Raw genomic sequence first — 113,933 nt, 5'->3', positions numbered from 1 at the left:
AGACTCTTAATGATCAAACGGGTGTTAAACTTACTTTAAGTTTACCAAAAAAGCAATTTGATCAAATACAAGTAAATATACCAAAGGCTAATTCAAGCATTAAGATACGTGTTAAAGGTAAATTAGAAAATATTGACAAGAAAACACCAAAAGTTGATTCTTTATTTGGTACGATATATATCAAGAGATAGAATGTTAATTGATTAAAGGTAGTGAAAGAAAGTTATGTTAAGGCTCTGAGTAGTGATCAGAAGGTACATGGGCTGTTAATTGGGTGAATTAAAAAAATACAATATCAAGTTCATGAGATTGTATTTTTTATCAACAGTACATGTAGCTGAAATAGCTAAAGAATCAAAAATAACAGACCGGTCGAAGTTATTTAGGGAGATACAAAGTAAATGTACTACCTTTCCCTAGCGTACTTTTTACTTTTATTCTTCCTCCATGCAGTTTTACTAGCTGTTTTACAATGGCTAATCCTAATCCCATTCCACGTCGATTGAGCGTTTGTGTCTTATTTGAACGGTAAAATCGTTCAAATATATAAGGAATTTCATCATCTGGAATTCCGCTACCGTTATCATGTATTTCTACACAAATTGTTGAAGGTTTGAGCTTGCATTCATCGATTTTAATTGTGACATTACTGTTGGTTTCTGAGTAATAGATTGCGTTTGCGATGAGATTATAAAAAACTTGCATCATTCGTTCAGGGTCTACATTGATGACTGGATTAAATGAGGAAGCAGCGTTCACTTGAATCTCTATTTCTTTTCCTTCAATTATAGGTTGTAGCTTATGGATTACTCTCCTAACTAAGTGTAGGAGATTTATTTTTTCTTTTTTAAGCGATAAATTACCAGTATCAGATAAAGCCAATTGAAAGAGGTCGTCGACTAAACGTGATAGTCGCATGATTTCATCTTGTAAAGATAAAAATGATTCAGGTGAAGGAATTTGATTGGTATGTTGAATTAGCTCGAGTTGACCTTTCATGATGGTTAGCGGTGTACGTAATTCATGAGCAACATCAGCAATTAGCTGTTTCTTTAGTTTTTCAGCTCTAGCTAATTTTTTGCTCATTTGATTAAATTCGTTTAGTAAATCTGTAATCTCGTCTTTAGACTGAGGATAATGTAGTTCAATAGATTCCCCATCTGAAATTTTCTGTATGCCTAAGAACAGAGAATGCAGAGGTTTCGTGATTTGGTGTGAAAACCAAAAAGCAACAATGACTGCCAAAATGAGGGTGAGAATAATCGCTAGCGGTATAGTAGAAAGAAAGATTGATTGATAATCCTCCTTGATTTCCTCCGTTTTTAACTGATTTTTACTCAGTATATATAAATAAGCTATTGCCTGTCCCTTATTTTTCAACGTATATCGTTGCCCTTTTTTTTGAATTGTATTTGGCGAGAGATTTCCATGAATAAAGAGAATTTTATCTCGTGTTGCTGTTTGTAATAAAATATCTTGAAGTTCGGGATCCGTTATAAAAGTTGATTGTTTTTCGACTCCTTTCCATGAGTGTTTGGAGAGATAATAATGTTCGAATTTATTTGTCAGTCTTTCTATTTGATAAATATGATGCCGGTAGTATTTTCTATTGCTAATTTCATTGAAATAAAGTTTTAAGGTGATAAATAAACAACTTACCATTAATAGAATGATTATCATCATTGATAAGAAAATTTTCCATCTCAGCTTCATGTAGGATCACCAAATCGGTATCCAAATCCAAAAACTGTTTGAATATATTTAGGATTTGCAGGATTATCTTCGATTTTTTTGCGAAGTTTACTTATATGCCCATCTATGGTTCTTTCATCAAAATAAAAAGAATCTCCAATAGCGTGTTCTAATAATTGCATGCGACTAAACACAATTCCTGGGTAACTAGCTAACGTATATAGAATTTTAAACTCAGTTGGTGTTAATTCAATCATTTGCTTTTTTTTGGTTACTAAATACTTCTTTTGATCAATTACTAAATCCTGATAATGGATAGTGGGTGAAATCTGGATTGAATCTTTCATTCGACGAAGCAATGCACGAATACGAGCTGCAAGCTCACGATAACTAAATGGTTTTGTCAAATAGTCATCTGCTCCTACCTCTAAACCAATGATACGATCAATTTCTTCCTTTTTAGCGGTTACCATAATAATGCCATATGTTCCCCTTTGACGAAGAACTTGACAGACTTCAATCCCGCTCATTTCAGGTAGCATCCAGTCTAATATTACAATTTTTGGTTGGAATTGGTTCGCTTTTTTGAGCGCCTCTTTGCCAGTTGAAGCCGTTATTATATGAAATCCTTCCTTTTGTAGAAAGGTTTGTAACGTTTGCAATACGCTTGGTTCATCATCAACAATTAGTATAGTTGGATTCACGTTTCTTCTCTCACTTCCTTCATCAGTAATGATATAAAATCAATATTTCCACCATAAGATCACCATATTTTCTTGATAATCTTTAGAAAAATCAAGAAGGAGCTTAGCTCATGTCTAGAAAACAGCGACTATCACAAAAAAAGAAGCAATGGTTAGTGATTTTACATGTATTGTTGATTTTTGTGTGGTTTAGTGGATCTATAACTACCTTTACATTGGGAGTATATGTGATGAATGTAAAGGATGGAGCTGAATTATTAATGACCTATGATCATATCCATATGATCGATCTTTATCTCATTCGTTTTCCAGCATTAGGTGTTCTCATTTCAGGAGTTATCCTTTCTATTTGGACACATTGGGGATTGACGAAGTATTATTGGGTGATGACAAAGGAAGTCTTAACTATCTTAGTGATAGTATTGGGCTCATTTGGTGTAAACACTTGGGTAACAGATAATGTGATGATTCTCTTTGCTCATGAATCTGGGAGTTTTGTGAATTCGCAATTTGCTTGGAATCAATCTGCGATTATCATGACTTCAATCATTCAACTATCTGCGATGATATTTATGACAATGATTTCTTATCTTAAACCATGGGGAAAAAGAAGACAATCTTAGAAAGAGGATGCCATGCTATAATTAAGGTTTAAAAATTTAGATTATAGAATCTCCCCAGAAGAAAAGTTCATAGAAGAAAAATCCCTATTTGATAGAAAATTAGGTTTGCTCTCTGTGTGAATGGAGAGTGTTTTTTATATTGTCTACTATATTTCAGATAAGTAAGATCGGCTTATGAGTATGCGAAAAGTCATGATTGTTTCTATATCTGGATAGATGTGAGAGATTCGTAAATCTGCTACCCTAAAGAGGAAGTAGAAGGATAGATAGGAGCATGTTTTATTAGATCGACTCTATTGGAGGAACAAAAGAGAGATAAGGTGTGAGCAAAAGCATGGATACTTTATCACATGGATTATTTGGTTATGTGATGTATAAATCAATTTCAAAAGAGAATATGAGTAAAGCAGAGAAGAAAGCTATTTTATTTACAGCTCTGGTGAGTAATCAGATTCCAGATATCGATGTTCTGATCAATTTAACAGAAATTGGTCGTATGATGGAACTTGTCTGGCATCGCGGACTGACGCATTCTATCTTTATAGTCCCATTGTGGGCATGGTTAATAGGAAGTTGTGTACGATGGATTTGGAAGAGTAAGCAAAAGAAGATTTATTATTATGCGGCATTGGGTGTGTTGATTCATATTACAAGCGATTTGTTCAATACATGGGGAACAGGCTATTTTGTACCTTTTTCATCTCAGAAATACTCAATTGGGACGATTTCAATTATCGACTTTGTTTTTTGGGGGATCGCTTTACTAGGTTGGTTGATAGCCAAGTATAAAAAACAGCTTTCAGCGCGTCGGATTTTCCAAGTCGCTGCTCTCTTCATGTTCATACATTTTTTGTTACAGACTTCACTTGGATTATGGTTCGAGTGGCAGGAAAGTAGAGAGTATAATCAGGTTGAATTGACCGCTTCGTTTGTTCCCTATACTTTTCAAATTGTAGGCAAAGTAGGGAATCGGATTGATATAAATGAAAAATCAATATTTCATAAAACAAAGAGGTTACAGACATTTTATTCAGCAGATCATTTAAATTTACAATCAGTATTTCAACATCATTTAAAAGCGAAGATCTTATATGATTGGGCCCCTCTTGATTTAATTATTGATGAAGGAAATCGTGTTCGCATAGTAGATCCTCGTTTCTACAACAAACGAAATGGAACTTTTCTTCAGGAAGAAGTTGTTCTAAAAAACAAAAAAAAGCCTGTCAAGTGAAATAAACATTTGAAGCTGCTTGTCTCATGGTTTACTTCTAGCTAATAAAATACCAGCCCATTTTGTAAAATAATGCCATATGTTATATTATACAAATCTGTTAAATTAAACAAAGAATAAAGTTGGAGGAACAGATTATGGCTATTATTTCCAAAATTAGTTCATTTGCTGGGAAAACATTTACTTTATGGGTTCTTCTTTTTGCTGTTATTGCTTATTTTAATCCAGATGGATTTAAGTGGATTGGCGATTATGTGATCCCGTTATTAGGTATTGTTATGTTTGGAATGGGACTTACCATATCAGCGGACGATTTTAAAGAAGTATTCCGACGACCACGAGATGTTGCCTTAGGGGTCGTAGGGCACTATGTGGTCATGCCTTTAATAGCTTTTTTACTAGCTACCTTTTTAGATTTACCAAAAGAGGTGGCGATTGGTGTTATTCTGGTAGGATGTTGTCCAAGTGGTACAGCGTCGAATGTAATGGTCTTTTTAGCACGGGGTGATGTTCCACTTGCTGTCTCGATCGCTTCTGTCTCAACACTCTTAGCTCCTATTGTAACGCCGTTACTCATTTTGTTACTTGCTAGTAAATGGGTAGATATACACTTCTGGTCGTTGTTCCTTTCCATTGTTCAAGTTATCATTATTCCGTTAGCACTCGGTTTTCTCGTGCAGAAATTTTTTGGCAAACAGACCAAAGCGGCAGTACAAGCATTACCTCTTATTTCGGTTATTGCCATTGTAATGATTGTAAGTGGGGTAGTAGCTGGTAGCCAAGAGAAGTTAGCTGCAACCGGGTTGATGATTTTTGCTGTTGTTATTTTGCATAATCTCCTTGGATTTTTACTCGGTTTTTTATTTGCTCGTCTGTTTGGGATGGATTTAGCAAAACAGAAAGCTGTTGCGATGGAAGTAGGGATGCAAAATTCGGGACTTGGAGTCGCAATCGCTACAGCCCATTTTTCGCCTTTAGCAGCCGTACCTAGTGCAATTTTTAGTGTCTGGCATAACCTTTCTGGTTCCATTTTGGCACAGGTTTTCAGTCGAATGAAAGATAAGAAAACAAGCACAAAAGAATAGCAAGAAGAGCCTCTAGTTACTCTCTAGAGGCTTCAGATTGTAGACAAAGTATCAACTTCTCTGTTTTCTAGAGTCATGGTTACGCATTTCGCCTCCAGTTCAGGCTACGAAGGTGTATTCAAGGCGCCGCGACTGCTCGCTCAGGGCGGTATCAACTCGGATGTCGCGTCATAGTGAGACTTGCAGCGTTAGCTGCTTAGCGAAACTTGTGCACGGAGTGTGCAGACAGTACTACCGCCTATTCTTCGCTACACAGTCGCGACTTTGTAGCGCCTGAAAGTCGGCTACATTGCGAACCATTTCCTCATGGGAATCATACATCTACTTTGTCTAATTCGCTTTCTCAACTTAGGGTTTTTCGTCAGTCTAAGAGCCTCTCGTTAATTCTCGAGGCTCTTATCCATTAATGTGACTCAATGATAACTTCTTTTGCGATGCATTGTGTTGGGTAAATCATGGTGATATTGGGACCTTTGCACCAGACGGATACTTTTTGTCCAGATTGAAGATCTGACGATGTTAAAGGAGCAAAAGTTTCTTTTAGATTTGCATCACGAATGATCGACTGATCTGTCACAGTAATATTACCTGTTACTTCATCACCAGATTGAATCTGAATCAAAGCTGATTTAGATGTTTGCTGATCAATGGAGCCTATTTCTCCTTTTACATTGGCTGGTGCTGGATTTTGAGGTGCTGAATTTGGACTTTTACCTGGTAGCTCTATGACAAATGGAGGTTGCTTAAAAATTGGGCTTTCTTTAAAAGGAAAAGGTAATGTGTGATGGTATTCGATATTTTTGTTTGGAGAGTCGTTATTATCTGCTTTAACGATAGCACCCCATGGGATAGTAAGACAAATAATAAGTGAAAAGAATGAAACGAATATGGAATAAGTGACTTGGCGAATGATCATCCCATCCTCTCAATTCTGATTTTTATATTATTTATAATAAAATATAAAACTATTTATGTTAATAGTAAATTTACTTTCACCCACCCACGAACACTATTGATCATCCATATATGGTCTGCTTTGGCTAAATCTTCTTTATAGATGATGCGTTCGAAGATTTCTCCTTGTTCAAGAAGTGCTTGTCGATATGTTCCAGGCAATAATCCTGAGGACACAGGTGGTGTGTATTTCCTTCCATTATGCTCAATGACAAGATTACCAATTGTAAATTCTGTGCATTCTCCATCTTGATTCCATAGTAATAAATCAAAGATTCCAGCCGGTTTCTGTTGTTGATCATAAACTTGACGGAATGTTGTTTTATGATAGAGAAATCGATTCGAGCGATTGATTGGGGATTTTGCTAGCATTACATGACATGGTTGAGGAAGAGTCGAGAGCTGATCCGCTTCAATAAGTATCCTACCTTCAGATGAAAGTAAGAGTCGAACTTTCCATGAGCCCTTCTGTCTAGTAGCTGCAAAGGAAAGAAGTTTATGCTCGATTTCTTCCATTGAATATGGAAATTGAAAATAGTCTGCTGATGTGGCGAATCGTTTCAAATGATAAGGAAGCAGTGCATATGTACCTTCTTCTAGCAGTATTGACTCCAACAAGGAGAAGTCTGGTCGTTCTTCTGTTAGATAAGCGGCTTTATGAAAAACTTCGTTATATTCGCCTGTTACAGTAGAGTCCCAAGTAATACCACCCCCAACTCCGTAAAAAGCCTTTTGTTGCTCATTATCAATCCACACAGTACGAATGGGTACGTTAAATATTCCTTCTCCAGAAGGAGTTAGGTAACCAATTGTGCCACAATAGACTTCTCGAGAGCTTGTTTCTAGTTGATCAATAATCTCCATTGTTTTTATTTTAGGGGCTCCAGTAACAGAGCCACAAGGGAAGAGGGCATGTAGCAGATCAGACCACTTTGTTGCTTCTTTTCGTTGGGCTGTTACAGTCGAGGTTAATGTCCAAATGGTAGGATATTGTTCAAGTTGAAGAGATTGTTTTACTTTTACTGTTCCTGGTTTTGCGATTCGGCTTAAATCATTGCGCAGAAGGTCTACAATCATCCAATTTTCTGCTTGTTCTTTTTCGGAATGGAGCAATTGACTTTTTAATTTTTCATCTTCTGCGGCAGTGAGTCCGCGTTGAATCGTTCCTTTCATCGGACGCGTCTTTACATGTTGCGCATCAAAAGAAAAAAAGAGTTCAGGTGATGCAGAAAGAATACGATATCTGCCTATGTTTAAATATGCGCTGTATTGTGATTGTTGTGCGCGAGATAGTCGTTGGTAATACGAAATATCGTCACCTTGAAAAGAAGCTGAAAGTCTTAATGTGTAATTAACTTGATAACTCTCACCTGCAGCAATATGTGATTTGATCGTTGAGATAGCGGCTTGATAATTTGCTTGGCTGGTTTCGGTTTCCCATGTTGATATAGAGTAATTCTCTTCTGTGGATTGAATGGATTGCTTGAGCGGAGCTGAAAAAATGCCAAACCAGAGCAGTGGAAGTTGCGACTCTTTTTTTACACAAAAAGCGGGATCAAAAGCAGGAGACGCTTCATAACTGATAAAACCGGCAGCATACCACCCTGATTTGACTCGTTGTTCAATTTGGTGAATAGCAGGTAATACTTCATCAATTTGCTGAGCAACGATGACTTCAGTTGGATTTTCAAAGATGAGTGGATTTTGTTCAAATTCAAAGTACAATGTAGGCGGTGTTTGCATAGCTGACATCCTTTTCATGATGATTTCATACTCTCAAGTTTTTCGAAACGACCACCCTTTAAGTCGTCTGCTTCTCATTTAACTCTGTTTCACTCAATGGTAGCGTTAACTTACATGGAGGGGAAGTAAATCGACTCATCATGAATAGATTAGTCTTCGATGACCACTTCTTTTGCTTCACATTGAGTTGGGAATATTTTTAAAAAAGGGCCGTTACACCATATGGATACAGCCTGGTTTTTACGCAGATCGTCGACAGTCACAGGGACAAGTGTTTTTCGATGAGCATAGCGAATATTGGTCTTTTGGTCAATGATAGTGATCTTACCAATAATCTCTTGATCTTTGCGAATCTGTAAAAGTGTTTTCCCTTGCTTCATTTTTTTGATATTGTCGATCAGACCCACTACACTCGCCTGCTCAGTTGGCGGTTGCTCTTTATTTGGAGTAGGTTTTGGCTTGTCCTGATCAGTGGATGGTTGTTTGGGAGTTGTTTTGCTTTGTGGATCATCAGGCTTTTGCTCATCGGGTTGTTGAGTTGGTTTCTTTTGGTTTTGTTGTGCTTGTTGAGTAGTTGAAGTGGATTGCTTTTGGGCCTCTGGCGTTTGATTTTGGCAAGCTGTAATCAACATCAATAGACAGATAAACAAATAGCTAACATATTTCATCAATTTCTTCCTCACTTTCAAAAATAAATGAGGCTCCAGGTGATGTATGCACATGGAGCCAGGAATTTCCATTCTTATTTTTCAAGCGGTTTCATTCGACTACCTTTTGCTCTCGTCGTGATGATCTTGTCGATCATCTTTTTACCTTGATCAAGGGCATTAGAAATGATTGGTTGCCTATTTTTTGGTGGGGTTGATCGTAGTTGATCATATTTCGTTTTAATCGGTTGCAAAGGCTGCAAAATGTCTTTGCTCCAGCGTTCTGTATTTCTTTTAAAATCACTAGCAATCTTTCCATTTGTCCCAGCTACGATCATCAGGGCCATTTTGGACATGAATGGGCTTTTGTTTTCCGATGAAGGAATACAACTATTTAGTGTAGGGAATTGTTCTTGAACCTCTGGGCGTAATAACTTACCAAAATTGGTACGACCAACTACGCCATAAAACTCCGCAGCACCTTCTGCAATATTGATCGTAGGGGCAAATGTTGGGCTGTTTTTAATTTCATCCATCAGCTCTGGGAAAATGTAATATTGATTTGAATCACGTTCCGATGAAGGGCGTTGATCTAATTCAAGTTGCTTATTATAGAGACGATCAAGTTCAATAGCAGTCAAGATAGCAGCATGCACTTCTGTTTTGCTTGTGAGCACTTTTTGCTGTGCTTTTTTGACCATTCGAGGCATCACTGTAGGAATATACTTTTTTTGCATACCAAAGGATATTTTCGCTAATCCCTCTAGTTCTTTTTCAAAAGGTGCCAGTTCTTTTTTTACTGCTTCTCTTAGGACATCATTACGATAATTGGCTGGATTGTGCTTCTTAAAATCTTCATTTTCTGGTGGTTGTTCTATGCCATTTTTATAGATTAATGAATCATCAATGGGAAATTCTTCGACAGATCGTACACTTTTATCATCTAAGGTGTTTTCAAGATCTTTTTGGTATAGCTTGTACCCTTGCGCAATAAACATACCTAAAACATCATCTGCAAAGGTATGACAGTGTAGCTTATCTTTATCAGCTCGTTGCACGACTCCAGATTTGATTGTATCAAATAGAGCAAAATTTCTTTTTCCCCAGGTACTGAGTGACCATTCAACCAATGTTTCATCAACGGCAAATGTTCCTAAGTCAGAACGGATGACAGATAAGTAAGGTTCTGTTAACTTTCCTTGTTCGGCAAGTACATCAAGATTGATCCCCACTAAAGCAGATTGTAGAACGGCTCGATTTTCAAATGCCATGCTAATATATTTGATAGCTTGCTCACGATCGATAGCTTGCCCACGTTTGATGACTTGCTCACGATCGATCATTTGACCATTCGACGTTTGGTTTTGAATATCCTTTGCTATTGTTTCAAGTAACACATCTGCCATTTCCTCAATCGCAAAACCACGTTCACGCAATCGAATAATGGTTCTTTCTTTTAGCTCTCTTAGTTCCAATTTACACTCTCCTAGTTATTTGCTTAATTACAGCTGCTAGTGGGTCGATTCATTTTAGTTTAGTATGTTTCTATTATTGGCATTTTCTTTTATTATATGAGAAAGGGAACCTTGAGACAATTGATTGACAGCAATTAATAGCTTCGGTACAATCAAGTAAATGAATATGAATAGATGGATATTCTCTTATCCAGAGTGGTGGAGGGACTGGCCCGATGAAACCCGGCAACCTCGGTAATTAATTTACTGGATGGTGCCAAATCCTGCAGAGACTATGGTTTCTGAGAGATGAGAGAAGATGGTATACAGATAAAATCTGACCTCTTCTCTGCTGAGAAGGGGTTTTTTGGTGGAAAGAGAGTGATATTTGAGGAGGTTTTTGGATGCGAATAGAAACTCGTTTGACACAAGTGGGAACGCGAAAAGAGAGGCAGAATGGAGCGATCAATGTTCCGATTTACCTATCAACCGCTTATGAACATATTGATGGACAAAGTACTGGCTATGATTATACGAGAACAGGAAATCCGACCCGACATGTATTAGAGGAGACGTTAGCAGAGTTGGAGGGTGGAGATGGAGGGTTTGCTTGTAGTTCGGGTATGGCTGCCATCCAAACAGTGTTGAGTCTGTTTTCACAGGGAGATCATCTGATTGTTTCACTTGATTTGTATGGTGGAACATACAGATTATTTGAACAGGTGTTAAGTCGTTTAGGGCTTTCGTTTTCTTATATCGATTTACGTAAAATCGACGAAGTCGAGGCAGCGATTCAGCAGAACACAAAAGCAATCTTTGTAGAAACGCCGACCAATCCATTGATGCAAGTGACAGATATTCGGACGATTGCTCAACTTGCCATAGCTCATGATTTGCTCACCATTGTGGACAACACATTTTGCACACCTTATTTACAACGTCCGCTTGAATTGGGAGCGGATATTGTGGTTCATAGTGCAACCAAGTACTTAGGGGGTCATAATGACCTCTTGGCAGGTGCGATTATTAGCAAAGGAGTGGAATTAACAGAACAAATTGGGTTTCTTCATAACACGATTGGCGCAACGTTAGCACCTTTTGATGCATTTCTATTATTACGAGGTTTGAAAACATTAGCGATTCGTATGGATCAGCACCAAAGAAATGCGACCAAACTCGTTGGTTTTCTGCAACAGCATCGATGTATTGAGTCCATCTTTTATCCTTCATTGGATCAAGATGGACATGCCATTCATTCTTCTCAAGCAGATGGAGATGGAGGAATGCTTTCTTTCCGTTTACAAGATGTTGAGCAGGTACAACCTTTTTTAAGGCGATTGCAGTTGATCACCTACGCTGAAAGTTTAGGTGGAGTTGAAAGCTTTATTACGTATCCTGCTACGCAAACCCATGCCGATATTCCTGTGGAAATTCGTGAAGCTGTTGGTGTATGTGATCGACTGTTGCGCATGTCGGTTGGGATTGAACATGTCGATGATTTGATTGCTGACCTTGAACAAGCATTAGACAACAAATGAGGAGTGAGGCATCTATGCATTTTGAAACAAAAGTACTTCATACAGGTAATGAGATTGATCCCAATACGGGAGCAGCAAGTGTGCCAATCTATCAAGCGTCGACATTTCATCAATTTTCAATTGATCAACCAGGCCCCTATGATTATGCTCGGTCGGGGAATCCAACCAGACATGCATTAGAACAAGCAATCGCAACACTAGAGGAAGGAACACATGGCTTTGCATTTGCTTCAGGTATGGCCGCAATCTCCACTGTCTTATTTCTCTTTTCACAAGGAGATCATCTTCTTGTTTCGCAGGATGTCTACGGTGGAACATACCGTGTTTTATCGGAAGTATTACCACGTTTAGGAATTACTACGGATTTCGTAGATACAGCGGATGTGGAGAAAGTCAAAGCTGCCATTCAGCATCGAACACGTGGTTTATTGATCGAAACCCCTTCAAATCCACTGTTAAAAGTCTCCCCATTGCCTGAGCTGATCGATTTAGCGAAACAACATCAAATATTAACGATTGTTGATAATACTTTTCTTACACCCTATTTACAGCGTCCGTTATCGTTAGATGCTGATATTGTTGTACATAGTGCGACAAAGTTTATTGCTGGACATAGCGATGTAGTCGCAGGATTGGTTGTGACTGCGAATGAAGAACTTGGAGAACGAATCGGTTTTCTACAAAATGCGTTGGGTTCGATTTTAGGAGTACAAGATTGTTGGCTCGTGATGAGGGGATTAAAAACGTTACAAACACGCCTCAAAGTCTCTTCAGAAACAGCTGGTAAATTAGCAGAATGGCTTAGTCAACAGCGGGAAGTCAAGTCTGTATACTATACTGGATTATCTAGTCATCCTGGGCACCAGCAGCAGTTACGTCAAGCGGATGGGCATGGAGCCGTTCTCTCATTTGACTTGGGCAGTGGGAATCGTGTGCGAGAGCTTTTATCTCGTGTTCGTTTGCCAATCGTAGCTGTTAGTTTGGGTGCAGTAGAAAGCATTCTCTCATACCCTGCTCTAATGTCACATGCCGCTATGCCTGCTGAGGTTCGTGAGCAACATGGGATAACCGATGGATTATTGCGCCTTTCTGTTGGTTTAGAGCACTTTGAAGATTTACGTGATGATTTAAAGCAGGCGATGGAAGTCAGTAACACGATTCAAGTAGGTCAATAATGAGAGAACCCCACTCCTATACGAAGTGGGGTTTTCTCATTGTTTAATATAATAACGCTTTGCTCCATACCATTTCATGCTTTTTGTATAAGTGCTGAGCAAGTCACCATCGACCACGGTGTTACCTAGACTGGTATCAATCAAGTCGAAGGATTCTCCACCTTTTTTAAATTTCCCAACGTATATCTGAACATGAGTGATATGGGGATTGATATTACATGTATCACAATCGTAGGTATCGCGATAGAACACAACATCTCCAGGCTGTAAATCTTTCTTCGCAACTCTTTTTGCATATACTGCGCCGCGTTTTAGTTTTTTAAACTCCTTCTCGGTCAGAATCAGGTTGTTAAATTCGCTTTTGTTAGAGATTTCGCCTGACTCTTTGATCTTCTTAATTTCATCATCAGAAAGCACTAAACGGTTGTAATACATATTATCTGTCACGCCGCCTGGGTTGATATCCAGGTGTGTTTTAAACAGGTTGCGGATATAAGCAGAGCAGTCGAGACCCACTTGGTCACCAACCGATTTTTTGGCTTTGTTTATCATTTTCTCTAACTTGTCTTTGGGTAAATCATCGCTTTTGTCGGGTTTCTCTTTTTGCTGTTCCTTTTTATTTTGATCTTGATTTTGAGGAGGAGGTTGTGTTTCATCCAATACAATATAATCTGATGGACCTGTAATCGTTTGAATGACTGAACCAATTGGTTCGGCAGATGCATAAAAAGGGAAGATCAATGCAGTGGTGAAGAGTGCAGTCAGAAATGTGTAAAAAATTCGTTTCAAACCCGCCACTCCTTCCTGTTTAAAATAATATAACTTTAACCAGATTATAATTATATTAAAGCATGGAAATCAATCAAAAAAACAGAATCAACTTTCCCATTCAAGTTCGGCATATTTTTGCTAAAATAGCAGAGATCGACTTTTAATAGGGAGTGGCAAAATGACGATTAAAGCAGATCGATGGATTCGTAAAATGGCTTTAGAACAGAAGATGATCGAACCATTTGTTGAAGATAATATTGGGAAAGGTGAAAGCGTAAGTTTTGGATTAAGTAGTTTTGGTTATGATTTACGAGTTTCAGATGAGTATAAGATTTTCCATAACGCCTTAAATCCAGTGATCGATCCCAAGCAGATTGACTCTAATTCTTTTATCGATTTTAAAGGTGATGTATGTATTATTCCCCCTAACTCTTTTGCTTTGGCACGTTCAGTTGAATACTTTCGAATCCCTGAGAACGTCTTAGCGATCTGTGTAGGAAAATCTACATACGCTCGTTGTGGAATCATTACCAATGTGACACCATTTGAACCTGGTTGGGAAGGTCATGTGACATTGGAAATATCAAACACAACGCCATTGCCCGCGAAGATATATTCAAATGAAGGTTTATGTCAAGTTCTCTTTTTAGAGAGTGACGAAGCGTGTGAAGTTTCCTACCGAGATAGAAAAGGAAAATACCAACAGCAAACAGGTATTACTTTGCCTACGGTATAGCAGTCGTTTTGAATTGATTGATAAAAAAGGGATTTTTAGGAAATAAATCGAAGTAAGTAATATGTTATCGTATTTTGGAATTCAGTTTCGCCCGATGTTGGTAGTTGCATGTGCTGTAACACTGGGAATGGTTATAGCAGATCGAGAATGGGGGAATCGAACCTTTTTTTGGATGATAGCCCTCTTTTCAGCGTTAATTGGCATCACACTTTATATTTGGTTTTATCGAGGGATTGTGCCTACTCTTTTTTGCTGCTTTTTTGGTTTAGCGGGCTTTTATTATACGATTACACAGGAAGCTAATTACTCTCAATTTGCAGCTGATTGGGAAGATAAGCAATTGATGGTCTCGGGGTCGATTACTTCTGGTACACGATATGATCAAGGGAAAGTTCAACTCATTTTATCTGTAGATCGCGTGCTATATAAAGATCAATGGCGAGCGATTTTGCCTGAACGAATGTTATGGAGTATCTATTTTCAAACGGAAAAAGAACAGGAACTAGCGAATCAGCTAAAACGAAATCGGAAAGTTATCGCTTTCATCCGTTTTAACCGTCCACAAATTGCTAGTAATCCAGGCGGCTTTGACTATCAGCAGTATCTATATCGACAAAAGATTCACTGGGTGGCTACCAGTAGATCAATCGGTCAAATTCAATGGTTGTCCAAATCTAGCGGCTTCGATCTTTGGAACTGGATTGATGAACAACGAAAAAGGGTGAATCAACAGCTAGACCTGTTCTATCCCAAGTCATTGGCTGGCTTGATGAAAAGTATGATCACAGGAGAAAGAAATGAAGTCGATGATTCGTTGGAACAGCTTTATTCACAATTGGGGATTATCCATCTGATTTCCATTTCGGGCATGCATGTAACAGGATTAGTTGGCGTTTGCTTTTGGATGTTAAGAAGGCTACGGATCACCAGAGAAAAAGCCGCATCCATCTTAATGCTGATGCTGCCATTATATATGATTTTCGCTGGAGCTGAGCCGCCTGTTATCCGAGCTGGAATCATGGGTATATTGGGGTTGTTTGCCATTTGCATAGGTCGATGGCAAGATATTATTTCTTTTTTAGCAACAGCCTATGTACTTCAATTAGGCTGGAATCCTTATCAGCTTTGGGATGTTGGCTTTCAACTCTCTTTCTTTGTTACGGCTGCCCTGATCATCGTTGTTCCTAGTTTGGTAGAGCGTTTTGGTCCCATATGGAGTGGGTTTATTTCTGCTTGTGTAGCGGAAGCTGTCTCATTTCCGATCATTATTTATCACTATTACCAAAGCTCCATCTTTTCCTGCATCAGCAATCTTCTACTTACCCCGATTTTAACTCTTTTACTCTATCCGATTGCTTGTATCAGTTTATTGATCAGTTTGATATGGCAGGCAGGAGGTAAATGGCTTGCAGATTGGAATCGCATTCTCATTGAACAAATACATCAGCTCATGTTATTTGTTCGCCCCTTATTTACTTGGCATGCAAGTTGGGAGCCGCCCTCGTTGGGCTGGTGTCTCTTTTATTACTTCCTTTTGCTAGTCACTTGGTGGGTACTGTCTAGTCAGCATATTCGTTTTCATTGGCAGCATCGGATTAGTTTGCTTTGTTTGATCGGAATTGTATTGATTATCTTCCAACAGCCTTCTAGCTGGTTTCTCCATGAGACAAGGGTTACATTTATTGATGTGGGTCAAGGAGATGCTACACTGATTGAGACAAATGAAGGACGAGTGATCCTAATAGATGGTGGTGGTCTTCCTTCATTTACGAAACAGGGTCAAACGTTTGATGTGGGGATGCGAGTTGTTGTACCTTTTTTACGATACCGTGGAATTCAGCGAATTGATGATCTGATTGTTACTCATGGAGATTTTGATCATTATGGTGGGCTATTAGCTGTAACAAAGCAATTACCGATTGGACGGGTGATTCGAAATGGATTTCCAGCGCAAACAAAGGAAGAGAGACGACTTATTCATTTATGGAGGGAGATGAAAATTCCAATCGTTCAGGCGCATGATGGGATTAGCGGAGTGATTGAACAGGGAATTGAATGGTCGTTCTGGAATCCGCATCATTCGTATCGCCATCTAGAAGAAGAGACAAATCATCATTCGATTGTCACACTGTTTACCATTCATGGGTATAAACTTTTGATGACAGGAGATATAGATGAAGCTGCTGAAATGGAATTGATGAAGCACCGTGATCTAAAACAGATCGATATTTTAAAAGTAGCACATCATGGTAGTAAAACTTCATCTTCTGCTGACTATCCAAAATTGCACCATATTATTTTTTTGCAAAAAATGTATAAAGTGCATTATATAAAACGAAAACGCAATAGTCAAGGTATTTTTTGTATATAGATTATTATGCGTTTTCTGGTTTAAGCCTAATTTGTCTAGGGAATCAATTCAATTAAACACGGTAAGATATTAATAATACATAAATAATTTACTTCTCTTTAAGTTTACTCCCAAATATGCAATATATGATTGATATAGATAAATAAAATTTAGTAATCTTCTTATCCGTGGTGGTATTAAATATAAAAAGATAAATGATAAAAAGATATTTAATTAATTAGTATCTTCGATACTAATTAATTCGTTAACTAATCGCAGATTAGTTAACGATATATCTTATTTTTATTTATTATGTTTTTTGTCCCTCTATATACTATAAGGACACCTAAACTATAAATTAGGACAAAAAATGAAAATAATTTATCTTTTTTTTTTCACACAAGGGAGGACCTATGACAAATAAAAGTAAACGGAAAAATCAAAAGCCTCTTTTTACGTGTAGTCGGGTCTCAGGTGATCAAGATATACATACTATTATCGCGGGTCTTGTGTACGAGGAAATCAACCAAAATGGAAAAAAAGTGACTGTGAGAAAAGCAAAAGAAAAAGAGTTGACTGAAAACAATTGACTCTTTTTAGGTTTACTAATATATAAATGATTTACATAGTTTATCAATTATATTGGATGGTGTGATAAGTTGAACAGAGAAAAAGAAATTTGTGCAATTTACGTCAGAGTCTCAACTGACGAACAAGAGAGTAGTTTTAACAATCAAGTTAGCATCTTAAAAGAATATATACAACAAATGGGGTTAGGTGTAGTCTCAGAAGCTCATATTTACCGAGATTTCGGCATTTCAGGATATTTGGGGTCTATTTATGATAGACCTCAAGTGAAACGTCTTAGACATGCTGTATCACAAGGATTAATTAAAGCTGTTGTGTTTAAAGGTATCTCTCGTTTTGCACGAGATACTCAAGATGCTCTAGACCTATTATCTCGTTTTAAGAGTCAAGGACTGCGGGTTCTGAGCTATGAGGAGTCTTATGACTCTAATAAACCTGATTCTGATTTTATGTTTACGGTTCAAGCAGCCCTAGCTGAGCAGGAATCGGTCAAAACGTCGCTTAAGGTTCGGATGGGCAAGAAGCAAAGAGCAAAGGACGGTAAGTGGAACGGTCCCCCACCTTATGGTTATTTGGTTGAGAAGAGCACAGGAAAATTAGTCCCTCATCCAGAAGAATCAATTGTGGTAAAAAAAATATTTGAGCTATGCACAAAACATAACTATGGAGCCCTTAGAATATCTAGACATTTGAGTAGCCAAGGTATCCTATATAGAAATAGTAATAACTGGTCAAGTAAAAATGTCTTGGGTATGCTAAAAAATGAGGTTTATTTGGGTCGGATTCTTTATAATAAAACCAGTATTACTACTTACCGAGATTACAGTAATAGTGAGAATGGACAAAAGAAATCTAAGAGAGTTAAAAATGATAAAAAATCTTGGACTATAATTGATGATTGTCATCCTGCTATTATTGACAAAGAAACCTTTGAGGAGGCTAGAAGACTATTGGCGCAGAGAAAAGATGCGATACCATATATTAAACCACGTTATGCAAAACATTTACTATCCAGTATTATTAAATGTCCCAACTGTGGGTCATCCTATATTGTTCTAAAGAGAAAGGAACGGAAAACAAATAGGGTTTATGTATGTAGTCTAAAACATAAGCAGGGGGCTTCTTATTGCGATTCTGCTCGGATTCCTGCTGATGAACTGGAAAATTATGTACTTGATGTGGTGAGAAAAGATTTAAAATCAATCGTATCACGGGAGGCATTATCCAAACTTATTGTAGGTGTTGACACACCAACGGGAGAGCTTGAGGCTAAACTGGAGATTATTACGATGAAACTACAAAAGTTAAATGAGGATATGTACGATCTATTTCAAAATCGTGACCAATTGACCCCCAATCAATATGAATTCATGCAAAGTAAAATTAAGGAGGATACGGAAAGGTTAGAAAAGGAACATGCTCAGGTGGGGGGAGAACTGGATAACATAGGCAATACGGATTATTTGGTGGATTCCGTTTGGGGCAAGATAGAAGAGTTTATCAGCCTAAAAGTTACGGATACCATGAGACTAAGGAGCATCCTAGAAACTTTGATCGAGAAAATCCATGTCTTACCCGGAAATCACGTTAAAATCTACTACAAATTTAAGATATAAATTTTTTTTCGAAAACTCCCTGTTTTTTGTCCTAATTTCGGGTTTAGGTGTCCTTATAGTATATAGAGGGACTTTTTTATACTCACCGAATGAACTAGAAAGGATGATTAAATGAGTAGTACAGACTATTTTACTAAGAGCGGAGCAGAGGTTTTAGTAGATGAGCCGGAACAATCGAATACAAACACAGATGATATTAAGAAATATAAAAGAAACTTAAAATCAGGAGAATCTGTTTTAGTACGAATCCCGTCACTGACCGATTTTGTAGAGTATAAATCGCATGGCGGGTATTTTTTGTCTAAAAACCACCAGATTTACAACTCAGCTTGTTTAGCGCATATCAATGGTGATGATCCATTTGATAAGGCTGTGAAAGAGCTTTATAAAGATTTAAACCAACTAGAAGATGTTAAGGAAAAACACAATTACAAACCTGAAGGTCATGATCAGTTAAGTAAATTAATCTATGACTTGAAAGCTAAGCCTAAAATATTGTTTGGCTTTTTTACTTTGGAATCAGGTGATGAAATCGTTATTGAATTCACCCGAAAACAAGGGAAAGCATTAGCTTCACAAATCCAAGAGTACGGAGAATCTGTTTATACAGTTCCTTTTAAGCTATCAAAGATGGGTGAAAAAACAGAAACAACTGTTATGCTAACACCTGTAATGAACATTACTTCCTTAAATGAAACTCAGAAATCTCATTTCGAAGCAACAGCAGGTCAAGTATTCAATCAAGAACTATTCTCCAAAGTCCTTTACACAAAATCAGATGAACAAATGATCCAAGACCTTACTAAAATCGGATTTGATGTTACCCGAATCGGTTTTGAAGTTCCTGAAGTTGATCCAATAAAGACAGATGAAGAAGTGAAAGAAGCAGCAAATGATTTGCCTTTTTAAGGAGTGGTTGAATGGAAGTATCAAGAGATTACGCTTATGAGCGAAAATTACAGGAACCTAGGTTAATTCAACCGGGTTCTTTTGTTTTTTCTTTTAAGGATTTAGGGGAATTTGTCTTATTGGTAAAAAAAGAGTGTGAACAAGAAATTCGTGAAGAACTCAATAACGCTTTTGTTGACGGTTTAATTAAGGCACTTTCTCCAGATTAATAATTTAGTTTGCAAAGGTGGATTAGAAGCTCATTTGTTGGGCTTCTTTTTTTCATACCTATCAATTTGGCAGTTCAGGCACAAAGAGGTTTTGTGCCTTCAGTTTTCAAGGAGGTAAGCAATGTTTACCTCCTTTTTTGTTTGCTTAAAAATCATCTTGGAGGTTATTCAATTGATCAAGATCGAAAAGTGGTTAGATCATGAAATTCGGTTTGTTTTAGGTGAAGATGGTGAATGGTGGGCGGTTGCTAAAGATGTGGCTGGAGCATTGGGTTATCGTGATTCGAACGATATGACAAAACGAATGGATCAACAGGAAATAGACTCTTTCAATTGGAAGAAAAAGCAACCCGAAGATTACGCGGGTTGCTTTCAAGACTTTAAATATAAACCTAAAGTACCTATCATTTCGGAATTTGGTATTTATGAGGCAATACTTAATTCAAGACGCAAGGAAGCAATCGAATTTAAAAAGTGGGTTAAACATCTTTTAAAAACCCTACGGAAACAATCAGGGCTTGAAGGGTTTGCAGTCTTTCGAATGATGGACAAGGAACATCAGAAAAAGGCAATGGAGCAAATCAGCCAAATTAGAGACGCAAAACCGAAACATTATATGAAAGCTAATTCAATCGCAAATAAAGTTGTTTCTGATAATTACGGGTTTGAAAAGATGGTTAAAAAAGATGAAATGACTCCAGAAATGTTGCGTGATCGACAACCAGTTTTAGATGACACTGTTGATCTAATGAAAGTAAAAGAGAATTTAGGATTGGATGTATCTGTAAAAGAAGCAGTTAGGAAAAAATGGATCAAATCATAGATCAAAGGGTACCGATTTGGGTACTCTTTTTCAATTTAAGGAAAGGAGAAAACAAATGTTATCCCTTGAAAAACACAAACCCAAAAAGCGTAAACGTTTGGTAATCATTGATATCAAGGACTGGAATGGAGAAGACGCTGATTATATCAAAGTCGGGGACGAATTAAAGACTTTTGATCAGATGTTAATTGAATTGAGTTAATAAGCAAGACCTCCTATTGGGGGTCTTTTTCATGTCAACAAAATAGATACACGGGAGAGAAGCACCATGAGTAACCTGAATTCCGAATACGTAACCTTGTCTAAAAAGTACAGTCAATTTAAGGATATCGATTCTTTAAACTCATCAATCCGCCAACACTTGTATAACAAGAAGCACAACCTCACTAAATCAGCAATAACTATCTACAAAGTCCTTGCTCGTTTCGCTGCTAAATACGTTGGTTGTGCCTTTCTGAAGATTAATTCAATAGCTGAGATAGCAGAACTATCTAGAAGTACCGTTATTCGATCCTTGAAGCTATTAGAGGCATTAGGAATGGTTACAAAGCATCACATGATGAGGATTAAATCAGGTGGTCATGGTGCTAACCTCTATGTGTTCCAACCCTTTAAAAAAGTATCAGAAGAAGTAAAAGACACTCCGAATATGGAACTCCGTGAGAAAGCAGAAATCAAAGAAAAGACAAGCCCTGAAGCACAAAATTCGGAACCTGAAACAGAAATCTATCAAAGCAATGAAATCAATATAAATAAAAAACGTATTTGGAGCCCGTATGAAAGATTTAAATCGATTTGTTTTTCCTTTGTAGAGGACAAGAAATTACTCTATCAGTTATACGGTGTCTACTTAGGACAAATCAAGTATCTCAAAGATGCTTACCTTGAATCTGAATTAGTTGAAACTGGTCTTTATGCCTTACGTACTGCTTTTATGAAAACAAAGAAGATGAACATCAAGAATCTACCTGGATACTTTCATGGAGTGTTTAGCAAGTGTTTGGATCAACTCTATGAGGAAGCTATGACAGGAGAAGGAGGTTGGTAATTATGAATGAGGATCGAGTTGCTCTATTGTTAAAGTATTTAGAAATTGCTACTGAAATTGAGATTAAATCTGAGTTTGTTCAGGCAGATTTGCTAGTTGAAGGAATCTGTAATGAGTTGAACAAGCAGTTAGGTGTTGAAATGAGATTCGAGTCTAAAAGTGTCCATTAGGAGGGATTAAATGAATCTGAATCTCCAGTTAACCCTAAGCAATCCTACCCATATCGACACAAAGACGGCGAGAGAGCGTATAGAAGCCGTCTCAGAGGCTAAGAAACCTCTTATAGACCAATTAGATGAGATAGCCAATAAAAAGAGCCTAACCAAAAAGGAACAGGAGTTAATCCCCCTAGTTCGTGAGCAGTTTGAAAAAGGAGATTTACAGCGAGACAAAGACGGACCGTTAACCAAGGCTGAGGTTATGAGAATTGGAAAAAAGCTGAAGCATCAACAGAACCTTGAATTAAGGAAGCAACGGATTGATGAGTTGCTACGATCCAAACCTGATAACTTTTATGTCTTGACTGATGATAGCGAGCTGGCTCAATTTATTGATGATTTAGACGCGGAATGCATGTTACAACGGCAAGAATGGGCTGGACGATGGGATGAATTAGGGGTTACATCTCTAATTGCATGGGACACTGAAACAACAGGTACAGATTGGTTTTTAGATATGACAGTGGGTTACTCGTGTTGGTTACCATTGCAGGAGATAGGTTTCTATCTACCTTTTACTCATTTATCTGGAATCGATGAAATCAACGGAAATCAGATTCCGTATAAGTATCAAATGCAAGATGAATCAAAGCAATTAACCCGTTCTAAGTTCTTGACTGCTATTAAGCCTTATATGGAGAATCCCAATGAGGGAAAATCCTGGCACTTCGGAGCTACTCGTTTTGATTTGCATATGGGGTTAAACGATGGGATAGAAATTAAGGGTTGTGTCTTTGATAGCTTAAATGCTATGCACTTACTAAATGAGAACGAAGAATCATATGGATTAAAAAGATTGGTGCAGAAATATGGGAAGTATTTTGGAATTGATCATAAAATTTACACATTCGAGGATCTTTTTTCTAAATGCTCACCTGCACCATTCAATATAGAAATAGTAGGCATTTACGCTATTTTAGACGTTTTGTATGGTTGGAAATTAACCGAATGGCAGATAAAAATGATGATACAAACAGATAACCTATGGCAATGTAACACCTTGATTGATTCAAAACTACCAGAGACAGATGTATTTTTACAACGAACTGGATTCAATGTTGATTTAGAAGCACTTAACCAACTTAATATTGAATTTGAAAACCAGTTAAAAAATGCGGAAAAAGGACTATTCGACTTTTATAATATCAATGATAGTTTTGTTAGAAAAATGAGCGAAACCATCAACCAGAAAAAGATTAAAGATTGGCAAGCAAAACAAAAAGAACGTATAAACAAATGGAATGAACGTAAAAACAAAATTGAATCAAGTATAAAAGAGGTTGAAGTACAAGGTAAAACACACCTTAAAAAGTACTCAAATTTAACATCTCAGTTAAAGAAACATCTAGAAAAGAAACCAGTTTTAGCAACGGTTGAAAATTATCCTAATCATATATCTGGGTTTTCGCTTACTAACAGTAATCATAAAGCCTATTTGATTTATGACCACCTTGGAATCAAAGACATTACCCCAGAATTTGAAATTGGTAAATCTCGATCTACTTCTAAAGCGGTATTAGAGAAGTATTTTGAGAAGGAATCAGCACTTAAACCACTGTCAGAAGTTAGTAAGTACGAAAAACTAATAACCACTTACACACGATCAATACCTAACAATATTGATGTTGATGGTAGATTACATTCACTCTTTGACGCAACAGGAACTAAAACGGGCCGTTATGCAAGTAAATCGTATTCTGGTCGATCAATAGATGTTTACAAAGAGCTTAAAAACGAATATGGGGGTTATAATTAATGCCTTTCAATGATTATGAAGTTCGTGGGGAAACCACGGCTTTTTTTATTGTCCGTAGAAATGGTGATGTTCATGAGGTTTTGATTGATACCGAGGATTTACCTAGCTTGATTGAATTGGGGCGCAGATGGTGTTATAACCCGGTAGGTGGGGGTTATGCTCAAAATACCTATTACAGCGGAACGATCAACGGTAAAGAAAAATATAAAACAATTCAACTGCATAGGTTCATTTTAGATTTTCCTTTTGGAAAAGTAGTAGATCACATTAATAGGTGTACATTAGATAATCGTAAAACTAATTTGAGGGCATGCGCCCAAAAAGAAAATTTGCAGAATTACAGAGGAGCCTTTAAAAACAACAAATCAGGCATCAGAGGAGTAACATTAGATAAAGAAAAAGGTAAGTGGAGAGCATTAGTACAAGTTGATTGTAAAATGCATCATTTAGGCTATTTTCTAGATAAACAGGAAGCTGAAAAAGTAGTAACCAAATTCAGACGTGAACACATGCCTTATTCGCAAATGGACCAAGGGGAACAAGCAATATGATAGGTGAATTTATAACCGATTCTAACCGTTTTGCTATTGCTAGAAAGCTAGTATTAGACAATCGAAAAGTTAGCAAGGGCACCAATTTGCAAAACATCCCCTCACGCACGAAGGAAGGAACCGCAATTAGAAAATGTATGGTTCCTTCTCCTGGTTTTATGTTTCTTGGTGCTGATTTAAGTCAAGCGGAACCAAGAGTACAGGCCCATATCATGTATACCAAATATGGTGATAATTCTTTGCGTCAAATTTTTCTAGACGGAAAAGACTTATATACCACAATGGCTATGTTAGCCTTTGATTTACCAGAAAAATATTGCCGTGACAATGGTTGGTATGATCCAGTTTCTAAAACTGGTGGAGAAGACAAAAACCAAGCACCAGCAACCGCTTTTTTTCCTAGAAAGATGATGAAGCAGGGAGTATTAGCTATGAGTTACCAGCAGACACCTAAACGATTTGCGGAAACAATGAACGTAACTTTGGAAGTTGCTCAGTTGGTTTTTGATCGTTTTAATCAATCATTCCCGGCTTTCGATCAAATGGTTAAGGATACTATTGAATTTATGAAAAAGAACGGTTATGTTGAAACCTTATTTGGACGCAAGAGAAGATTTGCAGACTATCAAAAGGTTGTTAAACAAGCAGAACAAAACGAACCTAAATTGATGAAGTTGTACCGTGAAAGAAAGCGGATTAAAGATAAGAAACGATTAGAAGAAATAGAAGCTGAATTAACCCTTCTAAAGAAACCAAGGACAAGAAAAGCAGGGATGGAAAGAGAGTGTTTCAATGCAGTCATTCAGGGTTCCGCAACCAGTGACATTATCAAATTAAACGGTATTAAAATGGCTCAGATTTGTCGGGAAAGAGGCTGGAAGTTGGTTGCATCGATCCACGATGAAATTATTATTGAAGTTCCGAAAAAAGATGTGACCATTAAGAACATGGATTTGTTTTCGGAAGTCATGACGCAAACCGTCCCTGATTGGTTCACGGTTCCGTTAAAGTCTGATACAGTCGTGATGCCTCGTTGGGCAGAGGAATACGGAATGGATGAGTGGGATTTTGAGAATTGTAGACCGAAAAAGGAGAAATGATATAATGCCTAAAACAAAGTGGCATTGTGAAAAATGTGATGCAGAATTTGAAAGCAGAAGAGAAGCATGTAGTTGTGAGTACTCTCACAAAAGAATGACTAATTTTTGGTATGGGTATGCAAAGAAGGAAGAAATACCTGAAAAAATCGTCATAGAGTTTGCGGCAAATAGCCTATTAGATCGAAAACGGAAAGTCACATATATAAGAAAAATTGAGCTGTTTTAAAGGGGAGATAAAATGTTCACTAGCACAGCAAGCGAAATCATAGATCAGATGGAAACGGAAAGTACTACACGAAGAGGAGAACAGCTTACAACTGATTTCCTTTCTATGATCAACAATTTTCACTCACAAAAGCAACCTTATGACCTGGATTTAGAAGCCTACATTCATAAAATCAAATATGAAGCGATTCTAAACCCTCCGTCAAAAGGATTGAAAAAACGGGGGGTTCATTATTTTCATCCTTCTAGTGCATCATCTTGCTTGCGGGAACTTTACCACATGGCTAAAGGAGATAAGCGAGATGAAGATTCAATTCAACCACACCAAAAGCGTTGGCAGAAACTTGGAGGTATGTTTGGGGACTTGATTCAGCACGATTTGTTAGCGATCCATAAGCATTATCAGAAAATGACCGGTAATGATCCAGCTTTCAAACCAACCTATACCACAATGGAAACGAAATCAGGGGAAATGTTAAAGGTTCCTATGTGGGAAGAATTCGCCAAGACATACGGGATTTACTCAGGTGTTCCCATTGGAGGACAACCTGATGGAATAATTCAGTACAAAGATGGTTCCCGGATTGGACTAGAAATAAAGAGCAAGCAAACGTCATCAGCTAGGACTAGTCAATTTTCTATGCGTGGTCCTGATCCTGACCATGTCAAACAGGTGGTTGCTTATTCGATCCTATATGGAGTTGATGAGTTTTTACTGCTATATGGAAATCTATCTAAAAAGAGTTGGGAAATGAGCGCTGATGAGCAGCTTAAATACCCTGATTTGCGTTGCTTTTACTATCGAATCATGGATGAGGATCGAACGGACTTACTAGAACGGTTTGAATCAGTAATGGAGATGGTGAAGAACGAAACACCACCTAAATTAGATGTTTCAAAATGGACTTTTAACAATTACAAAAATGTAATCGCTCGATCAATAACACCTGATGAAATAGACGAATTAGAACAAGAGTATACAGGAATGGGACTCCACAACGACTCCAAAGTAAATAAACGTATCTTAGAAACTTATAAACTTATGTTTGATTACATTGATCAGATTAGGGGGTGGTTGTGAATGATTGAAATAAATATTCTGAGAGCCTCAATTTCGGCACTTGCAGATATCTTATTTGAATTGGAAAAAAGAGTAATTGAATTAGAGAAGAAAGCGAAAGAGGCTGAGGATTATGAACTTGAATGAGTGAGTGGGTTGAATAAATTATACTGTTTGGGTCGGTTAGATTGGGATTATGAGGAAGATAGTGAGTTTATTGTGATTGCTGAATCTGAAGAAGAAGCAAGGCAGATTGTATATAAATCAGAGTTTCAAACGGAGGGTAAATACTACTGGCATGAGTGGTTAGATTCGAAAAGATCAACATGTAAAGAGGTTCCATTTAAAAAAGGAATTGTGGTTCGACATTGGGAGAGGGGTTGATAACATCATAATGCTAGGCTTAGATTTATCTCTTTCATCTCCCGGCTATGCCGTGATTGAGGCTAAGAAAGGGGTTTATAAATTACTTGAAGTGGGTCACATTAAAGCCAAGCCCAAACATACTTTAACCCAGAAATTAAAACGAATTCAATATCATATATCACGGTTGATACTGGACTATGATATTGATGTAGTAGTTATTGAGTCTGGGTATGTACGTCATAATCAGGCTACAAAGGCGATCCAGAGGGTTGTAGGAGCTGTTTATAGTATCTTGGATTGTGAGGTTAAAGAATTGCCTCCTACGACTATTAAGAAACGGGTAGCTGGAACAGGAAAGGCAAGCAAAGAAGAAGTTCAGAAGGTTGTTAGTCAGATGTTAGGTAACTATCAATTTGAAAACGAAGATGAAAGTGATGCATGTGCTGTGTGTATCGCTTTTTTGATTGGGGAGGATGATAACTAATGGAAAAAGAACTAAAAGAGTTCATTGAGCTTGATATAGGTGATATCTATCAAATTGTGAATTCATATCTAGAGTTGAGATTCAATAAACAGGTAGCTTTTTCAAACATTGAAATTAAAGATATACAAGATGGGGAATCACGCCCAATAAAAATGTATGAGAATCTAATGTTTTTTGCCGTGCTTCGGGATAGATCGGGGGATGAAAATGAAGAAACAATCAAATATGGGTTCAAGCAAATATGAATTTAACCCTGAGCAGTTTGATATTGATGTAGCAAGGAACCACGAGCGATACCAACAGAAAAAATTAGAAATCAAAATCAAGTTATGGAGTATGTTGTTCCACGAACCTGATCGGGTGGATGAAACTTTTAATATAATCTGCGATGTATTAAGAGAGTTTAAAGAGGAACAGGACGCAAATTAAAGCGTCCTTTTTAGTTTCTAAATGGGGTGGTTGTTTGAGCAGATTGAAAGAGTGGATTGACGTTCTAATAAATATCTTCATGTTTTTAATGCTTATTTGGCTTAATTTATTACTTGTTTTTTTAATGATTGGAATAGTGGTGCTCGTTTGCAACCCCTAGGGGTTGCAAGTACCAAAAACGTCATGGACTTGATAAACAAGGCTTGTCTGTGGCGTTTTTGGTGTCTAAAAAGCACTAATGGAACTCATGTTGCTTGGTACGAAGTCTCTTAATTTTATAAGGAGTTGATATGTATGGATAAAATGCAAATATTGAAAGAGGAATCCGACAAACTGATGAAGGTAGTCATTGAACTCTTACCGAATAGCCGTGAAAAATCCCTAACCTTAACCAAACTTGAAGAGGCTGTCATGTGGGCCGCTGTTTGCATTAATAAAAATGAGAAAATTAGAGAAGGAGGTTAAAGTGAATGAGCAGTGAAAAAATCTTGGTAATGTTAGATGAACCCAGATATTTAAGTTATAATCTTTGGACTATTCTTACCCTAAACGTTAAAGGAATTCTAAAAGAGGAATCCAGTTATTATACAACTCAGGATATTAAAATGATTGTTTGGGAAGGATTAACGCCTTCAATGGATTTTGATGATTTGAGTGAAATTATCGACCAATTGACATTCGAAGAATTGGCGCAATTGACAGAAGCTGTTAGCCAAGCAATGTTATTACTATCTGAGAGATTAGAGAAAGGATTATACTCATGAAAAAGCAACGCGAGACAAACGAGAAATTAGAAGAATCCCCACTAACACCACTCTTTGAAGATATTGGGATTCTTATTGCTGGTAATCAAACTACTAAAGACGGAAAGACGCTCAGAGAGGTTAAGCCTGATAAGTATATGCCTAAAACACTGTTTGGTCACTTTGTAGATGGAGTGGTTTCAAGGGCGATCCATGACGCTAAGGTTAAGCATGGAATGGAGTATGAATCAGAGGAGGATAAATAATGCCCAGATTTAACGTGGAACAAAACGGAAAATGGATTGTATTTTCATCCATTGTAGACGATTTTGTTTCTGATGTAATGACGACTGATGAGTTTGTAAAGTGGTTAATGGTTGAGTATAGAGCGACAGAAGCAGAGGCAAAAGATGTAATAGAAAAAAGAGGCTTCAACATGCAGTCAATTCAAGATTGTCTTGAATATATTCATATTCATCACGGAATGGAGCGTGTTGAAGAGGTTGTTTTAGAGCTAGATAAACAGGAATGGACAGTGGATTTGAATACCATGAGTGATGACTTTAAAAGCGATAGGGACAGATATTTACGTAATAAATTTTTCGGAAATTTGATATGCAATACAACACCGCTGAAAGATTACTCAACAAAGGAAATATCTGAAGAGCTTGAAAAGAGAGAAGGAGTCAGTACCATTTTTATAGAGCCTCATAGCAATGCCATAATTACTACTTATCAAGAAGAAATTAACATTGAAGGCCCTGCAATTATTTTAATAAAACAAGATTAGGAGGAATGCAGATGAAAAAATTAATTAGTTTACCGGAATCATTCATTAGTCAATATAAAGGAAAAAATCCTGATTGGGGGTTTGATGGTTTAGGTTATGTAGTTTACTTACGAACCTATTCACGCAAGAAACCGAACGGCACCATGGAACAATGGTGGGAAACATGTCACCGAGTCACAGAAGGGAATTTTAATATTGAAGCTAACCGATTAAAAGAAATTGGGAAATGGACTGACAACCGAAAAGAAGAGCTAGTAAAGGAGATGAAGCGGTTTTATCATCTCTTTTTTAATTTGGTAATATGTCCACCTGGTCGCGGATTGTGGATGACTGGTACGGAATTTGCTGAGCGTGTTGGAGCCGCTGAGAATAATTGCTGGTTTGTATCAATGCGTCCTCAACCTTATGGGGATTCTAAAATTAAGCCTGTATTAGGCTTACCTAATACCCCTCTTCCCTCTTTTGCTGCTGCTTTCACCTTTGATAACTCAATGCTGGGAGGTGGAGTAGGGGTTAATGTTCAACAAAAAAATGTGGAGCAAATGCCTAAAGTAGCCCGAAAAGTAAATATAACTTTTGAATGTATAACTCATCACCCAGATTATAACAGTGAATTGAAGCCTTTGGGTGTTGTATCTAATTTCGAATTTATGAATTTTGATAGTCCCATTTTATCAATCAAAGATTCCCGTGAAGGATGGGTAAGAGCGTTAAGTCTAGTTATTGATAGTCATTTTATAGGTAGTTCATCTAATATTGTAATTGATTTATCCCGTATTCGCGCGAGAGGAACCGAAATTAAAGGATTTGGTGGTATTGCTTCGGGTCCTGCACCATTGGTTCAAATGTTACAGAGAGTAAATGAAATCCTAAACAATCGAGTAGGGGAGAAATTAACCTCCGTTGATTGGGGCGATATTATCCAGAATATCGGATGTTGTGTTGTGGCTGGAAATGTACGCCGTACTGCTTTAATTCTAATTGGTGATCAAGAGGGCAAGGATTTCGTGGAGTCCAAAAACTACAACCTAGAAAAGAATCAAATTGCCTCTCAATGGCGTTGGGCTAGTAATAATAGTGTGGATGTTAGTGAAGAAACTGATTTAGAAACGCTCAGGGAATTGGCTAAGAATATTTACTACAATGGGGAGCCTGGATATACAAATATCAATTTGTCCCGTAATTATGGGCGAATTGCAGATGGTTATCAAGAGGGGATTGATAAAGAGGTTGAAGGCTTTAATCCGTGTGGGGAAATCACCTTGCCTAATGCCTCACCATGTAACCTATTTGAAATCAATATACCTAAAATCCATGAGTTGATTTCAAGTGGGAAAGAACCTCGAACACTCTGCGAGGAAGTTTGTAAATTAGCAGCTCGATTTGCGTATAGAGTCACATTCCGTCCTTATGAGTGGGAAGCTACTAGAGATGTAGTATACCATCATAGACGGTTAGGAGTAGGAATAACAGGATTTACTGATTGGTTATTAATGAAATTTGAATCAATTGACGATCCTGGAATAAGGTACTATTTAGACAGTATGTATAGATGGGTGCAAATATATAATTTGGAACAAGCCTATGAGTTAGAAGCAGAACCATCAATAAAAGTTACAACAGTTAAACCCTCTGGGACATTGTCTTTACTTATGGGCGTTTCTGCTGGAATTCATCACCATTGGTCAAAGTACATGATTCGTAGAATTCGGGTTGCTGCAAATGCTCCTATTGTCCAAATGCTGAAAGAATGTGGTTATGATCACGAGCCCGTTTATCAAGGTGTAGACCAAAATGGGAACCCGATTTATGATTCGAATACTCTTGTATTCAGTTTCCCAATCGCTGCACCAACAGCCCATTTAGAAGGTTTCAAAGGTTCTGGAGAGGTTCCGTTACAAGAACAAGCTGCAAACCAGGCGTTATTGGCTAATTATTGGTCAGATAATGCAGTATCCGCAACTTTGACATTCAAGCAGGAGGAGGGCAAAGAGGAAGACAAGATTGAGGAAATAGCCCAGATTCTTGACCAATACAAAGGAGTAATCAAATCTACTTCCCTGTTACCTCATGCCGTGGGAACCTACCCACAAATGCCGCTTGAAGAGATTACAAAAGAGCAGTATGAGGAAATGAGCGCAAAAATCAAAAAGAAACCTTGGGAAATTACAGGCTTTAATCTTGTGAGTGAAGATGACGAGAATCTCATAGATGATTGCGAAGGTGGAGCATGTCCGATTCGCTAAGAACCAGACTAAAAAGTTTGGTTCTTTTTATATCCAAAAACAAAGGAGAAATGATAGATGACAAATTATAGTGAGCTTTACGATCTTTATAATTCGGGTGAAATTGATGTTGATAAAGTGGTTGGAACGATGTTCGGGTCAGTTAAATTTGATCCTGATCTATCTTATGAGAAACCTCGTAAGATCAAGAAAATCGAACGGAAAGGAAAGGTGAGTGCATGAAAATAAAAGTGAGAAAATTACATCCAAATGCCCAATTACCAGCACGCCAAACGATAGGTAGTGCTGGTTTTGATTTGTCAGCGGCAATTGATGAATTGATGGTAATCAAACCAGGGGAAACTCGTTTAGTTCCTACTGGGTTAGCGTTCGAGATAACAGGAGGGTATGAGATTCAAATTAGACCAAGATCAGGTCTCGCACTAAAGAACCAAGTAACTGTCCTTAATTCGCCTGGTACAATTGATTGTGATTTTCGTGGTGAGGTTGGGGTTATCTTAACCAACCTTGGAAAATCATCTTTTATCATTCATCCGGGTGATCGAATCGCCCAGATTGTGGTTCAAAAGTTGCCAGAGGTTGAATTCATAGAGGTTGCCAAAATCGAGAATACAGTGAGAGGAGATGGGGCTTTTGGTTCAACTGGAGTTTGATTTAACAAATATTGAAAAAGTCCGTTTATTATGAAATGGTCTGATAAGTTAGCAAAAGAGCTTTTGAGAATGAAGGATGTGGAAAATAAAAGCTACAAAGAGATTGCAGAAGTTTTAAATACAACAGTATCCAGTGTGAAACACAAATATATAAGGTTACACCAGTCTAAAAACAACGATAAACATCACCATCCTATTGAGAAGAAAGAACAGATTAACAGGGTTTTATCAAAGGATCAACAATATCGAATTCTGGAAACGCACGCTGGTAATGGTAATTTAACAAAGTTGTATCTGGAATTTGGAGAAGTGGTTGCACATGATATTGATCAAACCAAAATTTGCAGATTAGAGCAAATAAAGAATCCTAATTTAAAGATAATGAAATGTGATTCTTTCAAAAGAATTCATCACTATATTTATGAAAAACAAAAATTCAATGTTATTGATCTTGACCCTTATGGATACCCTTCAAGGTTTTTCCCTCACATATTTCAATTAATCGAGGAGGGTTATTTTTTTATGACGATTCCCAAAATAGGAGTTCAACAAGTTAACAAAATTATGATTGAACATTATCGTTTGTTTTGGGGGATGGATTTATCTGACAAGGAAAGTTATGTACAGAAGATAGATGCAAAAATGAAAGATTTTGCATTATGTTATTTTCGTACTTTAGATTTGATAGATTGTGTAGATTTGGGTCGTCTTTACCGTTTGGCATATAAAGTAAAAAAAGAATCAGCTTTTAATTTATTTGGATACGGAGGAATCAGAGGATGAATAAATTTGATATCGATTTTAAGAAACTGGTTCCACAATTTATGGAGCAGTATAGCGCGAATACAACTAATTTGAAATTAAAACAAAACACTCGAATTTTAGGTCTAATGGGGCAAGCAAGGTCGGGTAAGGATACTGTAGCAGATTACTTGATCGAGAATTACGGATATATCAAGTTCGCATTTGGTACCAAATTGAAAATAACCGCTAATGATTTATTTGGAGAATCCACTGCAAAGGATCGTGGTTTATATCAATGGTTCGGACAAGAATGCCGCAAGATTGATTCTGATATTTGGATTAAGTTAATGGTTGCAGATATTAATACCCATTTGAGCCTATTTGATGAGGTAGAGGAAGTTAAGTTTGTAATAACCGATATCCGACAGCCAAATGAAAGGCTTTGGGCTAAAGATCACGGTGTAAAGGTGATCAAAATAGAGACACCACTAGAAATGCGAATAGACCGAATAATTGAACGTGGTGATGAATGTACTTTGAAACAGTTAAGAGATGAAACGGAACGGATGTTAGAGGTAATGACTTATGATTTCTTAGTTGAGAATGAGGGATCACTTGATGATCTTAAAGATCAAGTAAATTCAATCATGGATTACAGGAGACTCAGCTTATACGCTTGAGTCTTTTTTTCTTTTCCCTTCGATGAACTAGGGGATGGAATTCAAACAGAAAAGGAGATGTAAATATGGGAAAAAGCGGATTTGTACCAGGGCAAGACGAGAGAAATTTTAACTATAAGTATCGAATTCGAGGACGGAAAGGAGTTCATAAGGTCTTAATGAATATCCATCGAATTCATGAACAAAGATATCAACGGACTGAATTAAACGATTTTTTAATTGATCTACAACGAGCTATACAAATAGCCGAGTTGACATCATTGGAAAATAACGTACTGATTTATAAATATGATCAAGTCAGTAACATACATGAAATAGCCCGAATTATGAATATATCAACCCGTCAAGTTAAGAGATTGATCAAGTCAGCATGTAGGAAAATAGCAGATATATTTAAGCAATGGGATTACTAGGAAGGAAGGGTGAAGAGATGGACTATAAAGAGCGATTTAAATTAGATGTGAATGGATTAATCCAAGAGAACGAATCTAATCGCGAGTTTAGAGTTGAGAAAATACAGAATTTAATTGATGGATATATAGACCAGGTTCCGAGAAATGAAAAATACCCACAAAATGAAAGGCCTGATTCTAGCCAACTTGAATGGTTGGCTAATTTTATTTTAAAAGAGGAATTTGAGGATAAGGACCCGTGGAAACGGAACCGTCATGAGTACCCAATATTAACAGATTATCAGTTGAAGAGACGACATAGTAAAGAAGTTTTAATCAGTCGTCTAACCAGCGATTCAGGAGAATGTCACATAGGAACAGATGGTATAGACTATAGTACTCGTAATAAAAAGATACCAATCAAAGAGCAATTAAGGCGTGAGTGGTATCCAATATGGATACAAAATAGGGAACGGATTTATGGGGTTGAGGATGAGTTTATAAAGGCGGCTAATAGTGAGAGGAAGCGGAAGGAAAGAGAGAGTAGGAGGCCAGGGGAACTAATTGTGTATTACAGTTGATATGAAATAAAAAGACAACCATCGTTTCAATGATGGTTATCTTTTTGAGAATTACAATCCGCTATGTTATATCATCATCTCCATGTAATTTATTCATTAATCTCACCTCCTTCTTCCTCTAACTCAAGGGCTAGTGAGAAAAGTCTGTTTAGATTTTGATTGTACATTGTCTGATCAGTCTCTTTCAATAATTTACCTAATTCTAATGTGCATTTGTACTCAAGTGATTTTAAATTGTGTTTTTTAGATAATTGCAACGCCTGTTCAAAATGTTCATATGCTTCTTCGTATTCCTTCAAATGATATGTGCTAATCCCAAGAGTGAGTCTGGCTTGTATATATCTCAGTATATGCGTTTTACTATCAATATTAGCTAGTGAAGATTGGAGTAAGTTTTTAGCCTTTCTCCACTTTTTTTGTTTGTTATATATCTCAGCTAGTTCTTTGTCTACAACTATGAGTTGATGTTTTTTGTTGTGATTGCTCAGTAAAAATTTTGCTGTTTCTAGGTATTCAATAGCTAAGGCATTTTTATGCATGGATTTTGTGATTATTCCTAGCGTTTTCCATAGCTCTCCTGCTCGTCCATGCTTATTATTTTGTATAGCTATTTCTAGTCCTTTTTCAATGGATTCGATTGCTTTACGATATAACCCTGACTTTTGTAAAATGATTGCATTTACGTCATACATGTTCAAGATAACATCAAGATGTTCAATTTCATTTATCTCGTTTTTGATTTTATTTAGGATGACTTGAGATTGCTCATTTTTATTGAGCAGTTCAAGATAAACGGCTTGATTCATCAGTATCACATGTTTTAAAAATTTCCGTTCTCCTTGTTCTATAAATGATTCTTCTGCTCTTTTTGCTAACTTTAGTGCGTTAGAAAAATTATTTTTCTTGTATTCGATTGACCCTAGCTCCACAAAGGCGTTCGCTTTAATGTTTGATTTAAGAGCGAATTCTGGATGGTTCTCAATCGATTGAATAGCCTTTTGAAAGTAATTTTCTGCCTCATTTACATTACCTTTTAATAAATATATTTTTGCTCTTAAAAAATGATGAGTAGCCTTTAATGTGTGAGACGGGTGTAAATCTAGTTCTTTTAGCTTTTCTAAGGCTAATTTAGGGTGATTATCTCTGACCAAATTCTCAATTATTGTTAGTTTTAGTTTGAGAGGCTTGTCTTGATCTTTTTCAACTGTTTGATTGTCAAGCATTGGTGATTTACTAAAGTCAAATCCCAAAATTCCACAATATTTTTTAATCATTTTGAGTCCAACTGAAGGATGACCATTTTCTATTTTGCTTGCCGATGCACCTGATAAACCCATTGAGTCAATGTCTTTAATAATTAAATTTTTACTTTTACGTAATTGCCTCAGTTGTTCCCCAAGAGCTTTGCGATCCAAATCCATTTAAATCACCTCTTTTGAAAAAGTTTATTTTTTTTTGCGAAAAGATGGTGTTTAGCGGTATTTTTCGGAAAATGAGAAATTATCCCTGTGTAATTTCGTGAATTTATTGTTTTTAGAATAGTAAAAAACGAAAATTAACGAAAAACAATCTATTTTTACGATTTGCTATACTTTGTTTTATTGTAGCAAAAATAATAGAATATGAATATAGGGACAGTCAAAAAAGTACAAACATTCCTGAGAGAAAGTAGTTAATTACATTAGTGTTTATATCAGGTTGAATTTAAACAAGAAAGGGGAGTCTATAATGGATTTCCAAGTTATTACTCAGTCGTTTGATAACGGAAGGAGGCAAATACAAAAAGTTTTAATGAAGGGTGATTTAATCGAAAGCAAGGAATTTCCAGAAATGAGGATTAAAAAAAGTGTTCGTGAACAGATAAAGGGAAAGGTAGAAATTCAAAGTTTTGGGGAAACAAGATATCTACCTTTCAAAATTAGTAATCAAATATATAATACACCCACTCATTGGAGTTGATCAAATCATGAAAACAAAATTAACACTTTGGGTCAATGAAGATGAGCAACGTGTATTGCAACTGGCATTACAAATGTACCAACAAAAATTGGTGTCAGCAATTACTAGTTCAGATTTTCAAGAGAAATTTATTCGACTAGAATTAGGAATGACAACAGAACTGATTTCACAGTTGGAGAAAAAACAATATCTTGTATCATTACCTACTATTATAAAGCAGAATGATTTGGTGAAAGAGGAATGTAAAATAAGTTTGAGAGATTTACAAAAAGGTGATGCCGCATCAATAATGACACATTCATCAACTGGCGATCTAATACAAGTTGTCTTTGATCAAAAAGATCGTGCATATTCGATTTTAGTCGATGGGAAGTTAGTAGTTAAAAATCAAGATATGTCACATGTTTCGAGAAAGTTAATGGAATTGTTTAAAGATTGAGTTGCTAGTTATGGAGTCGGGAGAGATTGAGAAACGGAAGAGCACCTTGACACAAAATAGTATTTGGCATGAGTTTCAGATAAAGTCCAGGTGATTAAAAGGTCTGTTCGGCAAGACCTTACAAGGTTACTTTTTTGAATGAAAAGGTGGAGGTTTCGTTGTGAGAAAGCTTCCTAAAGATGAACTAAGTAAATTGTATCTTGAAGATTGTTTTACTTACAGTGACTTAGCCAAACACTTTAAGTGTTCACCTAATACGATTCTCAGTAATCTTGAGCTTTATCGTATACCCAAGCTTTCAAAAGGAAATCATCTATCTAGGCAATTGAAACTATCTAATAATGAATTGAAGGAATTACTGTATGATCTATATTGGCAAAAAGAAATGTCTGTAAGTGCAATATCAGATTATCTTCAATCAACACCTTATACCATTTGGGCTAATTTGCGGCGGTTAGGAATTAATAGACGATTACCGAAACGGAAAAGTTAGATGTTGGAATAATTAAACTAGTATGAAAAAATGATTTATTTAGCTTTATAATAAAAGTATTAAAGCGAAAGGAGTATGATCATGATCAAAAAAATCAAGTTTGAAAAACCTTCGATTATGGCTGTAGGCGATTTGGAAAAACTCACAGGACAAAATGGAAAAAATAATGACGATGGAATGAAAACCCAGTGGTCTAAATTGGCTTCTAATGTACGTATCAATCTCTAATTACAACAAGGGTGCAATCATTGATTGCACCCTATTCTATCAAGAGGGGTGTAACTTAATGGATTATTATCAATCAATGATGACGGGATCAAGTGAAAATATATCTACTTCTAAGCTAACATTGCTTCAACTCTTTAAGGTGATTTACTCAACAGTGATTTCTATAATTAAGTACCATAACGTAGGGGCAATAAAATTGATGCATCAAGAAACTAAAGTTATGAGAAAACAGAGTTATGAAGACTATTTATTTGCTAGAAAGATTACTACTTTGACATTTGCTATATTGAATATATTTCGAAAAGATAAAGCTTTATGCATTGAGAGAGCTTCAGTGCTTTGTTATGTTCTTAGAAATTTAAACATTGAGGCTCAGGTAGTCATTGGATCAAAATCTGCGATGAATTCAACATTGGATTTTCCTTACCATGCTTGGGTTGAGGCTTTTGGAATACCAGTGAGTGATCCATCTGGGGTGAAAAATCACTTTAACGAATTACATCGTTTTCCTAAAATGGCAGGTGACTAAATTGTTTAAAAGATGCTCAGGGGAATTTTATTCAGACGCTAGCACATATATCAATATTGAAGGTGAAATCTGGGGCGGTCCCAGTAAGCTTTTAAGAATTATGTCAGGAAAAAATAGAGATTCAAACCAGGCGTTTTATAAACTGATTCAAGAAGATTATTCAATACTAAAGGAGATTGATGGTGCTTTTTTACTAGCTTTTTATGATCATGAGCATAAAAAAGGACTGTTGTATAAAAGCTTGGTTTGTCAAAAGTCGCTTTTTTATCGATATGATACAAATGGATTATTTTTTTCATCAGATATCGGGGAGGTTTTAAGAGATAAACCACTACTCAGTCAAGTAAATAAGAATAACCTATTACCTTTGGTATTAGGTGATATTTTGAATAAAGATACTTATTTTAATGATGTATACCGTCTTACAGCAGGGAATGTATTGATTTTCGAAGAAGGAAAAATCAGAATAGAATGTCTAGATTACTTAGAGCAAGGAATATATAAAGAAAAAAGTATGGAAGACTTTATAAATCTAGCAAGTGAAATTATGAGAACTACTATCCGAAAGAGATTAGATTTACAGGATCCGATTGGGGTGATTTTAAGTGGTGGGATGGACTCTTCATCTGTAGCTGCATTTTTAAAAAAAGAAGGACATCAGGTAGAAGCATTCCATTGGTCCTTTAGTGGGACGCCAGCCGATGAATCACGATATGCAAAAGATGTTGCAAACTTTTTATCAATTCCTTTTACAGAGATTGATGGAATTGAGTTAATTAACAAAGCTTCTTACCTTCCTAAGTGGAATCAACTAATACCATATAATCACGGTTATTATGAGTTATACCAAAAGACTATCACTGAGTGTAAAAAAAGAGGTTTAAAAGCAATAGCAACAGGAAATTTAGGCGATAACATTTTTGGAGGAAATGACTCAGTTTCGATTAAAACAATTTTTAAAAATTTCCCTTTTCAGCAAGCATTACGATATATTTACGAAGCCTGGGGAACACCAAAAATAAAAGAAGATAGTGAGATCCACCCTAGGTACAAATGGTATGCTCCAATTTTAACGGAAAAGGCTTTAGACAATATAAATACACAAAATATTTTACAGGATCAGGCTTCTCAATTTGTCGCTTTATCAGATATAGATAGAGATATGATTTTAAGTGAGAGCGAAGGAGATATCAGATTTTTCGATTTGTTTTCAAGCAAAGAATTAATGGAATGGTCGCTATCACTTCCTTCTGTTTATAAGGATTTGCCAACTGGTGGGCAGTGGGTAGATAAGTTTATTCAACGCGCAATGTTTATTGATGTATTGCCGCCAAGTTGTATTGCTAGGAATCATAAACAAGTGATGACAGCGTTTCATGAAATTTATGTTATCAGAAATAGAGATCAGGTTACTTCGATATTAAATGAACAAGCATACCTGACCCAATTTAATATTATTGATCCAATAAAGATTAAATCTATGGAAAATAATCAATTAGCCCTATCAGCTTCAGCGTTAATAGCGTGCTGTATGGTAGAGCTTTGGTTAAAAAAACTAGAGAGGGAGGATTTAAAGAATGTCACTTTATCAAGTAAATAATTGGATCAAAATTAGTGCTTTATATGATGAGATGTCAGTTTTAGATGCTCGAAATGGGGTTTACTACCAATTGAATAAGAGTGCTCAAATTATGTGGAATGCAATATTAAATGAGAAAAATGATGAAGAGTCTCTAAAAGCAATATATAGACAGGTAGATGGAGATAAAGAAGAGATTCAAAATGAGTATCAAGACTTCAAAAAGCAGCTTATTAACGAAGGGTGGATTAAAAGGAATGAAGGTTGATAAAGCTAATTATGCAGTGGTCAAATTGATTAAGAGAAAATTAAGATATTTGATCATAGGTGGAGGATTAACGCTTATTGCGATTGGTTTTAATCTGGCTGTACCGTGGGTAATGAAAATCATTGTGGACCAGGCGATACCTCATCAGAACTGGTCTCTTTTATTATATTCACTTTTTGGTTTAATCTTGTTACCCATTATTGCCACCTTGTTTGATAATTGGGGTGGTTTACATAATCATAAAATCGGTGGGTTCGTAACTGATCAATTAAGAAAAGGCATTTTTTATAAGCTATTGCATTTGCCTCCTAAAATTTATCATAATTTTAAGACAGGAGATATAGCAGCAAGGATTTATAGTTGTGGGGAGATTGGGGACTTATACATTACACAGTGTTTGATTCCTGGAATTTTCAATTCTCTGATATTTATTAGCATATTAGTAATCATGTTCATAATGTCATGGAAGTTGTCAGTAACAGTCATGATACTTTTACCAGCTATGTACTACCTTTCCACTAAATATTTGCAAAAATCAAGGAAGCTAGCGGAAGAAGTAATGGATTTACAAACGGACCTTAATAATTATTCTCAAGAATTTGTCTCGGGGTTAAAAACTGTACAAACATTTACACAGGAGGAAAATGAGTTTAATTATCAATCTAATTGGATTGATTCCTATCGAAAAGTTAGAAATCGTACTTTTGTTATATATTCATTTTCTGATCTTTTGATTGAGGGGCAACGATCTATAGGATTGGGGATTCTTTTTGCTTTTGGAGCTTATCAAATTTTTAACAGTGAAATGACGGTTGGTGCTCTAATTGCATTTACAGTATATTTCCCTCAATTGTTTGGCGCACTTGAAAAAATTCAGTTTGCCATTGCTAAGACGTTTGAATATCGTCCAAAGCTAAAACTGATCACTGAAATCATAGAATTAGAAGAAAGAAATGACCTTCCATCAGTAGCTATTAGTGACTGTTCAGGTAGTATAGAATTTCAGAATGTTACTTTCTCTTACAATGAGGGTCGTGGTGAAGTATCTGATCTTAATTTTGAAATTAAATCAGGGGAGTTTTTGGGAATTGTAGGACCGTCAGGTGGAGGAAAGTCGACTATTTTAGATTTAATTATGCGTTTTTATGATCCTAACAAAGGACAGATATTTTTAGATGGTAAAGACTTAAAGACAATAAGCCTTCACGATCTAAGAAACCATATCAGTCTTGTTTCACAAGATACATTTATGTGGAATAGATCGATTCGCGAGAATTTAATGTATGCAAAGAGAGATGCTACAGAAGAGGAACTTATTAGGGTATGCAAACAGGCACAACTTTATGATTTTATCGAACAACTGCCTGAAGGATTTAATACAGTAATCGGTGAGAGAGGAATTAAAATATCAGGTGGAGAAAAACAAAGACTGGCAATAGCTAGGTCTTTACTCAGAAATCCAAAAGTTTTATTAATGGATGAACCAACATCTGCGTTAGATGCGAGAACCGAAGCTCTACTCCAAAAGAATTTACAGTCGATTTTTGAAGGTAAGACTGCTGTTGTTGTAGCTCACCGTTTGGCTACTGTTCGAGATGCGGATAGGATTATAGTTATTGAGAATGGACAAGTGCATGAGATGGGAAATCATAGGGAGTTAATGGAAAATCAATCTGTTTATTATCGCTTATTTAATGAGCAATACAAAACTTCTTGAGAAATGCGGGTCGCAAGCTCGCGTTTTTTGTTACAATGTTTTGGGAAACCTAGGAAAAACGAAGGCGTTAGAATATATGTCAATATATGATCATGAAGTTGCCCAATTGATTCAAAAAACAATATATTTACAAATCCTCCGCGCAACGCTCGAATGGGATCGATTAAGAATGAGGCAATTGAAAATGTTTGTAGCATACAATGAATTGATTGATAAGGTCATTCTATCGATTTCAAACGATTTATTTGATTTGAAGAAACAACTACGAGCCAAGAACGCTAAAATAGTAGTAGATGATCAACAGGACAAGAAAAGGTATGTTAAGTATATACATAACGATTATGCATTCGAAACAGAGTATTTAAATCATAATATTAAGGTTGCGTGTGAGATGATGTTAAGACAATATTTTTGGATTTAAGAGTGGGCTGTTTTGGCTCATTCTTTTTTTGTGTAAAGAAATAACGTCTAAACAGATGTTGTCAACCTTGACTTTATTAACTCAATAACTTCGCTGTTATCGTTATTTCGCAAGTCATCAAGAAAGTCTAACTCTTGGCTATCAAATTTAATATGCATGGGGAATAGTTCGTGCATCGATTTATTAAGAAACTTACACAACAAAAACGCCTTATCAATAGGTGGTGTAGCTTTACCCTTAAAATAGGCACTAACTGATGAGGTGGTTACTCCTAATAATTGTGCGAATATTTTTAATGGTACTTCTCTTCCTAAATCTTCCTCTAAATCAAGTTTTGCTCTTTTCAATGCCGCGCCAGAATCTCTTATCGCTTGTACCACTTGAATACACCAGCTTTCTAAGTAATTTTTAATTACAGTTAGAATAGCACGTTAAGGTCAATTAGTCAAATGAAAATTTATTTATAAAATTATAATTGACAAATCAAATTAAATTTGATATACTTAAAGTATCAAATCGAGGGAGGCGATAACAGTAAACAATTCAATAGATCATTTGGAAGGAGGTGAGTTCCAATGATCAAGCCTAACATTGTTGGATTCTACTACATCCATAACGGCAAAGTAACAGCTAATCCAGTGTTCACCTTTGATAATGGTTCAGGAGTTCAATATCAATCACTGTTAGGAGCTATGGAAGATGCTGGATCGATTCCGATAGACGATATTATCGACCTAAAGATTTTCCTAAAGTATCATTTCGAAAATCAAATAGGTAGAGAAATAAACGGTAAGGAAATCGATCAACTGCTAGCCAAAACGAAAAAGCCATCCTATGGCGGGGATGACTTTTCAGACGCTGAGTAAACGCCAACGAGTAGGGAATTAGCGGTTCCCTACTCCCAAATATAACACATATAAAGGGAGTTTGAAAATTGAATATGTATTTTAAAAGCCCAAAAAATGTAACTGAGTTGAAACAGCAGTTTAAAAAGCTCGTACTCCGATATCATCCAGACCGCGGGGGTACTGATCAAGACATCATTCATATTAAAAATCAGTATCAAATCTTACTAAGAAATTTAAAGGCTCAGGAACCACAACCCGAAACGGATTACGAAAAAGAAAGACAAGCGGAATATGAAAAAGCTGATCCAAACGACATGACATTCCAAGATATTATTACTACCTTGGTAAAATTCCCGGATTTAACAATTGAGATTATAGCAGACTGGATTTGGTTGGAAACACCCAAAACGGACTATCAACAATACACAAAGTTGATTAAGGAATTAAAGTTTAGATGGTCAAAGTCTAAGAAATTGTGGTATTGGTTTCCTGGGATTGAAAGCAAGAAGAAATTGCGTTTCTCAACGCCACAAGAGGAAATTCGAGCAAAATACGGCTCGCGTAGATTTAAAACGAGTTCTAGCCGCAATAAACCACAACATAGAAAGTAACCCCTGCAAGATGTTAATGAAAGGGGGTGAAAACGTGAAAATAATCAACTTCTATGTAAAACGTGGCAATACGATTTATGAATTTGACATTGTAATCGGTCCTTTTGGACAATTACAAATTAAAGTTGATGGTCGCTATATTCCACTTAAATGTGTTATGCGTCCGGTCCGCCGGCAAGCTAAACCGAACGCCACACAATAAAATGCCCAAATTTGATTCTAGCACAAAAGAACCCGCTTTTATAGGGGTTCTTTTTAGTATTTGCAACTATATAAAATATTCATTAAAAAATAAATCCATTCCGAATAATATATAGATTATTTAATCAGGAGTGGTTTATTTGGCTAAAATGTATAGTTTGTTATTGATCTTATTATTGTTGGTAGGCTGTCAAAGCCCAATCGAAGATCCATACGCAAAGAACACTCCAACAACCGATAAACCAAAGGAAAAAGAAATAAAATCAGTTGTGCAGAAGTCGAATAATGAAAGTAAAGGTTTATCAGTTGCGGGGTTGGGTGGATCGATTGAGGCGTTTGAAAGGATTTTTGGGAAAAATAAGGGCACGGAAATGTTAGGAAATTTTGGAGGAGGGAATTTAGTTGTCTTTGCTGATAATCGAGCAAGTAACATTACCCTTAAATTTAAACAACCTTACACGAGTAAAGAACAGGCTTTAAATTTTGCCATGACATTTTCTCCAAAAGATGCAAAAATGATTAAAGAATACAACCATACTGCTATTACTCCGAATGATCGAAAGATAATTGTTTTTGAAAGTGCAACTTTGGCTAAACAATTTGACAAAATGAGCTTTATCGGATCAAAACCCGGAACGTTTATCATCAGTTTAAAATTGGATGATAAAAAATATACAGGTGCTGTATTGGGATTAGGCAACAATCCATAAAAAAACTAGGGGAATGAACCCCTAGTAGTCAACCGTATTACCAATGGTTACTTGTTTACTAAATCAATTGTGGTCGTACAACTTTCGGTACCGTACCCAACTGTTACAATACGAACTATTCCGCCCATTAGTTCGTATTCTGCTAACATCACGCCTGATAAACCACCATTTACAACATGGTCATTTGCTGCTTGTCTTTTTGCATCAACTAGTCCCCAATCACAAGATAAGTATCGGTTATAAATAGATACCAGCATTAGCATGCGGTAGTCTATTAATTCCAGTACATCTTGCTTGATATCTACTTTTCCAACTTCGATTTTTTGGAACATTTTCATTTCCCCTTTGTGATATAATCAGGGGTGAAAGATTTTACCGAATTTTTCACCCAAACCCTTTAGATGGTGGTGCATCTAGAGGGTTTTTATTGTTGTCCTCCTTTCGATAAATTAAGTATATCAAATTTAATTTGATTTGTCAATTATAAATTGATATATAAATTTTTATTTGATGAATAGTTAAATCTCAAAAGTGGCGTAGATAGATTTGTGAATCATTTATGAATACAATTATGAATAATTTGTGTCATTTTTAAAAATCATGTCCCTTTTTTATTTCGTGGCTGCATATATAGTATGGGGAATCTTTCGCAGAAAGATTTCACATACTTGTATGAGGCTTTAGCCGAAATACAAGTAAAGAGTGAAGTTAGTATCAATAAGATAAAGAAAAGATTAAAAGATAACGTTAACGATTCGCGAATCGTTAACGTTATAACTATCTGTCAAGATAGTTATATAAATAAAAAGATTATCCACAGAAAAAGTAATAAAAGAAAGATGAAAAAGTCCTTAATACAAACAGCTTCCTAAAGATGGATTCGTGGAATCCAAATAGGAAGTAAATTATAACCTTAAAAAGGAAATAAAAGCCTTCTCATTTTGAGTAAGGCTATTTTTATTGTTTAGAAAGAAGGTGGTGATTTGGAAAGAGAATTTAGGGAAGTCATTGTAAAAACCATGTTCCGTGTTTATACATCTTTTGTAGAAGTAGACAGAAAAAACGAAGTATGTACTATTGAGATTTACGAAGGTAAACCTTACCGTTACATTTTGGGGATTATACCTATTTGGAAAGAACCCATTAAACCTATTGAAACCAACATGAATGTTAGTTATGTGAAAGCAATTATTGATTTTATCGAGGACTTTGAAACAGTTGATCGCAACATGAGAGAACTTGAATTATGGAATGGAAAAATAGAATACAAGAATCAGCATGAATTAGAAAACGTATGTCATTTACCAGAAATTTGGATCGATGGAGTAAAGGTTCAAGAAAGAGAGGAGGTAGTAATGTATGGCTAAAAAAGGTGAAAGAAAGTTACTCGACACAAGGCATAGAAAAGTAATGCTTATGTTGCTTGAAGGTGGTCGAACCATGCAACAAATTGCGGATGAAATCGGGGTTAATCGAACTACTATTTATACCTGGATTGGTAGACCTGATTTTAAAAGAGAGTATAATAATATGGTTATTTCTGAAACAAAGTCGCAATTATCAGACGTTTTACAGTCTATGGTAGATGCAGCAGTAGAAGATAGGAGTGCAGCAGCAGCAAAGATTATTCTAGAGGCAAATGAAGTACTAGGGAAAAAAGAAGATAGTAAAATTGAGGTCCATAACAATACGGTTGACGTTACGGAATTAAGAGCCCGAATTGAAGAGTTCCAAGCAGAAAAAAATGAAGGGTAATAGGGGTTTGTTGTAAAGTTATTAATATTAGATAAACCTTTCGTTACAATTGTAATTTTATAAAACATTTGTTAGTGTACAGTTAACTACACCAATACCTTTTTACACATCCTGAACCCTGGGAATGCGCGACCCCTAAAAATATTTTTGAGCAGGGGGTAATTATACTGCTAATTCCATATTAGGGCTTGTATATAGGGGTTATTTGTATGGGTATAGGTATTCTATATATAGTGATATATGTAGCATATGAATACTATATATAGTGTTGTGTATTAAGTGTATGTATTAAGGTAACAAAATTACAGAAATGTAACCTTAACGAATGATATTGAATTAGCCTACGAAGCATTATATATCAGGGGTTACAGTGGTTACCTAAACAATCGTACAACTAATCGACTATAATGTTACTAAGTTTGAGGATTAGTTTATTGATCAATCGATTCAATATTTAAAGGTTACAGGCATGGTTATGTTGGGTTGATTATTTGAATTATTCGGATTTTATTAATTAGTATCCGAATTTTCTAAAACCCCCAAGGCACCCCTAGAGATGGCGTGCGGCTTGTGGAAGTAAAATCCGAGAATCAAAAATATATTTCAACTACCAAATATATACAAGTGGTAATTATGATCACCCAATAACAGGACTCTTAATTTGAGTCCTATTTTTATGTCCAAAATCCATCCCAGAAAGGAGGCTATAAATGGCGTGGATTGAATCAGAAAAAAGATTTGTTAAACGAAAAGAACGGGAAGAGATGATTCAAACTCTAACCGAATACATCAATTCCGTTAATCTGGATCAGATGAACGATGAAGGATTGATTGAGTTAAATGAGTATCTAACGGAACTGAAGAGACTGAAACGAATCCATAGAGCAGAAATTGACCTGCTCTATTTTTGTTGGGAGTATTTCGGCGAAAATCAGAACCCAGATAACGCGGGAAATTGGGAAGGGTTCGAATTAGATTCACCTGAAGATGCAGCCGAATTTCATAGGGAAATATGTAGAGACATGGATTTGGTATCCAACAAGAAACCCAATTTAAAAATATGCCGTGCTGCTCCTCGTGGTCATGCTAAGAGTACCTATTTATCAAAAGGCTTCCCAATAAGAGAAATCCTGTTTAGAAAACGAAAGTACATCATCACTATTTCAATCACGCCTGACGTGGCTAGCAAGAACTTGGAGTGGATCGCGCTTCAACTCAAACACAACGAGAAATTAAGGGCAGATTTTGGAGAACTCTTGTCACCAAAGAAACAGGAAAACCCACGGGATAGTTCTGAGCGTTTCGTTGCTTGGTATCCGATATCTGAACATAACCAAAAGCTCCTAACCTTATGTGAAGCAGCCTCGACAGGTCAGGCTTTACGTGGTCGTAACTGGAATGGGGTTAGACCTGATTTGATCATCTGTGATGACTTGGAGGATAGCGATAATACGAATACTGATGAATTACGAGCCAAATTAAAGGATTGGTTTTCTAAAGTCGTTGTACCTCTAGGCGATCCAGCAGGAAGAAAAACAGGGCTTATTTATATGGGAACTACGGTACATCCTGATTGTCTTTTGATGGATGTACTTCATAGACGTGGTGATTTTGACACAAAAGTATATAAGGCTATAATCAAATCCCCAGAAAAGGAAGATTTGTGGGCGCAATGTGAGGAATTATATAAAAACCCAGATGAGGTTCCACAAATACGTGCTAGACAAGCATGGGAATTTTATCAGGAACACAAAGAGGAAATGGATGAATCGTCTGAAGTACTTTGGGCAGATGTACAGCCGCTTTATAGGCTCTATAAGTGGAAATGGGACAATGGATCAAAGGCGTTCTCCACTGAATACCAAAATGAACCTATTGACCGAGAATCCATGCTTTTTGATCCTGAGACGTTTCATTACTATGATCCTGATTTAGATTTCAAGTCATCTCAATTTGATATCTTTATGGGTGTAGATTTTGCAATGGGGAAGAAAGAACGAGGGGATTACTCCGCGTTGGTCATATTGGCTCAGAATAGGAGAACTCAAACAAAGTATGTAGCGGAAGCGATCGGGAACAAATTGCATCCAGATCAATTCCTTGATTTGATCGTGGACAAGGTTGTAGAGTGGCAACCTGACCGAATAGCAGCAGATGCGAACGTTGCCCAAGAATTCCTTGTATGGACTCTCAGGCAACGATTAAAAGCGGTTAATTACCCCGAATACACGAGGGTAAAAGAAGTAAAGAATCGTACTCGAAAAGAGCTTAGAATCGAAGCAATGCACCCAGATATTGAAGGCGGGAAAATCCTGTTTAACAAAAGACACTCGTTATTGCTGGAGCAATTTGAGAAGTATGGGACAAATGGACATGATGATTTACTGGATGCATTAGAGATGGCTGTTAGTATTGCAAGAAATGGAGGGCCTAGAGAGATTATTGAGAAGCCCTGGTGGATGTAATAAGTCGAGAAGTTCAACAAAATATTTACATCTTCTAAAAATTGAAATGGCTATTTAGATGAACAACTTCTTCTGTCGAGAAGAGTCTATATTTTTGGGCTCTTTTAAATTGGTTTATTCTATCTATAAACTCGTTTGTTACTTTGTCTAGGTAGTCATCAAGGTGCTTTTTTGACCCAAACTCTTCTATAAGTGATTTTTGTTGACTATGTCGATCTAATTCTGAAGCAATTCTTGTGGAAGTTGTCTTGATTATAAATTGAACCATATTTACCCTTGTTTGGTAGAAAAGAACGAAATGATCTAGACAATCTTTGTGTATTTTAATCATTTCATTCAATTGTTTTATATTATTACATGGTACTTGTATATTCTCTTGTTGATAACCAGAAAGAATCAAAGAGTTAATTTTTGATTCGAAGAAATCGAGATATAAATCATCTGTTAGTTCTTTTTGGTGATCTGATTTATCATTTAGTGTAATTAGTTCCTTTGAAAAATCGATTATATCTTTGGTGTTATTATTTATTTTTTCTTTAATGGGGTCTAGTTTTTTATTTAATTCTTCTTTAACCATATCGCGAAACTTCATCGACTGATAATAACCGAAAACAGTAAAACCAACTCCAGCAAGTGCACCAGCAAGACCAATAAAGGTTAGAAGGAAATTCATGATAGAAATTTGATTTGCCATAATAGAGATTTGTGTTCCTGTGATATTGGAATCCTTTATTCCTGAGTCTAAACTGCTAGAAGTGACTAGATTAAATATGCTTATAGCTAAAATTCCAAATGCAAATACAGCCACAACTCCAATTAAAATCCAATGATGTATTTTCAGTTTTTTCATTGCTGTCAAAAACTCCTTAAACTTTTTAATGATATTATGTACGAGATTTACGAGAGAAACAATTGCTTTTATTCATAATTTTATAGGTATCATCCCAACCTCTATTAATCGATAGAGGTTATTTTTATACTCAAAACAACTTTATGGAGGTTTTACACTATGCCATTACCAGCAGTGTTTTTTAGCCCTCATCAAGACGATGAAACACTTTCAATGTCGGTTGATATTTTGCGTCACATAGCAGCGGGAAGAGATACCCACGTTGTTCTATTGACGGATGGAGGGAATACTTCTGCTCGTTGGGCAATCAACGGGTATAACAGCGATACTAATACACCTGTTACATCTGGTTATTGGGGTTCTCGCCATGATCCAGCAGTTGAAGGATACTCGCCTTTAACATGGAATGATATTTATGATGCTCGTGATAAGGAGTTTCGTAGTGCGTTAGGACAGTTAGGGGTACCACCATCAAATATCCACTTGATGCGAACCACTAATAGAACAGTTGCTGGATTTAAAACAGCAATGCAGAGTATTATTTCGCAGTTTCCGGCTAACACAAGCTATAAAACGATGTCTCCAATAGATACCCATGACGAACATAGAGTAGTGGCCCAAGCTCTTTGGGAACTTTGGAATAGTGGTGTAGTCAGTGATGTACGTTTTTGGTTATCTCGATTGGATGTTCAAAATGGCGTTACAGGAGGCAGTTACCAAACTGCTGCTACCACTTCAGCCGAATTAGCCAAGATTGAAAAAGCAACAAGAGCTTATAAGGCTTGGAACCCTGCTGCTGGGTCATTTGCGGTTGGATATCATAGTGTACCAACTCAATTTGAAGCTCTACTTGCTGATCCTAAGTTTCGATATTTCTTACCAACTCAGTTTACAACTGCTGATTTACCTTTTTAGGATAAATATGTTGTACTCACTTGTAGGGGTTTATCAACCAAGAGAAAGAAAGGAACCCGCAAGTGAGTAACGTAACATGGGATGAGTTAATAGGGTTATTGACTCTTATAACTTCAGTGATCACTGCTGTGATTGCGATAGTTAAAAAATAAGGAGCCTAATTTGGCTCCTTTTGACTTTCTTATCACCAATAAAGGGGTTTATACATCATGATAAACAGCGTTATTCAAGGTGATTGTTTGGAAGTTATGAAGACGATAGAAACCGAAAGTATTGACAGTGTGATAACAGACCCGCCTTATTGTTCAGGTGGATTTACTGAAGCCCAAAAGAAGGCGAGTACACAAATGATTAGGTCTGCATCTACCTGGTTTGTCAATGACAATATGACTACTTTAGGTTTAATTTGGCTCATAAGAAATGTAGCTATTGAATGTAATCGACTATTGAAACCAAGTGGAAGCATGCTAATTTTTTGTGATTGGCGAATGTATCCCCATTTAGCACCTGCTTTAGAATCATCTGGTTTGCAGTTAAGGAATCTTATTGTTTGGGATAAAGGTGTTATGGGCTTAGGTTTTGGTTTTCGACCACAACATGAGTTAGTGATGGAATTTGTGAAAGGTAAGGCAAAATATGAAACAAAAAAAGGACGAAATGTAATTCAAGCGAAAAGAGTTACCCCAAAAGGGAAGCAGCATCCAACAGAAAAACCAGTAGAATTAATGGCTGAGTTAATTAAAGTAGTAACTCCTTTTGGTGGAACAGTACTAGACCCGTTTTGCGGTAGTGGTACAACGCTTGTAGCTGCAAAAGAAAATGGGTATTCATACATTGGGATTGAAAAAGATGAAGGGTATGTTCAAGTTGCAAGGAAGCGTTTGGGAAAAATATAAAAATATATTAAACTTTATTTCAAAATCATGTCCCTTTTTGTGCTTCTGGTTGCACATATATAGTAGAAAATATTTTTTAGGATTGGGGAGATTATATGGCTTTTGATTTCGTGGTCGAAACGAAGGCGTTAGTACTAGAAGATGATCAAGAAATCTCACTTGCACCTGTTCAATATGAAGTTCCGAATTCAGATGAAGCAAACGCAAGACGCTTTGCGATGGTTCGATACTTTAATTTTGACTTTAATCCAACTAGAAATCAGATATTAAAACGATTAGAAACAACTGTCATAAGTGCTACACCTACGGAGACGACACCTGAACTACACCATAAGGTAACGCTATCTTTTGAAACAGTAGATCAAACAGTTTTTATAAAAGAATATACGAGAAAAGTTATGTTAGGAGATACTGAAAGTACAAGTATATATCATGTTTTAACTGATCTATTCACTTTTCATACTACCCCGCTTCTCTCTTATTCTTTTGTACAAATTGATAGTGTAGAAGAAGTATACATTTAATAATTTCTCTATTTATAAACATAGACACTCAGGTTTTCTGGGTGTCTTAAAAATATATTTCAACACCAAAAAGCAGCCCATCCCTCGAACTTGCGGAGGTATGACTGCTTTTGGACGGTCTTTCTGAGAGGTAGCTTACCTAGTCGTCTAGACTATCGATGATGAGGGCGATTATAGCTGCGAAACCAAAACCAACAGCGATTCCCATAATAGGGAGCTCTCCAGTGTTCTGGCTGCTGATTTCCGCCACTGCGCCTACAGTTATCGAAATGGCAGTTATTCCACCACCTATGAAAGGATGACGTATTTTGCTGTAGGTGATTCCAAGCATGTAAGCGAGATAAAGAAGACCGATGAGGTGGAAAAGATTCACTTCTCTCCTTTCGAACGATGTCGAACGGTTGCTGGCCTAATCAGGGTTCTGAGATAGGCTAATCGGATGTTGCGTTAAATAAATGAAAGCATACTTATTGCTTCTATGTCTACGAAAATACGGATTAAGTTGAAGACAATAAAAATTACTCGAAATTATGTCCCTTTTCGTGCTTCTGACTGCACATATATAGTAGAAAGTAATTAAGCCTCTGCCCTAATTGGTAGGGGCTATTTTTTATGATCACATAACGATTCAAAACCAAATACATAGCCTACCTTGCGTTAAGGTCGCTCCTTAACGTAAAAGGTTCCTCTCCCCCTTGTAGGTAGGCTTTAAAAGGTGCTCAGTTTCTGAGTGCCTTTTTTATATTTCAGGGAGAAGGAGAAACGGAGAGTGATAAGTATGGAAAATAATATTATTGAATTGCACGATGGAAGTAAGGTTAAAGTTGTGTCAGAAGTTGATTTTGAATTTAAAGGTTTGAAGCTGCCCGCAATGGTAGATGAAAGTGAAGAGTTTTGGTTTCTTGCAAAAGACGTTGCTGATGTCATCGGTTTGAAAAGACATGCGACTGCTTTGGATAAGTTGGATGAAGATGAAAAGGGTATCCAAACTTTGGACACCCTTGGAGGAAAGCAAAAAGTATCAGTAGTTAAAGAGCCAGCTCTATATAAATGGGTTTTACGTGCGAGTTCTAGAAACAAACCTCATATTCATGAATTCCAACGATGGGTATTACACGAAGTACTTCCATCAATTCGTAAACACGGCATTTACATTTTAGAAGAACGAATCAAAGAACTAGAACCAAAAGACATAGCTAAAATTCTGCTCGAAATTGACCCAACAATTAGACATTTAGAAATAGATGGAGTTGTGTATGTAGCTGCTACTGATGCAAAGAAACATTTAGGTTATAAATCAACTGGTGCTATCGTGTACCGAATCAAAGAAAATGAAAATATGGTTAAACAATCAGGGATTCAAAAGATCCTATATATAAATGATTCAGGGTTACGAATCGTGTTAGATCGTTCCCGAAAAGAAGAGGCTACAACTATAGCTAAACAAGCAAATTTAAATGTTGTCCGGGAAGTTCCTGAAGCTACCGTTACTGCAACTGTAAAGGCTGCTTTTCAGGGTTTGTATGAAATTGATTTACAGAAGTCATTTTATTTTGAGGGAAGCGATAAGCAAACAGATATCTTTTTACCAGAATACAAAATCGCATTAGAGATTGATGAAGATGATCACAAAGACCGTGATCAAGATTATGAAGTAAGACGTGAGGGACATATGAGAAATGTTTTAGGTTGGCATGTGTTACGGACAAACCCACATGAAAAAGGGTATAACACGGGTGAAGCAGTAAATAAAATACTCAAAAAAATTTTTGAACTCAGTGACAAAAAATCCAAATAATAACCCATAATAAATATATATGCAATAGCTTTGAAAGTCAATACTGAAATTCAGATCAATGAAAAAGAGGTGATTAAAAGATTAGATATTATCTACCTGAAAGAGAGGTATTTGAACGTTATGATCCTAGAATACAACCAAAACTAATAAAGAACTATCATAAAAAACTTGCAGAAAGACATGATTGGTTTGTAATACCTAGAAATGAAAGACCTTTTTATACAGACTCTCCTTTAGCTAAGATAATCGAGAATATTCATTGTAACCCTAAAATCATCAATTGCAATTGGGATAACAAGACTTGGGATACAGTCCCTTATCAATACGATGTTATAAGTAAAGATGGCGTAATAACTGAAGTCTATCATGGTCCTAATGAATATTTAGTCGGGCTTAAGTCTAATGGAAAATGGATACAGAAGTATTATGATGATCGAAAAAATCATTTTATGGGCGATGATAACTTTTGGCGTATCAGTAATATTCACGGAGAAGCTGAATATAGCGGTAATTCGATTAGGATTAAATCCTTCAAAAAGACAAAAGAGGACTTTATATTCCCTGTTTTAAGAGGTATGAAGGCTAAAAAATGGAGAGGCTTTTATAAGGATTCTGTGACTCAGGTACTTTCCCATATGGGGCTATCGTCATTATTCGAACGTTACTATTAATACTAAGGAGGTGTAGCCATTGAAACTATTTGATGTAGGGGATCAATTCCCGGATGATGAAAGCATCCCAAGAATTGCCCGATACATTCGCGGCAAGTACTATTTTGAAGGCAAGCAGGCAGAACTTGTAGAACGAGCAACCAACATTTTAAAAGACACGCCACACGCTGAGAAATTAGCCTTGTTATATATTGGATTCCATATGGTCCAGGCACTCACCAACAAACCAGCCGATTTAATGTTTGGGGAACCTCCTAATTATCAGGTAAGTGAGGATGAAACCCCAGAACAACAAGCATTAGAGCGAATAACGAATGATAATGAATTGAACACAATGGGTCATGAATTAGTTGTTTCATCTGGAATTCGTGGAGACGGTTGGTTAAAAGTTTATTACGATTACCGAGAGGATTACAGTGAATTAACAAGTTTAGGTTTACCCACACCCGAAGGAGTTGAACCAGAGGTAATCATAGAACCAGTTCCTGCTAACTTCGTGTTTCCAGAAACGGTCAACTTAAACAATAAGAAATTCAAGGCAATCAATATCTGTTATGTCTCGTACCAAGACCGAAAAAAGCGGTCTTTTTTAAGTTTCTTAGAAGATCGAATTCCAGGATTAGAAAATGAAGAAGAGATTCCATATCTCAATGTTGAGAGGCACATTTCAGGCTATATTTTTTATGAAAGATATCGATTAGCTGAGAAGACAGTTAGTACCAAATACGGGGCAAATATACAGCTCTTTGATATTATAGAGCAGGTTCCAACAGGACGAGAAGCTGACATAGTGGAAACGGGACTAAATCATATTCCAGTTCACCATTTCCCTTATAGTGCTTGTGACGATACTTGGCAAGGTCACAACAACATTGAAAAAATAGAGAGTCTGGTTACAGCTATTGAGGATCGATTAGTTCAAATTGATTATGTACTTTGGAAACATAGTGATCCATCAATGTATGGACCACCAGCCGGAACAAGTGAAATTAAATCAGGTGGTCGATATATCCCGGTTGAAGCGGGAGAAATTGTGCCGGGTTACATTGAATGGAATAGCCAATTAGAAGCGGCATTTAGAGAATTGGATCGATTGATTGGGCTAGTATTTGCGATCCAAGAAACGCCTCAATGGTTATTCGGTTCGGCAATTACTGAGTTGGAATCTGGTGGAACTGGAACGTCACATACAGACGGAGCAGCGATAAAAGGTCGATTCATGCCTATTCTGTCTAAGGTAAAAAGAATTCGAGTTTACTTAGAAAGGGCAATGAGAAAGACGTTATTGTCTGCTATGCAGTTGGAGCAAGTTGTACGTGAAAAGTATGAAACTTCCATCCCAGAATATGAACCCAAAATGCCTACAATCTTATGGAAAGATGGGCTCCCAAATAATGATAAAGAATTAGCCGAAATCATGGCTCTTAGAACAGGTAATAAGCAAACCATTGATCAATTATCAGCAATCAAAGTATTAGAGAACATGAACTTTGAAGAAGCCAAGGCAATTTATGATTCAATCAATCGTGAACAGGACGAAGCATTGAAGCGAATGCAGGAACAAATGAATCCAAGCGTTGACTTAAACTGGGATAATGAAGAGCCAAAGAAACCCCAACCAGAAAAAAGCAGTGAAGAATCATGACCTACCAACCACCAGAAGAAAGGGAAACTTACAATGAGTTAATTGAAAAATTGGAGCAGATTTTACAAGGTTCTTCAGACCAACTGAAGGCTTTTTTACTTTCTATTGATTTCCAAAATCTAAGCCCCAAAGATCAACGAGAAATAGAAAAACGAATTGATGAAATCCTAATTACAACCAATCAGCAGCTTTTCACTTGGGTAGATATGGCGATTAATTACGCTTATATCGTGGGGGTTGCGATTACGCTCATGACTTTGGGATTACAACCCGCAATGAAAGCAGCAAAAGATACGGTGAAAATGGGAAATCAGTTAAACAAGCAAACCGTGAATCAAATCAAAAAGGTTACTTACAATGACCTACTCTTAATGACTCAAAATACGAGCCAACGAGTAAAAGACGTGGTAACAAGGGTTGTCATGGAGAATATTAGGAATCGTGAAATAGGGGTTAGTTTGAAGGAGAACTATCGAAACATCATTCGAGGATTAAAAGAGGAAGCGAGTCAAGCTGCTGATTTCTCGATCATTGATCGAGCTAACCGAACTTGGACCATTGAAAGTTACTCAAAAATGGTAGCACGAACAAAGGTCATGCAAGCTCAATTTGAAGGAACCATTAATGAGTCATTAAAAAGAGAAGCCTACTATGGCGTGATTTCTTCCCATAATTCCAAACATGCAAGTTGTAGGAAATGGGAAGGAAAGATTGTGAAATTGACGGCGGATGTTCCAGGCGATTACCCTTTGTTATCTGATTTGAGGGCTTATGAGTTTAAGGAAATCTTTCATCCATCCTGTAAGCATCATGTTTTTCCTGTTAGGAATTTGGAAGCATTACCACCACAAATTAAAGAGAGGAATGAAAAATAACCGCGTACGCGGTTATTTAAGAAGAGCAATGACAATTGAAAAGAGACTTAGACCTGTAGCAATTAAGCCAAAAAATATTGCTACAAATACATTGATAGCTTGCAGCAAGTCGCTCCAAGTTACAAAGTTCTTGTTATTGCCATTATTGTTGTGCATAATATAGTTCTCCCTTCTGGGACAAAGAGAGACTATATAAAACAAGGTTCAATTTACTATATCAGAGTGTATTTATTATTTCAAGTATAAATAATTTTTGTGATAATCGACCTCCGATACGTCATTAAACTGTCGTGTTTTTTTAATGTCCAAACCGTTTGAAGACATTAAAAGCTAATGAGTAAAGGAGATGATTTTTATATGTCAGATGAAAATAAATTAGAGTTACAAAATAATAGTAATCCTGCCGAGGATGTTAAAGATACAGGTACCGAAATTAAGACTTTTACCGAGGATGAGGTAAACGAGCGAATCAATAAAGCTGTAACCGATCGTTTGAATCGGATGAAAAAGAAGTATGAAGGCTTTGACGAGATTAAAAGCGAGCTTGAAGAATTACGTTCCTTTAAATCCCAAGCTGAAGAAAAGAACATGACCGAATTAGAGAAGTTACAGAAACAAATTGAATTACTCAGCAATGAACGGGATGAATTGAAAACTAATTACTCCAGTTTGCAGGAAGAAAGACAAAAAGAGAAGTTACACAATTCATTTCGAGAACAGGCAAGGAAAGCAGGAATTGAGTATGTAGAGGACGCTTTACAACTTGCTTCCAATCAGCTTTCATCCTTGGAACCCAATGAAGAAGGCAACTATATAGAGCTTGAAGATTTGGTCAAGGAGCTTACCGAGAGTAAGCCTTTTTTAGTTTCAGCAAAAAAAGAAGCACCCAAGCCAATTGGAAACGCAAGTAACCCAAATACAAACCAAGTTGAGAAGACAAATGAACAGCTTTTAAAAGAGGCTGAAGACAAATTTAAAAAATCACAAACAACCGAGGACTTAGCTGCTCTTATGCGAGTAAGAGGGCAACTCGGTCTTTAATTATTAGGAGATGATTGTAAATGGCAAAAAACCCAATTTATAAAGCGGATCAAGTAGGTATTATAGAATCCGTTGTAAACGAGATGTTACTACTCGATCCTTATCAGGTACCCCTATTATCTTTGTTAGGGTTTGGTTCACCAATTACCAACGTAAAGCATGAATGGGTCGAGGACGAACTGGAGGCAGATAAAACCGCAATTAATAACGGGGCTGGTTATGCAGACAACGCAACATCGATTGTTGTAGATGATGGCTCCATTTTTGCGGCAAATGAAATCATCAAGATTGGAGAAGAATTACTAAAAATTACTGCTATCAGTACGAACACACTAACCGTAACCCGTGGATATGCAGGAACCACAGCAGCCGCTTTAACTGATAATCAAGTGGTCGAATTTATGTTTGTTGAAGGTGTTGAGGGTGCCGATGCTCGTACTGCACGTAAAAAACCACGTGTAAGAATCGACAATATTACACAAATCTTTGATGAAACGATTGAGATTTCCGGTACTGCACTAGCGATGTCTCAATATGGAATCAATGATCCATATGATTATGAAAAGGCTAAGAAGTTAAAGGAGCTATCTTTACAATTTGAAAAAGCCTTAATCAATGGTGTCAAATACGAAACAGGTCAGACTCGACAAATGAAGGGTATGCGTTCCTTTATTACTACCAATGTGGATACTGCCTCAGGTCCTTTGACTATGAACATGATTAACGACCTCGCACAAGATATCTTTGAAAAAGGCGGTTTTACTGGTGGCTCACAACATGTCGTACTTGTACCAGCTAAACAAAAACGTGCTTTGTCAACAATCGATGAAAATAAAATCAATATTGTGCGCCAAGATAATGTTCGTGGTCAAGTAGTTGATAGTTTAGTTACGGATTTCGGACAATTCCCAATAATCTTAGATAACAATCTTAATTCAAATGAATTAATGCTCGTAGACTTGAATCGTTGTAAAATCCGTCCTCTTGCTAATCGTGAATTCTTCCACGAATACATGGGCAAAAAAGGGGATTATGTAACGGGTCAGATCGTAGGGGAGTACACATTGGAATTTAAGCAAGAAAAAGCCCATGGGAGAATTAGAAATCTTGCCTAACAATATAAAATCTTGAATGAATGGTGGTGGTTGAATGGCTGAATTTCGAAGTGATGCATTCCCTGAGCTTGGAATTTGGGTGAATGGGAATCGCTATAAATTTTCCAATGGGCGATTACGAACAAATGATGAGGAGGTAATTAAGCAACTAACTTCTACCAGTGGTATTGTACGAGTCGATGAACCTAAAAAAGAACCAAAACAGGATAAACCAAAACCAACCCTCAAAAAATCTAGCTCTAAAAAGGCTAAATAATGGGGGTTAAATTATGGCTACTACTGTAACGATTGGTGAGGCTAACACCTATTTTCAGCAGCAGGTTCTTTATTCGCAACCTTGGGATGTACTGGACGATGAAACCAAGATGAAGGCATTAAATAATTCAGAGCGCGTCTTATATCGCTATTATCGGGACCTTTATAACTTGAGCGATTCGTCTAAATACATGCCCAAAGAAGCAGTATATGAACAATCTCTGTGGTTATTGCGTCAAGATGAGTCAGTACAGAAGCAGGATTTTGGTGTAACTGGTTTGGGCGTTTCGGGAATCAACATTCAGATGCAAGGAAATCGAATATCTGAAATAGCACCTGAAGCACAAGCGATCATAGAAGAGGATCAAGAAGAAAATGGAGACGGAAGTTATAACGGTAAGTTTGGTTGGTTGGTGATGTAATGGCTATGATTCCGCTTAGACAAAAAATCACAATCAGACGAAGCAATGGGGAAACGGATGAATGGGGTAATCCAATCGGTATAACTGAAACAGAGTACGCATGTAGAGCCGATGAAGGTTCTTTTTTAGTTCAGGATCAAAATGGAAACGAAATCATGACCTCTCTCAAGGTTTATCTGGAGGGGTTAATTGACGTTTCCTATACGGATCAAATCGAGTTCAATAACGAAGCCGGAATTGTAATAAATAGGGAACCTCAGAAGATTCAGGTGTTACGGGATTTCTCAGGGTTCCCACTTTTTACGGTGGTGTATGTATGAGGATTAAAGTCGATGTTGATGTAGATTTGGGTAAGTTAGATGTTTTAAAGAGTATTATTCCTGAAATTATTGAACAAAGAGTTCAAAATGTAGGCGATTCCCTCGCAATGACCGCAAGCGGAGCAGCTCCACATGATGAGGGAATCTTAGAAAAATCCTATGATGTTACGGTTTCTGGTTCGGTAATTGCTAGTGCAATAGTGGGTTTTAAGGCTACCAATCGAGGATTTGACTATGCTTTGATGATGCATGAAGGAGACTATAATTTGGGTCCTGGTTCGCTGGCTAAATCAGGCGGTATTGGTATGTCTGGGGCTAATTATGCAGTAGGAAGAAAATATTTACATCGACCACTATACGGAGAAGCCAATAAATACACCCAATACATTAACCTTGCGTTAGTTGCTGCAATTCAAGCGTCAAGTTAGTAGGTGATCATTTGAGAATTAATGATTTTAGAGCATTTATTCAAAATCGTTACAGCTATCTAATGTATAACAACGAGTTTCCCGCAATCACAAACAAGAATATTGGTCTGGTACGAATCTTCCCAACTCCAACAACTAACAAAGAAATTAACCGTTTAAATGCTCAAATTCTGATCAAATCAGATAGTATGCAGAAAGCGGAAGCCAAGGCATGGGAGATTTACGAAGATTTACGAATCCAGACCCATTTTTTAATTGGGGACACAATGATTATTTATTGCTCCACCAATCAACCCGAATTTATCCAGTCGGTTGATAGTGGGGCTTTTTTATATTCGGTCAATTTGCAATTAATAACAGACCAACAAGGAGGCTAAAAGATGGCGCGAACAGCTATTACAGTTGGTTCTAGCACTGATGCAGGAATTGATTTAAGCCTAACAACGCCAATTGATAATACAAACGGTATGCAGTTTGTAAATACAGGTCGTGAAGTTTTTGTTGTTGAGAATACAGGCGGATCGAGTATTACAGTTACTCTTCCATTTCAGGATGATCAATTTGGACGTGGAGGACAAAAGGTAGTATCAGTTTCTGCTGGGACTACGAAGGTCATTGGTCCATTTCATCCTGATCTTTATAATCACGAAGGTTCAGGGCTTGTTTATATCGATTTTTCAGCGAATACCGGAACCGTGCAAGCAATCAAAGTTTCATTATAAAAAACTGAAAATTTAGATAGGAGTGTTTTTTTATGCCTAAAGTTGCAGGTGTTGACGTTCTTTTGTATCTCAATACTGGAACTGACGTTTCACCAACATATACCGTTTTGGGTGGTCAAACAGAAGCCACTTTAAACCGTGAAGCTGAAGAGATTGATGTTTCAGCAAAAACAGATCCCGATGATTATGGGGATTTTTTAATTGGAAAGAAAACTTGGAATATCGAATGTGAAGGGTTTTACGTGGATTCTGATACTGCTTTCGATGCACTAGAACAGGCTTTCGAAAACCGCGAACATTTGATGGTAGAACTTCGCATGCCTAGCGGAAAAACCTATAGTGGAACAGTTCGTATACAAGAACTACCTATGGAATTTCCACAAGATGACGGAACTACATTTTCTACAACTTTACTAGGATCAGGACCATTAACAATAACTCCGTAAATGAGGTGAATATATGGCAAATAAGCAAGCTGGTTATGTATCTATCAAACTTGATAAACAACGAAAGTTTAAATATACATTCAATGCATTGGTTGAATTGGAGGATATTCTAGGCAAGGGTTTTGGTCAAATGGAAGGCAACTTTAAAATGAAAGATTTACGATCCATTGTTTGGGCTGGTTTAATACACGAAAGCCCAGACCTAACAGTAGAAGAGGCCGGAGATTTAATTGATCAAGCAGAGTCAATTGAAGCAGTAGCCAAAGCTGCAACGGAAGCAATCGAAATGACGGTTGGGAACAAAAAAAAGTAGACGGAGAAAATGATGAATCAAATAGAGATGGTTGGGATTGGGAAGAGCTTCAGAAAACCGCCTTTGGATTACTGAGGCTCAAACCGTCCGAATTTTGGATATTGACTCCAGTTGAATTTGGTCTAATGGTAGAGGCTAGGTCAGAAAAAGAAAATGAGCGTTGGGAAACCATTCAACATATGCTAGCTTGGCATGCTTCAAATATCATGACTGCAACGAGTGGTAAGAAAGTAACACCTGATAAATTGCTAGGTAAAAAGCAGAAAGAAAACAAGGAATCAAAGAAAATTACTGACATCCAAAAGAGAAAATATGAGGTAAGAAAACAAGAACTTTTAGAGCGTCTAAACTCCAAAAACAGGGGGTGATTATTTGTCTACAGCCAGCGTTACCGCTACATTTACAGCTAATGCAACCCAATTAATGGCTACTTTAGCATCTGTAAAGGCAGCTTTAAAAGCTACTGGTGATTCCATGTCTAAAGTTGGAGCTGACGTGGACTCTTCTATGAAAAAAATGGGTGCATCAGCTACAGTAGCAGCAGGAGAAATAGAATCAGCAGGAGCGAAAAGTTCAGCCGGGATGAAAAAGAGCTTTGGCGAATTGGATAATACCATGAAAAAATCAGGCATAAATATGCAAGAAATCGGTCTTGGTATGGGTGCAGCGATGACTGTAGCTGGAGCTGCTATAGCAGTTGGATTAGGTGTAGCAGTATCAAAAGCGGCTGATTTTGAGGCTCAAATAGATCGAGTTGGAGCGATTTCAGGCGCATCAAGTACTGATATGCAAAAGCTAAGACAGTCAGCATTAGATTTGGGAGCATCAACAAGTAAAAGTGCAACCGAAGTAGCACAAGGTATGGAGTTAATGGCAGCTAGTGGTTATAAGACTAATGACATAATCGCAGCTATGCCTGGTGTAATTGCAGCAGCAGAAGCAAGTGGTGAAGATTTTGCAAGAGTGACTGAGGTTGTTACCAGTGCCTTAAATGGTTTTGGACTTGAAGCGAAAGAAGCGACAAGAGTTGCGGACATTATGGCTATGTCTGCTAACCAATCAAGAGCGAGCGTTGATGATTTAGGGTTTGCTTTCAAATATGCGGCTCCAGTCGCAAAGCAATTAGGGGTATCAATAGAAGAACTTGCGGCAGCTACCGGAATTATGGTAGACGCGGGGCTAGAGGGTTCCCAAGCAGGAACAACATTACGAATGGCTTTTTTACGATTAGCTGATCCACCAAAAGAAGCTAAAGCGGCAATCGAGCAATTAGGAGTTACTTTATTTGATGCTCAAGGAAAAATGTTACCTATGGGAACAATTATCGGGCAGTTGTCTGAGAAATTTAAAGGGATGTCACAACAGCAGAAAGTAGCAGCAGCCTCTACTATATTCGGGACAGAAGCAGCAACTGGAATGTTAGCTGTAATAGATAAAGGACCAGCAAAATTCAACTCCTTTACCAATGCACTTAAAAATTCAGGTGGAGCGGCGCAAGAAACAGCAAAGAAAATGAAAGACAATTTAAAAGGTGCTATGGAACAGATGAGCGGTTCATGGGAAACCTTAGCAATTAGCATAGGTACAACCTTAACCCCTGCCGTTCGAGCAGCCGCAGACGCAATAAAGGTAATAGCTGATGCTTTCAACTCACTACCAGCACCGGTTCAAAGTTTCATAGGAATTGCCTTAGCAGTCGTTTCCGCTTTGCTGTTAATAGGTGGCGTTGTCATGATGGCTTATTTTGGTCTGCAAATGCTAGCTACATCTGTTGGAATTGCTGCTAGTTCTTTGGTTGGGATTATTGCTGGTGTTGCTGGTGCAATTGTGGGAATCATCGCGTTAGGTGCTGTATTTGTTTATGCTTACAATAAAATAGCTTGGTTCCGTCAAATGGTAGATTCAGCCTGGTCTGCAATTAAGGCGGGTTTTGCGGCTGTAGTAGCTTTCCTACAACCAGCCGTCCAAGCCGTGGTTAATTTCGTGGTTCAGCAGTGGCAACGAATACAACAATGGTGGTCCCAATCGGGTCCAATGATTGTTCAAGCGGCGCAAAACGTTTTTAATTTTTTGAAAATCATTATCACTGGTGCGATGAATGTAATTATGGCAATATTCAGTTTTGTATGGCCTGCCATTCTCGCTATCATTACTTTCGTTTGGTCTAGTATTAAAGGTGTCATCTCCGGTGCGTTAGGGGTTATTATGGCGGTTATCAATATTTTTGCTGCTCTTTTTACTGGAAATTGGTCAGCATTGTGGGAAGCGGTTAAAAGTTTACTTTCTAATGCCCTTACATTGATCTGGAATTTATTTAACTTGATGCTGGTTGGAAGAGTATTTTCAATAATAAAAGCGTTTGGAACTAAAGCACTTTCTTTTTTCAAATCTACCTGGTCAAGTATTTCAAGTGGGGTTTCTAATTTTTTGTCAAGAATTGGTAGTTTTTTTACATCAAAATTTAATGCTATCAAAAGCTATATAACATCTGTACTGAATTCCATTAAAAGTTATTTTTCGAATATTTTTAATTCTATTTCCAGTACTGTATCAAGTATCCTAAGCCGGATATATTCCGCTATTTCTTCCCGTTTTAACGCGGCTAAATCGGTGGTTATGTCAGCTATTAATTCTATGCGATACACAATCCAAAGCGGGTTTAATGCAGCAGCTAGCACTGTATCAAATGTTGCTAGTAGAATCAGAAGCCTTTTAAGTGGTTTAGCATCTCAGGCCATGTCATGGGGCAGAAATTTGATTAATATGTTTGCTCAGGGGATACAATCAGCAGGAGCAAAGGTAATTGCAGCAGCTAAGAATATAGCTGATAAAGTTAAAAGTTTCCTTGGATTCTCTAGCCCGACCGAAAAAGGTCCAGCTAGTGATTCCGACACTTGGGCTCCTAATTTTGTTGATATGTTCGCTCAGGGATTAAACGCCAATAGCTCCAAATTAAAAAGTTCTGTTTTGGGTTTAGCCTCTGAAATGAGTCTACTTAGTAATGGGGTTACCGTCTCTGGATACCAAACAGTAGCTATGACCTCCATACCATCAACTAATACGGGTCAAACATCTGCATCAACAGGTGACATATTGATCACAGGTAATACATTCAATGTCCGAAACGATAACGATATTAAGGAAATAGCGCGAGAAATAAGACGACAGGAAAATCAAGAGCTTAGAGCAAAGGGGAGGATTATATAGATGTTTTCATACAATGACATACATGGAACCGTGTACTTTGATAAGGTATTAGATGTTATTCGCGGAATGGCTCCATCTTCTTCTCCTTTGCTCCAAAAGATCACGGGAAAAGACGGGGCTTATTTTTTTGGTGTGGATACGGATGTTATGGAGTTTGAAATAAAGGTACTGGTTAAGGGTAAAACAAGGGCTGATTTATGGACGAAGATTCGAAAAGCTAACGGATGGTTAAAGAAAAAGGAACTAAAAAAGCTAGTATTTGATGATGAACCTGATTTATATTATGAGGCTATTTGTGTTGATGCTTTGGACATTGATGAGATTTTAGAATTTGGAATCGGGACTATTAAGTTTCTCGCTCCTGATCCTTACGCAGTAGGACAATCTAAGAGTCAAAGGGTTTCTTCTCCTGCTGCTATATTTGAGCGAAATGGGATTCGATATAGGGATAATGGAACCGAAGTAACTGAGCATTTTCCTGTTTACAAGAACGGAAAGTTTAATGAGGCTGTTTTAATCGAAGAGGGCACTACTAATCTACTAACATCTGCTTCAACTCCTGCAATAGAGGAAAAAACGGTAACAATAGGAGATGATTACTATCTATCCTTGGTAGGTGGATCAGCAACGATCGAACATAAAAAAGTTGAAGCGATAACTAAGACCACTCTGGATAAAGAAGGTACAAATGTATCTTTTACAAAAAACAACTTTGTAACAGGTGGAACTCATTCTAATACATCAACTAATGGATTGAATAATCTTGTACTAGGTACAACTGGAACCCAGACAAACATAAACCATACCTTAAATACCGATTTTTCAGGTACAAACATCAATACAGAGGTAGTGGGTAATTCAATTCGTCTAAAAAAACAAGGAACCGACATGAGTGTAACAGAAACGTTAAATGCCGAATTTGCTCAAGGAACAAGGAGTTCAAGGGTTATTTTGTCTGGGGATAATGTCAAGCTAGATACTCCTCAATGGGAGTTTTCGGATAATATGTCAAGTTGGACGACAAACTGGACGGGCTATGATGCAAGTACGAATGGACTAATTAGTCAACAATCTGGATTTACTCGGATCAATGTAACGACAAACCAGGCAGTACCAACAGGGATGCAATATCAGAATGCTTTGATTGCATTTGCATCCACGATATCATTTCGCGCCAAGGTCACAGGAACTGTTCGGTGTATCTTAGAAAATGGGGCTAATTATATCTATACAACTTTAACACCATCAGCTTCATATGCTTGGTATCACATTCGTTTCACCAATACAACAACTGTATCGCAATATCTAAATGGGACACTGCAAAGTAGTGCTGTAACAGGGACTGGAACCTCAGCGATTAAGAGAGTAATGCTGTTTGTACCTCAATCTGCCACTGGATCATTAGATATTGATCAGTTTTATGCTGATTGGGGATTCGATAAGGGAGCACCCGCAGCCAATAACCTTTGGACAGGAACCTATACAAGTAAGGGTTATAACTTAACTTCTTTGGGTGCTTTAGGTTCCAAAACTGTATCCCAAAACACGGTTAATACTACAGTTGATGGAACAGGAACTATCACAGTCACAACTGAAACAGGTACAATTAACCCTGATACGTCTATAACATGGAGCGGTAGCGATACAATAACGCCTGGTACAACAACAATTAATAAAGCTATTAGGTATATAGTGACGTTTACAACAAATGATCCAGGTGGGGATTTACAATTACAAGACTGTACTATGTCATTTATATCGGGACTATTTCAATCTGGAACATACGAATCTCAACCAATAGATATTTCCAGTGTACGAAGAGCTGGAAATACTTCCAGTGTTTGGGCTGTCTCAAATGAGGAGTTTGGAGACCCAACGGTCGATTTTGCTTTGTCAACAAATGGAGGTTCCAGTTATGGGGCCTGGACTGCGGGGATTTGGTTTGGAGCAATACCAGGAATTACAAATAGTACCGATCTAAGAAATGCTCGTTTAAAATATCGGGTGAATTTCACATCTAGTTCGGTTACTCAAACGTCTAGCTTTGATGATATATCTTTATCGTTGACGAGTAACACGTATAAGCCTTCAGGATCATACACATTAGATCCAATCAACATAGCGGCTGTGGGAAAGGCAGGTACTTTTTATCAAGATTGGTTAAATACTTTGCCTACTAATACTACTTTAGCTGTTCTTTCTCGATTATCTTTAGATGGTGGCTCAACGTGGTCAAGTTACGTGTCTTCATCCAATGGAGGAGCCATAAATGGGATTACTCAAAGCACCAACTTATCTAACGCTCGATTACAATATCGGTTTGATTTGGCTACAACTGATGATTTTGTAACACCATTAGTTTCCTTTTTTGAGTCGGTTTTAACTTCCGGATATTTACCTAGCCAAACTGTTTCAATTACACCAACCAACGTTTCCAATATTGGCTTAACGTCTGATTCTGTTATGACTTGGAGTCAAACAACGCCAACGAATACAGCGATTTTAGTAGAGTACAGTCTAAACGGTAGTACCTATGTTCCAGTTACAAGTGGAACCGACTTTCTTAATTTAGGTGAGAATTTAACAGGGAAAACGCTCTATTTAAAATATACTTTGTCTACTTCAGACACCAATGTAACACCTACAATAGGCAGTACTCTTACATGGTTAATCCAACAATCAGAACCAAACAAAATAAAACCAGTAACAACAAAAATAGTCCTAACTCCAACCTTAGTTAGTCGTTGGCAATTGGAACATAAAAAATACGGTACAGGTTGGCAAGTATACGGAACGGCTAGAAATGATGAAAGCCTAAAAATCAACATCCACGAGCTTGTAACGGATGGATTGAACTCAGGTACAATCGATCTTTTTTTGTATGAAGAAGGCGAAAATTACCAAGATCGATTTATTATGTCAACCGATGATAACACCTATCGATTAGCTGTCAAACGAGATTCATTGGGTAATTACAAAGTTTATCTAAACGGTTCGGAACAGATGAGTTTTCCTGCTCCTGTTATTGGATGGTTCCATCTGGGGCTAACATGGCAAGGATCAAACGCGAAGATTTACATTGATGGGGTTGAAATGGATAGCACGACTTTGGGATCAAATATCAATTTAGGTGCAGCTAGATACCTCTATTTGGGTTGTGACCATAACAAACAAAATCAATGGAACGGTGTTTTAGATGATGTAGTTATATCTTATGATGAAAAACCATCTTCCTATTTTGAGAAACGATTAGTAGCGACAGAGGGTTATAATTCAACCATTGAATCAGAGGTATTTCCATTTGACAACTCATTAGGGGCCTTGAATGACAACACAATCGATTATATGGGAACGGCAGAATCATATCCGATTTTTACAGTTGAATTTGTTTCTAATGCTTCCTATTTCCGCGTATCAAATGGGGCTGATTATGTCCAGATAAATAAAAACTTTGTTGCAGGGGATAAATTAATAATCGATTGTGGAGCAGAAAAAGCAACCTATAATACCTCAATTCCGTTAGCTATGGTAGCTATAGATTTGGATAGTGATTTCTTTTCTGTTAAATATGGGGATTCTATCATCGCTGAACCTTCAGGAGTTGCCTTAGTAGATATTGAATATAAGGAAAGGTGGGTGTAGCTTTGGAAAAAATTTGGATACTGAATAGAAATGAGGAATTATTAACCGGACTACAACAAAGCGGTTCGGTTTTTTTATTGGATGCTGTTCATAAGGAGCAAATCAATGGGGTCAATACGTTTGAATTTGTGATTCCTTCTGATCATGAAAAAGCTCAGTATGTTCAGGAAGAGAACATTGTATTAGTTAAGGACTTAGAGAATGATTGGTCAGAATTCGCGATCAAAGAAATCGAAGATGAGCATTCAGACGGGCTATTTAAAAAGGTATATTGTGAACACGCTTCGTGTGAGCTTCTGGACGATGTAATCAGGGATATTCGACCGGAAAACCGAGACGCTGAATATATGCTGAATCAAGTTTTACAAGATACCCGATGGAACGTTGGATCGATTGCAGATACTCCAAATGCAACTCACGTTTTTTATGATAAGTCGCCTTTGCAATGTATCCATGAAGTCCTTGAGTTGTTTGGTGGTGAGCTGAGATTCAGAACTGAATTTATAGGCAACCAGATTACTAATCGGTATGTAGACCTCCTCACTCAACGAGGACTAAACAGGGGCAAAAGGTATGTACACGGAAAAGATGTAACCAATGTCAAACGAACGGTTAACACTGATAACCTAGTTACTGCTCTTGTTGGTCGTGGGAAAGGAGTCGAAAACGAAGAGGGTACAGGTTATGGTAGAAAACTAGATTTTAAGGACGTTGTATGGATGACTCCCACGAATCCAGTATCTAAACCATTAGGACAGGATTGGGTAGGTGATTCAGACGCTTTACTTCAGTTTGGGCGACCTGATGGATTAGGTGGGTTGAAGCATCGTACTAGAAGTATTGATTTTGAGGATGAAGAGGACTCAACGAAGTTATTAGAAAGAACTTGGGAAGCATTGCAGGAAATGAAAGAACCTGTATTTAGCTATGAATTGAGTGTCATTGATTTACACAAAGCCCACGGATACGAGCATGAATTTGTAACCCTTGGTGATACTGTCGCGGTTATTGATCAGAAATTTAACCCTGAATTGAGGCTTACTGCTCGTATCCTAGAAATGGAACGTGATTTGATTAACCCTCAAAATACTAAAATCGTACTTGGAAACGTGTTTCAATACTCCTCTAATGTTGAGCGTCAATTACAGATAAGGGACAAGGTTTTAGATCAAACAATTAATACATCATGGTTAGACGGCTTTATTGATGCACTACAAAACGAGGTCGTAGGCGGAGCAGGAACTGTAAGGCATTCGAGCGATGGTTTATTGATCCTAGATAAACCAGCAGAGCAAAATCCAACCAAAGCTATTTTAATGAACAATGGAATTATAGCCTTATCCAATACCCGTGTTTCAGGTGGTGATCCTGGAACGGCTGGAGGTTGGGATTTTTCTAATGGTACCTTTATTACAGGTGATGGTGCATTTGCAGATAAGATAGTAGCCGGAACAATGCTTGCTGACCGGATACGTGGAGGAGATTTCTACCTCGGTGGGGTTGTTAACGGGATAGGTAAAGATGGGAAATTCTATCTTGTCAATGCCGAGGATGACATAGTTTGCCAGATGGACGCTCAAAGGGTTGGATTTGACCGTTTATTTGTTGGGACTCTTTCAGGGAACAACGTGGTAACTAAAAATTTTGAAAATATCACGTACTATGTAAATCCTGTTACTGGGTCTGATAACAATGATGGTTTAGCCACTGGAACAGCGTTTAGGAGCTTACAAATGGCAATCGATCAGATACCGGAGATAAACGAGGGTGTAATTACAATCAATATTGCCTCCAGTTCTACACTTAACGAAGTGATTGAATTAAAGGGGAAAAGTGGTAGTGGCAGAATTGTAATTGATTTTGGAAATTCAACCCTAAACGGGTACATTCGAATTGGCTCGTGTTTACAAAGAATTACGCTCAAAAACGGAACCATAATCCACAATGGTGAACAACACTTTGAAGATTCTAGCGTATATTCTTGTGTCCGTGTACTCGTATCCAATTGGGTAGTATTGGATAACATGACTTGCCATGCAAAAAATCTGGCTCTTTATTGTGTAGCTGCTGAGGGTGGTAATATGGTTGTAACTAATTCACGCTGCTTTGGGGCTACTGATTCGCTCGTATATGCAACTGTTGGTAGCGCTATAAAGGTTGTTGACGTTGGTGGAACAGGGACTGTTGGATTAAAGGCAAGCGATTCAAGTATCATAGCTGGGTTTGGTTATCGACCTGATACCACTACACCAACAGCAAACCCCCAAGGTGGTCAAGTTACTGGGGTTTGGGGTTCAACAGACCCCGGAGGTACAGCACCAGGAACAAGCCAACCAGGAAAGAAAACATGGACTGCCACGAGTGCCTATAGTTGGGATACTTCTTTTGGCTGGAATGGAGCGTTTCCAAGGCAAGGTGATCCTTCGAGATGGTCTCCAGGGATGGGCTTATGTCGTGGGCTTTGGTTCTTTAATTACTCTGATATCGTATCTACTCTTTCGGGGAAAACAGTTCAATCAATTAGAATCTACATTGAGCGTGAAAGCAAAGGCGGTATATACACAAACGTCCCTATTCACTTTTGGACCCATAACAATACAGGTGCTACAGGTGGACAACCAACGCTATCTAATAGTGCTGGATCTTTAGCGAGCTTTAAACCAGGAGAGAAAAAGTGGGTGACTTTGCCGACTTCATTAGGGAATGCATTAAAAGCAGGAACGGCAAAGGGGATTGCTATTTTTATCAACAATTCGAATTCTGATTATTACGCCAAATTTAAACCATCAGCAACGCTTGAAATCACCTATACGTAAGGAGGGGAGAAAATGTCTGACAATGGAGTCATTATATCTACAAAGGAGATGTATGCAGTTCTTCAGGAAATCAAAAGTCAAGTAAGTATCATACAGACAGAAGTACGCAATATTGGGGCTACTGATGAGAGAAGCAGGCAAGCGTTGGAACTTGCTAATGATGCACTACAAAAAGCAGCCGAATTAGAGAAGCAGATTGACAAAGTAGAACGATGGTATTGGTGGATAATAGGTACTCTACTGACTACAATTCTGGGTATTGTAAGTGGATTTATCTTTACTTTTATAAAATAAAAAATGAGAGGTTGATATCAATGAATTTAATATCAGTCATTTTAAGGGACCCAAAAGCGGCGGGTCTCTTATTTGCGTTTTTAAAAGTATTGTTTGCATCAGTAGGTGTAAATATCACGGATGGTCAGTTGTTGCAATGGGAAGAATTTTTTAATTTGGTTTGTAGCATTGCAATAGCTTTGGGGATTTTTGGTTATAGTCCAACTGACAGCAAAGGGGTTGATAAATAGATGAACATCATACAAAAGTTAATACCACTGAAATATAAGCGTATTCGTCCAGGGACAAAAAGAACACCATTGTTCGTGACGATCCATGAGACGGATAATCAGGGTAAAGGAGCAACCGCAGCAGCACACGCAAATTTGCTTTATAACGGCAATAATGAACGAGTCGCAAGTTGGCATTACACAGTCGATGAAGATTCTATTTATCAATCAATTCCTGATAACGAAATAGCTTGGGCTTGTGGGGATGGATCAAACGGGACTGGTAATAGGCAAAGTATTTCAGTAGAGATTTGTGTTAACCAGGACGGAGCTTTTACCAAAGCAAAAGAGAATGCTGCTGAATTAGTTCGCTATCTCATGAATAAACATAATATCCCAATCAGTCGAGTTGTCCAACACAATCATTGGAGCGGCAAGGATTGTCCCAGAAATATTCGTAAAGAAGGATGGGGTAAGTTTATATCATTAGTTAATGGAACAAGCGAACCTCAGAATTACGATGACAACATTGAGTATCACCGATTGTTGAAAGTAACAGACCCGATGATGAGAGGAAAAGACGTTGAACGGGTGCAAAAACGACTACAGTCAAAATCAATTGATGGCATCTATGGGCCTGCTACAAAATCTGACGTTGTGAGTTGGCAAAGGGTGCACGATGAGCAAGGAAATGTGGTGAAATCAGGGAAAGGTCTAGTGGTTGATGGGATTGTCGGTGAAAAAACTTGGAAGGCTTTGTTTGGAGCATGAAAAAAGCCCCAATAGTGGGGCTTAGTAATTATAATCAATCGGTTCATTGTAATCGTTAAAGCTCATCCGATCACGAGCCTCTATTATCTCATCCTTATACTCTGTTCTCAGTTCATCAAATTCCTCGTCATCCAAATTAGATAATTTTAAACCACGAACTGCAAGCCATTGATTGAAATTCCATTCATCGCTTTCATGACCCGCAAATTCGGTAGAAAACCCAGCCAAGTAGTAAGTAGACATTTATATCGATCTCCTTAGATGTTAGATGTATTTGAAAGGCTCCAAGCAGGAGCCTATTCTGGTACAATGACATTAGATTTACTTTGCCCTTCGATGCTTGGCGGCGCTGGAGGGCTTTATTTTTTTGCTGATTCCATAAAATCAAACCAGGTGAATTCTACTTCTTCACCGTTGTCGGGCAACTTAGTAATAGTGCCTCGGTCGAATATTGGGTATGCTTTTTTTTCCTCCTTGATTTCTACCCCAGTGGAGCAGTGAGGGCAGGTGATGTATTCAGCGACTGTAGAGCGTGGATATTTGAGTGCTGCAAGCTCTTCCGCTAATTCGTGCTCAACACCTTTGTCAGTTAGGTGGAACAGCAAGTCATAGTACATATCGTTTATTTCGCGGTATTTTGGGTTGTTTACCCGCTTACTGTCTTTGCAGCAATCACATTCAACTTCCATTTTCATACTTTCCATAAGTTCGAAAAAATTCATCTAAATCATCTCCTTGGTGTTCTTGTCGTTGTTTTCCTCCGACATCTCTTATATTACAACCTGAGATTTAAAATGTCAACATAAAATTGAAATTTTTCTTTATTTATTTCAATCTGATGTTATAATTGCATATATCAAGTTGATAAAGGAGATAAGCATCATGGAGATTAAATCAAAACTTGAAAGTGTATTGCGTGAACATAAAGAAGCAGGAAATAAAATTAGCAAGGGTTGGCTTGCTTCTGAATTAGGGGTAAGTCGTCAATCAATCACTAATTACATAGATGGTAAGTATTACCCAACCCTAGATAAAGCGTTACTAATGGCTAGGCTTTTAGATCGCAAAGTTGAAGACATTTTTGAGTTGAAAGAAAGAGAGAGCGACCTTCAATAGGTCGTTTTTTATAAGGACAAAAGTAATTGGTTAAACTTTCTTGATGCTCGTAATATTGTCTCTGCATTCCCAACTTCATTCAAGTCCTTACATCCATACGGAAATGAAACGTCAAACAAATTCAAAGCAGAACCCAAACCCTCTATAATATCCCGTTTTAATTTCTCTCCTGCTTCATCATTATCGGTTGCGATGATAAGGTTTTTTATATTGGTTTGCAAAATTAGATTCTGCTTTTCCTTTGTCCAACTTGTCCCACCTGTTGCAAGGGATGGAAAACCAGCAGTCATAGCAGTCATAGAATCTATTTCAGCCTCGGTAATAACTGCTGTATCTAAATAAGGCTTCTTGTGGAAAATATCGATCCCATATAACAGTTGTCTTGTAGCAGTACTACCTTTCTCGTACCAGAAGAATTTAGAATCGATCCTTCTATATTTGATTGTAGCTATTTCTCCATTTGGGTGGAACCAAGGTATAGCGATAGCATTTTTTTCTTTGCTATACCCAATATTTAAAGCTGCTTGTATCTCTCTAGGTATCCCTCTATTCACTAAATAAGGGTGGGGTTCTATCCCTTGGAGTAGGGCAGGGGAGAGGGTTATTTTATTTGTTCTTTGTTCTGATACATAACGAAGTGGACGCAAATAAAAATCCCCATTTCCAGGGGATTCTATAGGGCCGTATTTCTCTAATAGGTATTCTTCAATTTCTTCTTTTGTTTCATCTCGAAGATAGGAGAGAAGGGTTATAAAATTTCCCTTCTCAAATTCAATCCCACCACTGTCTCCCCATGCACCAGCAGGTGCACGATCTGAATCATAGAGCCAGCAATAGAATGATGGTCTATTATCGTCACGGAATGGTGAGCACGCAATAAGTTTTTCATGACTCCAAGTAGCTTGTTCCCATTCGAATTCATTCAATTCTTCCTCAACATCGACTGGAATGTCTAAGCCTCTTATGATCAAGTTTTAACCCCCAATTTTAAAATGGTAAATCCCCTGATTTTTTAAACTGCTCTTTGGATTCTTCTGGACTTGGTAGCTCACGGACGATACCGTAATTAGGGAGAAAAATTGTTTCTACTATTTGATCCTCTCCACCGAATCTACCTTTGCCTAGTTTTATAATTCCTTTCCCATCCAACGAATCTATACCCATAGTCAGACTTGAGTCTTCCAGTAGTTGCATACTTTTTTTCATTTCATCTCGTGATGGAGCTTTTAATATCCGTTGGTCATCTTGATATTGAGCTTTGGTTTCTTCAGCTTGGGTTACAAAGTGGATCACTGTATTCGTACGACCTGACATGTGTTTGATTGCTTTACTTGTCTCGGCTAATCCCCCACCTTTTGTTCCAGTTGTATTTTTCTCCATGTTCATAAGATATATAGGGTCGATTACTACAACATCAGCTCCTATCTGCTCGATTTCCATTTCAAGTTGTTTTACATTTTTTATATCAAAGCTTTGGTCATCGACTGTTCTAAAAATAATTTCTCCTGCAAGTGTTTGGTTGAGTGATTCGGCAAAGGCTTTTAATGCTTGTTTATAATCAGGTGATAGTTTAGTCATCAATATTTCTTTTGCTGGGAATCCAGCCTCATAGTCAACGCCTTCAACGGCTGTATTAAATAGTCCTAATTTAGCTGAACTCGAAGTATAAGCACGGCAATAAATTTCAAAGGCACTCATTTCTAAACTCCAATATAGAACCGTTGCTCCTTGGGTTGCTGATTCTATTGCTTCCTCTAAACAAAAAATAGATTTACCTCGACCACTTCGACCATACCAACAATAGGCATTTCCAGCCATAAAACCCCCACCTAAAGCTTTATTAATGGTGGGGAATTTTGAAGGCCATATTTTAAACGAGTTTCCACTTTCTCTATTTTCGTACTCAGTGAAGAACCAATCATAGTCTTTGGTAAAACTCAACCCGATTTTAGATGAAACTTTGGTTTTCGCTTTGATTTCTTGTAACTGCTCAATCATCCAGTCTAATGTTTCGTTACCAGGTAATTTATTTATTTTGTTCTCAACTGTTTCCATTTTTTTATGAGGGTCGTTGGACATAACTTGGCCCTGAATTACACGTAGGATTTCGTACTTTGCAAATTCGGATTTGATTTCTTCTGCAAGAACATTAAATGAGCTATTTACATTGGGTACATAAAGAAACCCCTCAACCGCGAGAGTTAGTTCCTCAGGGCTAGGAGTCGTCGAATTCTTTTCTATAAACTTCTTAAGGGCTTTGTATGTGTCTATCTCATCTGATGTAATGAAGCATTGCTGAGTAATTCCATATTGGTCAAAGGCTTGCGGATTCTTTGAATCCACCATTCTACTGAAAAACTTCATAGAGCTGTTCATATAACATTCTCCTTCTGATCCATAGCAGAATAGGGCATGTGTTCTTTACGAAATGCGATAACAGCAGCTTCTGCCTCATGTAAATGATCAAAAAAGCCCAGGTGATTTTGTTTTCTGTTGATAGTTGCGTATGCTCTCCATTTTCCTGATGACTTCTTCCAACTCACACCTCGAATATTTGAGGTTTTATTATGCTTACGAGCACCTTGTAAGTTCTGGTTATTTTCCCCCTTTGTACAAATTCTCAAGTTAGATTTACGATTATCGAATCCGTTGTGATTAATGTGATCTACTAGTAGGTGTGAAGGACAATTCATGATGAATCGATGCAGTCGGATTTCAATCCATTTGTCAGTGAGGGCCATTTTAGTATTAGTGACTGCATAATTAGCAGAAGCCTTTTTCCACTTACGCCCCAAATCTATTAACCTAGGCAGATCCTCGGTATCAATCAAAACCTCATGAACATCCCCATTTCTACGGACAATAAAAAAAGCCGTGGTTTCTCCACGAACTTCATAATCATTGAAAGGCATTTAAATCCCTCCATTTTTATTTGATTGCTTATGGTTACGTGCTTTCTTGTAGAAGTGATCCAACCTTTTCACCCGTCTCAAATATTTCTTATCTTTGAATAGGTTATAAAGATCTAGGTAGGTGTTGATTCGATCTTCTAAACCTTGTAAGTATTGATCTTTAGTCAATTTTTCAATGACTAAAATATCAGTTTCTAGTATTTGAATGAATTGAAGTTCATTGTTTTTATTGCGCTTGGCTAACAGATATTCATGTTCTTGATGTTTACTCTTATATCCTAAATGTTGATAAATTTGATATTCTCCCTTGAGTCCGGTTACCTTGGCAATTGCTCCAATCTCCAAATTTGGGTTCTGAATATCTTCCTTATGGCACAATTCATCTTCAAAATAGATATCATCCAGATCACCATCAATAGCAAGTGACGTAAGGTATACAGGTACGCCACCAGATTTGTGGATTCTAACAAGCTCAATTACTAGGTCAGTATTTGGGTAATGTTTAGAAACCACAATGTCACCTACATTAAATTTAGCTGGTTCAAATTGCTCCATCATATTATCAACCTCCTTAAAAGTCCTTTCTAATTCCGCGCTGAGAATCACCATAGAAATCAATCTGAATGCATTGATCTTTAATACGATCCTTTAACCGCTTGTCATAAACTTCATCCAAATCATCCATTTCAATATTCGATGTAAAAAGTGTCGTCATACGGGTTACTACTCTATGATTAATCAAGTCATGGGCGATTGACTGAAAAGCATCGCTAGGCGCACGGATACCAATATCATCAAGGATCAAAATTTTAGCCTCTTTTGCAGCTTTCAATGAGTGGTAAAATTCCTTGGAAGCTGGTTCCTTAATTTCGCGTGGTACATTCGGGTTGTTAAATTCCGCGAATTTACTTTGTAGCAGGTTGAAATCAAGGAAATAACAAAAATCATCCTTGATTTCAGCACCATTTCTCATACTGTTAATGAAATGAGCCACAAGAAAACTGTTACCAATAGCGCATGCTGTAGAAGTTTTACCTGTCCCTGGTGAATAGGAATACAAATATAGACTTCGTACCCGTTCACCTTCTGGATCAGATAGACGTTGTTGGGCAATCTCGAAATACTTGTCTATTTGCTGGTATACTTCCGGTTGAGTCTCTCTAATGGGATTATTTTTTATGGTCATACGGCTGTAATCGGCTGGTATATTTGCATTCCCAACCATTCCACCTTTACCACTTTGACCATGCATGTAAATGTAAAAAGGGCAAATTTTATTACACTTACCAAAAACCCCTGCAAGCTCACAAGCAGGGGAGAGAAGGCAGTTTTTTTCATTGGTTTGCATGAGAGAACCTCCTAGAATAGGTTGATTTTATTTTGGATTTCATCCTCATTGATTCGGTTAAGACTTGCTTGTTGGTGCTTTTCCTGCTCTATTTGTTGCTCTACTTGATTAATTGCAAGAGGTAGGTATTTACTTCTTAAATAAGAAAAGCAGAACATAAAAGAAACCCCCCGATAGGGAGGACGTGGTTTGAAATTCTGGAAGCAAATGTCGATAAAAACTTTAGTGACTTCTTTACCGAATTCTTCATACATTCTTTTTATGTTGGCATTCTCGGCTTGGATTGAGTTAGTGAAATATTTACTATTGAAAATGAGATGGTGCTGGTTCACAATATAAGCACGAAATGTAACCGCGTTCCAGTCCTTGATATCTCGACTTCTCCAATCTTTAGCAGGTGGTAACTTTGGGCGTGGCATATTTTCACTCCTTGGTTTTGAGTATAAAAAAAAGACGAGCATTTAAGCCCGTCTAGCTGACATTCATTAAGATTGTATGGGTTCAACGTCTTCTCCAAGTACAAACGCCCTAAATAGTTTATCTTGGATTTCTCTATGTTTTCTTTTCTCTTTAAGGTCTGCCAATTGCTGGGTTAATTCATCTAAAATATCTGGGCTAGGATTTTCTTTAAGAGCTTCTAGGGCATGCTTATAATGACTTATAAGGTCCTGTTGGTCTTTATTTAAGGATTCTAGAGTGTCAGCATATTCAATTACTCCCTTTAATAATTCAATTGTATCATCATAATAGTTCATTGTTAGCATCACCCTTTTTGTGGTTTGTATTTTTACAATCTAATGTTTTATTCGAATATGCCAATAATTTTAGGTTGCATTTATTCAGCTCAGATTCCTATATTCATCCTTTTCCCAACGCTTGGCGATTTTGATGCATTGCTTGCAGGTGACTTTATGCTCCATTGTCCAACGGTCGTAATCTTCTTCATAAATGTTCCAGTTCTTGTTCCCATTAGAACCATTCTTTGAAGTGCAAAGGAATGAAGGCGAACTTCTTTTTAATCTTCCATCCTTTAAATCATCAAGCAGCAAAACATGATAAACACTTCTGCGATTCATCCCATTTCCCATTGAATTTTCAGAAAGCCCGCTCATAACCATTTTTATATCTGGTCTCCAATTTACAGGGATGTTCAGGGATTCATTGAATTCTTTAGCCCTTTGTTTATGTTCAGATTCTTTTTTCTCTTCGATTTCTCTCCATCTTTTGCGGATTCTTGCTAGTCTTTCTGCACTGATACGCTTTTCTTCATCTCTTTTTTCTTTTTCTTCTTTGGTCATAAAAGTCAAATCTCCACCAACATGAATGTAAACTAAATCACCTGGAACTAAAGTTACTTTTTCCCATGTGGCAACCTTTAAGACTACACCGTGTAGCTCAACTGTCTCAGAATCTAAAACTTTTCCCTCGTGAGTACCACCAGCTAGGGCATTGTGCCAAAATGGATTTATAATAGTGGGGCTTATTAATTCATGCATGGAATACAACTCCTTAATTTTTTGTATTGAACAAGGGGACGGTTTGTCCCCGCAAATTAATCTTCCATGTTGTAGTACCGTAGCATGTCCATTAGTTCCTTTAGAGGTTGTAGTTCCTTTGAAATAACTTTGCCTTGCCCGTTACATGTTTCACAATCTTCCTCGTTTGGAAAATCATGAATATCATGTTCATATGCTTCATGGAACCATTTGTCAGCCATCTCGTAAATGTCCAAACGAGATAAAGTTGGATGTTCTTTTTTTAAAGCATCAACTTGGGCACTCCATCTTTTCCAAATTTCAGGTGTGATAACACCTTCACCTTCACAATCTTCGCAGAGTTTTAGAAACTTAACTCGTGGGTTTTCGATTGATTTAAACACATGCATTCTCCTTTATGGTGGTTTTTGATGAGGAGAGGGGAACGATTTGTCCCCTGGAATTAATTTTCCATCATGATTAAATCGGAACGTGGGGCAATTGGTTGAGTGTAAACTTCTACTGGTCTTTCATCTGGTTCCTCAGCTTCATAAGAAACCGCTATTGAATAATCTGATCCAAAATCTGTATGAGAAGTGTATAGATCGAAACCTACTGCATTGATTTTGTTTTGAAGAATCCATTTATTCGCATCCAATTGAGCGAATTCAAAACATGAAGCAGTAAAGACTTTTACAAATTTCATTTATATCAATCCTTTGTTTTCGAATTTGGAAGGAGGCATGAGCCTCCACAGTTATGATAAAATCAAGTTGCATGCTTTATCAAAAGGGCAATTAGAATACCTAACATCTTGGCGGGTGGTGGGTGTCTATTGCCTTTTTGAGTATTTTTGCAAGTTCTTTTTGTGCGTTTTCTTCTTGAGTGGTGAAATAAACAGCTTCTCCATTAACTTTAACTACATAGCCTTTAACCCCATGTAATATCTGTGGGCTTATTAGAATTTGCACATTGGCTAACCTCCTTGTAATATCGATCTATAAACATCATAGCTCAATTTGGATCATTTGTCTATTTAAAATAGACAAATTTACGGAGGTTTTTATGGAAAATAAGTTAATCCCTCGGTTTATGGAATTGTTAGATGATATTGAAAGAGAACAGGGTAGAAAAATACAACAAAAAGATATTGTTAATCATTTTGGCTGGGATCGTAAGCGGGTTAGTGCATGGTTTGTGGGACGAAATTTCATCCCATATCCAGAAGCTTGGTATTTGTCCAAGTTTCTTAAATGTTCCATGCACGATTTCTATAGGGAAGAAGGAGAATAAAAAAGACGCTCATGATTTATGGGCGTTTTTCTTTTTCGATTCGGGTTATAAATCGATCCTTATAATCAGCTTGGAACTTAAACTGTTTACCGCAAACCTTTCCTTTTTTATCAAAATAGGTTCCAACTAAGCTAAATTCTTTTTCTAACTGCTTGCCCACTTTCTGATCCTCAACATATCCAAAATAGTATCCAGGACCAGCAGTCCATACTTTGTAATCCATATATACACCTGCTTTTTGGGTAGAAAAAAAGGATGGATCAATTATCCATCCCATTGCAATTATTCAGACTTGACCAATCTATGCAAAGACTATATAATCTCAAATGGCTAAGTAATGTTGGCGCATTACTTAATTTCTGAAATATGATAAACCTCAATAGGTTGTTCTTTGATGAAATCATTGTACTTTTTTTTATGCTCTTTATTCTTCTGTGCTTGGCGGCTGTCGAAGAATAAAGAGCTATATTTCTCTGCATGTGCTTTTTCCCATTGGTTTTGTGTGAATTTTCCGCGTTGTCCTAATCGTTTTTTTCGGTTCTTGTTGTAGGTGGTGTTTGGTTTCAGTTCTGTAAATATTTCATCGTGGCATTTTTGAAAAAAACGTTGTATGAATTTCAGGTTAGATTCCTTTGATCCAAATCCTTGTTTAGTCATTTCAGATGCTGCTTGTGACTGATTAAAATGTAAATTCTCTATCCTGGTAAATTCTTTGTTAACTTTGTTAATGTCCTTATGCATGAAAGCAACCTCATCATCAATCAGTACATAATGATAATGTCCATCAAAATCCATAGTAATTTCCCGATATAGCCACCAAATTAATAGGTCCCATAAGTAGCGGGTTCGTTCGCGATCCTTATCTTTAACTAAAGCAAGGGATTTCCTGATCAGAAAGTTAATTTCTTCTGAATCGATTTCTTGGTCATAATTTGGATCAGTGTAATAAGGTTGATCTATTTCAGGTATTTGATCGATCGGGTATGTTTGAATCTTTGTCTTCTTTTCTGTCATGACTTTGGATGTCGCACGTTTCAGACTCTTTTTCGCAAAAGTGATAAAATCGGATTGCTTAGGGTCATGATTACGGATTAAGTAAGGCATACTCTTGTAATGGTATTCGCTCAACTTGGTAGAATCGCGGTCAAATTGCCACAACTCGTTATCCATTTTTGATATAATGTTACCACCTTCTAATTGACCGAAAAAAGGGTAGAGGATTTCATAAAATTCGTTGGTGTCGTTGATGTCCTTTCCATCATCAAGTAGGTGCTGTAGCGTTACAACGTAGTCATTGAGGTTTCCGTATTTGGTGTTTAGGTTCATTTAATTGTCCTTTCGGGGACAATTTTGGGAAGTCATCATCATCAGCTTGGTTACAACAATTACAGCCTAAACATGCCATTATCTCGGTTGGGAGAAAAAATCGATTTGGGCATCCTGCAGCTGAAGTGTTACAGCGACTGAAGTGGCAAAAATCACGCATATGGAGAACGGATCGTCAAGGGGCGATTACGATTCATTTTCGTCCGCAAAGAATGGAAATCTCTACAGGGAATGAAGTCAGACAAGCGAATCTTGTCCACACTAATTAAGCCCTTACATTGAAAAATCTAAGTACGCTTGGTTCGATATATGGAAATATTTTCAATGAAATCTAAAATATTCTTTATTTCAATCATTGGGAGCGTTAGAGTTATCTACAAGCTGTTATGATTTGTTCTTCTAACCGATTCGTATTCTTTGTTAAAATGAAGAATAAACAGGAGGACAAGATGATTGTCAGAGAAAGAGATTGATCAAGCACAACTTCGATTGGCACAACAGGGTGATCGCTCAGCCATCGTATACATACTAAAGCAACTAGAGTCTTCTTTATATAGAACTGCTTATTATATGTTAGGGAATGAGACTGATGCCCTTGATATGACGCAAGAGGCTTTCATCAGAATCTATCGCTCGATTCAAGATTTTAGAGGTGAAGCAGCGATTTCTACATGGGCGCAACGTATTGTCTCAAATATTTGTCGTGATTTTTTGCGTAAAAATAAAGAAACATTTCCTCTTGATGAAAGATATATAAATGATGGTTTAAAGGGAGTACAAGAAGTAGGGGCGACCGTACAGCTTGATCTTGATCAGGCAATCTTGGAATTGCCCAATTTACAACGAAATATCGTCGTACTTCGATATGTTCATGATTACTCGTTGCAGCAAATTGCCAGTACATTGGAGATGCCCTTAAACACCGTGAAGTCACATTTGTTTCGTGCCCGCAAACAGCTTAAAATGAAGCTGGCTGAGTATCGGAGAGGGGGGCGAATTGATGGATGAGCAACAGGTGGAGAAGTTGATTCAGAAAAGCCTTGATCAAAAATTGTCAGCTGATGAACAACACCGATTAGAAGAAGAATTATCTATGAAACCTGAATTACAGCAGATGCGGGAAGATTATCAGGCAATTGAAAAAGAGTTACGACAGCTTCCAAAACGAACCCCCCCGATCTCGATAGTGGATCAAGTTGTTGCAAAATTGGATCAGGAGCAAATGAAGAAAAGATGGTTTACTAGAAGAAGGTGGAAAGTTGGACTTGGTATTGTAGCAGCGATGATGGTCAGCTTGACTGGATATTTATGGTCTCAGGATCAATTTGGGTCTCAATCGAGTTTAGTAGAGAATAAAATGGAGAGTACACCCCAATCACCTCAAACGAATCTGATCAAGGCCCCTAAATCCATCTCACCAAATGGAAAATGGGTTGCATTTTGGCAAGGGCAAACTGTAATGATTCAGACCATTGATGGGAAAGAGGTATACCGTCATACCATTTCAAATGCAAATCAAATCGTCCGCTTGAAATGGATTTCTGTAACTGTGCTTGAAGTCAGCTATCAGAATCATGGAAAGGAAGAACAATTTCTGCTTCAATACAGAGGAGATACTTTTAGATGAAAGTAGGAACAATCATGGATCGAGCGCTATTAAAAAAATGGAAGAATAAAGAGTTTCATGCTTGTTATCTGCTTTACGGTAAGGAACAATTTTTACTTCAAGAGAGTTTGCGTTTTTTACAAAAGTGCATGGATTTGGAGGACTCTGATTGGGGATTCGCCTCATTCGATTTAGAAGAGACGCCGATTGAAAAGGTGATAGAAGAAGCGGAAACAGCGCCCTTTTTATCGGCACAACGTTTAATCGTAGCTACAAATGCGTGGTTTTTAACAGGTAGTAAAAAAAATAATCATGTACATCATCATACTGATCAGTTATTGCAATACCTTGAACACCCTGTTTCAACAAGCGTTCTCGTATTAGTCGTACCAAGTGATCAGTTAGATCGCAGAAAGAAACTGGTCAAGCAATTACAAAAACAAGCAGAAGTATGTGAATTCAATTCACTTTCAGGAGCTGGGCTAAAAAAATGGGTGATGAAACAATGCAAACAATATCAGGTATCGATCACAGATGAGGCATGTCAGCAGTTAATCGATCTAGTGGGTAACGATCTTTTCTCTTTGCATCAAGAATGTGTAAAATGCGCTACTTATGTGGGTGCTGGCGAGACAATTGAACGTGAGCAGGTGCAAAAATTGGTGCCCCGTTCGCTAGAGCAAAATGTCTTTCAATTAGTGGGACAATTAGTGGAGAGACGGCTCGATAACGTTTTAAAGATATGGTACGATTTGCTGGCGCAAAAAGAAGAACCGATTCGCATTATGGCATTGATTTTACGCCAAATTCGATTGTTACTACATGTGAAACTATTGCTTGAACAGGGGAAATCTGAACGTGAGATCGCCAAACAGTTACAATCCCATCCATATCCTGTAAAGTTAGCAGCCCAGCAAGGGAAAAAATATGCTGAACAAACATTACGAAAATTAATGCTTGAGGCATTAACTGCTGATCAACAGATGAAGACTCGCAGTTGTGATCGGCAAATCGTTATGGAGAGACTCTTTTTTAGTTGGCGTACACCAAATCATAACTAGACGTTCAATATCTATTCTCAATTCTTGTGGGACTGATATGCTATGATGAGATGATTAGAGTTGATCGAGGTGTATGATGAAAAAGGATGATTTGCAACGTTTACGTAAACAGCAGTGGTTTTATATAAATGGACTCTACCTATTCTATATTGTCATTCTCTGTCTATTACTAGCTTTTCAAGCATCAGCGTTTATTGTATATACCCTTATCGGTATTGTCTTCTTACTACAATCAATGCCAACTTTGATATTTGCAACTGGCAACCCGCTCTTGGCAATCTTTCCACCTATGCGGACAATATGGCAATATGAGCGGGAGAAACTAGGCGTTGTTTGGAGACGATATTATCTTTCACAATCTTTGCTTCAGATATTGGTCGCGCTGTTTGCATTTGTTCAGGCGTGGTTACGATGGGGCCAGGCTACTTTTTTAGAGGGTGTTCCTATTTGGTATATTGTGATCGCTGTTATCGTTCTGATCTATATTGGGAATTTAAATCAACATCTACATATTCGCCGGTTTGATCAGATGGAACAAGCTAAGCTCATTGAATTAGCAAAAGATCGTTCACTTTTTACGATGATTTTAGCCGCTATATTTTTAGTCTTTTTGGTTGTTGGCACCATTCTTGTTGGTGTCGTCTTTCGTTAAAAACCTGGCTCTATCAAAGAGCCAGGTTTTTTAATGTACCTCAACAGGATGCTTCATAATCCGACTTGTTACTTGATAGGCAGAAGAGAAGGAGAGTTCTGAGAGCTGCCCTTCGCCACGGCACCAGTCACCGGCAAAGTACGCGTTTGGCATACTATAAAATTTGGTTGGCATCAATTGCTGGTCATCAATACATTTGATTTCCTGTACAATTGCCTTTTTCGATACCCGTTTTGCAACAAGAAGGTCTCTCCAACCTGGGAAATGTTTATCATAGACTGTTTCAATGGTAGCAATTTTTTCATCCGCTTTTTTCTCAATGACTTCTTGTTCATTCAGATACGCGATTGCTTGCATCAATTGTCCGCCTTCTGGTACACAAGACTCGTCATAATATGAGATATCTGTAATGAAAACACGTTCACTCTTTTGGTAAACATAAGTAAATGGACTACGAATTCGCTCACTTAAACCAATATCATAGACCACTACTTGAGTGGGTACAAACTTTGTATACTCCTCAAAATAAGTAGCCAAAGGTGTTTCAGCAAATAATTGCAAACATTCCTTAGGTGGTATACAGAATATAAAGTGATCTGCTTGATAGGAGTCATTTTTCCCTTTGATCGAGACGACTTTATTTTGTTCATCTAACTCTACTTCAGAAATTTTTTCTTTCGTAATGATGTTTCCTTCATTCTTGGTGATAATATCTGCAAAACCCTCTACAATCGATGACCATCCACCGCCTATGTATGAGACTGCACGGGTCGAGGCAAAGAGTCGTTTGTAGTATTGGAAAAACAAAGGAGATGGAATTTTCTCTGGTTCATTTGTGAAGAAATTGGATGAAGCGACAGTAAGTAGTAAATCCCTCACTGGATCGGATTCTTTTTGCAGATAATCTCCAATCAGAACTCCTTCTTCACCCCGCTCAAGCGAAGACATGGTTTTAATCACTTCATAGGCAAAACGAACTTTATTTTCCGCATCGATCACTTTTGTTTGATAGAGACCTGCTAAAGTCGCTGGCATGGGGGTAGTAAAGGAACCCATATCATAAAAAGCTTTTGAAGGCGAAAAGTTTTTCCAATCTACCTTGAGACCGATCTCGCTTTCAAACTTCCGTAAAACTGATTTATCTCGTGCATAGATGGCATGGGCACCAAAATTAAAATTAAAACCTTTTAAGGGAATGGTAATAGCCCGTCCACCTAATTTTGGAGCTTTTTCTAATAAGGTTACTTTGTATCCATTGTGAGCAAGTCGAGCAGCCGCACTCATTCCAGCTAAACCTCCACCTACCACAATTACGGTTTCAGACACGAGAAAACACACTCCTCTAGTATAATTGGTTCAATCGGTTCTAAAAGATATCATATCCTGTTTCTGGCGCATAACAAGGATATCATATATTATTTTTATAGCGAAAAAAAGCATCGTAAAAAACTGTTACTATTTGATGGAGGCGGATAACTTGGACAATTCAAAAGAGACTAAAAAGATTGTTAGTGCTTGCTTTGCTGGCATCGAATGCCGTTATGATGGGCGAGCAAATCGCGTTACAAAAATTCAAGAAATGATAAAAAAAGGGGAGGCAATTCCAGTTTGTCCTGAGCAGCTAGGTGGACTTAGCACACCACGATTACCCGCTCAAATCGTAGGCGGAAGTGGTGAAGATGTGCTAGATGGTAAAGCAAAGGTGATCGATCAAGCAGGAAATGATGTAACAGAAGCTTTTATTCGAGGAGCTGAGCAGGCACTACAGATGGCGAAGCTGACTGGGGCGACTGAAGCCATTTTAAAAGAGAGAAGTCCTTCATGTGGCAGTTGTGTCATTTATGATGGTACGTTTGAAGGAACAAAAAAAGCAGGTCAAGGAGTGACAACTGCTTTATTGAAGCGTCATGGAATTCGTGTCAAGTCTGAAGAAGAACTTTAACTTGTAGAAATGGACCTTTGTCCTGCTAATTGTGTTGCCACTTTGCGGAAACGTAGATACATGGCAATTCGCCAAGGAAGTAACATCCCAAATGCGAGGATAAAGAACAGACCACCTGTTTGATAGATTGTAATAAATTCTTCAATATAACTGTGCAGAGCAAGTCTTACAATTAATAAGACAACCAGAATCCAAGTGAAAGCTCGTGATGGTTTTAAGTAGATGTCTTGATCCACTATTTGAAATTTAGAAGTCATGATTAATGGAACAGATAATAAAAGAGCACCAGACAGAAAGGCAATGACAGCCCATGAGATGGAGAGACGAAACGGTTGATAGAGAAACATAAGAAAGCCTGTACTCATCCCTAAAGGTGGAATGAGGATTTTTTTTATGGTAGCTGGTTTTTTAGCTGCACGCATCCGAATGATCATGATTGTAATAGCCATGACGGCAAAACCAATCATGACAAAAAAAGACGGATGTAGTGGAAAGGGAGTTGTCATAAATGTGCCTCCTTTAACGACAATGTCCACTCATAGACCAGTATATCGTTAACTGAGGAACTAGATACAAGTGACAATTCCCTGACTTTTCCTGTTCATTCTTCTTCTCGATCTTCCCATTTGGAGGAGTGATGATACCAATTCGCAATGTTGATCAATTTATCATATAGATCCGTTTCTGAACTTCCTTCAACAATAAATGAGGCAATATACTCACGTACGCCATTTGGATCATCATATCTTCGCCCTGGAACGGCAAGGTATTCATACTCTTTTACCCAAGGAGGGAGGATTTCTTCAGGATTAGCAACAAAAACTCCTTTGTGTGGAGGGATTTTCACCCATCCTGTCAATTGTTTGGGTTGAATCTCTTCTTTTTTTCCAGGTAGCTGTGGGTCCATTTGACACTGTGTTTCAACAAAAGCACGGTCAAGATGAATTTCATATGCTTGATGTATTGAATCTACGATTTTGCCGCCACCTGTACGACTTGCAATTTCGCATAGAATAACTTGATCATCATCAGTATGAAACCATTCAGCATGAAATGTTGTGTTAGCAGGAGTATCAAAAACGCGTAACAATTGCTCGGTCATGGTAACTAAACGAACTGCGAGCGGATCTGTTGATTCTAATAGATAGCTGCCTAGATATCCATTATTTTGATATTTAATAGGTTCGGTTAAATACTTTGAAGCGCAGATAAAAGCTATCTCTCCTTCTTGGAGTATACCATCAACATGACAGACATGACCCGATACAAACGCTTCTGCTAGATAGTTACTTGGAATCCCTTCATAAAGTAATGCTCGCAAATCTCCTTCATTATGGAGTACATATGTGTCGCGGCTACCCACGCCATCTGCTGGTTTCATAACGATCGGGTAACCATGTTGACCTACAAAATCAATCAGGTCAAATGAAGTATTGATGCGTGCAAATGGTGGACATGGAATTCCATGTTTTTGGGCCAGTTCTTTCATGACGGCTTTGTCGCGATACATGATAGCGCTCGGCATTTTTTGACCCTCAAGTTGGAAACGTTCACGTAACTGTGCTGCTCGTAAGATGTCTGCTTCAGCATTAGCGATAATCGTGTGATAACGGTATTTATCATAAAGTTCAATCGCACGGAGCTCAACGCAGCCATTATGACGATAATTCCGGAATGATTCGATGTAAGCGTAGTCATTTTCGTCAAAGTGGTGTCTATATTCATCTGCGGTTAGTAGGATGAGGTCCTCACCCGAATGTTTTAGAAATTTTTCATACGGGCAGCGGTCGTATGCTACGAAATTCAAAATTAAAACGCTCATTGAGAAACCCTCCTAAGACTTTGTGTAAATTGGATGTCATCATGAATAGGTATTAATTGTAAAGTGAAATGCAATATTTTTTAATTTAGATACTATTATACTAAAAGAAGCAAGATACCCTTCCTGTTTTTTTGAAAAACAGGTTCATGAACGGAAAAAGAAGCTAGCCTTATGTATAAGACCAGCTTGGCCAAGTAAAGTATTTGACTTCGCCCATTATTTATTCCCAGCGAGCACCATTCTCAAACCACTTTGAGATGGCCATTAATTTATCTACAACCTCATTTTCCGTTTTGCCATCGACGACGAAAGCGGCGATGGCGTCGGTACAGTTATAGGGTCCATCATAATGTTTTCCTTTTTTTCCAATGATCTCTTCAAGTACTACTGGTACGGGAGATGGACTGTCTGGTGGTGAAAGAAAGGTTCCTTCTTTACTCATCATTAAAATGCGTCCATAAATGGTATCGATTTCTTTTTCTGGAGGAAGCTGAATCGGTAAATTGCATTTTGCACGATTTGCTGCTTCATACACATTAAAACCAAATGTATATTCAACGGTCTCCTTGATACGCCCGCCACCTGCTCTACTCGCGATTTCACAAAAGATGATTTGGTCATCCTCAGTATGAAACCATTCAGCATGGATCGAGGTGTGAAGGGGTGTCTCAAGTGCCTCGACAACTTTTCTTGTTTCTTCAGTCAGTCGCTTAGCTAATGTTTGATTAGGCGGTAAGACATAGCCACCTGTGTATGAGGTGTTGCTGTATTCAATAGGGAACTGTAAATATTTTGAAGCACACAGAAAGATGATTTCCCCATTGTAAACAAAACCATCAACATGATAAAGGTCGCCTTTGATAAAACTTTCTGCCATTATATGGTGTGGAATTCCATCTGACAGGAAGGAGTTTAACTCTGTTTCATTGTGAATGACCAAAGTCTCCATAGAACCAGCACCATCAATCGGCTTGATCACAATCGGATATCCATGTTCTTTCACAAAAAGTATTAGATCAAGAGGTGACTTGATCTCTTGAAATGTAGGAACTTTGATCCCATGTCTTTGTACTCGTTCTTTCATCAAGACTTTGTTTCGATAGACTTGAGAACTAGAAACAGTTTGTCCACCTTTTAGATTGAGAAGTTCACGAAGTTCTGCTGCGCGGTAAATATCAAATTCATAGTCTGCGAGAATGGTGTGATATTGATATTGATCATATAGTTCTAAAGCTCTTTTTTCGATACTGCCACTATGATCGTAGTTCTCAAACGATTCAACATAGGCAAAATCACCTACTTCAAAACCCTCTTTGTGTTTTTCCGCTGTGAGAACAATTAATTCTTCTCCTAACTCTTTAAGATGTTTTTCATAAGGATTTCGGTAATGAGGGATCGAGTTAAGAATCAAGATGCTCATCAAAGGCCCCCTTCAATAAGTTAACAGCATAGCGAATGGTTTGGTATTAAGCAAAATAATTGTATCATAATACGAAATTATTTTGCTATATAAAAATAAATTTTTATATAAAATTATGAAAAAAGGAGTAAATTTGTTTGTATTCGGGTATTATATTTATTTTATTTCCAGTTTCAAGTGTTTTTTTGTGGTCGAAAAAAATGATGCAATTATATTTCCTGTATTTAAATTATAAATTAACTTGCCCATTGCGAGTGGTCATTAAACCAATGCGCAATATAGATTAATTTCTCAAATACTTCTTGCTCTGTAGCTCCGTCTACTACAAATGATGCGATATATGAACCAATCCCATTCGGGTGATGATATTCTTTACCAGGTTCTGCTAATAATTGGAAATCACGAACCCAAGGTAAAAGAATTGGAGTAGGTGCAGATATAAATTTACCCGGTTTTGGAGGAATCTTAACCCATCCCGCAAGTTTATGAGGTGTATTTAAAATTTGATCAAATGGCATGTTGATTTGACATTGTGGTTGCAAAAATGCTTGAACCATTTGAATGTGATAAGCAGCTTCAATCATTTCGATAATTTTTCCTCCACCTGTTCGACTAGCAATCTCGCAAAGAATAATCTGATCATCTGGTGTATAAAACCATTCAGCATGAAATGTGGTATTTGTAGGAGTAGGGAAAGAAGCAAGTAGATGGGCAGTTTGTGTTAATAACCGTTGATAAAGCGGATTTTGCTGATCAAGTAGGTAGCTACCTAGGTAACCCATTCGTGAATATTGTAAGGGTTGGTGTAAATATTTTGAAGCACAGCAAAAAACGAGTTTACCATCTGCGACGACTCCATCAACATGATATAAGTCTCCATTTACAAAAGACTCAACCATATAATTTGCTGGTAATCCTTGCATAAGTAACGTTTCGAGTTCTCGATCGTTGAAAATGGCATAAGTGTCTTTGCTGCCAACACCGATTGCAGGTTTCATCACAACTGGATACCCATAGGTTCGTATAAACTGAAGTAGTTCTGCGGGGCGAGTGATGCGGGAAAATGGAGGGACTAAGATGCGGTGTTGTTTGGCAAGTTGTTTCATCACCACCTTATCCCGAAAAGCAGTGGCACTCTGTAATGATTGCCCAGGTAGTCCAAGATAATTTCTTAGCTCTGCGGCACGAAGAATATCAACTTCTGCAATCGCAAGAATTGAACGGAAAGGGATCTGTTGATAGATTTCAATGGCTCGAGCATAGATTTGACCATTGTTGTCATAGTTTTGGAAAGATTCGATATAGGAATAGTCATCTGCGCTGTATTCGTGTTCAAATTCGTCATTGGTAAGTAAAAGTAGCGGTTCAGATAATTGTTTGAGGTATTTTGCGTAAGGGGTCATGCTGATCGGGGTTCGGTTTAGAATGAGGATACTCATCAAATAGCCCCCAATAATCAAAGCTGTCTAACTCCTGAGATAAAATGAGAGTTCGATGAGCATTAGCATAATTTTGACAGATATAGACATCTATCAAAGTCATGATTCGCGGAGTCTGCAAGAATTATTATACCATAAACAATAAAAGCGACCCAACATTGGATGGCGGGTCGTTGTTATATTAGTTAGCGGATTGGAGCGCATTTAATTTTTTTGTTAAGCGAGATTTTTTACGTGCTGCAGCGTTCTTATGAATCAATCCTTTGGTAACTGCTTTATCTAAGTTGCGGTTGGCTACTTGCAAGAGTTCTGCTGCTTGATCTTGATTTTGATCCAAAGCGTGGAGAAACTTTTTCACTGGTGTACGAACAAGAGCGGATTTTTGAGCAGCACGATGGACACGGCGTTTTTCATTTGCACGTGCTCGTTTGAGCGCTGAATCGGAGTTGGCCATGATGTCACCTCCTTATACATGATGGGTCACGTTTGTGAATACAACACGCAACATTCTATCATCACTAACGGAAAAAGGCAAGAAATTCATGAATATGCGGAGGTTTGGAGAGGATAGTATGAAGAACGATCTCTTTTAGATTTTGTTCCCTAGAGAGAAATTGTTTAGTAACACGAAGTGCCCGTAACCGTTGATTTTATGATCTCTAGTCTGATTAAGGGAGTGTTAGAAACGATGCATAACATAGATTTAAGTCATATTTCTTACCGTACTGACCTAGCTCGAGAAGCTCATGATCTTGCTTTGAAAAATCGGCAAGATGGGCGGATTCCGGGTGTTCGCCAAGAAGAAACAGAAGACGAAGGAATGCAGACAAGTTGGATTTGGATTGAATCCGATCAAGCAGCACAAGAGATTGGTAAAGCACCAGGTGTTTACTTTACATTAGAAGTTCCTAGTCTACGCTCACAAGATTCTACTTTGTTACAACGGGTGACAAAGCATTTTGCTGAGCAATTCGCCAGATTTCTATATGAAGTAAAGGTGGCAAAGAATGCCTCTGCTCTTTTAGTGGGCTTGGGTAACTGGAATGTAACGGCTGATGCCCTAGGCCCATTAGTGATTAAACATGCTTTGGTAACACGCCATCTTTTTGAATTGGCTCCAGATTCCGTTTCAAAAGGATATCGATCTGTTAGTGCTGTTTCACCTGGTGTACTTGGTATTACTGGGATTGAAACGAGCGAAATTGTGCAAGGTGTTGTAAAAGAATCAAAGCCTGATTTTGTAATAGTCTTTGATTCCTTGGCCTCCCGGTCTCTGTCGCGTGTCAATACGACCATTCAAGTGGCAGATACGGGAATTCACCCTGGCTCTGGTGTTGGCAATAAACGAAAGTCTCTTACAAAGGAAACTCTAGGAGTACCTGTTATTGCAATTGGGATTCCAACGGTCGTAGATGCAGCCACGATTGCATTAGATACAATTGATTTTGTCATGGCGCATATTAGCCGCGAAATGGAAGGTAAAAAAAATCATCCACTTGATCCGCTCAATCGCCCTACGGTTCGTCAACTGTCAGAGCAACAAGTGAATGAGCAGACACAGAGTCAAATGTTAGGGATGGTAGGTAGTTTAAATAGTGCTGAGAAGCGTCAATTAATAGAGGAAGTTTTACATCCACTTGGGCAAAATCTGGTCGTAACCCCTAAAGAGGTGGACTCATTTATTAGCCATATGGCGAAACTAGTAGCAAATGGCGTTAATTGTGCTTTACATGAAGCAGTCACTATCGAGAATGTAGCGTCTCATATCCATTGATCAACTGTTCAAAGAGGTAATCGGATTGGGTCTGATATTCACAGTTCTATATGATTCTAGTAACTCATATCTATGATCAAAAGAGATACTAGAGGAGGAACGAAATGAACCGGTCACCTTTTGCCACTATCTCATTTGCACGACCCAAAGTAAGACGTATTTTCGTCCTTCTCTTTGTGGGGACAGCAATTCTGTTTTCAATGATAGGTGGCTTTGCTATGTTGCAAGCAGAATCAAATGTGCGCCAAACAGAGGGAAGTCCTTTAACCAATCGGGTTACTCCAAAAACATTATTAATGGTCTTAGGAGAGAGTATTCCGTATCTGGATGAACAGGTAAACCAATCAAAAGATCGAATTCTTTCTCGTCTCTTTTTTGAATTAGTAACAAGTATTAATCCAAAAGATCCTCGAACACTATTAGGTAGAGAGTTACCCATGTTTGCTTTATATGATGCAAATATTATCGCAGCAAGCCCTGGGGTTGACTATACATCGATTCCTGTGGAATCACCCCCACCTCCTGATTTAGAAAAGGCGATTATTTCTAGCACAGATGACTTGGAACGTGATGAATCAGAACAAATAAAAGAGTTAGGACAGCCTCTTGTACTTGTCTATCATACACATTATTGGGAATCTTATCTGTCTGAAGTTGGAACAAAACAGCCCAGTCGTGCAGTAAGCATTGATAAAAAGAGAAATATTAACCAGGTTGGCAAGCGTTTAGCAAAGCGCCTTCAGGCATTACATGTGGGAGCAATCGCTTCTCAATCTCAACCAAAGACAAATTCACGCTTTGCCTATCGCGTCTCTCGTAAGAAAATACGTCAGGTTATGCAACAACATCCGCAACTTACATATTTAATTGATGTTCATCGTGACTCACGTCCGCGAAATAAAACAACGATTCAGATTGGAGGGCTCTCGTATGCAAGACTCTCTTTCGTAGTCGGTAAATCAAGTTCTTATTATCCGCAAAATCGAAGTTTAGCAAAGCAATTACATCAGAAAATTAATCAACTTTATCCTGGACTTTCCTCGTCAGTGATCGAAAAGCCACGTACGCGTGGAATCAATGGGGAATATAATCAATCTCTCTCTCCCAATAGTTTATTGGTAGAGGTGGGGGGAGTTGGAAATACTTTTAACGAAGCGTATCGTTCTGTAGATGTTTTGGCAAAAGTGTTAAGTAAGGAAGTACTTGAAACGATTCCCGTTATGAAAGCGCGATAGAGAAAGGTGAAGGAATATGCGTATGCTATGGATTGGAGTTAGTATGGTTGCGATGTTGTGTGTAGGTGTCTTTGTAGGAATCGATTCTGCTGAAAAAAATATTCATAAATTGCAAGGGGCAGAAGGAGCCCCTCGAGCGATACAGATTACCCCTCAGAATGGAAAAGTGGAGATTGCTTTATTAGGTAATGTGGTGACAACGCAAAATCCTGCTAAGGCAATAAGTCCCAAACAGGTAATCGAGGCGAAGAAACAGGTGCAGGGCAAGACAAATCAACTCGCTCAATTAGGAAATCAAGTTGGCAGTGGAATTCGTCAGTCAGCTAGAAAGCTATTAAGTGTGATCTTTGGTTGGATCGATTAGAGAATCTACTTCCAACCAAGTTCCCCTCTTGTTATAATGGTTCAATGCATCCTACGTGTTCGGAGGGAATTTGATTGGAGAAAAAAATAAGTCCGGCAATGATCCGTAATTTTTCGATCATTGCTCATATTGATCATGGTAAGTCAACACTTGCAGATCGAATTTTAGAGTTTACCGGAGCGATCACTGAGCGAGAAAAACAAGAACAATTTTTAGATAATATGGATTTGGAACGAGAACGTGGAATTACAATAAAATTGCAATCAGTTCGCTTGCGTTATCAAGCAAAGGATGGACAAGTTTATCTTTTAAATCTGATTGATACACCTGGTCATGTTGATTTTTCATATGAAGTATCAAGAAGTCTACAAGCATGTGAAGGGGCTTTGCTTGTTGTGGATGCGGCGCAAGGTGTGGAGGCGCAAACATTAGCTAATTTTTATTTAGCATGGGAAAATGAACTAGAAATTTTACCAGTCATTAATAAAATTGATTTACCTAATGCTGAGCCTGAGCGTGTACGGAAGGAAATAGAAGATATCATCGGTTGGGATGCAAGTGAAGCGGTGCTTGCTTCAGCTAAAGCTGGTATTGGTATGGAAGATATATTGGAACAGATTGTAAAGCATATTCCGCCCCCATCAGGAAAGGTGGAAGACCCTTTGCGTGCCTTAATCTTTGACTCTCTCTACGATCCATATAAAGGTGTCATTATTTATATGCGTGTTGTAGATGGAACACTTCGTAAAGGGATGAAGATCGAGTTAATGGCAACAGGAAAAGTGTATGAAGTAACCGAGATTGGTGTCTTAACCCCGCATCCGGTTGCCGTATCGGAATTATCTGTGGGAGAAGTAGGTTTTGTCGTTGCCAATATTAAAAACGTAAAAGATTCTAGAGTAGGAGATACGATTACAGATGCTGATCGACCTGCACAAGAGCCTCTCCCTGGCTATCGACCGATTACACCAATGGTTTTCTGCGGAATCTATCCTGTCGATTCTTCACAGTATGAAGATTTACGAGAGGCACTGGAGAAGTTAGAGCTAAACGATGCATCTTTAAGCTATGAACCGGAAACTTCAACAGCACTGGGATTTGGATTTCGCTGTGGATTTTTAGGTTTACTTCATATGGAGATCATCCAAGAACGAATCGAAAGAGAGTTCCAGATTCCGTTGATTACAACGGCTCCTAGCGTTATCTATCATGTCTATCAGACAGATGGAAGCAAGATCGAAATCGAGAATCCAACATTAATGCCAGCACAGCAAAAAATCGAACGTGTAGAAGAACCTTATATTAAAGCAACAATGATGGCACCAAACGAGTATGTAGGGAGCATCATGGAGATATGCCAGAATAAGCGGGGACAATATGTCGATATGGAATACATGGAAGGAAATCGTGTCAATCTGATCTATCGGCTCCCCTTAGCTGAAATTGTTTATGATTTTTTTGATCAATTAAAATCTAGCACTAAAGGTTATGCTTCATTTGACTATGAGTTAATCGGATATCAACCATCTGATCTAGTCAAGATGGATATTTTATTGAATGGTGAAGTAGTAGATGCTTTTTCTTTCATTGTTCATCGTGATCGCGCCTATCATCGTGGGAAAAAGTTAGCAGCAAAATTACGTAAACTGATTCCCCGACAAATGTTTGAGGTTCCGATTCAAGCAGTGATCGGGAATAAAGTGGTCGCACGAGAGACGATTCGCGCAATGCGTAAAAATGTGCTCGCCAAGTGTTATGGTGGGGATATTACCCGAAAAAGAAAACTGTTAGAGAAGCAAAAAGAAGGTAAAAAACGGATGAAATCTGTAGGTAGTGTTGAAGTTCCTCAAGAGGCGTTTATGGCGATATTACAAATGGATGATGAGTAGAGGAGAAATGATTGAAATGCAGCCAAATGCGGTCTACATCCATATCCCATTTTGCTCTCACAAATGTTATTATTGCGATTTTACCGCCTATGTTGTGGATGGACAACCTGTTGAGCAATATCTCACCGCTTTGGAACAAGAGATGAAGATGTGGGTGGAAGAAGTTCCCCCAACAGCGATTCAATCTGTCTTTATCGGTGGTGGTACACCTACCATTTTATCTATTGAGCAAATGAAACGATTATTGGCAATGGTTGATCGTTATTTTCCAATTCATGCTAGCTGTGAATGGACAGTTGAGGCGAATCCAGAGACAACCTCCGAAGAGTTACTGCATGTCATGAAAGAGGAGGGAGTCAATCGACTTAGCTTTGGTGCGCAAACTTTCCACCTTGATTTACTTCAACAAATTGGACGCATTCACGGGGTTCAGGAAATCATAGATAGTATTGCGATTGCCCGAAAAGTTGGCTTTTCAAATCTCTCACTCGATCTGATGTTTGGACTACCAAATCAGCGAGTGATTGATTTAGAAGAAACCATTCAACAAGCTGCTTCGCTAAATCCAGATCATTTTTCTTGCTATAGTCTAAAAGTAGAGGAAGGAACCCGTTTTCATTATTTAGAACAACAAGGAAAACTGCCACTTCCAAATGAAGAAGCTGAATTGGAAATGTACCAACTTGCGAGAAAACTACTCCCACAGCATGGATATCAACAATATGAGATTAGCAACTTTGCAAGAGAGGGTATGGAGAGTATTCATAATTCGACTTATTGGCGAAATCAGACATTCTATGGGTTAGGCGCTGGTGCGCATGGATATATCAATCATCAGCGTTATGCGAATCAAAAGGTTATCCGTGAATACATCAAAGTGATTGAGCAACGGAAGCGACCGATCGTAAGTCGATGGGATGTTGATAAACGGGAAATGATGGAGAACTTTATGATCATGGGTCTGCGGTTGATGGAAGGTGTCAGTCGAGCCGATTTTCAGATGCGATATCATCTGGAAATGGATCAAGTTTTTGGGGAGGAATTAGAACGATTGAAAAAGCAAGGACTACTCATGAATGAAGAAGATCGAGTTCGATTGACAGAGCAAGGGATTTTATTTGGAAATGAGGTTTTTGCTGCTTTTCTTTCTTAAATAACAAGAAGAGTTATGACTCCATTTCCTTTGTTTTAAATACAATTTGACATCATCCCTTAACCTTTGGTAAGTTAAAAGGAGAATTTTTAGCACTCATATACAGGGAGTGCTAACAAGGGGGGAGGCAGATGCTGACTGAGCGACAAAAACGGATTCTCTGGGCAGTGATCGATGATTACATTGCTTCGGCTGAACCTGTTGGCTCGCGAACTGTTTCCAAGAAGAAGGAAGTAGGCGTTAGCGCAGCCACGATCCGAAATGAAATGGCAGACCTTGAAGAGATGGGTTATCTAGAACAGCCATATACATCAGCTGGTCGGATTCCATCGCAAAAAGGTTATCGTTTTTATGTGGATCATATTGTGACCCCATATTTTTGGCAACAAGGGCAAAGCGAAGAACTAGGTCTCCAAGATTGGGGTTCATTAGATAGTCTGGAACAGATTATTCGTCAGACTGCAACGCTTCTTTCTAAACAGACCAATTATATGACCATTACATTGGGGCCTACTTCGTTTGAAGAACGTTTACGGTATTTGCAAGTGGTGCCTCTTTCGAGCCGTCATGCAATTTCGATTATCATAACTGAGACGGGTCGTGTTTATCAACAACAGGTTGAAATACCACAGCATCTGACAGAATTACAAATTCAGCAAATTGTTCAGATAGTGAATGAGCGTTTGCAAGGGCAACTCCTTTCTCCTTTTTTGGCTCAAGGTGTGAGTCAACAACTTGAGTTAGGCTTTGATCTTGATGAATGGTTAACTCGTTTGTTCCATATGGAAAATAGTGAACAAGTGTATACGAGCGGAACTACTCGAATTTTAGATCAACCTGAGTTTCAGGATATTAATAAGATGAGAGCATTGCTTGACCTATTAGAAGAGACGCAAACAATTATGCAGCTCATTCAACCGACTTCTGACGGTATTCAAGTGCGGATTGGAAAGGAAAATGTGGTTGCGTCTGTTAGTGATTGTAGCATCATCTCCGCTTCGATCATGATTCATGGCGAGCAAGTTGGCACAATTGGCGTACTTGGTCCTACGCGCATGAATTATCGAAAAGTGATTGGTTTGATCGATTACTTATCGCGGGATGTTTCCGATAAATTGCATCGATGGTTACGAGGGTTATAATATCGTCCAATGATTTAGAAAGGAAGTTTTTGGTGAAGTTCTTGGTAGGGTACTCAGAAGATTCATCGTCTGATCAGCGAGTCAAAGCTGGCTTGACGCTGTTACAAGAAAATGTGCAAGCCGTGAAAAAAGTTGTCTCAGTTATTGAAACAACACTAGGTCCCAAGGGATTGGATGTAATGTTAGTAGACTCCGAAGGGAACCCTACTGTTACCAATGCTGGGGCGACTATTTTATCACGGATGGAAGTCGATCATCCTGTAAGCCGAATGCTGATTAAAGTTGCAGAATCTCAACAGAAACGAATTGGTGATGGTACAACAACAGCCACACTGCTTGCTGCTTCCATTGTAGAGGAAGGAGCAAAGCAGATTTTGCGTGGCATTCCAGTTGTCAAAGTGATTGCGGGAATTCAACAAGGAATTGCCTTAGCTGTGAAGAAAATGAAAGAAAATGCTTATGCTGTGCAAGGACTTGAAGATGATTGGTTGCATCGAATCGCTTACACAGCAAGTCGAGGTTATGAGGATATTACCTTATCTGTTATGGATGCAGTACAAATGATAGGGGAACAACAATTAGAGCAACGTGATTATCGATTATCAGACTGTATTGTGACACATCCCAATGCGGAAGGGATTGTCTTTTCTGGTATACTGGTAAAACGTACTCGACTTCATCCTCAAATGCCTGTTTTAAAAGAGAAAACGAAAGTATTCGTTATCTCAGATTCTGTCACGCCAAGTAAGACAGATGGAGAATGGAAAAAGGACTTTTTGCAAGACCTAGAAAAACTGGATCAACTGAAAGTTGGAGCTGTATTCGTAGCTGGAGAAGTACACCCTCTGGCTGAAGAGTTCTTCATTGAAAAGGGTATTTTTGCTGTTGATCAAGTAACGAAAGCAGACCTAGGACGTTTAGCTGAACATACAAATGCAAAATTGACTCGATTTGCAGTGCTCAGCAAAGATACACATGAAATGATGGAACGCCTTGGTGAATGTGAAGAGGTCGAAGATGATAATTTATTAAACTGGGTTCGTGTCACAGGTGGGGCTGGAAGGCAGACTGCCACTATCTTGATTGGAGCATCGACAGAAGAAGTTATAGAAGAGCGCGAACGAATATGTCGGGATGTTGCTTCGGCAGTTCAAGCTGCGGTAAAGGGTGGTTTTGTACCAGGTGGAGGCGCAATTGAATTGGCGATTGCTCGTGATCTAGAGTTATATGCTGATAAATTACCAGGGTTAGAGCGGTATGGCGTTTCCGCTGTAGTCGAGGCATTATATCGACCTATTTCTCAAGTGGTTACAAATGCGGGTTATAACTCACTGGAAAAGTTAGAACTAGTGAAACGGGCTCAACAGGCGAAGCAGATTCGCTCTCTTGGCTTTGATTGTGATCGAGGACATGTAGCTGATATGTTAGAGGCTGGTGTGGTCGATCCATTGTTGACCAAGCTTAATGCACTTGCCACTGCTCTTGAAGTGAGTACCGCAATCTTACGTATTCATACGATTATCCCAACAAAAAATTAAGAAAATAATAGTTTGTTTTTTGTTACAATCAGTGGTAAAGTAGCTTCGTTTGATCCGCCTCGATCGTGTTAGATCAGAATAGAACTTGCTAATACAGGAGGGAATAAACATGTCTTCTGAGCATCAAGAATCGATTCGCAGGGATGCTGCCCCGCATTCCCAAAGACAAATAGATGAGCAATCTGAAGTGGAGAACATACATAATTATAGTCAGTCTGAGCCTGAGATGGTGAAAGTTGAAGAAGTGGAAGAATCTTCAGAAGTCGAGAAATGGCAAGCAATTGCTGAAGAACAACGTCAAAAGGCAGAAGAGAATCACAATCTCTATCTGCGCGCTCGTGCCGATATTGAAAATCTACGTCGCCGGGCAAGAAAAGATGTAGAAGAGAGCTTAAAGTATGGCGTAGTTCCATTGATCGAGTCGATGCTGCCAGTGCTGGATAATTTTGAACGAGCATTAGAAGCTGCAGATCAGAGTGAAGGCGCTGATGTGCTTAAACAAGGGATTGAGATGGTCTATCGACAGTTCTTACAAGTGCTTTCCGATTCTGGATTAACGATTATAGAGGCTGAGGGAAAACCATTTGATCCACATTTGCATAATGCTGTACAAGAGGTAGACGATGATCGTTTCGAATCTGGGATCGTAGTAGAGGAACTGCAATCAGGATACCGCTATCATGATCGAGTGATTCGACCCAGTATGGTAAAAGTTAGCAGCTAAAGTTCTATATTCTATGTAGGAGGTTTTACGATCTATGAGTAAAGTAATTGGTATTGACTTAGGAACAACCAACTCTTGTGTTTCCTTTATGGATGGCTCAGAGGCCGTCATTATCCCCAATGTTGAGGGAGGTCGTACCACACCATCTGTGGTTGGTTTTTCTAAAACAGGTGAACGTCTAGTAGGAGATGCTGCAAAGCGACAAGCAATTACAAATCCTGATAACACTGTCAGCTCCATTAAGCGTTATATGGGAACAAATCAAAAAGAAAAAATTGGAGATAAAGAATATACACCTCAAGAAATCTCTGCCATGATTCTCCAAAAATTAAAAGCTGATGCCGAGGCTTATTTGGGTGAAACTGTTTCACAGGCAGTCATTACTGTTCCAGCGTATTTCAATGATAGCCAACGTCAAGCGACAAAAGATGCTGGTAAAATTGCAGGTCTTGAAGTAGCACGGATTATTAACGAGCCGGCTGCTGCAGCACTTGCTTATGGTCTTGATAAAGATGAAGATCAAACGATACTCGTCTTTGACTTGGGTGGAGGTACTTTTGATGTATCCATTCTGGAAATCGGTGGTGGCGTGGTCGAAGTACTAGCAACCAGTGGTGATAATAAACTGGGTGGAGACGATTTTGACCAAGTGATTATCGATTATTTGATTGAAGAATTTAAGAAAGAAAATGGGATTGATCTCAGCAGTGAGAACACAGCGATTCAACGGTTGAAAGAGGCTGCCGAAAAAGCGAAGAAAGATTTATCAGGTGTGTTGACAACCACGATCTCGTTACCGTTCTTAGTTGGGACCCATCATTTGGAGGTCACTTTGACCCGTGCAACGTTTGAAAAGTTGAGTGCAAATTTAATTGAACGTACGATGAAACCAACCCGTCGTGCACTGGATGATGCCAAATTAGCTTCTAAGGATATTGATAAAGTGATTTTGGTTGGTGGTTCTACACGAATTCCAGCCGTCCAGGAAGCGATTAAAAATCTAATTAGAAAAGAGCCAAGCAAAGGCGTTAACCCAGATGAAGTTGTCGCAATGGGGGCTGCTGTCCAAGGTGGAGTATTGTCTGGCGATGTCACCGATATTGTCCTTTTAGATGTTACTCCCTTGTCACTTGGAATTGAGACAAAAGGTGGCGTTGTTTCTCGTTTGATTCCTCGTAATACCACAATTCCAACCGAAAAGTCTGAAGTTTATTCTACCGCATTTGATAATCAGACTGCTGTTGAGATTCATGTGGTACAAGGTGAACGTGAAATGGCTGCCGATAATAAGACACTGGGTCGTTTTCAATTAACTGATATCCCACCAGCTCCTAGAGGAATCCCGCAAATTGAGGTCACATTCAATATTGATGCAAACGGAATTGTTAACGTCTCTGCAACAAATAAAGCAACTGGTAAAAGCCAAAATATCACCATCCAATCCAGTAGCGGTTTAAATGATGATGAGATCGAACGCATGGTTCGTGAAGCTGAAACACATGCTGATGAAGATAAGAAGAAACGAGAAGAAGTAGAGCTTCGTAATAAAGCTGATCAAATGATCTTCCTGGCCGAGAAGACAATTAAGGATTTGGGTGACAAAGCGGATGAGAAGGATATTAAGGAAGCTGAGTCGGCTAAAGAAGCGTTATCGAAGGCGTTGGAAGAAGATGATTTGGAAGAAATTAAGAAAGCAACGGATGATTTAGATCAAAAAGTACAACAACTATCGATCAAGTTGTACGAAGAAATGGCTAAGCAACAACAAGCAGAAGAAGCGAAAAAAGATGATTCATCGGACAGCGGCGATCAAAGTTCAGATGATAAATCAGACATCACCGATGCAGAGTATGAAGAAATAAAGGAAGATAAATAACGAGTTATGAATGTGTGGAGAGTCAATGTCAAATTGAACTTGACTTTGACTTTCCTTTTTTCGCTAAATGGGATATAGAGGAGGTGATCCGGTGAGCAAGCGAGATTATTATGAAGTATTGGGTGTTAAACGAAATGCTTCAGAAGAAGAGATTCGTAAAGCATACCGTCGACTTGCAAGAAAGTATCATCCAGATGTTAATAAAGAGCCTGATGCCGAAAGTAAGTTTAAAGAAGTAAAAGAGGCTTATGAGATATTGGGTGATAAACAGAAAAAAGCTCAGTATGATCAATTTGGTCATGCCGCTGCAGGAGCCGGAGATTTTGGCGGTGGTTTTAATTCTCAAGACTTTGGTTTTGGTGATATCTTTGATATGTTCTTCGGAGGTGGACGCCGGAGTAACCCGAATGCACCACGTCAAGGTGCTGATTTAGAATATCGCCTCTATATTGAACTAAAGGATGCTGTTTTTGGTAAAAAAGTAGATATTGTGATTCCTCGCTTGGAAACCTGCGATGTCTGTCATGGATCAGGAGCAAAACCAGGTACACATCCTGATACTTGTTCCACATGTAAAGGGACAGGGCAGGAGGAGGTAGTTCAGAATCGTCCGATTAGCATTGTCTATACACGTGTATGTCGTGACTGTAATGGTACAGGGAAAATCGTACGAGAGAAATGTAACGCATGTACAGGCAAAGGACGAGTGAATAAAAAACGGATTGTTTCTGTTAAAGTCCCTGCCGGTATTTATGATGGAGCCCAAATTCCTGTTCCAGGAGAAGGTGAGCCAGGGATTAACGGTGGACCACCTGGTAATTTATATGTGAAAGTTCAAGTGAAGAAGAATGAAATTTTCAATCGCGATGGTGATGACTTAGTATGTGAAATACCAATTAGCTATGCGCAAGCTGCGCTAGGCGATGAGGTAGTCGTTCCTACATTAAATGGACGGATCAAGATGAAAGTTCCTGCAGGGACACAAACAGGTCGTGAGTTTCGAATTCATGGAAAAGGTGTACCACGTTTAGGTGGATATGGGGAAGGTGATCTTCGCGTAAAAGTAAAGGTTGTAACCCCTACTAACTTAACAGAAGAACAAAAACAATTGCTGCGTGAATTTAACCGTCTAACTGGTGAATATGTTCACGAGCAAAACAGTACTTTTTTCGATAAAATGAAACGAGCATTTCGTGGTGACTAAATAGAGGAATACTAGACCCTATTAACGGCCTATCAGACTGATGAAAAACGCAAAAAGAGCAAGTGGAGAGGTGATCGGCAAAGCTCCATTTCGGACGCAACATAGCGGAATGGCAGCGGAAGTGGCATTTTCTCTTTGGACAAACTGTTCGAGTTTCCGCAGGCGGATGCCGGAGGAGACGAATTTTGCCCGGTCGCGAAGGTTGATAGAACGCGACAGTCCCACATCCTGGCAAGCCCAGATCGGTGCGTCGCCGCAAACCACGATCACGAGCCGATCAAGAGACTTTGTCTACAAACTGCTAGGCCCTATCAGGGCCTATTTTTGTTTGGTGGTTTTTCATATCAAAACGTGGTAAACTGAATGTTGTTTTTTTAATCATTAGGTGGGGGAAATATGCAACGTTACTTTGTGCAACCAACCCAAATAGTAAATTCACACATTGTGATCGTTGGAGATGATGTGCATCATATCAAAAATGTGATGCGTTTCCAGCCTGGCGATCAGATTATTTGTTGTGATGAACAAGGTGCTGACTATCTTGCGATGATCGAGACGATTCAGCCCTCACAAATCAGGTTGAACATTTTAAATCAATCTCCGTCTATGGGTGAACCACATACAGAAGTTGTCTTATGGCAATCGATCCCAAAAGGAGATCGTTGGGATTGGATCTTACAAAAATCGACAGAGCTAGGAGTCAAGCGGATTGTCCCTGTTATATCCGAGCGTACAATCGTTAAGATAGATAATCGAAAACTGGAAAAAAAGCAAAGCCGTTGGCAACGAATTGTAAAAGAAGCGGCAGAGCAGTCACACCGTGGTATGATTCCACTTGTTGAGTCCGTCTATCATTTCAATGACCTTTTATCTGCTTTGTCAAATCAACCCGCGTGGATTGCCTATGAGCAAGGAGGGAACTCCTTTTACCAGTCGTTAAAGGCTTATCCCAAAGGAGAGATTCATCTCATCATAGGTCCAGAAGGTGGTTTTACAAGGCAAGAGATCGAGCGAGCAAAGCAAGCGGGAATTAAGCCTGTGACGTTGGGAAAGCGGATTTTGCGGACAGAGACTGCCGCCATAGCCGCAATAAGTTGCGCTTTTTTTATGCGACATGATTTAGGAGGTGAATGGAATGGATAAAGTCGCTTTTCATACTTTAGGCTGTAAAGTAAATAGCTATGAGACAGAAGCGATTTGGCAACTCTTTCAGCAACAAAATTACCAAAAGGTTGATTTTGATCAAGAAGCCGATGTTTATGTGATCAATACTTGTACTGTAACCAATACTGGTGATAAAAAAAGTAGACAAGTGATCAGACGAGCGATTCGTCGAAATCCAGATGCAGTTATTGTTGTTACAGGGTGTTATGCACAAACTTCTTCCAAGGAAATTATGGATATCCCAGGTGTTGACATTGTTGTGGGTACACAGGGGAGAGATAAAATCCTTGATTATGTATCACAATATCGTCATGAGCGTCAACCAATCAATGCAGTTGGTAATATTATGAAACAACGCACATATGAAGAATTAGAAGTTCCTACATTTTCTGAACGTACACGTGCGTTTTTAAAAATACAAGAAGGATGTAATAACTTCTGCACATTTTGTATTATTCCATGGGCAAAAGGATTATCACGTAGTCGGAAACCAGAACATGTGATAGCAGAAGCGAAAAAATTAGTTCATAATGGATTTCAAGAGATTGTTTTAACTGGTATTCATACAGGCGGATACGGTGAAGACCTAGATAACTATCGATTGTCAGATTTACTGATGGAGCTTGATTCGATTGAGGGATTAAATCGAATTCGAATCAGCTCTATTGAAGCAAGTCAAATCGATGATAACTTAATAGAAGTGTTTAGGCGTTCACAGAAGATGTGTCGTCACCTCCATATCCCATTACAAGCTGGAGATGACTACATTCTTAAAAGAATGCGCAGAAAATATACTGTAGCCGAATATCGTGAAAAAATACTTCAATTGCAAGAAGTATTACCAGATTGCGCGATTACCACAGACGTAATTGTAGGCTTCCCTGGCGAGACCGATGAGCAATTTATGAATACCTATCGATTGATTGAAGAGTTGGAAATGTATCAACTGCACGTATTCCCCTATTCCAAACGGACAGGAACTCCGGCGGCTCGAATGACAAATCAAGTCGATGATGAAATCAAGCATCAACGGGTTGAAAAGTTGATTCAATTGTCCAAGCAACTACAAATGAAGTACGCAGAGAGATTTGTCGGGCAAGTGCTTGAAGTGATCCCAGAACGACTCTACGAGCATGATCGTCAGAACAATCTATATATCGGGTATGCTGATAACTACTTACCAATCGTCTTTCCTGCGTCAGCTGATGTGGTGGGTCGAGTTTGTCGAGTCAAAGTTGATCAGGCAGATAGCGAAGCATCTCAGGGCACCTTCTTACGTATACTAGAGACAGCATCGTAATCGAGAAGGCTATCAGAAGCGATAGCCTTTTTGTTATATATCCCTTGGTTCGTTGAAAGGAGATTTTACAGCAATGAAAGAAATATCAGCAGGCGGGGTAGTAGTAAGAAGAGATCAATCTGGGAATCTAGAGATATTACTAATTGAAGATCGATACCGCAAATGGACATTGCCAAAAGGAAAACAAGAACCAGGTGAGACAATTGAAATGACAGCAATAAGGGAAGTTCTTGAAGAAACGGGAATCCAAGCGAAGATTATCAAGAAACTCGATACAATCCATTATCAATATCGCCATAATGATTATGGTCATATTGACAAAGAGGTCGTCTATTATTTGATGGAAACGGCCGGTGGACAGGAAGTACCACAAATAGAAGAGATTAATCAAGTTGCTTGGCTTTCAGCACAAGAGGCTTGGAAACGATTGCTAAAACGGGGTTATGCTAACAATCACCGCATTATACGACATGCTTTTCAAGAGCTAGAGATTTCCATGGAAGAGGAGGACTTTACTTGAGCGATATGCTTGCAAAATATATCGATCATACATTGCTTCAGCCAGATGCTACGCGACAACAGATTGAAAACCTATGTCAGGAAGCAATCAAGTATCAATTTTATGCGATATGTATACAACCTTATTGGATTCCAATTGTTCGTAATCAGTATGGTGATCAGTTGAACATTTGTACGGTGGTTGGTTTTCCACATGGTTCCAGTATCAAGGAAAGCAAAGCGTTTGAAACCCAGTTAGCAGTTCAATTAGGTGCTGATGAAATTGATATGGTCATCCATCTCCCAGCTCTTTTCCAGGGAGAATGGAAGTATGTCGAAAGCGATATTGCAGAGGTCGTAAAAGCCGCACAAGGACATTTAGTAAAGGTGATTTTAGAAACTGCTTTGTTATCAACACAGCAAATAATAACAGCTTGTCAGGTTGCTAAGCTGGCAGGGGCGCATTTTGTCAAAACCTCAACGGGTTATGCCAGTAGTGGCGCAACGACAGATGTTGTTCAAATCATGCATCAAACAGTCGGTGGAGATTTAGGAATCAAGGCTTCTGGTGGTATTCATGACCGTGAAACTGCCTTATCGATGATAGATGCTGGCGCAACTCGAATTGGCACAAGCAATGGTCTTAATATTGTTTCTTCCAAGGGATAATCTCTGTTTGATTGGGTAGTAACCAAGTGATCGCATTTGCAAATAATGTAGAGAATGGAAGTACAACAATTGAACAGATGATATTAAATAAGGTTTGAATATGGGCAATTTGTTGTATAGGTTCGGAAGCAAGCCAGTAGGCAGCCTCATCGATCAATGGAATCAAAGGCATGAAGCATAGAACGCCAACGACATTTAGGACAAGATGAGCCATCGCGACTTGCCTTGCTGATTGCTTCATGCTGATTGCTGCAATCCAAGCAGTTACGCATGTGCCAATATTACTTCCAAAAACAATGGCAATCGCAATCGGAAGACTGATCGTATGGGCTGCTAGGAGGCTCATGGTTAAGGCGATTGTTGCACTTCCGCTCTGCACGAGCGCTGTAAAAAGGGTTCCAATCAGTAAACCGGTCAATAGCGGGTATTGATTTCCCTCAATTAATTGATCAATGATGCCCAATTTTTCAAGAGGACCAGATAGCCATTGGAGGGTCTCCATACCAAGGAAAATGCATCCAAAACCAGCAATAACAGAGCCTAGATGTGCCCATTGTTTAAGTGGTAAGAGGCGTATTAAAACGCCAAGTAAGATCATAGGTGCAGTGAAATCTTCAATCTTTAGTGCCATAATCTGTGTTGTGATGGTTGTACCAATGTTTGTTCCAAGGATAATTCCAATCGATTGGGAAAAAGTTAAAATTCCTACATCAACAAAACTGATTGTGATTACTGTAACTGCACTACTACTTTGCAGAAGAGCAGTTGTTAAAATGCCAGTAATAAATCCTTTTGTTGGTGTATTTGTAAAGCGAAGTAACCAATCTTGAAGATGATTACCTGCCACTTTTTCAAGACCAATTCGCATCATGTGTAATCCAAAAAGAAAGAGAGTAAGTCCGATTGAAAATGGTAGGATGATTTCTTTCATAATGAATGTCCCCTCCTTCCACAAGTCTATGTAAGGATCGGGACAAGGATGACAACCTTTACGTTCTTTTTCTTTTTCGTTTGGGTGTTGGAACTAATGGTGGGGTGTCCATTTCTCCATATTCCGGAAAAAAGGGCTCTTCTCCCCATTCTTGAACTTGTGGAGGTCGCTTACGAAATGCTGCTTCTTGATGTGGATCAAGCTGTGGTTCTCCAAATACTGCCCAAGGTTCGTGTTCCTCCTCAAAATAAGGCTCATTTTGATATGACTGACTAAACTGTTGCTCCCTCCTGAGCTCCTCACGAATCATTTTTCGTATTTTTCGACGCATTGCCGCATCTTGGAGAAAAAAATCTCTTTCTCTTGCCATTTGCCTCACTCCTTTATGTTATATGGTTAAGATATGTTGGGGTAATATATAATATAATTAACATCTAGCATTAATATCTTCTATCAAAGCAAAAACAGCCAGTACTCCACTAATGATTCCAAAGATAACACTGATCAGTGCTATTTTATCCGCGCGTTTCCAACTGCTCGTATTCTCATCCATTTCCCCTCCTCCTTTTTGCAGAAGGCTGCCTATGGTTAGAATATCCTATGCAAAAGATCAAAAGACGGGAATAGTGAATGGTAAGATATTTCTGAATACTAGTAAAACATGTTTATAAGGTTTGTCTTTATTGACCACCCTTGTCCATTCCGCTTATAATATCGTCTAAGGTCTTTTGAAACGATGTTTACGAACAATACCCCTTTTTTCTTGAAAAGAGGGTTGATAATATCTATTGCAATCAGTTGCCGGATTCTAAGTGCAACAGTATAATGGGGCTATTGAGTACGGAGTTTAGACCGATACAAAAAGATATTTGGCACGAAGCGTGCCTTCGTGGATGGATATGGGTTACCACACCAGATGAAGCGAGATGCTCAACTCTTCAGTGGTGGGTCGTTTAGTTAATTCGATTGCAGAATCCTAATGAAGTGAGTGGCAGCGCTTCCATATTTACGTCACAAGTTAGGGTGGTACCACGGGAAATCATGAACCTCTCGTCCCTATGCAATGGATTTCTATTGTGGGGGCGGGAGGTTTATTGGATTAACAGAAATGGAGGATCAATCATGAAAGAATATAACCCAAACGATATTGAACCAAAATGGCAATCGATTTGGGCGGACAAGCAATTGTATAAAAGCTCAAGTAATCCAAATAAACCAAAATACTATGTTTTAGAACAATTCCCTTATCCATCAGGAGAAGGGCTACATATGGGGCATGCAAGAGTTTATACCATTGGTGATGTGGTGTCTCGTTTTTGGCGAATGAATGGTCGTTCCGTGTTATATCCGATGGGTGCAGATGCGTTTGGTTTACCCGCAGAAAATGCTGCGATTCAACGAGGAGTAAATCCAAGAGATTGGACTTTGAAAAACATGGAACGCATTAAGGAAGAACAGTCATTAATGGGCATGTCATATGATTGGGATCGATATATTGGTACCTGTTTGCCTGAGTACTATCATTTTAATCAATGGATCTTCTTACTTTTTTATGAACGTGGTCTTGCATATCGCAAAAAAGCATCAGTAAATTGGTGTCCAAATTGCAATACAGTATTAGCAAATGAGCAAGTAATAGATGGTCTTTGTTGGCGTTGTGATACAGAAGTAACGAAAAAAGAGCTTGAACAATGGTTTTTGCGAATCACTGATTATGCTGAACGTCTGCTTGAAGGGCTTGATCAGCTACCAAAGTGGCCAGAGCGCGTAAAAGCAATGCAGCGAAATTGGATTGGGAAAAGCACAGGTGCTGATGTTACTTTTGCGCTGCCAGAGATCAATGAAGAGATTACAGTATTCACCACACGTCCAGATACGTTGTACGGGGTAACTTACCTTGTATTAGCACCTGAACATCCATTGGTAATCAAGTTAATCAAGGGTCAGAAACAGGAGCAGACTATCCTCGATTTCGTCGAACAGATGAAAAAAGCAACAGAGGTTGAACGAACCGCTGAAAACGTAGATAAAATAGGCTATCCTACAGGGTTGTATGCCATACATCCGCTAACAAAAGAAAAAGTACCTATTTGGGTAGGTAATTATGTTTTGATGGATTATGGTACAGGTGCTGTAATGGGTGTACCTGCACATGATGAGCGGGATTTTCAGTTCGCAAAGAAGTATCAGCTTCCTATTAAACAGGTGATTCAACAACCAGAGCCTACTGAAGGTCAACTGACAGCAGCTTATACGGGTGAAGGTCCATTGATTCATTCTGCTGCGTTTGATGGCATCTCAAATCGAAAAGCCATTCAAGCGATTGCCAAACATCTAGAAGAAGTGGGTAAAGGTGGAGAAACAACTCAATATCGCCTACGTGATTGGCTAATCTCTCGCCAACGGTATTGGGGTACCCCGATCCCGATTATTTACTGTGATCATTGTGGGGTTGTTCCTGTTCCAAAAGAAGATTTGCCTGTCTATTTGCCTGAAGATGTTGTCTTTGATGGAAAGCAGAATCCGTTGACAACTTCAGAATCTTTCGTGCATACGACATGTCCGCAATGTGGGAATCAAGATGCAAGAAGAGAAACCGATACAATGGATACATTTATAGATTCTTCATGGTATTATCTTCGATATATTGATCCACATAATCATGAAAAACCATTTGATTCGGATTTAGTAAATCAGTGGCTTCCTATAGATGAATATGTTGGCGGAATTGAGCATGCAATCCTTCATTTGCTCTATTCGCGTTTCTTTACAAAAGTACTTTATGATGCAGGATTGGTCAATTTTGAAGAACCATTTACCAGTCTGCTCTCACAAGGTATGGTCTTAAAAAATGGTGCTAAAATGTCAAAATCCAAAGGAAATGTTGTGAGTATCATTGAGGCATCAAACACGTATGGCGCTGATGCAGCTCGGCTCTTTATGCTCTTTACCGCACCTCCCGAACGTGATGTAGAATGGGGAGATAGTAGTAATGTTGAAGGGAGTGCTCGCTTTCTAAAGCGCGTTTGGCGGCTTATACATGATCATCATGGACTCTTTGAAGGAGAAGAGCTTGATCATGCACCATTAGATGATGTTGCTAAAGAGCTACGTCAACGTCTTCATCAGACCATTAAGAAGGTAACAGCGGAAATCGGAGAGCGGAATCACTTTAATACAGCAGTCAGCGCCATAATGGAGCTGGTTAATGAGATTGCGAATTATCCTGCTGAATCGCATCGAGGGGTCTTAAAGGACGCCTTAGAAACATTAATCATTCTCTTAGCGCCTTTTGTACCACATATTACTGAGGAGCTATGGCAACTTACAGGTCATCCAAAGAGTATTCACCTGCAACCATGGCCCGCATATAATGAACAATTCCTAAAAAATGATACCATCGAATTAGTGATCCAAGTAAATGGAAAAGTGCGTGGGAAAATTACTGTGCCCATCGATCTATCCAAAGAAGAGATAGAAAGTCAAGCCCTTGCCCATGAGCGGATTCAGGAGTTAATCAAAGATAAAGAGATAGTCAAGGTAATTGTTGTTCCAGCACGGTTGATTAATATTGTTGTGAAAGCCTAGCTAAGAAGCTGGGCTTTTTCCTCTTTGTAGTGCAAACTCATGTTAAAATGAACGGGTTGGGTCAGTTATTAGCTAAAGTAGCTCTAGTAGCTATACTGATCACATGGTATATTTGTTCAAAGTACATATTAAAGTAGGTGAATGGTAAGTGGAAGAATGT

General features: G+C 38.1%; 135 protein-coding genes, 1 pseudogene and 1 riboswitch (2 of these 137 only partly in view). Of the genes and pseudogenes, 99 read left to right on the top strand and 37 right to left on the bottom strand.

Annotation, left to right across the window (positions count from 1 at the left end):
• Positions 1 to 191: the 3' portion of a hypothetical protein gene (locus BUB71_RS06110; RefSeq protein WP_073153907.1), read on the top strand. 316 nt of this gene lie to the left of the window's left edge; the window shows 191 of its 507 coding nt (coding positions 317–507); the start codon falls outside the window, past its left edge; it ends in the stop codon at positions 189 to 191.
• A 187-nt stretch (positions 192 to 378) separates the two neighbouring features.
• On the opposite strand, the gene BUB71_RS06105 is transcribed toward BUB71_RS06110, so the two are convergent.
• Both BUB71_RS06105 and BUB71_RS06100 read right to left on the bottom strand, forming a co-directional pair.
• Complete coding sequence (locus BUB71_RS06105; RefSeq protein ID WP_073153904.1) at positions 379 to 1,713, bottom strand: sensor histidine kinase; 1,335 nt, start codon at positions 1,711 to 1,713, stop codon at positions 379 to 381.
• Positions 1,710 to 2,396: a response regulator gene (locus BUB71_RS06100; protein WP_073153901.1), complete on the bottom strand. Its 687-nt coding sequence runs from the start codon at positions 2,394 to 2,396 to the stop codon at positions 1,710 to 1,712. The genes BUB71_RS06105 and BUB71_RS06100 overlap by 4 nt, the downstream gene beginning before the upstream one ends.
• Before the next feature lie 110 nt (positions 2,397 to 2,506).
• Between BUB71_RS06100 and BUB71_RS06095 the strand changes: the two genes are divergently transcribed.
• The 3 genes from BUB71_RS06095 (at position 2,507) to BUB71_RS06085 (ending at position 5,335) form a co-directional block, all read left to right on the top strand.
• Entirely contained in the window at positions 2,507 to 3,019 is a 513-nt protein-coding gene (locus BUB71_RS06095) for a hypothetical protein (protein ID WP_073153898.1), read from the top strand.
• A gap of 322 nt (positions 3,020 to 3,341) precedes the next feature.
• Positions 3,342 to 4,250 (top strand): metal-dependent hydrolase, encoded by a 909-nt coding sequence (locus tag BUB71_RS06090; protein WP_139278996.1) that lies wholly within the window; start codon positions 3,342 to 3,344, stop codon positions 4,248 to 4,250.
• Between the two features lie 137 nt (positions 4,251 to 4,387).
• Positions 4,388 to 5,335 carry a bile acid:sodium symporter family protein gene (locus BUB71_RS06085; protein ID WP_073153892.1) on the top strand — a complete coding sequence of 316 codons (948 nt, stop codon included), beginning with the start codon at positions 4,388 to 4,390 and terminating at the stop codon, positions 5,333 to 5,335.
• 403 nt (positions 5,336 to 5,738) lie between these two features.
• On the opposite strand, the gene BUB71_RS06080 is transcribed toward BUB71_RS06085, so the two are convergent.
• The 4 genes from BUB71_RS06080 to BUB71_RS06065 form a co-directional block, all read right to left on the bottom strand.
• Positions 5,739 to 6,251 carry a hypothetical protein gene (locus BUB71_RS06080; protein ID WP_073153889.1) on the bottom strand — a complete coding sequence of 171 codons (513 nt, stop codon included), beginning with the start codon at positions 6,249 to 6,251 and terminating at the stop codon, positions 5,739 to 5,741.
• 53 nt (positions 6,252 to 6,304) lie between these two features.
• Positions 6,305 to 8,032, bottom strand: a complete 1,728-nt coding sequence (gene pabB / locus BUB71_RS06075) for an aminodeoxychorismate synthase component I (RefSeq protein WP_245815535.1) — start codon at positions 8,030 to 8,032, stop codon at positions 6,305 to 6,307.
• Between the two features lie 149 nt (positions 8,033 to 8,181).
• Positions 8,182 to 8,700: a hypothetical protein gene (locus tag BUB71_RS06070; protein WP_073153881.1), complete on the bottom strand. Its 519-nt coding sequence runs from the start codon at positions 8,698 to 8,700 to the stop codon at positions 8,182 to 8,184.
• Between the two features lie 74 nt (positions 8,701 to 8,774).
• Entirely contained in the window at positions 8,775 to 10,154 is a 1,380-nt protein-coding gene (locus BUB71_RS06065; RefSeq protein ID WP_073153878.1) for a phosphatidylglycerophosphatase A, read from the bottom strand.
• Positions 10,155 to 10,337: 183 nt separating this feature from the next.
• Positions 10,338 to 10,449, top strand: a riboswitch (SAM riboswitch).
• 88 nt (positions 10,450 to 10,537) lie between these two features.
• Here BUB71_RS06065 and BUB71_RS06060 point away from each other — a divergent pair.
• Both BUB71_RS06060 and BUB71_RS06055 read left to right on the top strand, forming a co-directional pair.
• Complete coding sequence (locus tag BUB71_RS06060; RefSeq protein ID WP_073153875.1) at positions 10,538 to 11,671, top strand: aminotransferase class I/II-fold pyridoxal phosphate-dependent enzyme; 1,134 nt, start codon at positions 10,538 to 10,540, stop codon at positions 11,669 to 11,671.
• Between the two features lie 14 nt (positions 11,672 to 11,685).
• Positions 11,686 to 12,846 (top strand): aminotransferase class I/II-fold pyridoxal phosphate-dependent enzyme, encoded by a 1,161-nt coding sequence (locus BUB71_RS06055; RefSeq protein ID WP_073153872.1) that lies wholly within the window; start codon positions 11,686 to 11,688, stop codon positions 12,844 to 12,846.
• A 36-nt stretch (positions 12,847 to 12,882) separates the two neighbouring features.
• On the opposite strand, the gene BUB71_RS06050 is transcribed toward BUB71_RS06055, so the two are convergent.
• Complete coding sequence (locus BUB71_RS06050) at positions 12,883 to 13,635, bottom strand: NlpC/P60 family protein (RefSeq protein WP_073153869.1); 753 nt, start codon at positions 13,633 to 13,635, stop codon at positions 12,883 to 12,885.
• A gap of 160 nt (positions 13,636 to 13,795) precedes the next feature.
• On the opposite strand from BUB71_RS06050, the gene dcd reads away from it, so the two are divergent.
• The 31 genes from dcd to BUB71_RS05925 all read left to right on the top strand — a co-directional run bounded on the left by dcd (position 13,796) and on the right by BUB71_RS05925 (position 34,914).
• Positions 13,796 to 14,353 carry a dCTP deaminase gene (dcd, locus tag BUB71_RS06045; RefSeq protein ID WP_073153865.1) on the top strand — a complete coding sequence of 186 codons (558 nt, stop codon included), beginning with the start codon at positions 13,796 to 13,798 and terminating at the stop codon, positions 14,351 to 14,353.
• Between the two features lie 61 nt (positions 14,354 to 14,414).
• Positions 14,415 to 16,724, top strand: coding sequence for a DNA internalization-related competence protein ComEC/Rec2 (locus BUB71_RS06040; RefSeq protein ID WP_073153862.1), 2,310 nt, complete (start codon positions 14,415 to 14,417; stop codon positions 16,722 to 16,724).
• Positions 16,725 to 17,116: 392 nt separating this feature from the next.
• Positions 17,117 to 17,293 (top strand): hypothetical protein, encoded by a 177-nt coding sequence (locus tag BUB71_RS19470; RefSeq protein WP_175552300.1) that lies wholly within the window; start codon positions 17,117 to 17,119, stop codon positions 17,291 to 17,293.
• Between the two features lie 69 nt (positions 17,294 to 17,362).
• Complete coding sequence (locus BUB71_RS06035; protein ID WP_073153858.1) at positions 17,363 to 18,907, top strand: recombinase family protein; 1,545 nt, start codon at positions 17,363 to 17,365, stop codon at positions 18,905 to 18,907.
• 111 nt (positions 18,908 to 19,018) lie between these two features.
• Entirely contained in the window at positions 19,019 to 19,816 is a 798-nt protein-coding gene (locus BUB71_RS06030; RefSeq protein ID WP_073153855.1) for a hypothetical protein, read from the top strand.
• An 11-nt stretch (positions 19,817 to 19,827) separates the two neighbouring features.
• Entirely contained in the window at positions 19,828 to 20,025 is a 198-nt protein-coding gene (locus BUB71_RS06025; RefSeq protein ID WP_073153851.1) for a hypothetical protein, read from the top strand.
• A 121-nt stretch (positions 20,026 to 20,146) separates the two neighbouring features.
• Positions 20,147 to 20,848, top strand: coding sequence for a BRO-N domain-containing protein (locus BUB71_RS06020; protein WP_175552299.1), 702 nt, complete (start codon positions 20,147 to 20,149; stop codon positions 20,846 to 20,848).
• Positions 20,849 to 20,903: 55 nt separating this feature from the next.
• Positions 20,904 to 21,050: a hypothetical protein gene (locus BUB71_RS19465; protein ID WP_175552298.1), complete on the top strand. Its 147-nt coding sequence runs from the start codon at positions 20,904 to 20,906 to the stop codon at positions 21,048 to 21,050.
• A gap of 66 nt (positions 21,051 to 21,116) precedes the next feature.
• Positions 21,117 to 21,896 (top strand): helix-turn-helix domain-containing protein, encoded by a 780-nt coding sequence (locus BUB71_RS06015; RefSeq protein ID WP_073153848.1) that lies wholly within the window; start codon positions 21,117 to 21,119, stop codon positions 21,894 to 21,896.
• 2 nt (positions 21,897 to 21,898) lie between these two features.
• A complete protein-coding gene (locus BUB71_RS19460; RefSeq protein WP_175552297.1) occupies positions 21,899 to 22,066 on the top strand; it encodes a hypothetical protein in 168 nt (55 codons plus the stop codon).
• Positions 22,067 to 22,076: 10 nt separating this feature from the next.
• Entirely contained in the window at positions 22,077 to 23,870 is a 1,794-nt protein-coding gene (locus BUB71_RS06010) for a DNA polymerase (protein ID WP_245815534.1), read from the top strand.
• Complete coding sequence (locus BUB71_RS06005) at positions 23,870 to 24,421, top strand: HNH endonuclease (RefSeq protein WP_073153845.1); 552 nt, start codon at positions 23,870 to 23,872, stop codon at positions 24,419 to 24,421. The genes BUB71_RS06010 and BUB71_RS06005 overlap by 1 nt, the downstream gene beginning before the upstream one ends.
• On the top strand, positions 24,418 to 25,521 hold the full coding sequence (locus BUB71_RS06000) for a DNA polymerase (RefSeq protein WP_073153841.1): 1,104 nt from the start codon (positions 24,418 to 24,420) through the stop codon (positions 25,519 to 25,521). Before BUB71_RS06005 ends, BUB71_RS06000 begins: the two co-directional genes overlap by 4 nt.
• A gap of 4 nt (positions 25,522 to 25,525) precedes the next feature.
• A complete protein-coding gene (locus BUB71_RS05995) occupies positions 25,526 to 25,747 on the top strand; it encodes a hypothetical protein (RefSeq protein WP_073153837.1) in 222 nt (73 codons plus the stop codon).
• Between the two features lie 12 nt (positions 25,748 to 25,759).
• On the top strand, positions 25,760 to 26,827 hold the full coding sequence (locus BUB71_RS05990) for a hypothetical protein (RefSeq protein ID WP_073153834.1): 1,068 nt from the start codon (positions 25,760 to 25,762) through the stop codon (positions 26,825 to 26,827).
• Complete coding sequence (locus BUB71_RS20185) at positions 26,828 to 26,953, top strand: hypothetical protein (RefSeq protein ID WP_281248179.1); 126 nt, start codon at positions 26,828 to 26,830, stop codon at positions 26,951 to 26,953.
• A gap of 9 nt (positions 26,954 to 26,962) precedes the next feature.
• Positions 26,963 to 27,190 carry a hypothetical protein gene (locus BUB71_RS05985; RefSeq protein ID WP_139278995.1) on the top strand — a complete coding sequence of 76 codons (228 nt, stop codon included), beginning with the start codon at positions 26,963 to 26,965 and terminating at the stop codon, positions 27,188 to 27,190.
• 10 nt (positions 27,191 to 27,200) lie between these two features.
• Positions 27,201 to 27,656, top strand: coding sequence for a crossover junction endodeoxyribonuclease RuvC (locus BUB71_RS05980; protein WP_073153828.1), 456 nt, complete (start codon positions 27,201 to 27,203; stop codon positions 27,654 to 27,656).
• Positions 27,656 to 27,901, top strand: a complete 246-nt coding sequence (locus tag BUB71_RS05975; RefSeq protein ID WP_073153824.1) for a hypothetical protein — start codon at positions 27,656 to 27,658, stop codon at positions 27,899 to 27,901. Before BUB71_RS05980 ends, BUB71_RS05975 begins: the two co-directional genes overlap by 1 nt.
• On the top strand, positions 27,864 to 28,085 hold the full coding sequence (locus tag BUB71_RS05970; protein WP_073153821.1) for a hypothetical protein: 222 nt from the start codon (positions 27,864 to 27,866) through the stop codon (positions 28,083 to 28,085). The genes BUB71_RS05975 and BUB71_RS05970 overlap by 38 nt, the downstream gene beginning before the upstream one ends.
• A 294-nt stretch (positions 28,086 to 28,379) precedes the next feature.
• Positions 28,380 to 28,550, top strand: coding sequence for an Acb2/Tad1 domain-containing protein (locus BUB71_RS19455; RefSeq protein WP_175552296.1), 171 nt, complete (start codon positions 28,380 to 28,382; stop codon positions 28,548 to 28,550).
• A 5-nt stretch (positions 28,551 to 28,555) separates the two neighbouring features.
• Positions 28,556 to 28,849, top strand: a complete 294-nt coding sequence (locus BUB71_RS05965; RefSeq protein ID WP_073153818.1) for a hypothetical protein — start codon at positions 28,556 to 28,558, stop codon at positions 28,847 to 28,849.
• Positions 28,846 to 29,094, top strand: coding sequence for a hypothetical protein (locus tag BUB71_RS05960; RefSeq protein WP_073153815.1), 249 nt, complete (start codon positions 28,846 to 28,848; stop codon positions 29,092 to 29,094). Before BUB71_RS05965 ends, BUB71_RS05960 begins: the two co-directional genes overlap by 4 nt.
• Entirely contained in the window at positions 29,094 to 29,618 is a 525-nt protein-coding gene (locus tag BUB71_RS20295; RefSeq protein ID WP_073153812.1) for a BC1881 family protein, read from the top strand. The genes BUB71_RS05960 and BUB71_RS20295 overlap by 1 nt, the downstream gene beginning before the upstream one ends.
• Positions 29,619 to 29,629: 11 nt before the next feature.
• Positions 29,630 to 31,864 carry a ribonucleoside-triphosphate reductase, adenosylcobalamin-dependent gene (gene nrdJ, locus BUB71_RS05950; protein WP_073153809.1) on the top strand — a complete coding sequence of 745 codons (2,235 nt, stop codon included), beginning with the start codon at positions 29,630 to 29,632 and terminating at the stop codon, positions 31,862 to 31,864.
• Between the two features lie 57 nt (positions 31,865 to 31,921).
• Positions 31,922 to 32,086 carry a hypothetical protein gene (locus BUB71_RS19450; protein ID WP_175552295.1) on the top strand — a complete coding sequence of 55 codons (165 nt, stop codon included), beginning with the start codon at positions 31,922 to 31,924 and terminating at the stop codon, positions 32,084 to 32,086.
• Positions 32,083 to 32,517: a dUTP diphosphatase gene (gene dut / locus BUB71_RS05945; RefSeq protein WP_073153806.1), complete on the top strand. Its 435-nt coding sequence runs from the start codon at positions 32,083 to 32,085 to the stop codon at positions 32,515 to 32,517. Before BUB71_RS19450 ends, dut begins: the two co-directional genes overlap by 4 nt.
• Positions 32,518 to 32,547: 30 nt before the next feature.
• A complete protein-coding gene (locus BUB71_RS05940) occupies positions 32,548 to 33,300 on the top strand; it encodes a sigma factor-like helix-turn-helix DNA-binding protein (RefSeq protein WP_073153802.1) in 753 nt (250 codons plus the stop codon).
• Positions 33,297 to 33,941 (top strand): deoxynucleotide monophosphate kinase family protein, encoded by a 645-nt coding sequence (locus BUB71_RS05935; protein WP_084731164.1) that lies wholly within the window; start codon positions 33,297 to 33,299, stop codon positions 33,939 to 33,941. Before BUB71_RS05940 ends, BUB71_RS05935 begins: the two co-directional genes overlap by 4 nt.
• A 65-nt stretch (positions 33,942 to 34,006) precedes the next feature.
• Entirely contained in the window at positions 34,007 to 34,354 is a 348-nt protein-coding gene (locus BUB71_RS05930) for a sigma factor-like helix-turn-helix DNA-binding protein (protein WP_073153798.1), read from the top strand.
• Positions 34,355 to 34,371: 17 nt separating this feature from the next.
• Positions 34,372 to 34,914 carry a hypothetical protein gene (locus BUB71_RS05925; RefSeq protein ID WP_073153795.1) on the top strand — a complete coding sequence of 181 codons (543 nt, stop codon included), beginning with the start codon at positions 34,372 to 34,374 and terminating at the stop codon, positions 34,912 to 34,914.
• A gap of 89 nt (positions 34,915 to 35,003) precedes the next feature.
• Here the strand turns inward: BUB71_RS05925 and BUB71_RS05920 are convergent, their stop codons facing one another.
• The gene (locus tag BUB71_RS05920) at positions 35,004 to 36,335 is read right to left on the bottom strand and encodes a helix-turn-helix domain-containing protein (protein WP_073153791.1); all 1,332 of its coding nucleotides are present in this window, start codon (positions 36,333 to 36,335) and stop codon (positions 35,004 to 35,006) included.
• A gap of 307 nt (positions 36,336 to 36,642) precedes the next feature.
• On the opposite strand from BUB71_RS05920, the gene BUB71_RS05915 reads away from it, so the two are divergent.
• From BUB71_RS05915 to BUB71_RS05880, 9 genes are all read left to right on the top strand, one after another.
• Complete coding sequence (locus tag BUB71_RS05915) at positions 36,643 to 36,873, top strand: hypothetical protein (RefSeq protein WP_073153787.1); 231 nt, start codon at positions 36,643 to 36,645, stop codon at positions 36,871 to 36,873.
• A gap of 7 nt (positions 36,874 to 36,880) precedes the next feature.
• Positions 36,881 to 37,312: a hypothetical protein gene (locus tag BUB71_RS05910; RefSeq protein WP_073153784.1), complete on the top strand. Its 432-nt coding sequence runs from the start codon at positions 36,881 to 36,883 to the stop codon at positions 37,310 to 37,312.
• A gap of 160 nt (positions 37,313 to 37,472) precedes the next feature.
• Positions 37,473 to 37,805, top strand: a complete 333-nt coding sequence (locus tag BUB71_RS05905) for a hypothetical protein (RefSeq protein ID WP_073153781.1) — start codon at positions 37,473 to 37,475, stop codon at positions 37,803 to 37,805.
• 81 nt (positions 37,806 to 37,886) lie between these two features.
• Complete coding sequence (locus BUB71_RS19445; RefSeq protein WP_175552294.1) at positions 37,887 to 38,033, top strand: hypothetical protein; 147 nt, start codon at positions 37,887 to 37,889, stop codon at positions 38,031 to 38,033.
• Positions 38,034 to 38,091: 58 nt separating this feature from the next.
• Positions 38,092 to 38,562, top strand: coding sequence for a lasso peptide biosynthesis protein (locus BUB71_RS05900; RefSeq protein ID WP_073153777.1), 471 nt, complete (start codon positions 38,092 to 38,094; stop codon positions 38,560 to 38,562).
• Between the two features lies 1 nt (position 38,563).
• Positions 38,564 to 40,162 (top strand): asparagine synthase-related protein, encoded by a 1,599-nt coding sequence (locus BUB71_RS05895; RefSeq protein WP_073153774.1) that lies wholly within the window; start codon positions 38,564 to 38,566, stop codon positions 40,160 to 40,162.
• Positions 40,140 to 40,409, top strand: coding sequence for a PqqD family protein (locus BUB71_RS05890; RefSeq protein WP_073153771.1), 270 nt, complete (start codon positions 40,140 to 40,142; stop codon positions 40,407 to 40,409). The genes BUB71_RS05895 and BUB71_RS05890 overlap by 23 nt, the downstream gene beginning before the upstream one ends.
• Positions 40,399 to 42,126: an ABC transporter ATP-binding protein gene (locus BUB71_RS05885; protein ID WP_073153768.1), complete on the top strand. Its 1,728-nt coding sequence runs from the start codon at positions 40,399 to 40,401 to the stop codon at positions 42,124 to 42,126. The genes BUB71_RS05890 and BUB71_RS05885 overlap by 11 nt, the downstream gene beginning before the upstream one ends.
• 76 nt (positions 42,127 to 42,202) lie before the next feature.
• Entirely contained in the window at positions 42,203 to 42,547 is a 345-nt protein-coding gene (locus BUB71_RS05880) for a YhjD family protein (RefSeq protein WP_139278994.1), read from the top strand.
• A gap of 47 nt (positions 42,548 to 42,594) precedes the next feature.
• Here BUB71_RS05880 and BUB71_RS05875 read toward each other — a convergent pair whose 3' ends face one another.
• Positions 42,595 to 42,927, bottom strand: coding sequence for a helix-turn-helix transcriptional regulator (locus BUB71_RS05875; protein WP_073153762.1), 333 nt, complete (start codon positions 42,925 to 42,927; stop codon positions 42,595 to 42,597).
• A 195-nt stretch (positions 42,928 to 43,122) separates the two neighbouring features.
• On the opposite strand from BUB71_RS05875, the gene BUB71_RS05870 reads away from it, so the two are divergent.
• The 4 genes from BUB71_RS05870 (at position 43,123) to BUB71_RS05860 (ending at position 44,917) form a co-directional block, all read left to right on the top strand.
• Positions 43,123 to 43,413 (top strand): hypothetical protein, encoded by a 291-nt coding sequence (locus tag BUB71_RS05870; protein WP_073153760.1) that lies wholly within the window; start codon positions 43,123 to 43,125, stop codon positions 43,411 to 43,413.
• Positions 43,414 to 43,481: 68 nt separating this feature from the next.
• On the top strand, positions 43,482 to 44,006 hold the full coding sequence (locus BUB71_RS05865) for a hypothetical protein (RefSeq protein WP_073153757.1): 525 nt from the start codon (positions 43,482 to 43,484) through the stop codon (positions 44,004 to 44,006).
• A gap of 34 nt (positions 44,007 to 44,040) precedes the next feature.
• The gene (locus BUB71_RS19440; protein ID WP_175552293.1) at positions 44,041 to 44,208 is read left to right on the top strand and encodes a hypothetical protein; all 168 of its coding nucleotides are present in this window, start codon (positions 44,041 to 44,043) and stop codon (positions 44,206 to 44,208) included.
• Positions 44,209 to 44,347: 139 nt separating this feature from the next.
• On the top strand, positions 44,348 to 44,917 hold the full coding sequence (locus tag BUB71_RS05860) for a hypothetical protein (RefSeq protein WP_073153754.1): 570 nt from the start codon (positions 44,348 to 44,350) through the stop codon (positions 44,915 to 44,917).
• 47 nt (positions 44,918 to 44,964) lie between these two features.
• Here the strand turns inward: BUB71_RS05860 and BUB71_RS05855 are convergent, their stop codons facing one another.
• Complete coding sequence (locus BUB71_RS05855; protein WP_073153751.1) at positions 44,965 to 45,249, bottom strand: hypothetical protein; 285 nt, start codon at positions 45,247 to 45,249, stop codon at positions 44,965 to 44,967.
• 651 nt (positions 45,250 to 45,900) lie between these two features.
• Between BUB71_RS05855 and BUB71_RS05845 the strand changes: the two genes are divergently transcribed.
• From BUB71_RS05845 to terL, 3 genes are all read left to right on the top strand, one after another.
• A complete protein-coding gene (locus BUB71_RS05845; RefSeq protein ID WP_073153738.1) occupies positions 45,901 to 46,284 on the top strand; it encodes a hypothetical protein in 384 nt (127 codons plus the stop codon).
• On the top strand, positions 46,277 to 46,672 hold the full coding sequence (locus tag BUB71_RS05840) for a phBC6A51 family helix-turn-helix protein (RefSeq protein WP_073153734.1): 396 nt from the start codon (positions 46,277 to 46,279) through the stop codon (positions 46,670 to 46,672). The genes BUB71_RS05845 and BUB71_RS05840 overlap by 8 nt, the downstream gene beginning before the upstream one ends.
• Before the next feature lie 710 nt (positions 46,673 to 47,382).
• Entirely contained in the window at positions 47,383 to 49,137 is a 1,755-nt protein-coding gene (gene terL, locus BUB71_RS05835) for a phage terminase large subunit (protein ID WP_245815533.1), read from the top strand.
• Between the two features lie 34 nt (positions 49,138 to 49,171).
• Here the strand turns inward: terL and BUB71_RS05830 are convergent, their stop codons facing one another.
• Positions 49,172 to 49,987, bottom strand: a complete 816-nt coding sequence (locus BUB71_RS05830) for an ATP synthase subunit B family protein (protein ID WP_073153731.1) — start codon at positions 49,985 to 49,987, stop codon at positions 49,172 to 49,174.
• A gap of 159 nt (positions 49,988 to 50,146) precedes the next feature.
• Between BUB71_RS05830 and BUB71_RS05825 the strand changes: the two genes are divergently transcribed.
• From BUB71_RS05825 to BUB71_RS05815, 3 genes are all read left to right on the top strand, one after another.
• Complete coding sequence (locus BUB71_RS05825; RefSeq protein WP_073153728.1) at positions 50,147 to 50,902, top strand: PIG-L deacetylase family protein; 756 nt, start codon at positions 50,147 to 50,149, stop codon at positions 50,900 to 50,902.
• 209 nt (positions 50,903 to 51,111) lie between these two features.
• Positions 51,112 to 51,798: a DNA-methyltransferase gene (locus BUB71_RS05820; RefSeq protein ID WP_084731156.1), complete on the top strand. Its 687-nt coding sequence runs from the start codon at positions 51,112 to 51,114 to the stop codon at positions 51,796 to 51,798.
• 95 nt (positions 51,799 to 51,893) lie between these two features.
• Positions 51,894 to 52,322, top strand: a complete 429-nt coding sequence (locus BUB71_RS05815) for a hypothetical protein (protein WP_073153725.1) — start codon at positions 51,894 to 51,896, stop codon at positions 52,320 to 52,322.
• Positions 52,323 to 52,461: 139 nt separating this feature from the next.
• On the opposite strand, the gene BUB71_RS05810 is transcribed toward BUB71_RS05815, so the two are convergent.
• Positions 52,462 to 52,695 carry a hypothetical protein gene (locus BUB71_RS05810; protein ID WP_073153717.1) on the bottom strand — a complete coding sequence of 78 codons (234 nt, stop codon included), beginning with the start codon at positions 52,693 to 52,695 and terminating at the stop codon, positions 52,462 to 52,464.
• A gap of 405 nt (positions 52,696 to 53,100) precedes the next feature.
• Between BUB71_RS05810 and BUB71_RS05805 the strand changes: the two genes are divergently transcribed.
• From BUB71_RS05805 to BUB71_RS05790, 3 genes are all read left to right on the top strand, one after another.
• Complete coding sequence (locus BUB71_RS05805; protein WP_139278993.1) at positions 53,101 to 54,120, top strand: BRO family protein; 1,020 nt, start codon at positions 53,101 to 53,103, stop codon at positions 54,118 to 54,120.
• Positions 54,121 to 54,810: 690 nt separating this feature from the next.
• Positions 54,811 to 56,436 carry a phage portal protein gene (locus BUB71_RS05795; RefSeq protein ID WP_073153700.1) on the top strand — a complete coding sequence of 542 codons (1,626 nt, stop codon included), beginning with the start codon at positions 54,811 to 54,813 and terminating at the stop codon, positions 56,434 to 56,436.
• On the top strand, positions 56,433 to 57,311 hold the full coding sequence (locus BUB71_RS05790) for a phage minor capsid protein (RefSeq protein ID WP_073153698.1): 879 nt from the start codon (positions 56,433 to 56,435) through the stop codon (positions 57,309 to 57,311). Before BUB71_RS05795 ends, BUB71_RS05790 begins: the two co-directional genes overlap by 4 nt.
• 12 nt (positions 57,312 to 57,323) lie before the next feature.
• Here the strand turns inward: BUB71_RS05790 and BUB71_RS19435 are convergent, their stop codons facing one another.
• Positions 57,324 to 57,467: a hypothetical protein gene (locus BUB71_RS19435; RefSeq protein WP_175552292.1), complete on the bottom strand. Its 144-nt coding sequence runs from the start codon at positions 57,465 to 57,467 to the stop codon at positions 57,324 to 57,326.
• Between the two features lie 201 nt (positions 57,468 to 57,668).
• Between BUB71_RS19435 and BUB71_RS05785 the strand changes: the two genes are divergently transcribed.
• The 17 genes and pseudogenes from BUB71_RS05785 to BUB71_RS05705 all read left to right on the top strand — a co-directional run bounded on the left by BUB71_RS05785 (position 57,669) and on the right by BUB71_RS05705 (position 73,312).
• Complete coding sequence (locus BUB71_RS05785) at positions 57,669 to 58,352, top strand: phage scaffolding protein (protein ID WP_073153696.1); 684 nt, start codon at positions 57,669 to 57,671, stop codon at positions 58,350 to 58,352.
• A gap of 20 nt (positions 58,353 to 58,372) precedes the next feature.
• Complete coding sequence (locus tag BUB71_RS05780; protein ID WP_073153693.1) at positions 58,373 to 59,467, top strand: SU10 major capsid protein; 1,095 nt, start codon at positions 58,373 to 58,375, stop codon at positions 59,465 to 59,467.
• Between the two features lie 34 nt (positions 59,468 to 59,501).
• Positions 59,502 to 59,723: a hypothetical protein gene (locus tag BUB71_RS05775; protein WP_073153690.1), complete on the top strand. Its 222-nt coding sequence runs from the start codon at positions 59,502 to 59,504 to the stop codon at positions 59,721 to 59,723.
• Positions 59,724 to 59,736: 13 nt separating this feature from the next.
• Complete coding sequence (locus tag BUB71_RS05770; protein WP_073153687.1) at positions 59,737 to 60,144, top strand: hypothetical protein; 408 nt, start codon at positions 59,737 to 59,739, stop codon at positions 60,142 to 60,144.
• Positions 60,144 to 60,464, top strand: a complete 321-nt coding sequence (locus BUB71_RS05765) for a hypothetical protein (protein WP_073153683.1) — start codon at positions 60,144 to 60,146, stop codon at positions 60,462 to 60,464. Before BUB71_RS05770 ends, BUB71_RS05765 begins: the two co-directional genes overlap by 1 nt.
• Positions 60,461 to 60,892, top strand: coding sequence for a hypothetical protein (locus tag BUB71_RS05760; RefSeq protein ID WP_073153679.1), 432 nt, complete (start codon positions 60,461 to 60,463; stop codon positions 60,890 to 60,892). Before BUB71_RS05765 ends, BUB71_RS05760 begins: the two co-directional genes overlap by 4 nt.
• Positions 60,893 to 60,903: 11 nt before the next feature.
• Positions 60,904 to 61,269: a minor capsid protein gene (locus BUB71_RS05755; RefSeq protein WP_073153676.1), complete on the top strand. Its 366-nt coding sequence runs from the start codon at positions 60,904 to 60,906 to the stop codon at positions 61,267 to 61,269.
• A gap of 3 nt (positions 61,270 to 61,272) precedes the next feature.
• Positions 61,273 to 61,614: a hypothetical protein gene (locus tag BUB71_RS05750; protein ID WP_073153672.1), complete on the top strand. Its 342-nt coding sequence runs from the start codon at positions 61,273 to 61,275 to the stop codon at positions 61,612 to 61,614.
• A gap of 32 nt (positions 61,615 to 61,646) precedes the next feature.
• Complete coding sequence (locus BUB71_RS05745) at positions 61,647 to 62,060, top strand: phage tail tube protein (RefSeq protein WP_073153669.1); 414 nt, start codon at positions 61,647 to 61,649, stop codon at positions 62,058 to 62,060.
• 13 nt (positions 62,061 to 62,073) lie between these two features.
• Positions 62,074 to 62,373 (top strand): GTA-gp10 family protein, encoded by a 300-nt coding sequence (locus tag BUB71_RS05740; RefSeq protein ID WP_073153665.1) that lies wholly within the window; start codon positions 62,074 to 62,076, stop codon positions 62,371 to 62,373.
• A gap of 47 nt (positions 62,374 to 62,420) precedes the next feature.
• Positions 62,421 to 62,741, top strand: a pseudogene (locus BUB71_RS05735) (phage tail assembly chaperone); the annotation flags it as partial.
• 4 nt (positions 62,742 to 62,745) lie between these two features.
• Positions 62,746 to 65,580 carry a phage tail tape measure protein gene (locus tag BUB71_RS05730; protein ID WP_073153658.1) on the top strand — a complete coding sequence of 945 codons (2,835 nt, stop codon included), beginning with the start codon at positions 62,746 to 62,748 and terminating at the stop codon, positions 65,578 to 65,580.
• Positions 65,581 to 69,222: a distal tail protein Dit gene (locus tag BUB71_RS05725; protein ID WP_073153655.1), complete on the top strand. Its 3,642-nt coding sequence runs from the start codon at positions 65,581 to 65,583 to the stop codon at positions 69,220 to 69,222.
• A gap of 2 nt (positions 69,223 to 69,224) precedes the next feature.
• Entirely contained in the window at positions 69,225 to 72,038 is a 2,814-nt protein-coding gene (locus tag BUB71_RS05720; RefSeq protein ID WP_073153651.1) for a phage tail protein, read from the top strand.
• Positions 72,039 to 72,050: 12 nt separating this feature from the next.
• Positions 72,051 to 72,332 (top strand): hypothetical protein, encoded by a 282-nt coding sequence (locus BUB71_RS05715; RefSeq protein WP_073153648.1) that lies wholly within the window; start codon positions 72,051 to 72,053, stop codon positions 72,330 to 72,332.
• A 20-nt stretch (positions 72,333 to 72,352) separates the two neighbouring features.
• Entirely contained in the window at positions 72,353 to 72,562 is a 210-nt protein-coding gene (locus tag BUB71_RS05710) for a hypothetical protein (protein WP_073153643.1), read from the top strand.
• Positions 72,563 to 73,312: a peptidoglycan recognition protein family protein gene (locus BUB71_RS05705; RefSeq protein WP_073153640.1), complete on the top strand. Its 750-nt coding sequence runs from the start codon at positions 72,563 to 72,565 to the stop codon at positions 73,310 to 73,312.
• 21 nt (positions 73,313 to 73,333) lie between these two features.
• On the opposite strand, the gene BUB71_RS05700 is transcribed toward BUB71_RS05705, so the two are convergent.
• Positions 73,334 to 73,555 carry a hypothetical protein gene (locus BUB71_RS05700; RefSeq protein WP_073153637.1) on the bottom strand — a complete coding sequence of 74 codons (222 nt, stop codon included), beginning with the start codon at positions 73,553 to 73,555 and terminating at the stop codon, positions 73,334 to 73,336.
• A 116-nt stretch (positions 73,556 to 73,671) separates the two neighbouring features.
• Entirely contained in the window at positions 73,672 to 74,034 is a 363-nt protein-coding gene (locus tag BUB71_RS05695; RefSeq protein WP_073153634.1) for a hypothetical protein, read from the bottom strand.
• A 160-nt stretch (positions 74,035 to 74,194) separates the two neighbouring features.
• On the opposite strand from BUB71_RS05695, the gene BUB71_RS05690 reads away from it, so the two are divergent.
• Positions 74,195 to 74,428, top strand: a complete 234-nt coding sequence (locus BUB71_RS05690; RefSeq protein ID WP_084731151.1) for a helix-turn-helix transcriptional regulator — start codon at positions 74,195 to 74,197, stop codon at positions 74,426 to 74,428.
• 8 nt (positions 74,429 to 74,436) lie between these two features.
• Here BUB71_RS05690 and BUB71_RS05685 read toward each other — a convergent pair whose 3' ends face one another.
• The 11 genes from BUB71_RS05685 to BUB71_RS19430 all read right to left on the bottom strand — a co-directional run bounded on the left by BUB71_RS05685 (position 74,437) and on the right by BUB71_RS19430 (position 81,134).
• Complete coding sequence (locus BUB71_RS05685; protein WP_073153631.1) at positions 74,437 to 75,399, bottom strand: toprim domain-containing protein; 963 nt, start codon at positions 75,397 to 75,399, stop codon at positions 74,437 to 74,439.
• A 16-nt stretch (positions 75,400 to 75,415) separates the two neighbouring features.
• Positions 75,416 to 76,804 carry a DnaB-like helicase C-terminal domain-containing protein gene (locus tag BUB71_RS05680; protein WP_073153628.1) on the bottom strand — a complete coding sequence of 463 codons (1,389 nt, stop codon included), beginning with the start codon at positions 76,802 to 76,804 and terminating at the stop codon, positions 75,416 to 75,418.
• Positions 76,801 to 77,340, bottom strand: a complete 540-nt coding sequence (locus BUB71_RS05675; RefSeq protein ID WP_073153625.1) for an AP2 domain-containing protein — start codon at positions 77,338 to 77,340, stop codon at positions 76,801 to 76,803. The genes BUB71_RS05680 and BUB71_RS05675 overlap by 4 nt, the downstream gene beginning before the upstream one ends.
• Entirely contained in the window at positions 77,341 to 77,898 is a 558-nt protein-coding gene (locus BUB71_RS05670; RefSeq protein ID WP_073153622.1) for a hypothetical protein, read from the bottom strand.
• 13 nt (positions 77,899 to 77,911) lie between these two features.
• Positions 77,912 to 78,688 carry a P-loop NTPase family protein gene (locus tag BUB71_RS05665; protein ID WP_073153618.1) on the bottom strand — a complete coding sequence of 259 codons (777 nt, stop codon included), beginning with the start codon at positions 78,686 to 78,688 and terminating at the stop codon, positions 77,912 to 77,914.
• A gap of 11 nt (positions 78,689 to 78,699) precedes the next feature.
• On the bottom strand, positions 78,700 to 79,107 hold the full coding sequence (locus BUB71_RS05660; RefSeq protein ID WP_073153615.1) for a hypothetical protein: 408 nt from the start codon (positions 79,105 to 79,107) through the stop codon (positions 78,700 to 78,702).
• 66 nt (positions 79,108 to 79,173) lie between these two features.
• On the bottom strand, positions 79,174 to 79,443 hold the full coding sequence (locus BUB71_RS05655) for a hypothetical protein (RefSeq protein ID WP_073153612.1): 270 nt from the start codon (positions 79,441 to 79,443) through the stop codon (positions 79,174 to 79,176).
• Between the two features lie 84 nt (positions 79,444 to 79,527).
• A complete protein-coding gene (locus tag BUB71_RS05650) occupies positions 79,528 to 80,184 on the bottom strand; it encodes a hypothetical protein (RefSeq protein ID WP_084731149.1) in 657 nt (218 codons plus the stop codon).
• A gap of 56 nt (positions 80,185 to 80,240) precedes the next feature.
• Positions 80,241 to 80,567 (bottom strand): hypothetical protein, encoded by a 327-nt coding sequence (locus BUB71_RS05645; RefSeq protein WP_073153609.1) that lies wholly within the window; start codon positions 80,565 to 80,567, stop codon positions 80,241 to 80,243.
• Positions 80,568 to 80,626: 59 nt separating this feature from the next.
• On the bottom strand, positions 80,627 to 80,869 hold the full coding sequence (locus BUB71_RS05640; protein ID WP_073153605.1) for a hypothetical protein: 243 nt from the start codon (positions 80,867 to 80,869) through the stop codon (positions 80,627 to 80,629).
• 100 nt (positions 80,870 to 80,969) lie between these two features.
• Positions 80,970 to 81,134 carry a hypothetical protein gene (locus BUB71_RS19430; RefSeq protein WP_175552291.1) on the bottom strand — a complete coding sequence of 55 codons (165 nt, stop codon included), beginning with the start codon at positions 81,132 to 81,134 and terminating at the stop codon, positions 80,970 to 80,972.
• Positions 81,135 to 81,228: 94 nt separating this feature from the next.
• On the opposite strand from BUB71_RS19430, the gene BUB71_RS05635 reads away from it, so the two are divergent.
• The gene (locus BUB71_RS05635) at positions 81,229 to 81,456 is read left to right on the top strand and encodes a hypothetical protein (protein WP_073153602.1); all 228 of its coding nucleotides are present in this window, start codon (positions 81,229 to 81,231) and stop codon (positions 81,454 to 81,456) included.
• A gap of 16 nt (positions 81,457 to 81,472) precedes the next feature.
• On the opposite strand, the gene BUB71_RS05630 is transcribed toward BUB71_RS05635, so the two are convergent.
• Together BUB71_RS05630 and BUB71_RS05625 are read right to left on the bottom strand one after the other, a co-directional pair.
• Positions 81,473 to 81,679 (bottom strand): hypothetical protein, encoded by a 207-nt coding sequence (locus BUB71_RS05630; protein ID WP_073153598.1) that lies wholly within the window; start codon positions 81,677 to 81,679, stop codon positions 81,473 to 81,475.
• A gap of 125 nt (positions 81,680 to 81,804) precedes the next feature.
• On the bottom strand, positions 81,805 to 82,782 hold the full coding sequence (locus tag BUB71_RS05625) for a hypothetical protein (RefSeq protein ID WP_073153594.1): 978 nt from the start codon (positions 82,780 to 82,782) through the stop codon (positions 81,805 to 81,807).
• A 453-nt stretch (positions 82,783 to 83,235) separates the two neighbouring features.
• Here BUB71_RS05625 and BUB71_RS05620 point away from each other — a divergent pair, with 453 nt between their 5' ends.
• The 4 genes from BUB71_RS05620 to BUB71_RS05605 all read left to right on the top strand — a co-directional run bounded on the left by BUB71_RS05620 (position 83,236) and on the right by BUB71_RS05605 (position 86,101).
• Entirely contained in the window at positions 83,236 to 83,790 is a 555-nt protein-coding gene (locus tag BUB71_RS05620) for an RNA polymerase sigma factor (protein WP_245815532.1), read from the top strand.
• Positions 83,783 to 84,409, top strand: a complete 627-nt coding sequence (locus tag BUB71_RS05615; protein ID WP_073153591.1) for an anti-sigma factor family protein — start codon at positions 83,783 to 83,785, stop codon at positions 84,407 to 84,409. The genes BUB71_RS05620 and BUB71_RS05615 overlap by 8 nt, the downstream gene beginning before the upstream one ends.
• Complete coding sequence (gene holA / locus BUB71_RS05610; RefSeq protein ID WP_084731147.1) at positions 84,406 to 85,449, top strand: DNA polymerase III subunit delta; 1,044 nt, start codon at positions 84,406 to 84,408, stop codon at positions 85,447 to 85,449. Before BUB71_RS05615 ends, holA begins: the two co-directional genes overlap by 4 nt.
• 73 nt (positions 85,450 to 85,522) lie before the next feature.
• Positions 85,523 to 86,101 (top strand): hypothetical protein, encoded by a 579-nt coding sequence (locus BUB71_RS05605; protein ID WP_139278992.1) that lies wholly within the window; start codon positions 85,523 to 85,525, stop codon positions 86,099 to 86,101.
• A 30-nt stretch (positions 86,102 to 86,131) separates the two neighbouring features.
• Here the strand turns inward: BUB71_RS05605 and BUB71_RS05600 are convergent, their stop codons facing one another.
• Positions 86,132 to 87,427: a phytoene desaturase family protein gene (locus tag BUB71_RS05600; RefSeq protein WP_073153584.1), complete on the bottom strand. Its 1,296-nt coding sequence runs from the start codon at positions 87,425 to 87,427 to the stop codon at positions 86,132 to 86,134.
• 151 nt (positions 87,428 to 87,578) lie between these two features.
• Between BUB71_RS05600 and BUB71_RS05595 the strand changes: the two genes are divergently transcribed.
• Complete coding sequence (locus tag BUB71_RS05595; RefSeq protein ID WP_245815531.1) at positions 87,579 to 88,043, top strand: 2-thiouracil desulfurase family protein; 465 nt, start codon at positions 87,579 to 87,581, stop codon at positions 88,041 to 88,043.
• Here the strand turns inward: BUB71_RS05595 and BUB71_RS05590 are convergent.
• The 5 genes from BUB71_RS05590 to rpsT all read right to left on the bottom strand — a co-directional run bounded on the left by BUB71_RS05590 (position 88,040) and on the right by rpsT (position 93,178).
• Complete coding sequence (locus BUB71_RS05590) at positions 88,040 to 88,549, bottom strand: CcdC family protein (RefSeq protein WP_073153578.1); 510 nt, start codon at positions 88,547 to 88,549, stop codon at positions 88,040 to 88,042. The two genes, BUB71_RS05595 and BUB71_RS05590, sit on opposite strands and share 4 nt — an antisense overlap.
• Before the next feature lie 95 nt (positions 88,550 to 88,644).
• Positions 88,645 to 89,865 (bottom strand): ATP-grasp domain-containing protein, encoded by a 1,221-nt coding sequence (locus BUB71_RS05585; protein ID WP_073153575.1) that lies wholly within the window; start codon positions 89,863 to 89,865, stop codon positions 88,645 to 88,647.
• Between the two features lie 220 nt (positions 89,866 to 90,085).
• Positions 90,086 to 91,285, bottom strand: coding sequence for an ATP-grasp domain-containing protein (locus tag BUB71_RS05580; RefSeq protein ID WP_073153572.1), 1,200 nt, complete (start codon positions 91,283 to 91,285; stop codon positions 90,086 to 90,088).
• Positions 91,286 to 91,521: 236 nt separating this feature from the next.
• Positions 91,522 to 92,724: an ATP-grasp domain-containing protein gene (locus BUB71_RS05575; protein WP_073154092.1), complete on the bottom strand. Its 1,203-nt coding sequence runs from the start codon at positions 92,722 to 92,724 to the stop codon at positions 91,522 to 91,524.
• Between the two features lie 181 nt (positions 92,725 to 92,905).
• Entirely contained in the window at positions 92,906 to 93,178 is a 273-nt protein-coding gene (gene rpsT / locus BUB71_RS05570; RefSeq protein WP_073153569.1) for a 30S ribosomal protein S20, read from the bottom strand.
• Between the two features lie 234 nt (positions 93,179 to 93,412).
• Between rpsT and gpr the strand changes: the two genes are divergently transcribed.
• From gpr to deoC, 14 genes are all read left to right on the top strand, one after another.
• A complete protein-coding gene (gene gpr, locus BUB71_RS05565) occupies positions 93,413 to 94,498 on the top strand; it encodes a GPR endopeptidase (protein ID WP_073153566.1) in 1,086 nt (361 codons plus the stop codon).
• Between the two features lie 104 nt (positions 94,499 to 94,602).
• Positions 94,603 to 95,733 (top strand): stage II sporulation protein P, encoded by a 1,131-nt coding sequence (gene spoIIP / locus BUB71_RS05560; RefSeq protein ID WP_073153563.1) that lies wholly within the window; start codon positions 94,603 to 94,605, stop codon positions 95,731 to 95,733.
• A gap of 16 nt (positions 95,734 to 95,749) precedes the next feature.
• The gene (locus BUB71_RS05555) at positions 95,750 to 96,097 is read left to right on the top strand and encodes a DUF3679 domain-containing protein (protein WP_073153560.1); all 348 of its coding nucleotides are present in this window, start codon (positions 95,750 to 95,752) and stop codon (positions 96,095 to 96,097) included.
• Positions 96,098 to 96,195: 98 nt separating this feature from the next.
• A complete protein-coding gene (lepA, locus tag BUB71_RS05550) occupies positions 96,196 to 97,986 on the top strand; it encodes a translation elongation factor 4 (protein WP_073154091.1) in 1,791 nt (596 codons plus the stop codon).
• A 16-nt stretch (positions 97,987 to 98,002) separates the two neighbouring features.
• Positions 98,003 to 99,139, top strand: coding sequence for a radical SAM family heme chaperone HemW (hemW, locus tag BUB71_RS05545; protein ID WP_139278991.1), 1,137 nt, complete (start codon positions 98,003 to 98,005; stop codon positions 99,137 to 99,139).
• Between the two features lie 131 nt (positions 99,140 to 99,270).
• A complete protein-coding gene (gene hrcA / locus BUB71_RS05540; protein WP_073153554.1) occupies positions 99,271 to 100,281 on the top strand; it encodes a heat-inducible transcriptional repressor HrcA in 1,011 nt (336 codons plus the stop codon).
• Between the two features lie 32 nt (positions 100,282 to 100,313).
• Positions 100,314 to 101,819 (top strand): TCP-1/cpn60 chaperonin family protein, encoded by a 1,506-nt coding sequence (locus BUB71_RS05535; RefSeq protein ID WP_175552290.1) that lies wholly within the window; start codon positions 100,314 to 100,316, stop codon positions 101,817 to 101,819.
• A gap of 109 nt (positions 101,820 to 101,928) precedes the next feature.
• Positions 101,929 to 102,543: a nucleotide exchange factor GrpE gene (grpE, locus tag BUB71_RS05530; RefSeq protein WP_073153550.1), complete on the top strand. Its 615-nt coding sequence runs from the start codon at positions 101,929 to 101,931 to the stop codon at positions 102,541 to 102,543.
• Between the two features lie 34 nt (positions 102,544 to 102,577).
• Positions 102,578 to 104,419, top strand: coding sequence for a molecular chaperone DnaK (gene dnaK / locus BUB71_RS05525; protein WP_073153547.1), 1,842 nt, complete (start codon positions 102,578 to 102,580; stop codon positions 104,417 to 104,419).
• Between the two features lie 91 nt (positions 104,420 to 104,510).
• Positions 104,511 to 105,623, top strand: coding sequence for a molecular chaperone DnaJ (gene dnaJ / locus BUB71_RS05520; protein WP_073153544.1), 1,113 nt, complete (start codon positions 104,511 to 104,513; stop codon positions 105,621 to 105,623).
• A gap of 396 nt (positions 105,624 to 106,019) precedes the next feature.
• Positions 106,020 to 106,766 carry a 16S rRNA (uracil(1498)-N(3))-methyltransferase gene (locus BUB71_RS05510; protein ID WP_073153538.1) on the top strand — a complete coding sequence of 249 codons (747 nt, stop codon included), beginning with the start codon at positions 106,020 to 106,022 and terminating at the stop codon, positions 106,764 to 106,766.
• Positions 106,759 to 108,087 carry a tRNA (N(6)-L-threonylcarbamoyladenosine(37)-C(2))-methylthiotransferase MtaB gene (mtaB, locus tag BUB71_RS05505; protein ID WP_073153534.1) on the top strand — a complete coding sequence of 443 codons (1,329 nt, stop codon included), beginning with the start codon at positions 106,759 to 106,761 and terminating at the stop codon, positions 108,085 to 108,087. Before BUB71_RS05510 ends, mtaB begins: the two co-directional genes overlap by 8 nt.
• Positions 108,088 to 108,160: 73 nt before the next feature.
• Complete coding sequence (locus BUB71_RS05500; protein ID WP_073153531.1) at positions 108,161 to 108,607, top strand: NUDIX hydrolase; 447 nt, start codon at positions 108,161 to 108,163, stop codon at positions 108,605 to 108,607.
• A 5-nt stretch (positions 108,608 to 108,612) separates the two neighbouring features.
• Positions 108,613 to 109,254 carry a deoxyribose-phosphate aldolase gene (gene deoC, locus BUB71_RS05495; RefSeq protein ID WP_073154088.1) on the top strand — a complete coding sequence of 214 codons (642 nt, stop codon included), beginning with the start codon at positions 108,613 to 108,615 and terminating at the stop codon, positions 109,252 to 109,254.
• Here the strand turns inward: deoC and BUB71_RS05490 are convergent.
• Genes BUB71_RS05490 through BUB71_RS20180 form a run of 3 tightly spaced genes read right to left on the bottom strand, consistent with a single transcriptional unit; the run spans position 109,229 to position 110,738 of the window.
• The gene (locus BUB71_RS05490) at positions 109,229 to 110,185 is read right to left on the bottom strand and encodes a Na/Pi symporter (RefSeq protein WP_084731142.1); all 957 of its coding nucleotides are present in this window, start codon (positions 110,183 to 110,185) and stop codon (positions 109,229 to 109,231) included. The genes deoC and BUB71_RS05490 overlap by 26 nt on opposite strands.
• 58 nt (positions 110,186 to 110,243) lie before the next feature.
• Positions 110,244 to 110,555, bottom strand: a complete 312-nt coding sequence (locus BUB71_RS05485; RefSeq protein ID WP_073153527.1) for a hypothetical protein — start codon at positions 110,553 to 110,555, stop codon at positions 110,244 to 110,246.
• Positions 110,556 to 110,612: 57 nt separating this feature from the next.
• Positions 110,613 to 110,738, bottom strand: a complete 126-nt coding sequence (locus BUB71_RS20180; protein WP_281248177.1) for a hypothetical protein — start codon at positions 110,736 to 110,738, stop codon at positions 110,613 to 110,615.
• 569 nt (positions 110,739 to 111,307) lie between these two features.
• On the opposite strand from BUB71_RS20180, the gene leuS reads away from it, so the two are divergent.
• Positions 111,308 to 113,773: a leucine--tRNA ligase gene (gene leuS, locus BUB71_RS05480; RefSeq protein WP_073153523.1), complete on the top strand. Its 2,466-nt coding sequence runs from the start codon at positions 111,308 to 111,310 to the stop codon at positions 113,771 to 113,773.
• Positions 113,774 to 113,921: 148 nt separating this feature from the next.
• On the top strand, positions 113,922 to 113,933 hold the start of the coding sequence (locus BUB71_RS05475; RefSeq protein ID WP_073153520.1) for a histidine triad nucleotide-binding protein. Its footprint extends 333 nt past the window's final position; 12 of the gene's 345 nt are visible here — the first part of the coding sequence; the start codon lies at positions 113,922 to 113,924; its stop codon lies off the right edge, out of view.

Origin of the sequence: Seinonella peptonophila, assembly GCF_900129355.1 — a bacterium.
Taxonomy (GTDB): Bacteria; Bacillota; Bacilli; order Thermoactinomycetales; family Thermoactinomycetaceae; genus Seinonella; species Seinonella peptonophila.
This window is presented reverse-complemented; position numbering and strand designations above follow the sequence as displayed.

Bases quoted from the DNA above. Each gene is read 5' to 3' on its own strand.
- BUB71_RS06070 (WP_073153881.1), bottom strand. From the start codon at position 8,700: ATGAAATATGTTAGCTATTTGTTTATCTGTCTATTGATGTTGATTACA.
- BUB71_RS05940 (WP_073153802.1), top strand. From the start codon at position 32,548: ATGAAATGGTCTGATAAGTTAGCAAAAGAGCTTTTGAGAATGAAGGAT.
- BUB71_RS05930 (WP_073153798.1), top strand. From the start codon at position 34,007: ATGGGAAAAAGCGGATTTGTACCAGGGCAAGACGAGAGAAATTTTAAC.
- BUB71_RS05855 (WP_073153751.1), bottom strand. From the start codon at position 45,249: ATGTTCCAAAAAATCGAAGTTGGAAAAGTAGATATCAAGCAAGATGTA.
- BUB71_RS05555 (WP_073153560.1), top strand. From the start codon at position 95,750: ATGCGTATGCTATGGATTGGAGTTAGTATGGTTGCGATGTTGTGTGTA.
- BUB71_RS05710 (WP_073153643.1), top strand. From the start codon at position 72,353: ATGAATTTAATATCAGTCATTTTAAGGGACCCAAAAGCGGCGGGTCTC.
- BUB71_RS05995 (WP_073153837.1), top strand. From the start codon at position 25,526: ATGCCTAAAACAAAGTGGCATTGTGAAAAATGTGATGCAGAATTTGAA.
- BUB71_RS05585 (WP_073153575.1), bottom strand. From the start codon at position 89,865: ATGAGCGTTTTAATTTTGAATTTCGTAGCATACGACCGCTGCCCGTAT.
- BUB71_RS05680 (WP_073153628.1), bottom strand. From the start codon at position 76,804: ATGAACAGCTCTATGAAGTTTTTCAGTAGAATGGTGGATTCAAAGAAT.
- BUB71_RS05885 (WP_073153768.1), top strand. From the start codon at position 40,399: ATGAAGGTTGATAAAGCTAATTATGCAGTGGTCAAATTGATTAAGAGA.
- mtaB (WP_073153534.1), top strand. From the start codon at position 106,759: ATGGATAAAGTCGCTTTTCATACTTTAGGCTGTAAAGTAAATAGCTAT.
- BUB71_RS05715 (WP_073153648.1), top strand. From the start codon at position 72,051: ATGTCTGACAATGGAGTCATTATATCTACAAAGGAGATGTATGCAGTT.
- BUB71_RS05635 (WP_073153602.1), top strand. From the start codon at position 81,229: ATGGAAAATAAGTTAATCCCTCGGTTTATGGAATTGTTAGATGATATT.
- dcd (WP_073153865.1), top strand. From the start codon at position 13,796: ATGACGATTAAAGCAGATCGATGGATTCGTAAAATGGCTTTAGAACAG.
- nrdJ (WP_073153809.1), top strand. From the start codon at position 29,630: ATGAAAAAATTAATTAGTTTACCGGAATCATTCATTAGTCAATATAAA.
- BUB71_RS06015 (WP_073153848.1), top strand. From the start codon at position 21,117: ATGAGTAACCTGAATTCCGAATACGTAACCTTGTCTAAAAAGTACAGT.
- BUB71_RS05765 (WP_073153683.1), top strand. From the start codon at position 60,144: ATGGCTATGATTCCGCTTAGACAAAAAATCACAATCAGACGAAGCAAT.
- BUB71_RS05700 (WP_073153637.1), bottom strand. From the start codon at position 73,555: ATGTCTACTTACTACTTGGCTGGGTTTTCTACCGAATTTGCGGGTCAT.
- BUB71_RS05655 (WP_073153612.1), bottom strand. From the start codon at position 79,443: ATGAACTATTATGATGATACAATTGAATTATTAAAGGGAGTAATTGAA.
- hemW (WP_139278991.1), top strand. From the start codon at position 98,003: ATGCAGCCAAATGCGGTCTACATCCATATCCCATTTTGCTCTCACAAA.
- rpsT (WP_073153569.1), bottom strand. From the start codon at position 93,178: ATGGCCAACTCCGATTCAGCGCTCAAACGAGCACGTGCAAATGAAAAA.
- BUB71_RS05625 (WP_073153594.1), bottom strand. From the start codon at position 82,782: ATGAACCTAAACACCAAATACGGAAACCTCAATGACTACGTTGTAACG.
- dut (WP_073153806.1), top strand. From the start codon at position 32,083: ATGAAAATAAAAGTGAGAAAATTACATCCAAATGCCCAATTACCAGCA.
- BUB71_RS06025 (WP_073153851.1), top strand. From the start codon at position 19,828: ATGGAAGTATCAAGAGATTACGCTTATGAGCGAAAATTACAGGAACCT.
- BUB71_RS05695 (WP_073153634.1), bottom strand. From the start codon at position 74,034: ATGAATTTTTTCGAACTTATGGAAAGTATGAAAATGGAAGTTGAATGT.
- BUB71_RS05780 (WP_073153693.1), top strand. From the start codon at position 58,373: ATGGCAAAAAACCCAATTTATAAAGCGGATCAAGTAGGTATTATAGAA.
- grpE (WP_073153550.1), top strand. From the start codon at position 101,929: ATGTCTTCTGAGCATCAAGAATCGATTCGCAGGGATGCTGCCCCGCAT.
- BUB71_RS06010 (WP_245815534.1), top strand. From the start codon at position 22,077: ATGAATCTGAATCTCCAGTTAACCCTAAGCAATCCTACCCATATCGAC.
- BUB71_RS05840 (WP_073153734.1), top strand. From the start codon at position 46,277: ATGGCTAAAAAAGGTGAAAGAAAGTTACTCGACACAAGGCATAGAAAA.
- dnaK (WP_073153547.1), top strand. From the start codon at position 102,578: ATGAGTAAAGTAATTGGTATTGACTTAGGAACAACCAACTCTTGTGTT.
- BUB71_RS05910 (WP_073153784.1), top strand. From the start codon at position 36,881: ATGAAAACAAAATTAACACTTTGGGTCAATGAAGATGAGCAACGTGTA.
- BUB71_RS05690 (WP_084731151.1), top strand. From the start codon at position 74,195: ATGGAGATTAAATCAAAACTTGAAAGTGTATTGCGTGAACATAAAGAA.
- BUB71_RS05970 (WP_073153821.1), top strand. From the start codon at position 27,864: ATGAAGAAACAATCAAATATGGGTTCAAGCAAATATGAATTTAACCCT.
- BUB71_RS05785 (WP_073153696.1), top strand. From the start codon at position 57,669: ATGTCAGATGAAAATAAATTAGAGTTACAAAATAATAGTAATCCTGCC.
- spoIIP (WP_073153563.1), top strand. From the start codon at position 94,603: ATGAACCGGTCACCTTTTGCCACTATCTCATTTGCACGACCCAAAGTA.
- BUB71_RS05705 (WP_073153640.1), top strand. From the start codon at position 72,563: ATGAACATCATACAAAAGTTAATACCACTGAAATATAAGCGTATTCGT.
- BUB71_RS20180 (WP_281248177.1), bottom strand. From the start codon at position 110,738: ATGGATGAGAATACGAGCAGTTGGAAACGCGCGGATAAAATAGCACTG.
- BUB71_RS05975 (WP_073153824.1), top strand. From the start codon at position 27,656: ATGGAAAAAGAACTAAAAGAGTTCATTGAGCTTGATATAGGTGATATC.
- BUB71_RS05790 (WP_073153698.1), top strand. From the start codon at position 56,433: ATGACCTACCAACCACCAGAAGAAAGGGAAACTTACAATGAGTTAATT.
- BUB71_RS05870 (WP_073153760.1), top strand. From the start codon at position 43,123: ATGATCAAGCCTAACATTGTTGGATTCTACTACATCCATAACGGCAAA.
- BUB71_RS05640 (WP_073153605.1), bottom strand. From the start codon at position 80,869: ATGAAATTTGTAAAAGTCTTTACTGCTTCATGTTTTGAATTCGCTCAA.
- BUB71_RS06030 (WP_073153855.1), top strand. From the start codon at position 19,019: ATGAGTAGTACAGACTATTTTACTAAGAGCGGAGCAGAGGTTTTAGTA.
- BUB71_RS06060 (WP_073153875.1), top strand. From the start codon at position 10,538: ATGCGAATAGAAACTCGTTTGACACAAGTGGGAACGCGAAAAGAGAGG.
- BUB71_RS06085 (WP_073153892.1), top strand. From the start codon at position 4,388: ATGGCTATTATTTCCAAAATTAGTTCATTTGCTGGGAAAACATTTACT.
- BUB71_RS06020 (WP_175552299.1), top strand. From the start codon at position 20,147: ATGTTTACCTCCTTTTTTGTTTGCTTAAAAATCATCTTGGAGGTTATT.
- BUB71_RS05815 (WP_073153725.1), top strand. From the start codon at position 51,894: ATGGCTTTTGATTTCGTGGTCGAAACGAAGGCGTTAGTACTAGAAGAT.
- pabB (WP_245815535.1), bottom strand. From the start codon at position 8,032: ATGCAAACACCGCCTACATTGTACTTTGAATTTGAACAAAATCCACTC.
- BUB71_RS19445 (WP_175552294.1), top strand. From the start codon at position 37,887: ATGATCAAAAAAATCAAGTTTGAAAAACCTTCGATTATGGCTGTAGGC.
- BUB71_RS05965 (WP_073153818.1), top strand. From the start codon at position 28,556: ATGAGCAGTGAAAAAATCTTGGTAATGTTAGATGAACCCAGATATTTA.
- BUB71_RS05490 (WP_084731142.1), bottom strand. From the start codon at position 110,185: ATGAAAGAAATCATCCTACCATTTTCAATCGGACTTACTCTCTTTCTT.
- BUB71_RS06105 (WP_073153904.1), bottom strand. From the start codon at position 1,713: ATGAAGCTGAGATGGAAAATTTTCTTATCAATGATGATAATCATTCTA.
- BUB71_RS05880 (WP_139278994.1), top strand. From the start codon at position 42,203: ATGTCAATATATGATCATGAAGTTGCCCAATTGATTCAAAAAACAATA.
- BUB71_RS05575 (WP_073154092.1), bottom strand. From the start codon at position 92,724: ATGAGTATCCTCATTCTAAACCGAACCCCGATCAGCATGACCCCTTAC.
- BUB71_RS05900 (WP_073153777.1), top strand. From the start codon at position 38,092: ATGGATTATTATCAATCAATGATGACGGGATCAAGTGAAAATATATCT.
- BUB71_RS05935 (WP_084731164.1), top strand. From the start codon at position 33,297: ATGAATAAATTTGATATCGATTTTAAGAAACTGGTTCCACAATTTATG.
- BUB71_RS05630 (WP_073153598.1), bottom strand. From the start codon at position 81,679: ATGGATTACAAAGTATGGACTGCTGGTCCTGGATACTATTTTGGATAT.
- BUB71_RS05725 (WP_073153655.1), top strand. From the start codon at position 65,581: ATGTTTTCATACAATGACATACATGGAACCGTGTACTTTGATAAGGTA.
- BUB71_RS05760 (WP_073153679.1), top strand. From the start codon at position 60,461: ATGAGGATTAAAGTCGATGTTGATGTAGATTTGGGTAAGTTAGATGTT.
- BUB71_RS05920 (WP_073153791.1), bottom strand. From the start codon at position 36,335: ATGGATTTGGATCGCAAAGCTCTTGGGGAACAACTGAGGCAATTACGT.
- BUB71_RS05660 (WP_073153615.1), bottom strand. From the start codon at position 79,107: ATGCCACGCCCAAAGTTACCACCTGCTAAAGATTGGAGAAGTCGAGAT.
- BUB71_RS19470 (WP_175552300.1), top strand. From the start codon at position 17,117: ATGACAAATAAAAGTAAACGGAAAAATCAAAAGCCTCTTTTTACGTGT.
- BUB71_RS05820 (WP_084731156.1), top strand. From the start codon at position 51,112: ATGATAAACAGCGTTATTCAAGGTGATTGTTTGGAAGTTATGAAGACG.
- leuS (WP_073153523.1), top strand. From the start codon at position 111,308: ATGAAAGAATATAACCCAAACGATATTGAACCAAAATGGCAATCGATT.
- BUB71_RS06095 (WP_073153898.1), top strand. From the start codon at position 2,507: ATGTCTAGAAAACAGCGACTATCACAAAAAAAGAAGCAATGGTTAGTG.
- BUB71_RS05675 (WP_073153625.1), bottom strand. From the start codon at position 77,340: ATGCCTTTCAATGATTATGAAGTTCGTGGAGAAACCACGGCTTTTTTT.
- BUB71_RS06055 (WP_073153872.1), top strand. From the start codon at position 11,686: ATGCATTTTGAAACAAAAGTACTTCATACAGGTAATGAGATTGATCCC.
- BUB71_RS05500 (WP_073153531.1), top strand. From the start codon at position 108,161: ATGAAAGAAATATCAGCAGGCGGGGTAGTAGTAAGAAGAGATCAATCT.
- BUB71_RS05485 (WP_073153527.1), bottom strand. From the start codon at position 110,555: ATGGCAAGAGAAAGAGATTTTTTTCTCCAAGATGCGGCAATGCGTCGA.
- BUB71_RS20185 (WP_281248179.1), top strand. From the start codon at position 26,828: ATGATTGAAATAAATATTCTGAGAGCCTCAATTTCGGCACTTGCAGAT.
- BUB71_RS19455 (WP_175552296.1), top strand. From the start codon at position 28,380: ATGGATAAAATGCAAATATTGAAAGAGGAATCCGACAAACTGATGAAG.
- gpr (WP_073153566.1), top strand. From the start codon at position 93,413: ATGCATAACATAGATTTAAGTCATATTTCTTACCGTACTGACCTAGCT.
- BUB71_RS05775 (WP_073153690.1), top strand. From the start codon at position 59,502: ATGGCTGAATTTCGAAGTGATGCATTCCCTGAGCTTGGAATTTGGGTG.
- BUB71_RS19460 (WP_175552297.1), top strand. From the start codon at position 21,899: ATGAATGAGGATCGAGTTGCTCTATTGTTAAAGTATTTAGAAATTGCT.
- BUB71_RS20295 (WP_073153812.1), top strand. From the start codon at position 29,094: ATGCCCAGATTTAACGTGGAACAAAACGGAAAATGGATTGTATTTTCA.
- BUB71_RS05605 (WP_139278992.1), top strand. From the start codon at position 85,523: ATGATGAAAAAGGATGATTTGCAACGTTTACGTAAACAGCAGTGGTTT.
- BUB71_RS05890 (WP_073153771.1), top strand. From the start codon at position 40,140: ATGTCACTTTATCAAGTAAATAATTGGATCAAAATTAGTGCTTTATAT.
- BUB71_RS05805 (WP_139278993.1), top strand. From the start codon at position 53,101: ATGGAAAATAATATTATTGAATTGCACGATGGAAGTAAGGTTAAAGTT.
- BUB71_RS05750 (WP_073153672.1), top strand. From the start codon at position 61,273: ATGGCGCGAACAGCTATTACAGTTGGTTCTAGCACTGATGCAGGAATT.
- BUB71_RS05825 (WP_073153728.1), top strand. From the start codon at position 50,147: ATGCCATTACCAGCAGTGTTTTTTAGCCCTCATCAAGACGATGAAACA.
- BUB71_RS05510 (WP_073153538.1), top strand. From the start codon at position 106,020: ATGCAACGTTACTTTGTGCAACCAACCCAAATAGTAAATTCACACATT.
- BUB71_RS05740 (WP_073153665.1), top strand. From the start codon at position 62,074: ATGGCAAATAAGCAAGCTGGTTATGTATCTATCAAACTTGATAAACAA.
- terL (WP_245815533.1), top strand. From the start codon at position 47,383: ATGGCGTGGATTGAATCAGAAAAAAGATTTGTTAAACGAAAAGAACGG.
- BUB71_RS05770 (WP_073153687.1), top strand. From the start codon at position 59,737: ATGGCTACTACTGTAACGATTGGTGAGGCTAACACCTATTTTCAGCAG.
- BUB71_RS19450 (WP_175552295.1), top strand. From the start codon at position 31,922: ATGACAAATTATAGTGAGCTTTACGATCTTTATAATTCGGGTGAAATT.
- BUB71_RS05590 (WP_073153578.1), bottom strand. From the start codon at position 88,549: ATGACAACTCCCTTTCCACTACATCCGTCTTTTTTTGTCATGATTGGT.
- BUB71_RS05650 (WP_084731149.1), bottom strand. From the start codon at position 80,184: ATGCATGAATTAATAAGCCCCACTATTATAAATCCATTTTGGCACAAT.
- hrcA (WP_073153554.1), top strand. From the start codon at position 99,271: ATGCTGACTGAGCGACAAAAACGGATTCTCTGGGCAGTGATCGATGAT.
- BUB71_RS05670 (WP_073153622.1), bottom strand. From the start codon at position 77,898: ATGATGGAGCAATTTGAACCAGCTAAATTTAATGTAGGTGACATTGTG.
- BUB71_RS05830 (WP_073153731.1), bottom strand. From the start codon at position 49,987: ATGAAAAAACTGAAAATACATCATTGGATTTTAATTGGAGTTGTGGCT.
- BUB71_RS19435 (WP_175552292.1), bottom strand. From the start codon at position 57,467: ATGCACAACAATAATGGCAATAACAAGAACTTTGTAACTTGGAGCGAC.
- BUB71_RS05925 (WP_073153795.1), top strand. From the start codon at position 34,372: ATGGACTATAAAGAGCGATTTAAATTAGATGTGAATGGATTAATCCAA.
- BUB71_RS19465 (WP_175552298.1), top strand. From the start codon at position 20,904: ATGTTATCCCTTGAAAAACACAAACCCAAAAAGCGTAAACGTTTGGTA.
- BUB71_RS06080 (WP_073153889.1), bottom strand. From the start codon at position 6,251: ATGATCATTCGCCAAGTCACTTATTCCATATTCGTTTCATTCTTTTCA.
- BUB71_RS06000 (WP_073153841.1), top strand. From the start codon at position 24,418: ATGATAGGTGAATTTATAACCGATTCTAACCGTTTTGCTATTGCTAGA.
- BUB71_RS05745 (WP_073153669.1), top strand. From the start codon at position 61,647: ATGCCTAAAGTTGCAGGTGTTGACGTTCTTTTGTATCTCAATACTGGA.
- BUB71_RS05915 (WP_073153787.1), top strand. From the start codon at position 36,643: ATGGATTTCCAAGTTATTACTCAGTCGTTTGATAACGGAAGGAGGCAA.
- BUB71_RS06005 (WP_073153845.1), top strand. From the start codon at position 23,870: ATGCCTTTCAATGATTATGAAGTTCGTGGGGAAACCACGGCTTTTTTT.
- BUB71_RS05615 (WP_073153591.1), top strand. From the start codon at position 83,783: ATGGATGAGCAACAGGTGGAGAAGTTGATTCAGAAAAGCCTTGATCAA.
- BUB71_RS05580 (WP_073153572.1), bottom strand. From the start codon at position 91,285: ATGAGCATCTTGATTCTTAACTCGATCCCTCATTACCGAAATCCTTAT.
- holA (WP_084731147.1), top strand. From the start codon at position 84,406: ATGAAAGTAGGAACAATCATGGATCGAGCGCTATTAAAAAAATGGAAG.
- lepA (WP_073154091.1), top strand. From the start codon at position 96,196: ATGATCCGTAATTTTTCGATCATTGCTCATATTGATCATGGTAAGTCA.
- BUB71_RS05990 (WP_073153834.1), top strand. From the start codon at position 25,760: ATGTTCACTAGCACAGCAAGCGAAATCATAGATCAGATGGAAACGGAA.
- deoC (WP_073154088.1), top strand. From the start codon at position 108,613: ATGCTTGCAAAATATATCGATCATACATTGCTTCAGCCAGATGCTACG.
- BUB71_RS05665 (WP_073153618.1), bottom strand. From the start codon at position 78,688: ATGCAAACCAATGAAAAAAACTGCCTTCTCTCCCCTGCTTGTGAGCTT.
- BUB71_RS06040 (WP_073153862.1), top strand. From the start codon at position 14,415: ATGTTATCGTATTTTGGAATTCAGTTTCGCCCGATGTTGGTAGTTGCA.
- BUB71_RS05980 (WP_073153828.1), top strand. From the start codon at position 27,201: ATGCTAGGCTTAGATTTATCTCTTTCATCTCCCGGCTATGCCGTGATT.
- BUB71_RS05960 (WP_073153815.1), top strand. From the start codon at position 28,846: ATGAAAAAGCAACGCGAGACAAACGAGAAATTAGAAGAATCCCCACTA.